General features: G+C 55.2%; 94 protein-coding genes and 13 pseudogenes (2 of these 107 cut by a window edge). 28 read left to right on the top strand and 79 right to left on the bottom strand.

All coding sequences use genetic code 11. The features are described from left to right. Both ATB1_RS13140 and ATB1_RS13135 read left to right on the top strand, forming a co-directional pair. Positions 1-628, top strand: partial view of a UbiA family prenyltransferase gene (locus ATB1_RS13140; protein WP_241768223.1) — the 3' portion only. Its footprint begins 38 nt before the window's first position; 628 of the gene's 666 nt are visible here — the last part of the coding sequence; its start codon lies beyond the left edge, outside the window; its stop codon occupies positions 626-628. Between the two features lie 112 nt (positions 629-740). Continuing rightward, positions 741-2,522, top strand: coding sequence for a histidine kinase N-terminal 7TM domain-containing protein (locus ATB1_RS13135; protein ID WP_042664259.1), 1,782 nt, complete (start codon positions 741-743; stop codon positions 2,520-2,522). Positions 2,523-2,584: 62 nt separating this feature from the next. Here ATB1_RS13135 and ATB1_RS13130 read toward each other — a convergent pair whose 3' ends face one another. Beyond that, positions 2,585-3,706 carry a site-specific integrase gene (locus ATB1_RS13130; RefSeq protein ID WP_042664256.1) on the bottom strand — a complete coding sequence of 374 codons (1,122 nt, stop codon included), beginning with the start codon at positions 3,704-3,706 and terminating at the stop codon, positions 2,585-2,587. 631 nt (positions 3,707-4,337) lie between these two features. Here ATB1_RS13130 and ATB1_RS13125 point away from each other — a divergent pair. Both ATB1_RS13125 and ATB1_RS13120 read left to right on the top strand, forming a co-directional pair. Continuing rightward, entirely contained in the window at positions 4,338-5,786 is a 1,449-nt protein-coding gene (locus ATB1_RS13125; RefSeq protein ID WP_042664255.1) for a lamin tail domain-containing protein, read from the top strand. After that, positions 5,786-6,085 carry a DUF3006 domain-containing protein gene (locus ATB1_RS13120; RefSeq protein WP_042664253.1) on the top strand — a complete coding sequence of 100 codons (300 nt, stop codon included), beginning with the start codon at positions 5,786-5,788 and terminating at the stop codon, positions 6,083-6,085. The genes ATB1_RS13125 and ATB1_RS13120 overlap by 1 nt, the downstream gene beginning before the upstream one ends. Positions 6,086-6,150: 65 nt before the next feature. Here ATB1_RS13120 and ATB1_RS21650 read toward each other — a convergent pair whose 3' ends face one another. From ATB1_RS21650 to ATB1_RS13090, 7 genes are all read right to left on the bottom strand, one after another. Beyond that, positions 6,151-6,612, bottom strand: a complete 462-nt coding sequence (locus ATB1_RS21650) for a hypothetical protein (RefSeq protein WP_128081470.1) — start codon at positions 6,610-6,612, stop codon at positions 6,151-6,153. A gap of 86 nt (positions 6,613-6,698) precedes the next feature. After that, positions 6,699-7,628 (bottom strand): transcription initiation factor IIB family protein, encoded by a 930-nt coding sequence (locus ATB1_RS13115; protein WP_042664250.1) that lies wholly within the window; start codon positions 7,626-7,628, stop codon positions 6,699-6,701. Positions 7,629-7,741: 113 nt separating this feature from the next. Then, positions 7,742-7,966 (bottom strand): hypothetical protein, encoded by a 225-nt coding sequence (locus tag ATB1_RS13110; RefSeq protein ID WP_042664248.1) that lies wholly within the window; start codon positions 7,964-7,966, stop codon positions 7,742-7,744. A 48-nt stretch (positions 7,967-8,014) separates the two neighbouring features. Beyond that, a complete protein-coding gene (locus ATB1_RS13105) occupies positions 8,015-8,491 on the bottom strand; it encodes an SWIM zinc finger family protein (RefSeq protein ID WP_042664246.1) in 477 nt (158 codons plus the stop codon). A gap of 140 nt (positions 8,492-8,631) precedes the next feature. After that, positions 8,632-10,755, bottom strand: a complete 2,124-nt coding sequence (locus ATB1_RS13100) for a type B DNA-directed DNA polymerase (RefSeq protein WP_042664244.1) — start codon at positions 10,753-10,755, stop codon at positions 8,632-8,634. 2 nt (positions 10,756-10,757) lie between these two features. After that, positions 10,758-11,042: a hypothetical protein gene (locus tag ATB1_RS13095; protein ID WP_042664242.1), complete on the bottom strand. Its 285-nt coding sequence runs from the start codon at positions 11,040-11,042 to the stop codon at positions 10,758-10,760. After that, on the bottom strand, positions 11,029-11,790 hold the full coding sequence (locus ATB1_RS13090) for a hypothetical protein (RefSeq protein WP_128081469.1): 762 nt from the start codon (positions 11,788-11,790) through the stop codon (positions 11,029-11,031). Before ATB1_RS13090 ends, ATB1_RS13095 begins: the two co-directional genes overlap by 14 nt. Before the next feature lie 410 nt (positions 11,791-12,200). Here ATB1_RS13090 and ATB1_RS20845 point away from each other — a divergent pair, with 410 nt between their 5' ends. Continuing rightward, positions 12,201-13,103, top strand: coding sequence for a GIY-YIG nuclease family protein (locus tag ATB1_RS20845; RefSeq protein ID WP_082256409.1), 903 nt, complete (start codon positions 12,201-12,203; stop codon positions 13,101-13,103). A 96-nt stretch (positions 13,104-13,199) separates the two neighbouring features. On the opposite strand, the gene ATB1_RS13085 is transcribed toward ATB1_RS20845, so the two are convergent. Both ATB1_RS13085 and ATB1_RS21645 read right to left on the bottom strand, forming a co-directional pair. Next, positions 13,200-14,210 (bottom strand): Cdc6/Cdc18 family protein, encoded by a 1,011-nt coding sequence (locus ATB1_RS13085; RefSeq protein ID WP_042664240.1) that lies wholly within the window; start codon positions 14,208-14,210, stop codon positions 13,200-13,202. A 150-nt stretch (positions 14,211-14,360) separates the two neighbouring features. Then, on the bottom strand, positions 14,361-14,816 hold the full coding sequence (locus ATB1_RS21645) for a hypothetical protein (protein WP_128081468.1): 456 nt from the start codon (positions 14,814-14,816) through the stop codon (positions 14,361-14,363). 571 nt (positions 14,817-15,387) lie between these two features. Here ATB1_RS21645 and ATB1_RS21640 point away from each other — a divergent pair. Next, positions 15,388-15,675 (top strand): hypothetical protein, encoded by a 288-nt coding sequence (locus ATB1_RS21640; protein WP_128081467.1) that lies wholly within the window; start codon positions 15,388-15,390, stop codon positions 15,673-15,675. Positions 15,676-15,712: 37 nt separating this feature from the next. Here the strand turns inward: ATB1_RS21640 and ATB1_RS13075 are convergent, their stop codons facing one another. The 5 genes and pseudogenes from ATB1_RS13075 to ATB1_RS13055 all read right to left on the bottom strand — a co-directional run bounded on the left by ATB1_RS13075 (position 15,713) and on the right by ATB1_RS13055 (position 22,381). Further along, entirely contained in the window at positions 15,713-17,041 is a 1,329-nt protein-coding gene (locus ATB1_RS13075) for a hypothetical protein (protein WP_052367988.1), read from the bottom strand. Between the two features lie 201 nt (positions 17,042-17,242). Continuing rightward, positions 17,243-18,457, bottom strand: a complete 1,215-nt coding sequence (locus ATB1_RS13065; RefSeq protein ID WP_052367987.1) for a tRNA-guanine transglycosylase — start codon at positions 18,455-18,457, stop codon at positions 17,243-17,245. 4 nt (positions 18,458-18,461) lie between these two features. Continuing rightward, positions 18,462-18,977, bottom strand: a pseudogene (gene yaaA, locus ATB1_RS13060) (peroxide stress protein YaaA); the annotation flags it as partial. A gap of 162 nt (positions 18,978-19,139) precedes the next feature. Then, positions 19,140-19,862: an HNH endonuclease gene (locus ATB1_RS24605; protein WP_394324774.1), complete on the bottom strand. Its 723-nt coding sequence runs from the start codon at positions 19,860-19,862 to the stop codon at positions 19,140-19,142. Positions 19,863-20,377: 515 nt separating this feature from the next. Continuing rightward, positions 20,378-22,381, bottom strand: a complete 2,004-nt coding sequence (locus ATB1_RS13055) for a tRNA-guanine transglycosylase (RefSeq protein WP_157837746.1) — start codon at positions 22,379-22,381, stop codon at positions 20,378-20,380. Positions 22,382-22,555: 174 nt separating this feature from the next. On the opposite strand from ATB1_RS13055, the gene ATB1_RS21635 reads away from it, so the two are divergent. Together ATB1_RS21635 and ATB1_RS20835 are read left to right on the top strand one after the other, a co-directional pair. Further along, a complete protein-coding gene (locus ATB1_RS21635) occupies positions 22,556-23,263 on the top strand; it encodes a hypothetical protein (protein ID WP_128081466.1) in 708 nt (235 codons plus the stop codon). Positions 23,264-23,313: 50 nt separating this feature from the next. Next, entirely contained in the window at positions 23,314-27,579 is a 4,266-nt protein-coding gene (locus ATB1_RS20835; protein WP_128081465.1) for a DEAD/DEAH box helicase, read from the top strand. A 632-nt stretch (positions 27,580-28,211) separates the two neighbouring features. On the opposite strand, the pseudogene ATB1_RS23360 reads toward ATB1_RS20835, so the two are convergent. The 3 genes and pseudogenes from ATB1_RS23360 to ATB1_RS13040 form a co-directional block, all read right to left on the bottom strand. Continuing rightward, positions 28,212-28,325 (bottom strand): annotated as a pseudogene (locus ATB1_RS23360) (DNA-binding protein); the annotation flags it as partial. 71 nt (positions 28,326-28,396) lie between these two features. Beyond that, positions 28,397-29,374: a homing endonuclease associated repeat-containing protein gene (locus ATB1_RS20825; protein ID WP_241768221.1), complete on the bottom strand. Its 978-nt coding sequence runs from the start codon at positions 29,372-29,374 to the stop codon at positions 28,397-28,399. A gap of 223 nt (positions 29,375-29,597) precedes the next feature. Further along, entirely contained in the window at positions 29,598-30,446 is an 849-nt protein-coding gene (locus tag ATB1_RS13040) for a DNA-binding protein (RefSeq protein WP_042664233.1), read from the bottom strand. A gap of 177 nt (positions 30,447-30,623) precedes the next feature. Between ATB1_RS13040 and ATB1_RS23355 the strand changes: the two genes are divergently transcribed. Together ATB1_RS23355 and ATB1_RS13030 are read left to right on the top strand one after the other, a co-directional pair. Then, positions 30,624-30,974, top strand: coding sequence for a hypothetical protein (locus tag ATB1_RS23355; protein WP_241768220.1), 351 nt, complete (start codon positions 30,624-30,626; stop codon positions 30,972-30,974). A gap of 734 nt (positions 30,975-31,708) precedes the next feature. Beyond that, positions 31,709-32,098: a hypothetical protein gene (locus tag ATB1_RS13030; protein ID WP_042664231.1), complete on the top strand. Its 390-nt coding sequence runs from the start codon at positions 31,709-31,711 to the stop codon at positions 32,096-32,098. A gap of 229 nt (positions 32,099-32,327) precedes the next feature. On the opposite strand, the gene ATB1_RS13025 is transcribed toward ATB1_RS13030, so the two are convergent. Continuing rightward, a complete protein-coding gene (locus ATB1_RS13025; protein ID WP_042664229.1) occupies positions 32,328-33,371 on the bottom strand; it encodes a nitrogen regulation protein NR(II) in 1,044 nt (347 codons plus the stop codon). A gap of 644 nt (positions 33,372-34,015) precedes the next feature. Between ATB1_RS13025 and ATB1_RS13020 the strand changes: the two genes are divergently transcribed. Continuing rightward, complete coding sequence (locus ATB1_RS13020; RefSeq protein ID WP_042664227.1) at positions 34,016-34,945, top strand: carbohydrate kinase family protein; 930 nt, start codon at positions 34,016-34,018, stop codon at positions 34,943-34,945. 19 nt (positions 34,946-34,964) lie between these two features. Here ATB1_RS13020 and ATB1_RS13015 read toward each other — a convergent pair whose 3' ends face one another. Further along, complete coding sequence (locus ATB1_RS13015; RefSeq protein WP_042664225.1) at positions 34,965-35,759, bottom strand: BtpA/SgcQ family protein; 795 nt, start codon at positions 35,757-35,759, stop codon at positions 34,965-34,967. Between the two features lie 672 nt (positions 35,760-36,431). Between ATB1_RS13015 and ATB1_RS13010 the strand changes: the two genes are divergently transcribed. Continuing rightward, positions 36,432-36,692 (top strand): ubiquitin-like small modifier protein 1, encoded by a 261-nt coding sequence (locus ATB1_RS13010; protein ID WP_042664223.1) that lies wholly within the window; start codon positions 36,432-36,434, stop codon positions 36,690-36,692. Here ATB1_RS13010 and ATB1_RS13005 read toward each other — a convergent pair whose 3' ends face one another. Next, complete coding sequence (locus ATB1_RS13005; protein ID WP_042664221.1) at positions 36,693-37,997, bottom strand: acetamidase/formamidase family protein; 1,305 nt, start codon at positions 37,995-37,997, stop codon at positions 36,693-36,695. Positions 37,998-38,669: 672 nt separating this feature from the next. Between ATB1_RS13005 and ATB1_RS13000 the strand changes: the two are divergent. Both ATB1_RS13000 and ATB1_RS12995 read left to right on the top strand, forming a co-directional pair. Then, positions 38,670-39,596 (top strand): annotated as a pseudogene (locus ATB1_RS13000) (helix-turn-helix domain-containing protein). Further along, complete coding sequence (locus ATB1_RS12995; protein ID WP_042664219.1) at positions 39,593-40,405, top strand: DUF6036 family nucleotidyltransferase; 813 nt, start codon at positions 39,593-39,595, stop codon at positions 40,403-40,405. Before ATB1_RS13000 ends, ATB1_RS12995 begins: the two are co-directional and overlap by 4 nt. Before the next feature lie 1,050 nt (positions 40,406-41,455). Here ATB1_RS12995 and ATB1_RS12990 read toward each other — a convergent pair. From ATB1_RS12990 to ATB1_RS12930, 13 genes and pseudogenes are all read right to left on the bottom strand, one after another. Continuing rightward, on the bottom strand, positions 41,456-41,716 hold the full coding sequence (locus ATB1_RS12990; RefSeq protein ID WP_042664217.1) for a HalOD1 output domain-containing protein: 261 nt from the start codon (positions 41,714-41,716) through the stop codon (positions 41,456-41,458). Between the two features lie 304 nt (positions 41,717-42,020). Then, positions 42,021-43,574, bottom strand: coding sequence for an ATP-binding protein (locus tag ATB1_RS12985; RefSeq protein ID WP_052367985.1), 1,554 nt, complete (start codon positions 43,572-43,574; stop codon positions 42,021-42,023). A 28-nt stretch (positions 43,575-43,602) separates the two neighbouring features. Next, positions 43,603-43,758: pseudogene (locus ATB1_RS24155) on the bottom strand (DNA-binding protein); the annotation flags it as partial. A gap of 579 nt (positions 43,759-44,337) precedes the next feature. Beyond that, complete coding sequence (locus ATB1_RS12975) at positions 44,338-45,159, bottom strand: SWIM zinc finger domain-containing protein (protein WP_042664213.1); 822 nt, start codon at positions 45,157-45,159, stop codon at positions 44,338-44,340. Positions 45,160-45,161: 2 nt separating this feature from the next. Then, a complete protein-coding gene (locus ATB1_RS12970) occupies positions 45,162-45,614 on the bottom strand; it encodes a hypothetical protein (RefSeq protein WP_042664212.1) in 453 nt (150 codons plus the stop codon). Further along, positions 45,611-46,123 carry a winged helix-turn-helix domain-containing protein gene (locus ATB1_RS12965; protein WP_042664210.1) on the bottom strand — a complete coding sequence of 171 codons (513 nt, stop codon included), beginning with the start codon at positions 46,121-46,123 and terminating at the stop codon, positions 45,611-45,613. Before ATB1_RS12965 ends, ATB1_RS12970 begins: the two co-directional genes overlap by 4 nt. 386 nt (positions 46,124-46,509) lie before the next feature. Beyond that, the gene (locus ATB1_RS12960) at positions 46,510-47,640 is read right to left on the bottom strand and encodes a VIT1/CCC1 family protein (protein WP_042664207.1); all 1,131 of its coding nucleotides are present in this window, start codon (positions 47,638-47,640) and stop codon (positions 46,510-46,512) included. Between the two features lie 234 nt (positions 47,641-47,874). Then, complete coding sequence (locus tag ATB1_RS12955; RefSeq protein WP_042664206.1) at positions 47,875-48,447, bottom strand: hypothetical protein; 573 nt, start codon at positions 48,445-48,447, stop codon at positions 47,875-47,877. Further along, positions 48,444-48,812, bottom strand: a complete 369-nt coding sequence (locus ATB1_RS12950; RefSeq protein WP_042664203.1) for a hypothetical protein — start codon at positions 48,810-48,812, stop codon at positions 48,444-48,446. Before ATB1_RS12950 ends, ATB1_RS12955 begins: the two co-directional genes overlap by 4 nt. A 98-nt stretch (positions 48,813-48,910) precedes the next feature. Next, positions 48,911-49,240 (bottom strand): hypothetical protein, encoded by a 330-nt coding sequence (locus ATB1_RS12945; RefSeq protein ID WP_042664201.1) that lies wholly within the window; start codon positions 49,238-49,240, stop codon positions 48,911-48,913. Between the two features lie 6 nt (positions 49,241-49,246). Then, positions 49,247-49,567, bottom strand: a complete 321-nt coding sequence (locus tag ATB1_RS12940; RefSeq protein WP_042664307.1) for a hypothetical protein — start codon at positions 49,565-49,567, stop codon at positions 49,247-49,249. Between the two features lie 145 nt (positions 49,568-49,712). Then, positions 49,713-50,054, bottom strand: a complete 342-nt coding sequence (locus tag ATB1_RS12935; protein WP_042664199.1) for a type II toxin-antitoxin system PemK/MazF family toxin — start codon at positions 50,052-50,054, stop codon at positions 49,713-49,715. Then, positions 50,051-50,410, bottom strand: a complete 360-nt coding sequence (locus ATB1_RS12930; RefSeq protein WP_042664197.1) for a helix-turn-helix domain-containing protein — start codon at positions 50,408-50,410, stop codon at positions 50,051-50,053. Before ATB1_RS12930 ends, ATB1_RS12935 begins: the two co-directional genes overlap by 4 nt. Positions 50,411-50,551: 141 nt before the next feature. Between ATB1_RS12930 and ATB1_RS12925 the strand changes: the two are divergent. Continuing rightward, a pseudogene (locus ATB1_RS12925) lies at positions 50,552-51,337 on the top strand (helix-turn-helix domain-containing protein); the annotation flags it as partial. A 1,241-nt stretch (positions 51,338-52,578) separates the two neighbouring features. On the opposite strand, the gene ATB1_RS22050 reads toward ATB1_RS12925, so the two are convergent. The 5 genes and pseudogenes from ATB1_RS22050 to ATB1_RS12910 form a co-directional block, all read right to left on the bottom strand. Next, positions 52,579-52,728 (bottom strand): hypothetical protein, encoded by a 150-nt coding sequence (locus ATB1_RS22050; RefSeq protein WP_157837712.1) that lies wholly within the window; start codon positions 52,726-52,728, stop codon positions 52,579-52,581. Then, positions 52,725-52,916 carry a hypothetical protein gene (locus ATB1_RS21625; RefSeq protein WP_128081387.1) on the bottom strand — a complete coding sequence of 64 codons (192 nt, stop codon included), beginning with the start codon at positions 52,914-52,916 and terminating at the stop codon, positions 52,725-52,727. Before ATB1_RS21625 ends, ATB1_RS22050 begins: the two co-directional genes overlap by 4 nt. 96 nt (positions 52,917-53,012) lie before the next feature. Continuing rightward, positions 53,013-54,283, bottom strand: a pseudogene (locus ATB1_RS12920) (RNA-guided endonuclease InsQ/TnpB family protein). A 348-nt stretch (positions 54,284-54,631) separates the two neighbouring features. Continuing rightward, the gene (locus ATB1_RS12915) at positions 54,632-54,973 is read right to left on the bottom strand and encodes a hypothetical protein (protein WP_042662466.1); all 342 of its coding nucleotides are present in this window, start codon (positions 54,971-54,973) and stop codon (positions 54,632-54,634) included. After that, a complete protein-coding gene (locus ATB1_RS12910; RefSeq protein WP_042662467.1) occupies positions 54,970-55,323 on the bottom strand; it encodes a hypothetical protein in 354 nt (117 codons plus the stop codon). The genes ATB1_RS12915 and ATB1_RS12910 overlap by 4 nt, the downstream gene beginning before the upstream one ends. A gap of 214 nt (positions 55,324-55,537) precedes the next feature. Between ATB1_RS12910 and ATB1_RS12905 the strand changes: the two genes are divergently transcribed. From ATB1_RS12905 to ATB1_RS22465, 3 genes are all read left to right on the top strand, one after another. After that, positions 55,538-55,780 (top strand): hypothetical protein, encoded by a 243-nt coding sequence (locus tag ATB1_RS12905; RefSeq protein ID WP_042662468.1) that lies wholly within the window; start codon positions 55,538-55,540, stop codon positions 55,778-55,780. 173 nt (positions 55,781-55,953) lie between these two features. Further along, positions 55,954-57,030, top strand: a complete 1,077-nt coding sequence (locus tag ATB1_RS12900; RefSeq protein ID WP_042664196.1) for an RNA ligase family protein — start codon at positions 55,954-55,956, stop codon at positions 57,028-57,030. Beyond that, the gene (locus tag ATB1_RS22465) at positions 57,030-57,743 is read left to right on the top strand and encodes a hypothetical protein (RefSeq protein ID WP_198526042.1); all 714 of its coding nucleotides are present in this window, start codon (positions 57,030-57,032) and stop codon (positions 57,741-57,743) included. Before ATB1_RS12900 ends, ATB1_RS22465 begins: the two co-directional genes overlap by 1 nt. Positions 57,744-58,070: 327 nt before the next feature. On the opposite strand, the gene ATB1_RS12890 is transcribed toward ATB1_RS22465, so the two are convergent. The 20 genes and pseudogenes from ATB1_RS12890 to ATB1_RS24400 all read right to left on the bottom strand — a co-directional run bounded on the left by ATB1_RS12890 (position 58,071) and on the right by ATB1_RS24400 (position 77,778). Next, positions 58,071-58,361 (bottom strand): hypothetical protein, encoded by a 291-nt coding sequence (locus tag ATB1_RS12890; protein ID WP_042662469.1) that lies wholly within the window; start codon positions 58,359-58,361, stop codon positions 58,071-58,073. Positions 58,362-58,485: 124 nt separating this feature from the next. After that, positions 58,486-58,949, bottom strand: a pseudogene (locus tag ATB1_RS12885) (nucleic acid-binding protein). Continuing rightward, on the bottom strand, positions 58,946-59,197 hold the full coding sequence (locus ATB1_RS12880) for a ribbon-helix-helix protein, CopG family (RefSeq protein WP_042662470.1): 252 nt from the start codon (positions 59,195-59,197) through the stop codon (positions 58,946-58,948). Before ATB1_RS12880 ends, ATB1_RS12885 begins: the two are co-directional and overlap by 4 nt. Positions 59,198-59,445: 248 nt before the next feature. Further along, positions 59,446-60,006 carry a hypothetical protein gene (locus ATB1_RS12875; RefSeq protein ID WP_241768063.1) on the bottom strand — a complete coding sequence of 187 codons (561 nt, stop codon included), beginning with the start codon at positions 60,004-60,006 and terminating at the stop codon, positions 59,446-59,448. Positions 60,007-60,710: 704 nt separating this feature from the next. Then, entirely contained in the window at positions 60,711-60,896 is a 186-nt protein-coding gene (locus ATB1_RS12870; protein WP_004043160.1) for a hypothetical protein, read from the bottom strand. 18 nt (positions 60,897-60,914) lie between these two features. Beyond that, on the bottom strand, positions 60,915-61,313 hold the full coding sequence (locus ATB1_RS12865) for a type II toxin-antitoxin system death-on-curing family toxin (RefSeq protein WP_004043161.1): 399 nt from the start codon (positions 61,311-61,313) through the stop codon (positions 60,915-60,917). A 62-nt stretch (positions 61,314-61,375) separates the two neighbouring features. Then, a pseudogene (locus ATB1_RS12860) lies at positions 61,376-61,903 on the bottom strand (sugar-specific transcriptional regulator TrmB). A gap of 149 nt (positions 61,904-62,052) precedes the next feature. Then, positions 62,053-62,481: a hypothetical protein gene (locus ATB1_RS12855; RefSeq protein ID WP_042664194.1), complete on the bottom strand. Its 429-nt coding sequence runs from the start codon at positions 62,479-62,481 to the stop codon at positions 62,053-62,055. A 546-nt stretch (positions 62,482-63,027) separates the two neighbouring features. After that, positions 63,028-64,540 (bottom strand): annotated as a pseudogene (locus ATB1_RS12850) (primase-associated protein). Then, the gene (locus tag ATB1_RS12845; protein ID WP_042664192.1) at positions 64,537-65,421 is read right to left on the bottom strand and encodes a DNA primase; all 885 of its coding nucleotides are present in this window, start codon (positions 65,419-65,421) and stop codon (positions 64,537-64,539) included. Before ATB1_RS12845 ends, ATB1_RS12850 begins: the two are co-directional and overlap by 4 nt. Beyond that, complete coding sequence (locus tag ATB1_RS12840; RefSeq protein ID WP_042664190.1) at positions 65,418-69,260, bottom strand: ATP-binding protein; 3,843 nt, start codon at positions 69,258-69,260, stop codon at positions 65,418-65,420. Before ATB1_RS12840 ends, ATB1_RS12845 begins: the two co-directional genes overlap by 4 nt. Beyond that, positions 69,253-71,457, bottom strand: coding sequence for a VirB4 family type IV secretion system protein (locus ATB1_RS12835; protein ID WP_042664188.1), 2,205 nt, complete (start codon positions 71,455-71,457; stop codon positions 69,253-69,255). The genes ATB1_RS12840 and ATB1_RS12835 overlap by 8 nt, the downstream gene beginning before the upstream one ends. Beyond that, positions 71,450-72,571 (bottom strand): hypothetical protein, encoded by a 1,122-nt coding sequence (locus ATB1_RS12830; protein ID WP_042664186.1) that lies wholly within the window; start codon positions 72,569-72,571, stop codon positions 71,450-71,452. Before ATB1_RS12830 ends, ATB1_RS12835 begins: the two co-directional genes overlap by 8 nt. 2 nt (positions 72,572-72,573) lie before the next feature. Continuing rightward, a pseudogene (locus ATB1_RS12825) lies at positions 72,574-73,636 on the bottom strand (hypothetical protein). A 2-nt stretch (positions 73,637-73,638) separates the two neighbouring features. Next, entirely contained in the window at positions 73,639-74,484 is an 846-nt protein-coding gene (locus ATB1_RS12820) for a hypothetical protein (RefSeq protein ID WP_042664184.1), read from the bottom strand. Further along, a complete protein-coding gene (locus tag ATB1_RS12815) occupies positions 74,481-76,217 on the bottom strand; it encodes a hypothetical protein (protein WP_042664182.1) in 1,737 nt (578 codons plus the stop codon). The genes ATB1_RS12820 and ATB1_RS12815 overlap by 4 nt, the downstream gene beginning before the upstream one ends. A 24-nt stretch (positions 76,218-76,241) precedes the next feature. Continuing rightward, the gene (locus ATB1_RS12810) at positions 76,242-76,592 is read right to left on the bottom strand and encodes a hypothetical protein (protein WP_394324775.1); all 351 of its coding nucleotides are present in this window, start codon (positions 76,590-76,592) and stop codon (positions 76,242-76,244) included. Positions 76,593-76,664: 72 nt separating this feature from the next. Beyond that, positions 76,665-76,913, bottom strand: a complete 249-nt coding sequence (locus ATB1_RS12805; RefSeq protein WP_042664177.1) for a hypothetical protein — start codon at positions 76,911-76,913, stop codon at positions 76,665-76,667. Positions 76,914-77,089: 176 nt separating this feature from the next. Further along, a complete protein-coding gene (locus tag ATB1_RS12800; RefSeq protein WP_042664175.1) occupies positions 77,090-77,407 on the bottom strand; it encodes a hypothetical protein in 318 nt (105 codons plus the stop codon). A 5-nt stretch (positions 77,408-77,412) separates the two neighbouring features. Next, the gene (locus ATB1_RS24400; protein ID WP_042664302.1) at positions 77,413-77,778 is read right to left on the bottom strand and encodes a helix-turn-helix domain-containing protein; all 366 of its coding nucleotides are present in this window, start codon (positions 77,776-77,778) and stop codon (positions 77,413-77,415) included. Between the two features lie 556 nt (positions 77,779-78,334). Here ATB1_RS24400 and ATB1_RS12790 point away from each other — a divergent pair. Then, a complete protein-coding gene (locus tag ATB1_RS12790) occupies positions 78,335-79,546 on the top strand; it encodes an orc1/cdc6 family replication initiation protein (RefSeq protein ID WP_042664173.1) in 1,212 nt (403 codons plus the stop codon). Positions 79,547-80,150: 604 nt separating this feature from the next. Continuing rightward, a complete protein-coding gene (locus ATB1_RS12785; protein WP_241768217.1) occupies positions 80,151-80,666 on the top strand; it encodes an SOS response-associated peptidase in 516 nt (171 codons plus the stop codon). Between the two features lie 354 nt (positions 80,667-81,020). On the opposite strand, the gene ATB1_RS12780 is transcribed toward ATB1_RS12785, so the two are convergent. The 9 genes and pseudogenes from ATB1_RS12780 to ATB1_RS12750 all read right to left on the bottom strand — a co-directional run bounded on the left by ATB1_RS12780 (position 81,021) and on the right by ATB1_RS12750 (position 88,882). Further along, complete coding sequence (locus ATB1_RS12780; protein ID WP_042664171.1) at positions 81,021-82,421, bottom strand: hypothetical protein; 1,401 nt, start codon at positions 82,419-82,421, stop codon at positions 81,021-81,023. Between the two features lie 22 nt (positions 82,422-82,443). Then, positions 82,444-82,566 (bottom strand): hypothetical protein, encoded by a 123-nt coding sequence (locus ATB1_RS23900; protein WP_008528531.1) that lies wholly within the window; start codon positions 82,564-82,566, stop codon positions 82,444-82,446. A 153-nt stretch (positions 82,567-82,719) separates the two neighbouring features. Continuing rightward, entirely contained in the window at positions 82,720-83,700 is a 981-nt protein-coding gene (locus ATB1_RS12770; RefSeq protein ID WP_052367981.1) for an SAVED domain-containing protein, read from the bottom strand. After that, a complete protein-coding gene (locus ATB1_RS19915) occupies positions 83,693-83,965 on the bottom strand; it encodes a toll/interleukin-1 receptor domain-containing protein (RefSeq protein ID WP_052367978.1) in 273 nt (90 codons plus the stop codon). The genes ATB1_RS12770 and ATB1_RS19915 overlap by 8 nt, the downstream gene beginning before the upstream one ends. Next, positions 83,962-84,150 (bottom strand): hypothetical protein, encoded by a 189-nt coding sequence (locus ATB1_RS22460; protein ID WP_198526101.1) that lies wholly within the window; start codon positions 84,148-84,150, stop codon positions 83,962-83,964. The genes ATB1_RS19915 and ATB1_RS22460 overlap by 4 nt, the downstream gene beginning before the upstream one ends. After that, positions 84,147-86,297 (bottom strand): ThiF family adenylyltransferase, encoded by a 2,151-nt coding sequence (locus ATB1_RS22455; protein WP_206742057.1) that lies wholly within the window; start codon positions 86,295-86,297, stop codon positions 84,147-84,149. The genes ATB1_RS22460 and ATB1_RS22455 overlap by 4 nt, the downstream gene beginning before the upstream one ends. A gap of 8 nt (positions 86,298-86,305) precedes the next feature. Next, positions 86,306-87,430, bottom strand: coding sequence for a hypothetical protein (locus ATB1_RS12760; protein WP_042664167.1), 1,125 nt, complete (start codon positions 87,428-87,430; stop codon positions 86,306-86,308). Positions 87,431-87,454: 24 nt separating this feature from the next. Further along, positions 87,455-88,484: pseudogene (locus tag ATB1_RS12755) on the bottom strand (Cdc6/Cdc18 family protein). A gap of 170 nt (positions 88,485-88,654) precedes the next feature. Further along, positions 88,655-88,882, bottom strand: a complete 228-nt coding sequence (locus ATB1_RS12750; RefSeq protein WP_042664165.1) for a hypothetical protein — start codon at positions 88,880-88,882, stop codon at positions 88,655-88,657. Between the two features lie 303 nt (positions 88,883-89,185). Here ATB1_RS12750 and ATB1_RS12740 point away from each other — a divergent pair, with 303 nt between their 5' ends. After that, positions 89,186-92,998, top strand: coding sequence for a helicase-related protein (locus ATB1_RS12740; protein WP_042664162.1), 3,813 nt, complete (start codon positions 89,186-89,188; stop codon positions 92,996-92,998). 29 nt (positions 92,999-93,027) lie between these two features. Here the strand turns inward: ATB1_RS12740 and ATB1_RS12735 are convergent, their stop codons facing one another. Both ATB1_RS12735 and ATB1_RS23345 read right to left on the bottom strand, forming a co-directional pair. Next, positions 93,028-96,114, bottom strand: coding sequence for an Eco57I restriction-modification methylase domain-containing protein (locus ATB1_RS12735; RefSeq protein WP_241768216.1), 3,087 nt, complete (start codon positions 96,112-96,114; stop codon positions 93,028-93,030). Between the two features lie 25 nt (positions 96,115-96,139). Further along, on the bottom strand, positions 96,140-96,661 hold the full coding sequence (locus ATB1_RS23345; RefSeq protein ID WP_042664160.1) for a hypothetical protein: 522 nt from the start codon (positions 96,659-96,661) through the stop codon (positions 96,140-96,142). A gap of 238 nt (positions 96,662-96,899) precedes the next feature. On the opposite strand from ATB1_RS23345, the gene ATB1_RS12725 reads away from it, so the two are divergent. Then, positions 96,900-99,005, top strand: coding sequence for an Eco57I restriction-modification methylase domain-containing protein (locus ATB1_RS12725; RefSeq protein ID WP_157837745.1), 2,106 nt, complete (start codon positions 96,900-96,902; stop codon positions 99,003-99,005). Between the two features lie 39 nt (positions 99,006-99,044). Here ATB1_RS12725 and ATB1_RS24395 read toward each other — a convergent pair whose 3' ends face one another. After that, entirely contained in the window at positions 99,045-99,713 is a 669-nt protein-coding gene (locus tag ATB1_RS24395; protein WP_082256404.1) for a tyrosine-type recombinase/integrase, read from the bottom strand. A gap of 135 nt (positions 99,714-99,848) precedes the next feature. On the opposite strand from ATB1_RS24395, the gene ATB1_RS12715 reads away from it, so the two are divergent. The 4 genes from ATB1_RS12715 (at position 99,849) to ATB1_RS12700 (ending at position 106,168) form a co-directional block, all read left to right on the top strand. Beyond that, positions 99,849-102,434, top strand: coding sequence for a PD-(D/E)XK nuclease family protein (locus ATB1_RS12715; RefSeq protein ID WP_042664158.1), 2,586 nt, complete (start codon positions 99,849-99,851; stop codon positions 102,432-102,434). Then, complete coding sequence (locus ATB1_RS12710; RefSeq protein ID WP_042664157.1) at positions 102,431-105,280, top strand: exodeoxyribonuclease V subunit beta; 2,850 nt, start codon at positions 102,431-102,433, stop codon at positions 105,278-105,280. Before ATB1_RS12715 ends, ATB1_RS12710 begins: the two co-directional genes overlap by 4 nt. A 37-nt stretch (positions 105,281-105,317) precedes the next feature. Then, complete coding sequence (locus tag ATB1_RS12705; RefSeq protein WP_042664155.1) at positions 105,318-105,752, top strand: TRAM domain-containing protein; 435 nt, start codon at positions 105,318-105,320, stop codon at positions 105,750-105,752. A gap of 143 nt (positions 105,753-105,895) precedes the next feature. After that, the gene (locus tag ATB1_RS12700; protein ID WP_042664300.1) at positions 105,896-106,168 is read left to right on the top strand and encodes a hypothetical protein; all 273 of its coding nucleotides are present in this window, start codon (positions 105,896-105,898) and stop codon (positions 106,166-106,168) included. A gap of 84 nt (positions 106,169-106,252) precedes the next feature. Here the strand turns inward: ATB1_RS12700 and ATB1_RS12695 are convergent. Together ATB1_RS12695 and ATB1_RS12690 are read right to left on the bottom strand one after the other, a co-directional pair. Further along, a pseudogene (locus tag ATB1_RS12695) lies at positions 106,253-106,945 on the bottom strand (nucleotidyltransferase domain-containing protein). Then, positions 106,942-107,616: a helix-turn-helix domain-containing protein gene (locus ATB1_RS12690; protein WP_042664154.1), complete on the bottom strand. Its 675-nt coding sequence runs from the start codon at positions 107,614-107,616 to the stop codon at positions 106,942-106,944. Before ATB1_RS12690 ends, ATB1_RS12695 begins: the two are co-directional and overlap by 4 nt. Positions 107,617-108,032: 416 nt before the next feature. Between ATB1_RS12690 and ATB1_RS12685 the strand changes: the two genes are divergently transcribed. Continuing rightward, positions 108,033-108,851 carry a ParA family protein gene (locus ATB1_RS12685; protein WP_042664299.1) on the top strand — a complete coding sequence of 273 codons (819 nt, stop codon included), beginning with the start codon at positions 108,033-108,035 and terminating at the stop codon, positions 108,849-108,851. Continuing rightward, entirely contained in the window at positions 108,848-109,255 is a 408-nt protein-coding gene (locus tag ATB1_RS12680; RefSeq protein ID WP_042664151.1) for a hypothetical protein, read from the top strand. The genes ATB1_RS12685 and ATB1_RS12680 overlap by 4 nt, the downstream gene beginning before the upstream one ends. 397 nt (positions 109,256-109,652) lie before the next feature. Here ATB1_RS12680 and ATB1_RS12675 read toward each other — a convergent pair whose 3' ends face one another. From ATB1_RS12675 to proC, 6 genes and pseudogenes are all read right to left on the bottom strand, one after another. Next, positions 109,653-110,852, bottom strand: a complete 1,200-nt coding sequence (locus ATB1_RS12675) for a tyrosine-type recombinase/integrase (protein ID WP_042664149.1) — start codon at positions 110,850-110,852, stop codon at positions 109,653-109,655. A 719-nt stretch (positions 110,853-111,571) separates the two neighbouring features. Further along, complete coding sequence (locus ATB1_RS12670; RefSeq protein ID WP_157837744.1) at positions 111,572-112,717, bottom strand: MFS transporter; 1,146 nt, start codon at positions 112,715-112,717, stop codon at positions 111,572-111,574. A 314-nt stretch (positions 112,718-113,031) separates the two neighbouring features. Continuing rightward, positions 113,032-113,712 carry an IS6 family transposase gene (locus ATB1_RS12665; protein WP_042664295.1) on the bottom strand — a complete coding sequence of 227 codons (681 nt, stop codon included), beginning with the start codon at positions 113,710-113,712 and terminating at the stop codon, positions 113,032-113,034. Positions 113,713-113,769: 57 nt separating this feature from the next. After that, positions 113,770-114,248, bottom strand: a pseudogene (locus tag ATB1_RS23340) (gamma-glutamyl-phosphate reductase); the annotation flags it as partial. After that, entirely contained in the window at positions 114,245-115,078 is an 834-nt protein-coding gene (proB, locus tag ATB1_RS12660) for a glutamate 5-kinase (protein WP_042664146.1), read from the bottom strand. The pseudogene ATB1_RS23340 and the gene proB, both read right to left, overlap by 4 nt. Then, positions 115,068-115,343, bottom strand: partial view of a pyrroline-5-carboxylate reductase gene (proC, locus tag ATB1_RS12655; protein WP_082256402.1) — the final stretch only. 495 nt of this gene lie beyond the right edge of the window; 276 of the gene's 771 nt are visible here — the last part of the coding sequence; the start codon falls outside the window, past its right edge — the gene reads right to left on this strand; the stop codon is at positions 115,068-115,070. The genes proB and proC overlap by 11 nt, the downstream gene beginning before the upstream one ends.

Genomic DNA, 115,343 nt, shown 5'->3' with positions numbered 1-115,343 from the left:
TCGGATGCGCTCTGGCTTCGCCGCCCGCGCAATCGGCGGCGTCTACGGACTCGGCCTGACGCTGTTCCCGGGCGTCGTCGCGGTGTTCTACAGCGCCCCGCTCGTGCCGCTCCCCTCGGTCGACCGGCTCAAGGACGTCTTCCTCGTCAACACCGCCTCGGTGTCGCTCGCGTGGGCGGTCCTCGTCGGCTTCGCCCCGCTCGTCGTCGCCGCGACGACCCCCGAGTACGCCGCCGGCGCGACCGTCGCGGCGGTCTGGTTCTTCCTCCGCTCGGCCATCTCGGTCGAGGTGCACAACGTCCGCGACGTGACGGGCGACGCGCGAAACGGCGTCGAGACCCTGCCGACGGTCGTCGGCGTCCGCCGCACCCAACTGAGCCTCTACGCGCTGGAACTGGTCTCGCTCGGGCTCGTGTGGGCCGCGGCGCGGGCCGAGATGGTCCCCGCGTGGGCCCCTGTCGCGCTCCTGCCCGCCGTCGCCTACTCGACGTGGATAACCTACGCGCTCACCGGGTCGGACCGCTCGGTCGAACGGCTCTGTACGCTCCGCGACGCCGAGGGCGCGTTGATGGCCGCCGGCATCGCGGTCGTCGCCGCGGTCGCCGGAACCGGCGGGACGCTCGGGTGACCCGCCGGCCGGAGTCGAGGCTCCAGAGACCCGCGGGGAGCCGGCACTGCGTCGAGACAGCCACCGAAATTCTCGAATACTCTTTTGTCACATGATGTAAATTACCACTGTAGTGACTCCGAACCTTGAGTGGGGAACCGTCGAACAGTTGGTGTTCGGAGGAATCGTGGGTTCCCAACTCCTCGCGCAGCCGACCGCCCTCGTGGTCGTCGTCGTCGGATTGATGGTCACCACCGGGGTCGTAAGCGGCTACGTCGCCCTGTTCGCGTGGCGGCGGCGGTCGATGCCCGGTGCCAGCGGGCTGGCCGTACTCGCGTTCGCCAGCGGCTGGTGGTCGTCGGGCTATCTCCTCGAACTCGTCGTCGCGGACGTCGCACTCAAGCTCACGCTCGCCAAACTCCAGTGGGTCGGCGTCCTCGCGGCCCCCATCGCCTGGTTCTTCTTCGCGTTCTCCTACGCCGGCCGGGACCGCTTTACCTCGTCGCCGGCGATTAGCGCCCTCTCGCTGCTCCCGGCGGTCGGCCTCGTCGCCGTCTGGACCAACTCCGCACACCACCTGATGTGGACCTCGGTCACCGTCGTTCCCGCCGTGGGGCGGACCATCACCGTCCTCCAGACGGAGTGGGGCCCGCTGTACTGGATCGTACTGGGATACAGCTACCTGCTGTGGCTCGCCGGCGCGGTCGTCATCTTCCGGACGGCGCTCGACATGCCGAACATCTACCGAGTCCAGGCGACCACGCTCATCCTCGGGACGCTGATGCCCGTGCTCGGGAACTTCGCCACGACCCTCCTGGAACTCTACGGCGCGGCGATCGACATGACCCCCGCGGCGTTCACGTTCGCGGGACTCGCCTGCACCGTCGCTATCAGCCGCTACGAACTCCTCGAATCCCGGCCGGTCCCCCGGTGGGTCGCCCGCGATCGCGTCGTCGAGACGATGGCCGACGCGGTGGTCGTCACCGACACCAAGTGGCGCGTCACCGACGTCAACCGGGCGGCCGAGCGGATTCTGAACGACACCGCGGCCGAACTCAAAGGCCGCCCCGTCGGCGACGTCGTCGAGGAGTTCTCGCCCGACCAGCGGGACACGGACCAGGTCACGGTCAGGCTCGGGTCGAGCCAGCGATACTTCGAGCTCCGGACGAGCGCCTTCAGCGACCACCACGGCCGCGACATCGGCCACGCGCTCGTCTTCCGCGACGTGACCGACCGCCGGCTGAACCTCCAGCAACTCGAAGTGATGAACCGCGTCCTCCGCCACAACCTCCGAACCGAGGCGAACCTCCTCGAAGGCTACGCCAACCTCGTCTTGGACGACATCGACGGCGGCGAGTTCGACGACGCGCGGGACCACGCGAAGACGCTCCAAGACCGCGCGAAGACGCTCGTCAACATCAGTCAGAAAGCGCGAAAGCTCGGCGCGACCCGCGGCAGCGACGGGAACGGCGATCCACGACTGCACCCCGCGGCCGTCCAGATACGCGCCGCCACGGACGCCGTCCGCGCCGATTTCACCTGTGCGAACGTTCGGCTCCTCGAACTCCCCGACAACGACGTGGTCTGTGCGCCCACGCTCGAACCCATCGTCCGCGAACTCGTCGAAAACGGCGTCCAGCACAACGGGTCGTCGACGCCGGTCGTCTCCGTGGCGGCGAGTTGGGAAGGCGACGCACTCGTGATTCGAATCGAGGATAACGGGCCCGGAATCAACGCGAACGAACTCGCCGCAATCAACGCTCACGGCGAGACGCAGCTCAGACACGCGAGCGGCCTCGGCCTCTGGCTGGTGAAGTGGGGCGTCGACCAGCTCGGCGGCACTGTCGCGTACCACCGCCGCGAGGAGGGCGGGACCGAGGTGGTGCTTCGCATTCAGGCGGTTCGAAGCGAATGAGAAGAGCTCAGTGACGGTGAGATACTATGTGGGGTAGGCTACAGTTTCTGCGAGGAACAGTACTACGTATCCGCAATTAATTTATAGATATCCGCTCGGTATGTTGCTTCGATATCTTCGTAGTACGCGTGAAGATATGCATCGATCCCACTACTGTTCGTAAAGCTACCAGTCCGGTCACCTCGGAGATATTTCACGAGTTGCCGGTTCAGGTTTTGTTCGACACGCCAATACGTGGTGAACCGATGCCGACCGAAATGACTTGTAATCGGTCGATGCGCGTCTGTTTCTGCATACTTCGGATGGAAGTTCGTCTTCCAGACCTTGTTCACACCTTTTACAGTCATCTGGGTGTGGCTCTTTTTCGACAGAAACAACCATGGCTCACCGTTCTTGGGCCGCGCGTATAGGTAGCGGTCCAGAAGCGAACAGAGTTCTGTATCTAACGGGAGAAGTCGCGGTCTAACCGACTTATTCCCGTCCCGCTCATCCCGCGACGGGATGTACACGAGATTTGTCCTCGTTCCTAATGCTTCATGGGACCCCAGCGTTGGATATGCTTCAATTGGAAGCGACGCTGTTAGACGGAAGTCTTCGAGACGGAGGTTCGAAACTTCACCAGCGCGCAGGCCAAGCTTCAACTGAAGCATGATAAGCGTCCTCTCCCGGAGATTGGTTACCGAGATAATCATATCCCGAAGCTCTGAAATCGTGACTTTTCGATGCTCTTTGGTCTTCTTGACACGCAACGGAACCCGTTTCTTGGCTAGCTCGAATGGGTTGTAGCCGTCTTTATGTGGGAACACGGGGTCTTCCTGCCAGTACTGATACGCTCGATTGAGCTTGCGCAGTTTTTCTTTAATCGTTCGTGCCGTGTTTCCGCGGCCACCCTCCTTTTTTGGTGTACGCTGTATCTCAATGTAGGCCTCGACGTGTTCGAGCGCAGGACAGGCCGGATGTCGTCCTATCTCACACATATGTGAGCTCCACTCGTCGAAGACATACGCAAAGTATCCTTGAGTTGCTGATGAGAGATCTCGTGCGTTTAGCACTTCCTCAGAGAACACCTCGAATGGGTCGACGGTCGTTTTGTTAAACGTTGGTTCAAGTGCGGCAAGTGGATCGATAGACTGACCAAACTCCTCTGCTAACGTCTCACGAGGAGTCGGCGGCTGTTCAGTCATGCGGAATCGCCTTCCTTGTGCCGTGGACGAACAGTCTCCCATTTCTTTATTTTCACATCCCAGATGTCACCAGCAGCACCACCGGCGACGACAGCAAGCATTACTGGAGAATACCGATGTGGGTGGTTGGTATGCCACAACAACCAATCGTAGAAGCGCTTGACACGAACCCAGTAATTGTACGCGGTTGCAGCTGACTTATTATCCAGAAGGCGTCGACACCAACGCTCAACGTGTGTTGGCGTCGCAAGGGCATGATGACACTGCAATTCGTCCATATGTTCGAGCCAATGTGATCCAGCCCGATCGACTGCCTCGTTGTACCGTAGACCAGAGCCACGCCCGTACTCGTATTCCTCACAAAATTCGGACCACGTGTCTCGGCCTTGGTACGTCGGCTGATGCCGTGACAGCCGGTGAATCCCAGGAACGTCGCCAATACGAGTGTATATCCCAACACGATCTATCGCATCTCTTGATTTCGTTCGTCTCATATGGAATCGTCGACCGAATACAGCCGACACCCCTGTCGGCTGTTATAAAATTACTCACGACCCCAACGTAAACGGCCGAGTAGGAAGTCCACTCGCCGACGACTAAAGAATAAAGCACCTGCCGTCGATGTCGTCGTATGACTCTCCAGATTCAGACGATTGCGGTCGTCCTTCTCGTCTTCATTGCCGGCTGTACCGGTGCCGGTGGCCCCGCACTCGACACAGGAACAACCGCGTCGTCGACAGCAACACCGACAACGACTGCGACAACACAGGCAACCCAGACTGTCGCGTCGGTCAATGGATCACTCGACGTCCACTTCATCAACGTCGGCCAGTCCGTCAGTACGCTCCTCGTCGCCCCCAATGGTGAGACAATGCTGATCGACACCGGCGATTTCCGAGACGACGGTGAACACGTGCTTTCGTACCTCCAAGCACACGAGATCGATCGCATCGATTATCTTGTGACCTCCCATTCCGATGCGGACCACATCGGTGGGAACGCGGCTGTTATCGACTACTTCGAAACGCAGGCGGACGGTATCGGTGCGGTGTACGACCCCGGGATTACCTCCACCTCCCAGACGTACGAGGCGTATCTCGACGCCATCGAACAACACGACGTGCCGCTTTATCGAACGCAGGCCGGTGACGAGATTCAGATGGGATCGGTGACCTCCCAAGTCCTGTCACCACCCGAGGGCTACCTGGCAAACGAAGACCGCAACGAGAACAGCATCGTCCTCATGACGCAGTTCGGGTCGACGCGCTTCCTGTTTACCGGCGACGCCGAACACGAAGCCGAAGAGTACCTCGTCGACACGTACGGCTCGCAGTTGCACGCGACGGTGCTCAAAACGGGCCACCACGGTTCGGGTGGAAGTACGACGGCCCCGTTCTTGGCGGCGGTCCAACCGAACGTCACCGTCGTTTCGAGCGCATACGACTCTCAATACGGCCATCCGAACGAAGAGACGCTGTCCCGCCTGGCAGCGCAGTCCGTCCCGACGTACTGGACGGCAACCCACGGCACGATTGTCTTCGAAAGCGACGGCCAGCAAGTCACCATTCGCACCCAACGCGATGCCCCGACCGAGCCGACACAACTCCGCGAGGGGACGGCTATCGAACCGGGAACGACTGGCGACGTGTCGGCCCGGACGACCATCACGACCAACGGGACGGTCGCGACGCTCACGCCGGTCGCAACCGATGGTGGTACTGAGACCGAAACTGAGTCTGAGAAACCAGCCGCGTCGCTGGCGGTCGCTGATGTCCACGCCGATGCTGCGGGAGCCGACACGGACAACCTGAACGACGAGTACATCGTCTTCGAGAACACCGGAAGCGAGACGCTCGATATCTCCGGGTGGACTGTCTCCGATGCCGCAGGCCGGACCTACACCTTCCCATCGGGGTCGACACTCGACACAGGTGCGACGGTTGCCCTCCACACTGGGACTGGCACGGATACGTCGACAGACTACTACTGGGGTTCAGGGTCGGCCATCTGGAACAACGGTGGCGACACCATCACCGTGGTAGATAATACCGGCGCGATCGTAGTTGAGGAGACATACTGATGATTCCAGACGGGACGTACACGGCGACAGTCGACCGGTTCGAGGACAACCGCGCGGTGTTGCTCGTCGAAGCCGACGGTCAGGATATCGATCAACTCGTCGTTGATCGCGACGAATTGCCGTGGCGAGCGAGAACCCAAAACGCGGTCTTGACGATTACCGTCGCCGACGGCGCATACGACGGTGGACGGTACGAACCCGACGAAACCGAGGCGCGAACCGAGGCCGCTCAATCACGCTTCGACCGACTCTCGCGACGCCCGCCGGCTGCTGATAACGCAGACAACGAAGACGCCTAAGCAGACGGCTGTCTCCATCAGAAACCTCTCCTATCGAGTCCTTCGCCTGTACACAGTCGACGAGGTTACGGACAGCTAAACAGCAGTTCGACGTCCCAGTCTTTGGAACTAAGCCCAGTTCTGGTGACCGTTAGCGTTTTTCGTTCATTTGGTTCAAGTACACCAAAATCTTTCTCCGCTATCGTGGATGGTTCAAAGCCTCCTTTTTCTCTGTAGAAGAATACTTGTGCGCCAACATGTATCGGGAAATCAACAACACTAGTGACTGTTAAATCCACGCTTTCGATTTCTGTAGTGCCATTCGCGTATCCCTCCCACCGGGCTTTGACAAACGACTCGTCCTCGATTTTTGAAGTGTCACAGGTGGGCTCTGGTTGGCTCGGTTCGTCAGGCGTCTGTGTCGCCTCAGTAGCCGGGGGCGCAGCGTCTGCCTCGCTTTCTCCCCCGGTACAGCCAGCCAGTCCCCCGAGCAGACCAGTAGTCGTTGCTGCGATGAATACTCTCCTCTGATAACTGCGTTCGTCCATAAGTGGTCATGATAATAGCCATGAATAAGCGCATGGTCTGAAATACCAACAGTGAGAATTGCACGAGGGCTCAGAAGATGGCTGTCTTATCCCAGCTCAGTCAGTTCGACGTACCGCGCTCTGAGCGTTGGCACCGAGACGTCCGCGAGTGCGGCGAGTGCAGTCTGTGTTGGGTCAACATCGAATTCGGCTCCCGCGAGGTAGAGACACGCCGCCGCGACACCAGCCGGGTTCCGCCCGTTTGTGATCCCTTCTTCGTCCGCACTCGTCGCGAGTTCGTACGCTCGCGACTGCACCCGCGAGGAGAGGTCGCTCTCAGAGCCGAGTCGGGTGACGTACGTCCGCGCGGTGACCACCTGTGCATCGATACCCAACTCGCTGTTGAGCGCCCGATAGCCCGTCTGGACTTGATCACCCGAACAGCGCGCGACACTCGCGATTTCGTCACGCGGGCGTGGGAGGCCACGCCGCCGACACGTCGCATACAGGCTCCCCGCGGCGATCATCTCGACTGACCGCCCTCGAATGAGGTCTGCGTCCTGGGCGCGCCGGTAGAGCTGACTGGCTTCTTCGATGAGATTCCACGGGAGGTCGAGTGCGCTTCCCATCCGGCTGATTTCACCGAGCGCCGTCGCGAGATTCCGCTCTGCTTTCGTCTCGAAGCGTGCCCGGCGATGTTCGCGCCGAAGTCGGTGGAGTTGGCGTCGCTTCTTGGCTGACACCGTCCGACCGTTCGCATCGCGGTTGTAGCCGATTTCTGCGGAGACGCCTCTGTCATGTCGTGCGGGAGTGAGTTGGCCACCCGTTTGCGGAACTGAGTGTGGGTCCTCATCGAACACACGCGGGCCGTGGGTGTGGTCAAAATAGTACTGGTCGACGATGAGCCCACACGCCTCGCAAGCCGTTTCACCGCTATCCGTCACGAGTCGACCGTCACATTCCGGACACTCGGTAGCGTCGATGGATTTTCCGCACGATTCGTCGAAGGTTCGGTTGTAGATTTCTCTCAGAGACATGATTGTCGGTCGTGAGATGGCCTGATTCGCCATCCCGCACCCCTCAAGGGGTGATACAATTGGCTGGCGGTGCGCTCCGATGTGTAGCGTGTCGTCGTCGCGCCGACCGCGACCTACACCGGCCGATTCGGACAGTCCTGTTCGAACCCGGACGGCTCATACCGTTCTTCGCCGCATTGGACACAGCGCCAGACGCGCCGCCGACCCTGATCGAACTGCGCGAGTGTTTCGAGCGACGGTGCGACGTCGTCGTCCCACTCGGTGACGACGAGAATCTCGTGTCCGGTCGGTGTTCGTTCGGTGATGCCGCTGTCGTGGTTGGGATCGTTCGTTGCCATCAGAAGTGCGAGGTAAGTGTCCCCGCACCCCTCAGGGGGAGATAAAATTCACCGCGATTGCCTGACCGGCTTCGTCTCTCGTCGCGACTCTCGTTCACACCGCGCGAAGCGGCCGTCCGGCTGGGGCAGGATGCGCGTCCTGAGTTCGAACAACACCCGTCTGAGGTGCTTGCACTCGGCACCGCGTTTCTGGTGGTCTGGGCAGGTACACGTGCTCGCCGCGATATCGACCTCGTAGGTGTTTCCGCTCATGGAGTCGACTTCGTAGCGCGGGCCGACGGTCCCGAAGCGGACGGTCATCGATTCGGTGAGTGCTTTCCACGTCCGCGAATCCTCGACTGCGTAGCCGCCGTCGCTCACGAGCGGGCGGCCGGGTGTCGCGCGACACGACTCGCGGAACTCGTCGCGCCGATTTCGCTCGTGACCGCAGTTCCGACAGCGCCAAAAGCGCGTTCGGTAGCCGTCGCCGTCGGACAGTTCGATGTCGTAGTCAGTTGGCTTGCTTCCTGGCAGCCACTCCGTCACGCGGACGAGGTCGTGACCACGGTGGGTCGATGTCGATACAGACTGTCTGGTGGGTGGTCTAGTCGTAGTCATTGGCACGGCGAGCGCTCGTGGTGAGCCCCCGCACCCAGCAGGGGACGATAAAATTGCTCGGCGATCGCTCACGCCCATCGGGCCAGCGACGTCTCGGTCGTCTCCGCGAGCGCTCGTTCGATGCGTGCTTGGGTCCACCCACACGGCGCTAACACACTCGTCGCCGCCCGAATCAGCACCGTCGCGTAGAACTCTGCATCGTACGTCGACGGCGCTTCTTCGCGGAGCGCAACACGTTCACGGCCGCACTTGTCATCGTCGACGACGACGTACTCGACCGTGCTTCCTGCAGGCTGGTCGTCGTCATACAGTCCGTCCGCTCGCCGCAGCGCCGCAACCGTCTGGGTCGACTGGGTGTACTCAGTGAGCGATTTCGACGTTCGGGTGTTGATCACGAGGTCCGGGGGGTCGACACGGCCCGCGTGCAACGCATCGATATGACCGACCAGTTTGTCGATGACCGGACCAGGCTCGTGGTACTGGTCGAACGTCCGAATGAGTTCTTTCTGAGCGCTCCCAACGAAGGGCGGAGTACTCCGTTGGCGACACTCGATACCTCGGTATTTGTACGTCGACCCATCGGCTGTCGGGTCCGCGTACTTGCCGAAGTACTTCGTCAGCGCACCCTCTGCGGAGTCGCGCTTCGGGACGAACGCGACCCAGTCGAACGCTCCTTCGTACTCTAATCGAATGCCGACGTCATCGGTGATGTCCTGGCAGACCGCCGTAAGCGGCCGCTGGTCGTGGTTGGGAGCAGGCGTCACCCACAGACTATCGACGAGGCCGTGGACGACGTCCCAGCCAGCCGCTTCCAGTTGGTCTTTCGCATCGAGGAGAATCGACCGCGCGAACGCGTTGATCGACTCGTGGCACTCGATACGCCCGAACTTCGCGTTCGAAAAGCCCTGATACCCAAAACACGAGACGAGAATCCATTTGAGCGCGGCCGACTCTCCCTCGAGGCACGCACGCTCTGTTGGGTCGGTTGTTTCTTCGAGTTGGTCTTTGATCGCATCGCGGTCCGAGACAAGTGGGTCGAGTACGTCAGGGAGATAACCAGCACGGTCACAGATTGAATACCCAAGCTCGGGCACGTCGGCAGTCGAACAGCAGTCACACCGAACCGTCTCCGGGCTGATGTTTCGGGTGATGATGATGTTCGGATACAGACTCGAAAAATCGACCTCGTGAACGTCGGTGTGGACACCAACATCCGGGGTGAAGGTAAAGCCCCCACGGTCGGCGGTGTACAGCGCTCCCATCGTCTTCCACGATTCGGGTCGCCAGGCCCGCCATTGCACGAGCACGTCCCGACGCTGTGCGGCTCGAATCTGGATTGCGGTCAGCACGTTTCCGATAGAGGCCCACGCCTGTTCTTGGAGTGGTTTGCGTGACCGCTCAACGAGGTCGAGACAGCCAGCCAGATTCGTCTCTTGGAGGAAAAACGAGGCTGAGCGATTGATTACGACGCGACCGGGGACATTGTAGCGCGCTGGCGAGTGGCCGACCTGTCCGTAGGAGTGATACGTCGACTCGCCAGCGAGTGTCTGATACGTCGCGGCGTGCGGGCCACGACCGAGTTCCAGCGTGTGTCCTTCGTCGCGTGCCGCCGCGAACAGTCGTGGAATGACCGAAGCCGCGTTGACAAACAGTACGTCTGGATCACACTCGGCGACGCGCGTCGCCACCGCGTCGACCACCGCCGCCTGCGACCCGCGAACCGCCTCGCCGTCAATCGTCACTCTCGTTAGCTCCTCGTCAGCCGCGCGCGCTCGCGGCAGGCTCAGCTCGACCGTTGTGAGTCGCGTCGTCGGCGTCGGGTCGGTGTTGGTTTCGAGGCAGTACCGGAACTCCGGGGAGAAATCAACGTTGTAACACCGAAGTTCGTCCGGGAGCGCGACCTGATTGGTTTGGCGGGCGAGCGTCGGAACCGCCTCGACTGTGGTGGCCTCGATCATCGTCACCGGCTCGGGTGGCTCGCCAAATCCCGGCCGCCGTTCGACCGTCTTCACGGCGGCGACCGATGGATGTGGTTCGAGTGCGCGTTCGTACGCCGCTCGCGTCTCGCGTGCCCCACGAACGTAGAACCGCGGGCGATACGTCGAATCGATATCGTACGTTGCAGTTCCGTCGTCGCCTGCGGGTGTCCAGCGATACACGTCGCCGTCGATGAAGTCGAACGTGTAGCACATCGTCACTCTCGGTCGTCCGGGGGTGACCACGCCGCCTGGTCGGCCACGTCCAGTTCGTCGTAGAGGTCTTCGAGCGCCCGCTGGTGCGCCAAGAGCATCGAGAGAAACACCGCGTCCATCGGCTCCTGGGGGTTCTGATATCCCGCCGCGTCAGCGTATCGCGTTGCATTGCCCCACAAGCGGCTGTATGGGCCCGTGTCCTGGCGTCGAAGCGCGCGCTCGAAGTCGTCCCACTCATGTTCGAGTCGCCGCAGCAAGTCGCGATAGGTCGGACTACTGCGACCCATCGACCAGCACCCCGCTTGGCGTCGCTGGTTCGACGGCCATGTCCGAGGCAGTCGCACGATGTGCTAAGACGTCACGCCAGAACGCGAGCGTCGTCTGCATCCCCGTCGCATCGGGATAGACCAGCGTCTCGAAGTCTGGACCGCGGAACCGCGGGCCGAACCGCGTCTGCTCACAGTAGAGCGTCGATGGCACGGCCCTATCAACGATTTCCGCGTACGGATTCGTCTCAGGCTGGCCGAGATGCGTCGCAAGCAGACTTGCGTCTGACTCCCGAGCGACTCGCTTAATCGCCGCGACCGCCCGCGACAAGAGTGGCTTCCCGACCGCGTCGGCAACCTCGTCTGTATCGTAGAGTGCGTCGAGGCCGGGACAGACGACGAGTGATGGGTCGATATCGCTCTCCGCAACCGTCGCCCGGAGCGTCGTCGCTAACTCTGCGTGCTGGTACGGCGTGAACGCCCGGGCGACGTGGATGCGGTCAAGCAGGCGGCGACTCGGCGAGAGTCGCGTCAGCGATGCCGCGTTCGCGTGATTGGCGGCGTCAAGCCACAACACGTCGCCACCGGTGGTGAGGGTGTGGTCCAATACGAGCGCCTGGAGAATCTGTACGGGCCGCGACTCGTGTTCGACGACGAGTCGGTGGACGTCTTGGTCGAATGTCGGCAGTTCAGGTGGGGACGACTCACGGGTTGCCTGCGCCGTCTCAGTCGCTGACTCGCGGCGACGCTGTTGAAACTCTGGTTGCATACCTTGTTGTTCGCTCAGGAGTCCGATAAGCGAACTTGGGTCGGTACACGAGTTCACGAAACCCCGATGGTCGTGGTCAGAATCGCATGACTGCAGCAACCCATGTTTCGTGCAATTCGTGACCTGCACGAATCAGTACGAGGGAGTCTGTTGAAATCGTTGGTCGGTGCTAGGTTGGTGGCGTTAGAGTGGATCGAGAGGTATAGTCAGCAACCACAACAGTTTGTTTCGATAGAAATCAGATGGAATAGCCGATGGGTTCTGCACAGGCCCCACGTGTGGGATAAATTGGTTGAATTGTATGTATTCTCCGCCACTTCGTTTGTGCTCCGAGCCAACAACGATTGTAAATCGCTGTGTGTACACCAGGGCACAGATTCATATCACTAGAACTGAATTTTCAATACAGTATGTCTGACTTCCGTAATGAGATTAATGAGGTTCTTGACGAGAACACAAAAGCAGAACTGAAAGATGCGTTAGCAGATCGTTTTGGAGAGCGAACCACAAGCGTGAATCCGCTCACGAAAGCGATGTTCGCCGAGCTCAGATCGGGAACGAGACCGGTTGAATACGCTCGTGAGAGTGATTACTACTCCGACGAGATGTCTCGTGTCGCGAAGAATGCTACCGCGCTGAAGAGACTACTTCACGAACAAGTTGGGCGACCGTTATACGAACCAGTAGAAAGGCTCAGAAAGCGAGACTTTGCCGAGTGTGTCGTCGCTGTTGATGCTTTCCGCGAGGGTCGTGAGTATGGAATTGGCCTCCATACACCAACGACACTCCCACTAGCTGTGTCCGAATTTGTTGGTGAGCCACCAGAGAGAAGTCAAACCCCGGATTCGGCCTTCAAAGTTACCGCAGACCTTGAATCATCAACTAGTGTTCAGGAGTTTGATTCAAAGTTCAGCAGCATGGATTCGCCCTACTACGTCTATGTATTGGATTGCACACCAGCCATCGATAATGAACCGGCCAAAATCTGGGATCGGCGCAGAGCTGTCCAGACGAAAGTCGAATCGGGGGTTTCAACCGCGACGCTAGAGCCCAAAGAACAGGCAGTGCACGAACTGAACCAGGGTAATCGAGTCTACTATGTTGGTTCAACGAACAACGTCGTCAAACGTGTCCAAGAGCACCTGACTGGAGCCGATAAAAGCGGGGTGAACTTCACGAATACCCTTCCACCACGAACAGTAGTTAAAATAAAAGAATGCGACTCAAGAGACTCTGCAAAGTCACTTGAGGGTGAGTTAGCGAGGCAGATTTCGAGGAAAGAGAACCTATTTGCCTATTCTGACGAGAAATAGCGACCGATGCTGTGACGACCGCACCATCGTCGATATAATTGAAATCGCTATATGTCGCACACCACTCCACGCCTTCGAGGATATCCAACAGCTCAACTAGGTCGACTGCACCGGCCGATACACCCGGTCTCTGGTCGACCCTTCAGCGTCGATGAGTCGGTATTCGGTCAGTTTTGAGAGATACGATTTCACCGTGCGAAGCTGGTTTGGGTCATCCATCTGCTGTTCGTAGTGGTCGTAAATCTCCTGCGGGCTCAACGGCCCGTAGGCACGGACGGTATCCAAGACGGCTCGTTGGTGGTCGTTGAGCGCATCGACGTTTCGCTGGCGAATCTGTGCCCGTGCATCCGGCATCGCCGCTTCGAGTACCTCGAACGTGATTTCATCTCGGTGCTCACGGACGGCGTAGTTGGCCGCCCGACGCAACATCCCAAGCGCGACGCGGGCGTCACCGGCGGCGGCATCCGCAATCCGCTCGAGGATGTCCTGTGAAACCGCACCGGTTTCGAGACCCCATCGGACGCGGACTGACAAAATCGACACGAGTTCGTCGGGAGGATACCGAGACATCGTGACGTGTTCGCCACTCTGCAGGCGACTCTGCAGTCGCGAATTCAGCCGGCCGAAGAGTTGGTCGCGGTCGTTCGCGACGATGAGTTGGGCGAATTTCGGCAGCGAGTGGAGGTCATAGAAGATGTCCGTCGAATCGAGTTGATCTGCCTCGTCGAGGACGACGACGACTGGATTGCCGTCGTACGCTTCGAGTCGTGAGATGAGTTCGTCGTGCGGCGTCGATCCGCGGTGAATGTCAGTCGCCAACTCGAGTTCGTCGAGAATCCGATAGAACGCGCGGAACTGCGTGTGACTCCGCCAGCAGTTCAGGTGAATCGACTGCACCGCTGGCGCGGCGTCTGTGAGCTGTTCGATGACGTATTTGGCCGTGACTGTCTTTCCAGCACCGGTCGGCCCGGTGATGATGACCGACTGGCCAGGTGCGCCGTCCGCAAACGGTCGCAGGACGGACTCGAGGTGCGTGAGTTCCGCATCCCGGTGCTGGAGGTCGTTGGGGACAAAGCCCTCGTCCAACACCTCAGCGTCCCGAATCATGTGGGTGTGGTTGGCTGGCGTGCGTATAGGCGTCTGGTACAGAGTGAAACTGGAACCTGTGTGGTTCTGTTGATTATCAAGCTGCGGCAAGGGGTGAGCACCCAGCGAGTGTAGAATCGGGGTGGTAGGGGTAAGACATGGCTGAGGTTTTTAAGAATCATTTTCTTCATCTTGTCTTTCTACAGACATTTCCGCCGTAGAAACAGAAGTGTTCACAGTTACCGGTTCCGCTACCGCAACCACTCTAAATCTAAAAGAGGAAACGAGGAGGAGAACACCACTAATTAGACCCAATGTCCTGAGTATCTCCGGATTGAAAACCAATTGATCAACACTCACGATAGCGACAATAATCAATATTGCAGATATAATACGCAGAACCCAGGAGATTTCTTGTGCGAATTGACTTATAGAGTTGAGCTTTGATCGAATCGAATCCTCATTAGCTGTGATTTCGATTTTTGGTTGTGGAATGTATTCCCCCTCAGCGAAGCCAATATCGCTCGGATAAGGGACGTATCTTCGCAATCGAAGAACCCGTGAAACCAGTTCAGATGGAGTAATAGATTCTCTCTCACTATCGGGTTGATTTGGCTTTTTTGCCATGTGAAATACAATGTTTGATTTTGTCATATAAGTATAATATTGATCGATTGGATCCGTTACTGGTCTTAGTAAGAGCAAACCTTGTGAGACCCGTTTGACCATAGTGACCACGAAGCCACCCGGTTACTGATATTCAAGGAGTTAGTTCCATCTGAGACTCATTTTGTCCTCCCGTAGCGAGGTCACCAACTCTGGATTAGGAAAGTCGAGTTAGTAGTTTGGTTGCCACGGCTGGTTACAATTCGGGCACCGATCTGGGGCCGTTGCAATGTTGTTGTATGACTGGACGTTTCCGCAAGAGCTGCACTTCATTTCCCGTGCCATAGTCACTATTAATGTCTGTAAATCACAAAACACTAGGGGCGCTGAAGAACGAGGCGTACGACAGTCTAAGTGTGGCAGTTCTCCTGGACGTACTGACAGGCCCGATACGCGAACTGAGCGGGAAGCAATAAACTGAGGATGAAATTTCAATAAAACAGAAATCAACGATTCCTCTAAGGAACTTCAATGAAGTTAGGACTAGAGATAGACCGAAGGTTCAAACTTTGAGAGCGATGATAGATTCGTAATGAATTCCAACTCTCCAAGGGCAGACCACTTTACATCAGAAACCCAGCTCAAACAATTCGTCCACGAGATTTCAGACGACTACCAAGACATTGCCTCTCAATTCGATACGTACGAAGCAGCAACTGCTGTCTTTGAAGACTACGACCTTTGCCCGTGGAACATCACAAGCTTCGTCAGAGGGGGCGTTCCGCACGACGAACTTTCTGGACCTGATCCACGAGATCAACTCCGACATGAAGCAGTCTTGGCTGTTGAATCTCTCCTCGAACAGGAACTGCAAGGATGAATCTCTCCCTCCGTCTGGAAGAGAGTACTCCAGAGCGTCAGACCAGCTCCTTCACAACAGTAATCGGTACTTCACGGGAGTCAATCTCACAGACAACACGGTCCTGCTGTAGTTGAAGCTCAAAACTGCTCCCAAAGTAGTCCGTTCGCTCTAACTCACGTAAGTAATCTAGATCGCCTAGTGACCAGCAAATAAACTGATCAACGTTCTCCACAGTCTTCTCGTTGCTGAAAAACGAATGGAGCGTTTGGACTGCTGCAACAGCATACAACTCGTCTTCACGATGGAGGAGGACATTTACGTCACCGTCGTGGTCAATGCTGACGATATCGCCCGAATCGTTGGCCGTATATCGTGTGTAGTGAACCAACAGCTCGGACACATTCGATGGAACCGGAGGACCCTCTAACGAGAGCTGCTGTTTTCTCTCTGTAAGCGACGTTGATTGTGAGGCAGCGTCCTGTTTTCGCACAGCCCGTTGGCGGAGCCGTTGGTACTCTCGATACCAGTCACTCTGTGTGACCTTCGTCATATGCCACTCTACCTCACCGAGAATCGCGTCGTAAATTGGGTCCGCTTTATTCCGAACACGTTCGCGATTTGCAGTAAGCTCAAGCTGTGGGCAATTCGCCACAAAAAAGAACTGAAGATACTGGTTGTCTGAAGAAACCGTACTATTAATTTGTTCGACCTTTATGTGATCTTTAGCGAGCCACACACCGAACTGGGTTGAGTGGCGACCGTGTGTCGGAAGCTGATCTCGTGCCTTTCGTCCAGCAACAAACCCAGCGATTTGGATTGTGACTGTTTGTCCCTCGACAGTCTTAGTAATCGTCTGCGGTTCGTAGTGTTTGCAGAGCGTTTCTATTTCGTCGACTGTTTCTGCGTCTGGGGTGAGCTTCTCATCAGGGAACTCAAGGATACTGGGTTGGGGATCTGGCGACGTCGATGAGTCGATGTCGTCATCCAACTCGATCGCAATATCCATCTCTCGGCTCTCATGATCGAACTGATGGGCGATCGAACCACCAATTGTCTTCCAATTGATGTAATTTGAAAGTCGATTGTAGGTGAGTTCCTCGGCGTCAAACCCACGGCCGGCTCTAAACCCAGTAATCTCGATATGAGTGAATGGATCAGCATCCGTTTCGGTTGTCTCGATGGTGTACTCTGGTAGTATTCCGCGATTGAGCTTGCTCCACGGTTCATTCAAAACCGCGGTGTACTGTGTCCCACTCTGAGCAGTAGTCACACGAACTTGATCGCTCTTGTAGTAGATTTTCGTTCCATGGCCTTTGTAACCAATCCCAGTCGATTTTTGCGAATTCCCGAGGTCGAAGAAGCTTTCAAGATCTCGTCGGTCCATTCCTCTCCATCATCGGAGAGTGTGATTCAGTGTACGGACCGTCATCAAGCAAATCGATCGAAATTTCGATCTTAGATGCATGGGCGTCGTACGAATTCGAGAGTGCCTCTCTGATGAGTTCGTATGGGCTCTCAAAGTCACTCGCAACCTCAAGGAATTCTTGGATTTCGTTAACCTTCGGTTTGAAAGATTGTTTGCTTGTCATTGGATGATTGGCCGGAGCGTGTCGTTAATCACGCGAAGCGCAGTTTTCTGCAGTCGTCGATTTCGATACTTCCGCTCAAGATACTCAGCAAGTTGATCGGGATCTCCCAGCAAGACCTGGTCTCGGAGTTCCTGAAGTGCCTGCTTTTGAATAATCAGATTGTGCATCGCAACCGGGCCGAGGATGTCTTTTTGATACTCAGCATCGCCGTGCATCCGAGAGACAAGCGCTGGTGTCGAGCATACTGGACAGGAACACTCCTCAAAGGGTGCTTCGCTCAGCTGGACCGAGTCGAAAAACGAGGTGAAGTATGTGCCATTGATTGCTGAGTGAAGATACGAGGCCGAGTCGAACGAATCAACACCTAAGCACGCAAGTAGAGGCATCGTCTGCCCAGAGATTCCAAACACATGGATCGGAAGATGATCGAGTTGCCGGTCGTGGAGAAGGTGTTTCACGGCACGGATTGCTCGTACTAATCGGTCAGGATTATTTCGGAGTGGAACGAGGCTTCCAATCGCAATTCCATCGAACCATTTGTCGAGGCGCTGTGGAAGAACACGATCGACGATATCGAGATATCTCGCGAGCATCGACTGCGTATACCCGTGAAGCGTTAGATATCGAGTCTCTGTCGCTGAGTTACTCAATTGAGCAAACTCCTCGGCATACCCGACAGTTGTCTCCATCTTCTTGAGACGCTGTCTGTATGTGTCTTCAGGAGAGAGTGGAGAATCAAGATTAACTGCGATATCTGCACCGAATCCTCGCTGGAGTCCGTATGCAGTCTGCTGGTCAACGTCAAGAGAGAAATTAGTGCCAGTTAATGAACCTTCTTGCAGTATTTTGTAGCCACCAGAATCGACAAACAGCGCACCCGAAAACGATTCGAACTCAGGTCGCTGCTTCAGCGGCGTGGAGAGGTAATCTTGAAACCTTGTCTGATTGATACTAAAATCAGTTAACGACGAGATTGAAGTCATCACCGCTTTGAAATAGGGACTGTAGTCGTTTCCAAAAGTGACAGCGGCGTCGTTTGTGACGAACTCTTTGAGTGTGCGAAAAATTCCGCCACCAAAGAGTGACCGTTTCGTCCCACCACAGTAGAAATTCACAACTGGAAGGAGGTGGGGTGTCTCTAGATGCGCGTCTTGGGTGCGTATCGTCCCAGTACGTACCTGTCCAGCCGTGCCCGTGATATGAAAATCCATGTGGCTACCCGGAAATTTGAGTGGTACAATCAGTCCGCACGATTGTCTTAAGCTGAGCCCCCCGTGTTCCGAGTCGTCCACTCAGATACTTCACGCTTGCAGAAACCTCGGACTCAAGCCCAGTTACGGTTTTTTCGTACGCGCTCCCGAGATTTATCCAGATTTTGTCATACCCCTCATCAGTAACTCGCCGCTTCGTCTCATCAAAGATATCGTGCTCTAGTTCTGCCGCTCTTTGTTGAGTCATCTGTTGATTATACGAGCCAATTTTCTGGGAAGGGTCAACGACGCCATACTTCGCAGAGATAATCAGAAGGTCAATCTCGTCACGGAATTCGTCGTCCGTCTTTGCCTTCTGTAGGATGCGGAAAAAATAACCATCATAGAGGTCAATTGCGGCACATTGACCGTCTATCTCACGCTTTCGTTTCGAACAGGATTGAATCAGCAACTCTGACATTTGTGTGCTGATCAACCCAACTGATCTTAAACTTGTTGGCGAGATACAACTCGCCGTCTGACAGACAACTTGGCTGTAGTGGCTACCAGTTAGAACAACTGCATACTATGCCTCACTCAGAATCCAAAACAGGCTACATCTACCTCAGATTGGTAGATTTCGACTAAATCGAATTCCGGTTGTCTTCAGACTATTTATATATCAATGACTGACGCATTCGGCTTACGAAGAAGTCTCAGAACAACTCGCGATGACCTCGTTATGATAGGCAAGGAATGAATCATCAAGCTCGTGGCTAGATTGTACGGTAAGCTGGGCTCCGTCGCGGCTGGAGTCATACTGGTGAACGACCTCGTGAGACGTACAGTCAATGGTCACCATCCCGTAGTCAAAGTCAGCATGACACGTTGGGCAGAGTACGAGCATATTCTCCGCTGTGTCTGGTCCCCTATGTGTCCCGCCCAAGGGTCTGATGTGGTGACATTCGGCGTACCCTGTTGAGATAGCCGACTGGCGACGATCGCCACACAGTTGACACGTATAATCGTACTGCTCTTTCAGCTCTAGCGCGAGCGATGTATTTCGAATTATTCGACTCGTTGTTGTTTCAGTTCTTCCAGGAGACTCGTAATCTGGTGGCGACTCGTGCGAGTCACGTTGCTCAAGCTGGCTTCCAGCATGACGAGTGATATTCGACAAGTCGTATGCCTCTTCATCGATTGCCCATTGGTATGCTTGGTCAGATTGACTCAGGTGGCTTGTGTTCTTTCCACCAGTCGTCAAGATTCCGGCATGGTAGAGGATTGCTTTGAGATGATGGACTGTCGGGCCATAGAAGTCATCCGGTGACTCTAACTGGCCACGTAGCTCGTCCAAAGAGCGAAACGAAGACGCCAGAACTGTTTCTGAAACATCCGCTCGAAGAAAGATTCGACAGGCGAACACGGGGGCGACACCGTAACAGTATACGAAAAAGTCTGGAAGTGGTATCGCTGTGCCCCCAGTAGACTGTTGTGCACCAGCGAGTAGATGGATGAGTTTGGCAATGGCCGGGATGTTCTCAAGGAGAGGCTGAATGATTGCTTTCCACGCGGCTGAACCTCGATAAACCGGGATCGGGATCGGTACAACTCACGGAGGTTGTCAAGTCCTGCCTCAGCCGACCCAAATTCCTCGTTCACAGTCCGACAAACGCTTCGCCCAGTTGGCGTTAGTGATTCACCCTGCGACGTAGTTAACCTCAACAGGTCTGCCCCCTCGCGTGCGTCCTCAACCGCACCAACAATATCCGTAGTCTGTATAACAGCGGCTGCCTGGCTTGCATCGCCTGTGATGTTGAGCGCAAGCGCGTACCCGAGATAGTTCTTCGGATGATTGAGTCCAAACCGAGGGATTTCAATCCGTAAATCTCCAGTCACGTACTACTGCTAACTGCCACGGATGAAGAAACTACGCTGATACTACGATGATTCTGTTGAACGTTGTACCGTCGATAGCTCAAGTGCGTGCTGAAGTTCCTGTGAGAGTTCATCAAGGTGGGTTCCTCTGAAGTGCTCGGTTAGTCGACGTGCAGGGGGATCGGACGGAAGTACGGTTCCAACCCCGGCTTCAGAGAATGCGTCTTCAATCGTCGTCCGGTATGTCTTGCTTGTTGCGTACCCATATACTGCATCAAACTGCTCACCATACGTCTGCAGGAACTCAACCAGACGTGCTTGTACTAACGCAACCTGCTGTTCATCGGCATCGGTAAGAACGTAGTCGTACGTCGTAACCGGGTCGAGGTCCTCGTATTGAGCAGGGACAGGACCATATAATCCAGACAGAGAGACCTTCTGAGTAGCCTCCCACACGCCCGCCTCTCGAAGCCGGGATTCGACTACTTGATGTGTCCGAGAGTTTCGGTACGGTTTCGTCTGGCTACAAGGTAACACGAGACATACACGAGCTTCGTTACCAATAGTATAGTCATAGTCCTGGAGGTCAAAGTCACTCGGAGAATGCTGTAGTGAGATCCCGTTTGTTGACGGAACAACTGGCGTTCCGTCGTCTCCAATTTCGCTCTGTAGGGTCTGGCGTTCGTCTGTCGGGATATCCTGTTCAATATCGACGTCCCGAGGGACGTACTGACGAAGCTCAGGCCAACGTGCCGCAGCACGAGCAAGGCCAACTGCCATATCTTCGTTCTCGCGCGCTTTCTCCGTTACGAGCTCACCAAGTGAACGTTCTTCAATCGCTGAACGGACAGCGTCAGTTTCCCGCTGAAACATGTGGAAGTTATGATGGGCGATGAGCGCGTAGAAGTCACTCTTCATATACTCTCTCACACTCCCATCTCGTTCGACTTCGATCGGCTTGTACGAACGATCTGCATCGAGCACCTCCTGCATGTCTTCGATCCCAACGTCAGTAAGTTCATCTTCGCAGACGGGGCAATCACAATCCCAGTCATCCGCTGAGATGTCTGAGGCTTTGGTTTTTGACCACGAATCGGGTTTAATGAAGTTTCGATGCTGTGCAGCTTGTACGTACGTTGACGAATCGTAGCTGTCTACGCCAAGCGTGGCGATTAGTGGCCCAAGCTGTCCACCCACTCCAAAGACGTGAAGCGAGAGGTTGTCTCGTCGTTTTTCTGGAATCGCGTCAGTTGCACCCTGAACGATGTCGACAAGGACGTCAACGTTTCCCGATCGAAGCGGGACGAGCGAACCGACTGCGAATCCATCAATTGCATCTGGGTAGTCAGTCCGTTCGAACAGCTGTGCGACGTAGTATGCAATCTCTTCGTAGTCGTGGCCGTGGATAGCAGCATAGACTGTCGGATCCCAGTCAGCGTACTGCTCGGATTCTTCGAGTAACTCAATACATCGAACAGCGCTATCGATGCTCTCTTCGACCCGTTGGCGCTTCTCAGCTTCGTTCAGCCCTTTCGGAATCGGGAAATCTAGTGTCGCAATTAGGTCAGCTCCATAGTCATACTGAAGCTCGAGGATTGAATCTGGATTCGTGTATATTCCCCAGTCGTTCTTCGTTCCGCCGTCTTCTGGTGGATCGCCGAACGTCTGTGAGTTCATCAGTTTGAACCCGCCGGAGTCGACGAACAGCGGCTGTGTGAACGGTGGGGGAGCGGGATTACTTTTCGGAGAATCGTGCCCAGTAAACCAGTCGTGGAGCCCGTCAGCGCCCGTCCGCCACGTCTGGACGCTTTCTGGCGAGAGGTTGAAGTCCAAGAAGCTCATCGCTTGGAACATCGCTCCTTGGAACTTCTCATCGTCAAACAGCCGATTGCGGAGTCGACTCCAGATGCCCCCAGAGACAGGGGTCGGACCGCCAATTAGATTCAGAACTGGAAAAAACGCCGGTGTATCGACAGCACCACCCTGCGGTGCTTGTGGGGTATACAGCTTGCCGCGACGGGCAGCTCCAACGTCACCGTCAGATACTGTTTGGAAACCCCGGGTCATCTGGGTACAACTCAGAGGGGCCTGGTTAAACGGTTTATCTTCTAATGGCGATTGCTAGTTGTAGTTCAGGTTGGATCTTAATATATGATTCTAACTGATCTAACTCAGACCGCCATGTTTTATTTTCGTTCTACGATAGACACATCTACAGTTGACGTACTTCGAGGACAAAAAATGCCAATTTTCGGCCTGCCAACACTTCGAATTATTAACGTAGTTGACGATTCTGGCCAGGGAGTGGATAACTTAGTTCAATTGTTATTAAGTAACTGGGCAGATATCGGCCAGGTCGTTGGAACACTACTTTCGGCGAGTCTCACTTTTTGGATAATAATTATTTACTTAAAGCAAACCGAGATTGAACGGCTCCATCATAAACCATCATTGGTTGTCGAATCAGTTTCAGTAAAAGACGGACCTACATTAGAGCTAGAAATATCAAATGTTGGAAAAGGTGCAGCAAAAAACATAACGGCACAGACTATTCTGGAGGAAACTGGCCCCGACATTTCCGTTGCTCCGTACGAAACAAAATTGCAACGAAATCAGAGTGGAAACCAACTTAGCATTCTCGGGAACCATTTATCAGCACAATCAGAGCCTGTCACGTTCCTTCTACAACCAGAATTTAGGGTTTTATCTAAGGATGAAGATGAGCTTAGTACTGGAACGCAGATGATTCTAGACCTAGAGAATTCGGGACAAGAAGTGGTCCGATTTAAGATCACACTCCTGTTTGTTGATGACGAAAATAGAGAGATGAGTGAACTAATCCTTGACCTTGCACTACCTACTGATGAAAGAGAATCGTTCTATAATGCAGTACAGCGAAGCGAATACTATCCGTGGTATGACCAAGCAACAGGAGAACTCTTGAAATGAGAGAGGAGTCAGAACATTGAATATACCTCCTGTTGGAGGCTATTGATAACGTGCGGTATTTCGATCGGAACACGAGCGTAAGTGAGACCTCTCTAGAACCACATATTCAGGCGCTGATCAATTCAACATTATATAATAAGAGGATTTTCCAGGGACAATCAGCAAATAAGAGCCCATATCTAACCAAGGCCATAAAATATGGTGTAAAAGATAGAACACGGCCAAAATTCAGACACGTAGATGACCTTAGCGGAGATATCGACACCGAACAAGTTAACGAGATTTTAGGATATTTTGGACACCAAGATACTGCTCTTCAATTCCAAGTGTCCGCTTGGCAAACGATAGGGAGCCAGATCGGGAAGTCCAAATTGAAGGACAAGGGCGTAATGGTGTCTGCCCCAACAGGGTTTGGAAAGACTGCGGCATTTATGGGTCGGTTGTTCTATAACATAGTCCATTCAAAGCAGGATAACAACGCGATATTCGTCTATCCTTCACGAGCATTACTACGTGACCAATTACAACGCGTACTTGAAGTGATACATAATATTGATCAGTCTGATGAATTCGCTACTGCTGATGTTCCCTCGGTTGGTGCTTGGTCAAGCAGTATTCCTTATCAGAAAAAAGATGTGACAAATAAACGGAAGGGTCTCGGAAAACGTGAAGGGAGAAACCTCGTTTTTCAGATGACGACCCATTGGGATGAAGAACTATCAAATCGGGATTTTATCCTTGAACAGTATGGAAGTAGAAAGACAAAGGACTATCGTGTAAGAAATGAAGAATCAGGGGACACATTCACAAATGATCATTTATTGCTTGATAGAAACTCAATAAGACAAGACCCACCAGACATTCTCCTAACTACTTTAGAATCACTTGAGAATATCGCTCTGAAGCCACACTATGAGATTATCGATGATGCACAGTTTATTGTATTAGACGAAATCCATCAATATAGCGGTTTACGTGGAGCACATGCTTCAAATATTATCTCTAATGTGAAGGCTATCAGGGATTCTAAGTCAGGAGGAACTTCGAATACCTTATTTATTGGTTCAAGTGCTACAGTAGAGAATCCACAACGATATGCGAGCAAAATATTTGGCTTAGAAAGCAATGACCTGTATTGTATAGAACCTAAAGAATATGATATTGACGATGGAAATACAGATAAGCAACATTACTATTTTGCTTTAACTCCAGATGAGGGTGCGGGGGTCGCATCTCAGTATATCCAACATGCGATGATGCTTGGTCATTCAATATTGATGGATGGTGAGAGTAAAGACCTCAACACAAAGTACCTAACATTTATTGATAGTATTAGTCAAATAAATCGTATTTCTGCGCAGCTCGAAGATGCAGATCAAACTAAACAGCTATGGAAGGAACATATCGGGCTTGAAGCTGGAGACTGGATCGATTTGGCGAATGCTTTTGGAAACTCTTTCTATCATGGTCCTTTAGCGAGCCCTGCAAGGATATATGCAGATTCAGATGATGGGCTGACAAAGCTAGAGTCTAGTCCAATAATCCATGGTTCATCATTTTTGGAGGTGGGTGTTGATATCGACAACCTTGGTTTTGTGTCACAATATCGTCCTCCAAGGAATATGTCCTCGTTCACACAACGGACAGGACGTGCAGCCCGCGAAAAAGAATCTAGTGGACATACCTTTATTCATTTATCAAATTACGGCGGAGACTCTAATTTCTTTTACCGGGCTGATCGCTTTCTTGATAGGGATATCTCTACTCCACTTTCAGAAGATAATCATGTTATTTCATGGATGCATACAAAATTCCACCAATACTACCAATCATTAGACAGTCTATATGAAGACAAAGGCAATACTTGGTATAAAGATCGGTACGTCCGCGACCTGGTTGAAGACTTTTTCGGCGACCAGCTTGGGTACAGTTTATTAATCGAATTTTTATTACAGCCACGAAAGTTCACGAAAGTGTTACTTGGGACACCAATTAGCCAAGAGAATAACCTCTTGAAAGAGGGATCTGTTTCTCGCTTTAAGTCAAATATTGAAAGGCATCAAAGAGAGATTCGAGGGGAATTCGACATTGAAAGTGATGCAGGAATTCGAAATGTTTCTAATCTGCTACTCCATGACGAGCCTGGTATAGAGCTAATTTCAGGATTCAAAAAAGAGTGTTATCGTCTTATCTCAATAATGGAGCAAACATCAGATGAGTTGACAAACTCTGATATTACTGGTGAGTTATCGTCAAAGCGTGATAAAGTAGCAGAATTAGATTACGAGAACCCAGAGTCGTCATTGACATCACTTGATCGGATTGTAGGCGAACTTATCCAAATATCTCAAAAATTAACAAGGGCGACGCGAGGAACCGAAGTGCAAAGGCCGAGAGTCAACAAAGATGTAAGCCGGTTGTATGAAGGAATATTAGTTGCTCTAGACAAGATCGAGAGTGGTAAAATTGATCACTATTCGTCTGAGCAAAAGAAGACGTACTATCTAAAAAAGGCCTTATCAGAACTGTCCAGTTTCACCAAATCACATGTCCCACACGGGAATATCTATTCGATAAAAGATATGTTTAGGACCGCATATTTTGTAAACAAGGCCCTCCAAGTTGAATTAGATGAACCTGGTCTCTTACTGGGTGGTGAACTCACCAATGAAGAGATCAAGCCACCAACAGACGAACACGGCCAAGAATTCTGGTACGTACCTCAGAACTATTTCGATGATGCTGGTCGATATTTCACACTTGCTCCTGCAGACCGGAGCTCAGAATATGATGAAGAAGATGTGTCTGTTGAGAAGTTACTCACACAGTATATCCCGTATAAGATTGAGTTTCTAAATACAAAGGGAGATTCGCAGGTCTTCACACCGAGGGTTCGTAGGAACAGTAAAGGGGAGTATCGAATGAAGTTCGATAACATCCCAAGTACAGTACATAAAGGAGTGAGGGCCCCCGACCGAATTGAGATGTCAGAAGCAACTGATTTGACAGGGGGCGAGTCTCAAGGAGTCTATCCATATGATCCAGAAAGCTTGGAGATATTAACTAAGCAAGAAGCAGACAACCTAGAACCCAAGACAAAATATGCAAAATTCCATTCATCTGCATTATTATCTACCGATGTTGACGAGAAGGGCGACCATGAGAGCGATGTTGAATCGATAGGAAATCTCTCAATCTCAAATGTTGATGCAAAAGCTTGGATCAACAAAATTAATTTGTCTATTAGAGATTACTATAAGACTGGAACAGAATTTAGACCAAAAGGTGACGAAAGAGTAGTCCCTATTGAAGCGGGCGGTAAACCGTTTGGTTATGTCCTCGAGACTCGAGGGATCAAATGGGATTTGTCAGAGTTTATTGAAAAGGTACAGAGCGATCAAGAACTTAAACAAAAGGTGAAAAATTATAAAAAATTAGATGATGAAGAGATCACCGTAGAAAACATTTCACTTACTACAGCGGCTCATCTCCTTACGTTGTTGATTGCTGATGTTAGCGGTGTCAACTCAGATCTGCTATTGTACAACATCAGCTATGATGACTCTACTGTCACCGTGTTTGAACAAACAGAAGGCGGCCAAGGCATTGTAGATTTATTTTTCAGAGAGTTTAGAGAATTCCCAGCCAATGTGCTCGCCTCACTACTTCGGCTCGTGCACAATCCACAACGTCTTGCAGAGATGATTTGGGCAGAAAGTGCAGATAATATCTTAGAATTGGTAGACTCTGAAATAATTGCACAAGCGTCAGCCCAAGAAAGAGAACATGAATTAGAAAACCTCAAACCACTAATTAAGCAAGAAACGGGCATAACGTACGATGATTCAGTAAACCGTGTGAGTGAAGAAATTGCAACGACCATTTCATACATCAATACTCTTCAGAATGAATCTCCAGAAATCCCAGTAGACAGTCTCTATCGGTTAAAGGGGTACCTATCACGTAAGAGGCTTGATGGAGTCAAGGAGTTAGCTCATGTCAGACACGAGATTGAACAGGAGTTCTCAGAGGTAATTGAGTCAGATCATTTCAATGCTACAGACGAGTCTTGGCTGACCACAGTTGAGAATATATTTTGGTCACCAGATATCGACAGCTGTGCAGCAAATCTCCAATTAACGACGACAGCTGCTAGTACTGATCAACAAAAGCTTCTCAGCAATACTGTCCTGATGGAATTAGAGGAGTATTTATTGAAAAGGAGAGATGAAAAAGATGAAATCGAAGCCATCGGAGAATATGGATATCTTTGGGCACGCATAGAAGACAACGAGATCACCTTTATTGATCCATAATGAGTAGTGATCCCACGACAACTGATGCTTGCATTCTACTGTCAGCATCAGATCTAGAATATTTCGTAGGTCTAAGACTGAGTTCAAAAGATATTGACTCCCTCGTGTTCATTCTACCAAATCTGAGAGAGGTCAATGTTCGCTATCCAAGCAAGGGCTCTGCCTCACGACTAACCGAATCGTTAGAAGCGGTCGCACTCACACATGATTCAATAAACATCCATGTCATCTGTTCTGACATTTCTCATGGGGTTAAAAATCAATACAAAGCGACTGGAATCACAGTACACAACCATCCAGGTATTACTCGAGAACATGCCGTGATTCCAGGTGAAGTATTTATCCAAGAAGGTGCATTAGATGGCGATACGATAATTGATTCGACTGAAAATCAACGATGTGACCATGAGTACGAGGCACTTGAGTTCGTAGAGACAGTACTCGACATCTCATTAGATTCGCCGTAGAAAGCGATAGTATTGTGATTGGATATCCAAGGCAGTCAGTTACTGATATAGGTCGTGGCTGCGCGCGCAGCACCGCAGGTGCGAGCACGGAGCGGTGGGTGGGGAGGTGGGGTCTGGGCTGGTGGAGACGTCAAAAAGAAACCCCCGCCCGCGACGCCTACTCAGCCACCACGCCTCGCGCTCAGGGAATCTGACGTCCGACCACCCCGTCACGGCCACCGACACACGCCCACCGTACCAGCTCTTTGCGACGTTCCGCAGCGTCACCCGTTCGCTCACTTCGACCGAAGGTTGATTCGACATCAACGTTCACCAGTTAGCACCCACGAACGTCAGTCTGAGTTGCCCATCTAGTCTTGGGGTGACCGGCTCACATCCAGCCGAAGTGGAGAGACTCGTTCCCATAAGTGATGGTGCTGAACACACACCGTCACGAGGTTCTTAAGTCGATTGGCCTGCTCGAAGTCCACATTATTGCCCCTATCCTCGAATGAACTGAGCGGCTCGATGTGGTGGACGTGAAGCCCATTCCCGAATGCCTCACGATGGGCAGTCTGTGACCAGTCACATCCCGGCGTTTGACACATGTAGCTGTCTCGCTCAAGCGCCTTCGCTCGCTGCGTTTCCCAGTTCGGTCCGTAATAGCGTCTCTCATCTTTTGAGTCCGCTTTCCAGTTGCCGTTGGCAGGTCCTGATCGTCCAATTGGCTCGTAGCCAGCAGCCCGAACTGCAGCCTGCCAGCCGTCCCACCGATCAAAATAGCATCGATGCGAAAATCGACCATACTCGTTCATATCGGTCGCTGTTGGGACCTTTCCCAGCGTCTCGACGAGCGTTCGAATTTCGTCAAGGAGAACGTTTTCAGGGATCCGGTATTCGAATTGCGGCTCGAGCCCAGCAGAGAATAGTGCCTCATTCCAACTCCCAAACAAATTTTGTGCAAGTGTAACGGAGAAGTCTCCCTGTTCGCCGTACTCTAATGCCGTCGGCGGACCTCCGAGCTTCGCTGCGACTGATCGGATGTCCTCTTTGACTTCATCTGATGGAATGTTGTATCTGGTGTTCGGTGATAATCCAATTTCCCGGAGTGCATCTCCCCAAGTACCAAACCGTTGCCTTACACAACCCGAAGAGTACGCACCGTATTCGTCCATCATCTTCATTGTCGGTGCCCGTCCCGAGACGTCCGCTAGCCGTCGGAGTTCCGAGAGTAACTCTTCCCGGCTAATTTTGAGCTGATGCCCTCGTTTGTGGCCGCCCTTTGCTTCTGGTGTTTCGAACTCGGCTCCACAGATCTCACACGTATACAATTGGTTTTCTGATCCCATCGAAAATCAAGACGCCAACGAAAGGTCAGCGCCGCACCGCTTGCGGCGCAGAAAAACTACCGCTAGTCGGTCCTCCGGCATGGGGTCAGCCGAGCCATCACCGCGAGTAAAGAGGTCGTGGCTGCGCGCGCAGCACCGAAGGAGCGAGCACGGAGCGGTGGGTGGGGAGGTGGGGCTTGGGCCGGTTCGGCACATAGCAAAAAAAGAAGCGTGCGATGGCTGGCTATTCCCACCACGGCTCGCGCTCAGGGAAATCGACGGTGCTCCAGCCCGTGAGGGCTACAGAGACACGCCCATTGTACCAGCTCTTCGCCGCCCCGTGAATTCGCACACGTTCGCCTTCATCGATCCAAGGTTGATTCGATTTCTCCCAGACAGTCAGCTTCGTTCGTCCCGTCTCGTCTTCGATGAGTCCCACTTGTTGAATCGCCGGATCCGAGGACTCCCACAACTGCGTAATCGTTCCTTCAATCGACACCTCACGACGACTGACCTCGCTGACCGCCGCAATCGGAATCACCGTCCCCGGAGCCTGTTGGAACTCTTCGAAGACACCCACGACCGCGCTCATCATCGACTGTCCGTCTGCGACCGCCTCGGCTAACCGCCGGCTGATCACCGACCGCGACCACCTTTCGAGTTTCGACTGTATTCGTCCTGCCTCTCTGTTCACAACGCCCAACTGTTCAGCCGTCAGTTGCTCACGTGGATCCGGTTCTTCCGGGTCAGCCCACCGATTGACACACCCAGCGCGTTTCTTGAACTCACGCGTTGCCTCGATACTCGACTGTGCGACCGCCGTCGCCGTCCGCATCTCCCGACTCGACGTCTGTCTCCGGTCCCACCGGTCACGCGTCTGTTCGATCTCCCACTCACGTGCAGCCATTCGCTCTTCTTCGGCGAGGGTCAACCCCCGACCAACCGCGTCCGGATTGTTCAGGTCAACTTTGGCCTGGATTTCGAGTTCAACCGTAGGATGGAGCGCTGGCGTCTCATCAACTACGTCGTCGTCGACCGCTCGGGGGTGTTCGGAGTGCGAAACTTTAGTACTGAACTGCTTCTTACTACTCATTGGGTTAATCCTGAAGGCGCTCACTCGGCGTCTTCTTCCGACACCACGACTCTCCAGCCGCAGCATTCTCACAGACTGACCGACACCAATCGTCTCACGGCGACGCCGCCGCGCCTTCGCCGGCTTGTCCGGCGCGGCGCGTCGCCAACAGGTGTCCCCCCACAGACGAGCGCGGGGATGAACCTCGAGGTGAGCGCGCGGTCAGGGCAGTCAATCCACCGACCCGCGGGTCGTCGACCCCGTGCAGGCCGTCCGTCGCAGACGCAACGGTTGAACCGGGACGACGAGACGGCAAGCGGGGGGTTGACAGTCCTGAACGGCGTCGCATACGGCCACAGCGAGGCCGCAGAGAGCGAGGACCCGCCGGAACAGCACCGCGCCCGGACCCGCACGAGCCTGTCCCGTCCGTCGCAGACGCAACGGAAACGCCTCGTGCGGCAGCCCGGTGCGGGCTGGACGCCCGCGGACCCACAGCTCGTCGCGGCCGAGTTTGAGCGCAGGCCCGGCAGGCCGCACAGCCAGCCCTGAGTGAGCCCCGGACCGTGGCATATTGGGGGTGAGCACGGCGAATCCCCAATAGCCGCGGCAGCCCGGGCGAACGAGGGGTGAGGGCAATCGCCCGAACGGCGAGCAGCCCGCCCGGACCGCGCAAGCGGCCACGTCTGAGCCAGCCGGCCGTCAGCGCGACCGCGTCGAGGGAGCGCCGACGCAACGGCTGGTGAAGATGCAGCCGGCCCGGTTACGGTCATGTTCCGGATGCGGGTCGAGTGCTCGCAGGCCCGCCCTCGGGGCTGACCGGTATCGGGTGGCTGCACCCGGCCCGACCCGGCCCCGCGACCGTGCCCCGTCCGTCGCAGACGCAACGGCAGCGCGAAACGCCCGGGCCCGGCAGGAACGGTCTGCCCGCCGGAGCGCGCACAACCCGAGCAGTCGCCCCCCAAACGTACCGACACAACTCACCCCCCAAACACGTTTGATTGCTAATTTCTACTACTAGCTTGCTATCGAGATCGCAGAGGATGTGGTCCCTCGCCTCCCTGCCAGATAAAACTCAAACATGGATACCTCAGGCTCTGTTGAAACCCTCAGTCGGTGATAGGTTTCGGTGTGCGTGCTGAATAGAGAACGCAAGTCGGTCACGCAACTGTCACACCTTACAGTGGCTCAGACAACTAGCAACCCAGCCATTGATTCCGCTAAATTGGCGAATTGAGGTGGATTTGACCGTAGTTATATGATTCTTCACAGACAATATACTGACAATGGCTACCAAGATGGCGTCTCGGCTCGAAGAATATTTCGAGGAAAGGACAAACGGCAATCTTCGGAGCATCGTGAAGTACAACCAAGACAGTCACGACGTCGTTTACTTGCGAGATGACGTGGCTGTCCGATACACAGAAGACGACATTAAAAAAGCGGTTGACGAGTCACGGCTGGATTCGTTGACTGCACCGGTCTACAAGGACACGTTTGCAGAGGACCACGGTGAATTGACGTGCTTGGTCCAGTGCTTCGAGAACGTCATCGAGATGAATTTCGTCCTCCGAGATGGGGTCGGCGCAGCTGTCGCGTTAGACGCAGAGGCATTTGCGGAGACTCAAGGTGTCGTAGCTGAGGCCCGGAAGATCGTCATCGAAGAGCGCGAGTAGTCTTCTGTACCCAAGACTGTGAACGATGTGAGGATCGAGCTTCTTCCTTGCTTCTGTCGACCTCGATTCCGGAGGTGTAACCGATCTACTACTCTCGAATGCTGGCTTCACTCTCTATTCAGCACGTACTTTCTGTCGGGGCCAGAGGATTTCAACAGAGCCCTACCTCACGCTTGCTTCGAACATGGCAGCAGGACGAGGCCGTCAGGGATGCTCTCCAAAAACTAACTCAGACGTCGCCCAACTCTCCCCACGTGATCTCAAATCGTGCGCCACCTTCAGAACCCGTTGTAACGGCAATATTCCAACCATGGCCCTCCACAATTTGAGAGACAATTGAGAGTCCATAGCCAGTTCCGTCAGCAGTTGTCGAATATCCGTGGTCGAATATCTCTGACCGAATTGGCTCAGCGATTCCAGGGCCATCATCTTCGAGATAGAGTCCCGTATCGTCAGGGAGGCTTCCAACAGTCACAGTCGCCTCAGCACCAGCATGGTCAACCGCATTGCGGAACAAGTTCTCTAGTAGTTCCTGAAAACGACTCTTATCCGCGGCGATCATTCCGAGGTCATCTTCTAGTTGGAGCGTCGCTTGCTGTGTCTCAACGCTACTCCACGACGCATGGAGACACTCACGGATGTCAACCGACTCGGTCTCACCAACGGCTTCACCTTTTTTTGAGAGGGCAAGAATGTCGCTGACGAGAGTATCGATCCGACTGAGTGACGCTAAGACCCGCTCCAGTTCAGGGCTTTCGGACTGTTCATGGGCAATCTCAGTATACCCGTACGCGATAGAAAGTGGATTCCGAATATCATGTGTTAAGATATCGGCGAACTCATTCAGCCGATCCTTCTGGTCTTGAAGCTGGGACTCCCGCTTTCGCTGCTCGGTGATGTCCCGAATAATGCCAGTAAAGTACTGTTCACCATTGTGTTCGTGTTCACGAAGGCTGATAAGCGTCGGAACTTCGTGCCCGTCCTTGTGCAACGCCGGGAGCTCGATCCCATCCCAGTCGATATTGCGCTCTCCTGTCGCCACATACGACGCTAATGCAGCCCCGTGGACTGGTTCTAAGCGCTCTGGGATGATTTTCATCTTTGAACTCCCAATTAACTCAGCGGGTGCATAGCCGAGGATGTCTTCAACGGCTGGATTGGCATACACGATGTTACTATCCGAGTCAATCGTCAACATCCCCTCTGCCGCATTTTCAACAAGTGTCTGGTAGAAATCGTCCGCAGAGGTTGGAGAGGGAGGAGGACCGGTCATATAATGTCACTTTTACTGGTCGGTAGTTAAACGTTCTTCAGGGTATTGCTGCGAGGTTTACGAGTAACCACGGGTTGACGAGCAACTCCGACAACTACCCTCAGGCTCAGGGTTCTGGGGAGTGGGATGGTACACGAGAACCTCGATCGTGCCGCTGGCTCCATGAAGTGGCCTAGAAGTCTGCGGACAAACCCATGACATCAGTCAAGGGTCAATGACGGTCCGACTTCGGAGTGAAAGGTGAAGGGGTACCTTTGATGTGTATCAGGCCGGGCATCCCGAGACACACCAATGCTGGTGGTTTAGAGGCACTCAGCACGAGTCTAGTCGGCCACGATCGTATTCATCTTGGCGGTTGCGCCTATTATTGAGATACCGATAGGGGATTTCGGTTGTAAAACAGAGAGAGTACTGAACTGGTTACTGGCCGTGAACAAATTCTTTAGTCCACTCGCCGTCGACGATTCATTGAGACTAAGGTCTGTTGCAATCCTTTAGTGTTGACATTGAGAAGAAACGTTCTTCCCACTATTTTCGTGGATCCAGATGGAAACTCACTTCCTCAGTAAATCGCCAGACGTGAGATGGGTTTCAATAAACCCCAATCCCTGTATGTTCAAGGCGAACCAACGTTGAGTAGGCATATGTCATCGTTCGATGTCGTGACGGTCGGGAGTGCCGTTATCGACCACATCTACTCTCTGTCGAATCTACCGAAACCCGACGGTGGTGCATTCGCCCGTGAACACGCGACCGATGTGGGTGGCGTCGCTGCAAATGTCGCCTCAGGCCTCGCTGAGTTTGGGAACAAGGCAGGAATCATCACACGCGTCGGGGCCGACGATGCCGCCGAGATCGAAGCTGACCTCCAAGCACGCGGGATTGATTGTTCTCGGATGCAAGCTGGACCCGAAGAATCGTCGTACACGCTGATTCTCCGTGATCCAGATGGAGAACGAATGATCGTTGCCGGTGGCCAGAGCGTTCCGAACCTGCGACTTGATGCGCGCGATATCGAGTATGCGGGTGACGCTAGTGTGGTGTTCACGAGTGCCTATGCACCGGACGAGGTCGTCTCGAAACTCGTGACCGCCCGCGAACGCCGTGAGATTTCGACACTCGTCTTCGACCTCGCAGGCCCACTCTCGGAACTCGAAGGCCGAGGGACAACACCCGAAACGATTGACCGACTGCTTTCTGTTGTTGATCTCTTCGTGGCCGGCGAGGTCGCCGCACACTCGTATTTTGGTGGTGGAGCCGACGAAGCTATTGCCACGCTTACGCAGCGGAACGTCTCTCGCGCGGCGATTACACAGGGAAGTGACGGAGCGCGCCTTCTCGAAGGGGACACAGTAACCGACATCCCGGCCTTCGAGGTAGACGTGAATGATACGACCGGCGCTGGCGATACCTTTACTGCGGGACTGATTCATACGTGGCTCCTCAATGACTATTCAGCACGCAACGCAGGGCGCTTTGCCGCTGCTGCGGCGGCACTCAACTGTGCTGAACCGGGTGCACGCGGCAATCTCCCATCCGAACCCGACGTTCGGGAGTTTATCGAGACGCAGTGAACCGCTGGGGCAGTGAAGCCTAGCGAACGGACGCGACAAGGCGTTCGACCGCTGCTTCGTCGACGGGGTTCGTCGTCTTGCCACCTTCTTTGAGCGCGGTTCCAACGATTGCACCATCAGCGACCGAAAGCAGTTCGGGTGCCGTCTCGGGGGTGACACCGCTTCCGATCAAGACAGGGGCGTCGAGACCGCGAGCATCGCGAGCGTTAACCACTGCTTCGAGAACCGTCGTATCGACCGCCTCGCCCGTGCCAGTCCCACTCACGATGATTCCGTCGGCACCACCGCGTTCGACAAGCTCACCAACCACCTCGTTATGTGACCGTTCAGCGAGCGGCGCAGAGTGTTTCACGTCGATGTCTGCAAGAATAGCAACGTCGGTGTCGAGTTGGTCACGCAGACGCACCGTTTCGTGTGCCATCCCCTCGACGAGCCCCTGATCAGTAAGCCGGGCACCGGTATGGACGTTCACGCGAACGAAGGCACCATCTGTCGCAGCGGCAATGCCGAGGGCACTTTGGACATCGTTTCGGAGGATGTTCACGCCAAACGGGATTGAAACGTTCTCACGAAGTGTGCCCGCGAGTGCTGCAACGTCAGCGACGACGTGACGAGGCACCCGGTCTGGATAAAACGGGGCATCACCGAAGTTTTCGAGCATAATACCGTCGACACCACCTGACTCGAGTGCTGCCGCATCCTCGAGGAGTCGGGCTCGAATCTCGTCCCGGTCACCCTCGAACCCAGGAGAACCAGGGAGGGGAGGTAGATGGACCATTCCAATAATTGGGGTTTCTGTGCTGAAGAAATCCATATCCGGTGTGGCCGTTCGAGGGACTTAACCGTACAGATATGTGGCTCTGTGAGGGCCTTCAGTCAGCGCGGAACACCATCGAAGGGAGATGAGCCAGGTGAGTCTCCAAGAGATCGTCGCTCCTCAAGACGTGGTGGGTGGTTGAGAATGTGAGGCGAGTCAGTAAGTTCGGTTGTCACTCGTGGGCAACGACCACCGAGACCAGTATTGCCAGTACCCACACCACGATTTCCAGTAATAGAACTCGATTTGGTGCTGTTGAAATCCTCAGCCACGGATAGTTTGTTGGGGCCGTGCTGAATAGAGAACGCGAGTGTCTCACTAGTCAAACGAACAGAGGCCATCAGGAGGATTGTCGTAATCGCACGCACGGCGGTAGCCGAGAACGAGATGTCCTTCCTCCCGGAATCGTTCCTCAACGATGACAACTGAACAGTCGCAACCATCTGTGTCATTCCCTTGGAGCGGCTCGATGACCCAGTCACTATCGTTGATGCGAAGCCACTTCGTATTGACCAGGGGTTCTTCCCCAATCGCACTCCAGAGTCACGCGCTTGATGATCTTGAGACAGATCCTCGTTAACAGGTGGTCACAGTGTGCCCCTTGAGTTCGCCAATTGTGAACAGAATCCCCGAGTCAACTAATTTGTACTAACGACTCTTGGGGACAGTATGGAGATCACTGTCTACGGTCCGCTCCGGTCTGTGACTGGCGAAAAAATGGTCGAAGTATATCCGAGCGGTGAGACGGTCAGAGACCTGCTCACGGCGTTCGTGGACGAGCATCCAAAGACTGCGACACATCTCTCTGACGACGACGGCACCATCCGACCCAGTGTTCGGGTGATGATTGGAGAACACAAAGCCACGTTGGACGACCCGATCCCAGATGGAGAACAGGTGAAACTGTTCCCAGCGATGCGCGGTGGCTGACTACGCCCCGTACTGTTCGCGGACCGTCTCTGTGAGGCCAACTTCGTCGAGGAGTTCTATCGGGACGAGCATTGATAATTGGACCACACCCGGCAAGCGAGCAATTTCAACGCCGCCAGTGAACGTACAGCGAGACCGAACTTCTCCTTCGCTGATTCCGAATAGTGAACTCGCTCTGTCGAAGGCATTTTCCGTCGCATCGTTAATCGTGGCTCCCGACCCGATAATCTGGACCGGGAGAGCATCGTGAAGCGTTTCAACGTCGTACTTGTCTGCGAGTGCTGTCCCAGCGTCCCGCTCGGCGTCCGTGTAGGGTTTTGCGATGTGCGGGAGATCTTCCTCATTCGGAAGCAAGAGCGGCCCCGGGAGGTCAAGGCCTTTGATAACTTCAACTTCGAGTTCAGTCTTCCCACTCACGTCCGTCGTGTGAAGCGACAGTTCCCCATCGCCCTGGTTGGCGTGGAGGTCACCAACGTACAGGCCAGCTCCTTCGACCCGAACAGGACAGATGAGAACGGCACCGGGCCTCACCTCGTTTGAATCGAGGTGACCGTCTGTTCGTGCTTCGAGTGCCTCTTTGTCCGGGAGCCCCCAGTCGTGTTCCGCACCGATGAGGAACTGACCGAAGTCTCCCGCATTGTGTGAGTCCGGGAGTTCGATGGACGGCGTCGTCCCGATGTTGCCGATGAACGGACGGAGTCGACCAAGTGCACCCGGCATCTCATCAGGTTTGTACAGAAGAATTGGGTGCTGCCGAGAGTTCTCAGGGAGCGCCATTGCTTCGTCGGCGTGTTCAGCGAGTTGATGAGCACCGTCGGCGCCAACGGTAATGCCGACAGTTCGGTCGTCGTCGAAGACGACAGTATATCCGTACTCAAATCCGAACGAGGACGCGTTCGCACCACACTCCGCACATCGAATCGCCCCTTCACCTGTCCCTTCGACGACTGTCTCTGGCCATGGTGTCCCACATTCGGGACAGCGGTGGTCGACGAAGGGATCGTCACCAAACGCACCCTCTCGTTCCGCCATACTCCCGGTACTCGTCGCGATACTCGTAACTTCGATATCCTTGATTCGGACGACGAGCGCGTCACCCGGTTCGGCATTTTCGACGTGAATTGGCCGTGTCACTTCGTGACCACCGCGGAAAGTCGGTGTAATCATCGGTCCCCAACAGCCAGCGGGGGTGTGGGTCTTGACTGTCCCACCGTCACGGACAGACCCCGCCCACTCTTGTCCAGGCCCAACAAGGCCGAGTGTGAATTCGTCTACTTCGAGCGTGTCGACTAGTTGTTCAGACATCTATCATTATCGTTTGTTTGTATAGTGTTATCAGTTGTGTAGGCAGAAATCTACGTCGTCGAGTTCACCTGAACTAATCGACGTTCACGAGATTCCAACGGTGGTGATGAGTCCGTCGAAACCCGAGTGAAAGCGTAGGGCTTGCAGGCGATTATGGAATTAACCAACAATCTCCGGTACTACGTGCAGACAGTTGGTTAACCGACACTAATCACTGGCCCTACTCGAGGCTGGGATCGTAGCGAGTCACTCCATACCCGGAATACCCAGATCGGTTGGCCCGTTCACGCCTCATCTGGATCCAGCTCTCGAGTTTTGAACCGCTGGTCGGTCGCGTACGACGCGGAAGTCCCGCGAACGCAGTGAGAGGGACGTCGGTGAGCCCTACTCACCGGAATGCGGCGAGCGGGGCGGGCCGTCACGTACTCATCTGTCCGGCCGACCACGTCGATCGGTGGACCAACAACAATCCTGGCGGACTCAGAAAGGGCGAGACCGTCTCGGTCGTCCCCCGGCCCCGCAAGCACCGCAGGCACGAGGAGCGCAGCGGTGGTCGTGGGATACCGAGCAGCCGAGGGCTTTCATCTGTTGTGCCTACGTCCTCGACAGAGTCAGCTCTGTGTTGCAAAATACCGAAGTGATTTATATATTGGTTCGCTAGTATGCAACAGGATGCTCACAGAAGGTGAGGTTCGCGCCCTTACAGCCCTCCACGGTGAGCAGACGGTCTCTGAACTCGCGACGAATCTCGATCGGAGTCTCAGCTACACCTCAGAACTCGTCGAGCGGCTCGAAACGACTGGCCTCGTCGAGACACGTCGACAGGGGAAAACAAAGCGGATTCGACTGTCGGACGCAAAGGCTCTCGAGTTACTCACGGATCTCACCCAGCAGTATTCACACATCGACTGGCCGGAGCTGTTGTCTGGGTCTGCCCTCCGTGTGTGCTACTTCCTCGATACCCCGCGGACCGCGACTGAACTCGCACGCCGCGCCGACGTCCACCGAAGCACTGTCCACCGTGCGCTTGCCCCGCTTCAGCATCGCGGAATCGTCTACCAAACTGACGACGGGACGTACGCACTGAACGACGGCTTCGAACAGCTGAGTGCAGTCGCTCGTGAGCTTGCTCATCACGCCCACCGCCAGACTGTCGAAGTACAGACCGACACCTACACGATTCTCTGGGAATCGCTTGACGAGTTCCTTGTCCAGACGCCGACTGAGATCATCGACGAACACTTCACTCCGACAGGGCCGGACCAGTTCCAGCGATACGACCTCCCGCTGTTGACACGTGACCGTCGGTACTACCTCTATTCGGAAGCGACGCGCGAGCTCTCCCCGGAGATGTTGTGCTGCCACATGCTCGTGGATCGATTCGGGCGCACGAACGCAGTCATACTGTCTGCTCTTGCTCAGTCACGTCGACCATCAACGACGACGAACTCCGAGCCCAAGCCACCAAGTACGGCGTCGACGACGTCGCTCGACGACCTCTGCACCTATCTCGACACCAGCGGTGCCAAACGGACGTCTCGCCTTCCTGAGTGGGAGGACTTCCAGGAACTGGCTGAGGAGTACGAGGTGGCGCTATGAGGGCGAGGTTTGATAGTTCATACATACGGTCGGAACTCGAGCGCATCGGCCAGCAGCTGGACAACCCACTCACTGTCTTCTTGATTGGCGGTGGGTCGATGGCGTTTCGCGGACTCAAGGAAACGACCAAAGATATCGACCTCATCGTCTCCTCCGGCGACGATCTGAGTCAGCTACAAGCGGTGCTCCTTGAGTTAGGGTACGATATCGTCCGGGAACCGGACGAAGAGTACGAAGAACTCGGTGCCCAGCGAATCCTCGAGAACGATGATGGGTGTCGCATCGACGTTTTCAACCAGCAGGTGATCGGCAAGCTGATTCTGTCTTCAGGCATCCGTGAGCGGAGCGAACGCTATCTCGACCCGGGGAATCTCGTGGTCGAGCTCGTGAGTCCAGAAGATATCTTCCTGTTCAAAGCGGTTGCCGGTCGGGTGGACGACATCGAGGATATGTTCTCGCTGATGCAGACCGGCCTCGAGTTCGACGTCGTCGAAGCGGAACTCGAGACACAGGTCGAACTCTTGGAGCAAGAGCTGTTCGTGACGTACGTCAACGAAGCGTTGACCGATCTCACCGAACAACACAACGTGACGACGCCGTTGCACGACCCCGTGGCGGAGATCACCGAACGCGTCTACGAAGAGCTCGAAGTACTGCACGCGCTTGACGAACCGAAGTCGGTGGTTGACCTGCAACAGGAGCTTGACTGGCCTGCAGCGGACGTACAGGAGATTGTGCGACGTTTGGAAGAGAAAGACACCGTCGCGGTAACCGATGGGCGCGTCGAACGTCGCTCAACGACGATCTGACCGTGAGGGGAGGAAGTGAGGCCGTGAGACTACGCTGAAATCACCAAACCTTGACAGGAAATGCGTGACACACTCAGAGGGTGAGTTCAGCACGCCGAGTCTGTTTATTTCATCCACATCCTGCTGAGCCATCTGTTAGAAAAGAAGTGTGTATAGTTCGTTCACACAGTGATCCACGAGCGAGCAATAGGGTAGAAATGGATGTACAGATACAAGTTCGAAAAACACCTAGTCAAAGTAATGAAATACGAGGCACTAGACCTTACAATCCCCAAAGAACAAGCACGTGACGTTATTGCCGCGCGTGTTGACGGAGTTCGAATCCGTGAATTCCACGGGTACTACGAGTTCACAAGTTTGTCGGGGTTCCACTTAGCAGAGCTATCTGGCCGAAAACTTCCAAACGGGGAACGAGGAGCGCGGTTAAAATATCGAACCGCCATAGTGTCACCAGTAGCAGCCGCCGCTCACTCGAAAGCACGCGAAATCAAAAGTGCAGTAGAGAAGTATCGTTATCAAAATCGGTAGCACAGGTACTGAACTCCAACTATCCGGTTTTTCATTAGTTCACGGGAGTAGTCTGACCGACTCGCGCTCTGTATTCAGCACGGCTGTGAAAAACTGTCGCCAACTTGGCGATTACATCGAACCCTCTACGAATGGTCTGTCGCGAGCGACGCGGAGGGCGGCAGCGGCGAGCGGGGCGGGCCGTAGAGAAACACCGTTCAACCACTCTCGACGCTCAGTAACACAGCCGACATCCTGGCGGACTCAGAAAGGGCGAGGCCGTCTCGGTCACCGGAAGACTGCGTCTCCCGAGCACACGGCGCTTCGCGCCGTGAACGTCCCCCGACCCCGCAAGCACTGTAGGGGTGAGGCGCGCAGCGGCGTCCTCGTGAGCCGTGCGTGACCTTCGGTCCCGCTGGAAGCCGGCGCTCTGCGCCGGCGACGAAGCGAACGGGAACAAGCGAGACGTAGTCTCACGTGGTCGCAGGGCGTCAAGCGGCCGAGGGCTTTCAGGAACGATCCCTGTCTCGGAACCGCAAGTCGTTATTCGCCGACGGACTTCGATTCGTCCTCGATGATGACGTCAACACCGTCTGGTGAGACACCGAGCGGAATCCCTTCGACAGTAAACTGAACAGCGATGGTCTCATCGGCGGAAGCGATCAACTGTTCGAGCGCACCGGGGTCGACGTACTCGTGGAGTTGATAGGCGTCGTCCTCGAGTCCACATGCCTCCAGTGTCTCGACGATTTCAACGAGGAGGTCTCGTGACCCACCTGAATTACCCATTGGAGTGGATTGCATCCGTACGCTTATCATGTGGGCTGGCTGGCGTTTAAAACGCTAGCTTGACTTTCTGGAGTAGTGGCAGTCATTGCTGTCGAAGCGGCTCCCAGGGAGGTCCTCCGTGGGCAGTCACCGGTTATGGAATCGATCTCGAACAGCTACAAATCGAACTGGACCGGTGTCGCCAGCCGCAGCCGTCTCGTTTGCCGACTGGAGCTGCGAGTCGATAAGTCGATTCTGCTGACGTGACCACTCACAATCGTCGTGCGTCCGAACGTACTCGCCCCACTGTTTGATCATCGCACACCGGAAACTGTATCTTCTATTCGTCCGGTGGAGTCGGCAAATGAATCTCTATCGCCGTTCCTTGGTCAGATTCTATGACTTCGATTTCACCGTCTAACGTTGTGATAATCCAATAACTCAACCACAATCCCAGCCCCTGCCCATGGACGAGTGGAGTCTCTTTGCCGGTCTCCAATACGCTCTGTTCTATATCTGGAAGTCCTGGCCCTTTATCGCGTATCCGACAGACAATCCGCAGTTCAGATACGTGTATATCAATCTCAACAGATGCGGGGTCACCCCCATGCTTTGCAGCATTGTCGATGAGTTCAAAGAGCGCCACTTCGATGCGCGGAAGCGTCTCCGCAATCGCTTTGTCGGGGGCCGTGACCGTTATTGAGACATCCGAGTATCGTGTTTCACATTCAGTAACGATGTGGTTGACGATGGGAATGATATCCGTGGGTTCCAACGCAGGCGATACCTCACGATGATGTTCGATCGTTTGGGCTGATTCGGTCAGATCGAGTAATCGCGTTGCAGCTGCACTAATGACTGATGCTTTTTTCGCCTGCTCGCCGTCTAACTCCTCGGCAAGCATATCCGCCCAGCCACTAATCAGAGCCATCTCGTTTCGCACGTTGTGCCGGAGTACGCGGTTAATCACGCTAATAAGTCCTTCGCGCCGACGGCGTGCACTCGCATCACGAACCAGTACCTGAATCCCAACGATATCCTCTTCACTGCGTTCCGTATCCGGCACGCTCCCGGTGTAAATCGGTACACCGCGAATATCTGTGTAGACGATCTCGCCGGTCTTCGTTTTGAGGGGAAAGTCTCGTGCTTCGGCTGGTTCGCCATTTAGAATCTGTGAGAGGTTTTCCCACGCCCACTTCGTAGTCTGTGCATTGGGATGAGCGAGCGTTATCGGTTGGCCAGTAAGCTCAGTTGGTGAATAGCCTAAGAGGTCCTGAGCACCTTCCGACGCATATGTGAACACCCCATCAGTATCGAATCGGAAGACAGAGTCGAAATTGGCCTCGATAACAGTCCGATATATCTCACGTTGCTCTTCTAAACGCTTCTCACGCTGTCTGAGTTCTCGTTCGTAGTTCTGTCGTTCGATTGCTTGGCCACCGAGCCGAGCAACCAGTTCGACAAAGAATCGCTCTGCGTCGACAAAAGCGTCGTCACGTGGCTCTGTATCTGCGAAGCAGGCGGTGCCGTACACATCACCGTCGACGAGGACTTTCGCACCGATATACGCCCCCAGGCCAAATGTCTGAACTGCAATATTAGGGATCTCCGAGGAGGCGTTTGCGTCCTCGATAGCAAGTTGACTATCGATCTCGACGGTTCGTCGACAGTACGCCTCATCGAGTGGGCAGCTTTCCCCAGGTTGAATCAGCGAGTGGTTTCCAGTCGCGTAAATAATTTGTTGTCTTCCATCACTAATGCGGGTGAAAAATCCAACTGGAAGATCGAGGTATTCTGTCCCAATATCCAAGGCCTGATTGATTTGATCCTTGAGGTTCTCATTCGAATCTGCGAATATCTCGTAAATTCGATCGCGATACGCAACAGGCCTCATGGACGAATATCTTCCACCAAATCGTATGAAGGTTTGCTTGTACTTCTTGTTCGACCGTCGGCCTGAAGGCTGGCGTCTCGTCAACGATCTCAAACCCACCTTCATCGACTGTGACCCCGTCCACTTTTTTGAATATCTGTTCATCGGCTTGGACTACATCTGGAGTGACGTTCTTACTCGACATTGGTGTTCTAGAACCTGTAGGCGCTTACACGCCCGACACCACGATGCTACTATATCGCAGTTTTTCGATGAATCGACCGACAGAATCGTGATCGAGATACTGAAACGGTCCTACAGAAGTGTGGGGATTGGGACCCACCAGAGGATGGAAGACGTTCTTCGAAGATGGTGAACGAGAAGATATCAGCCATTGGGGGTTCGCAAAGCAGCTCCAACAACTGATCGAAGCACAACCGGCCGCGTATGCAGAGGCGATCCCGATCCTCGAGGAGGGGAAACCCCAGTACGCGGATGTCGTCCTCGATTCGTTTGTCGATGTACTCCAGGGTGATGGACAGTTCCCTTGGCCACCGATCCTGGCATTCTGTGAGACCGTCGTTGATGAACCTGGTCGGTGGAGTTCTCGGTGCCGTATATTGACGTTGGGAGGAGTACCAGGAAGACCGCCGACTCATCAAGCACGCGTTGGCGCTCTACTCGGATGTCGAAGCCCCTCGCGAACAGATGATCGATGTGGCTGACCGCGACACAAACTAATTTTCGCGGTCGTCGAACCTGCGGGCGTCATAGGGCGACACAGCTATTCGTCGGACTGCTCGCCCAGCTTCTCTCGAAGCTCGACCGCGGCCCTCTCGAAGTGTTCCGAGAGGAACGGCGTTCCCGATGTCACCCGCTCGTTGAGGAACCCGATGGCGTCAGCAACCGCATCAGCGTCGCGCTCCGCGGCCGCGACACAGTCGACGTATCCATTGAGTGCCCGACTGAACGCACGCGAGAAGTGGTCGTAGGCGCCGTCGACGCGCTCCATGTTGTCGTCGAGCGACTCGACGAGTGCCCGGTAGACGATCGCCGCCGACGCGTCCCGCTCCTGCTCGCGGTACTCGTTCGCGAGGTCGAACCACTGCGTGAAGTCGATGGGCTCGAAGACAACGTGGTACTCAGGGTTCGTTTCTTCGAACCGCCGGTCGATCGCGGTGCGAAGCTCGTCGACCGACTGGCTCGTCGGCTCGCCAACGCAGGCGAGAAACCGGGCGCGGAGATCCGCATCGGTCGCGAGTTCGTCACGCAGGAACGCGCGGAGTTCGGCGGCGTCGGCACCGTCAAGTGCGGTGTCGAGGCGATCGCCTTCGTCCGGAGGACGGTCGTCAACACACTGAAGCAACACGGCGACGACGTGCTTGCATGCTCCCGGCCCGTCGTACGGACAGTCGCACCACGGGGCAAACCCGTCGGGGGCAAGGTCAATACGGACATCGTACTGACGGCTGCCGCTCACAACGGCGGTTACGGTGGTGTCGACGCGGTGCATTTCGTGGATACGGCCCTCCTCACGGTATTGTTCGCCGCGTTCGAAGACTGCGTCCGTGCAGATATCCCGGACTGCATCCTCGGTTACATCCATCCTTACGGTGGGTTTGACGCACTATTCAGCCGATCCAGTGCATCATCCTCGTACGCTGCCCGCCACATCGCATGGACGGCACGCGTCACAAGGGACACCTCGGTCACGTCGATACAGGACGGTTCAGCGTCCGTCGTCGTGGCCTCGGGCGGCGGGTGGAAGTGGATCTCGGGGGAGTGTGTATTCGGATGGCGATCGAAGCGCCAATTGACGTCGTTGTTATCGACGTAGTGGAACGAATACATCCCCAGTTCGCTCCACTGGATATCGAGCCGAGCGCTCTCGGCATCGCCCAACCCATCGCTGAGACTGATCTGCAGTTCCGTAGGGGCGACGACATCATCATACGCCGTTTCGTCGACGAGCGGCTCGAGTTCGAGCCAGAGGTCACGAATCCGCTGGAGCGCCGGGAGATAGATCGGCCCGAACTCGCCGGCGCGGTCGTTACCGTTCATACAGCGAGCTGGTGGCTGGCCTCGTCGTAGGCGAGTGCGGCTTGCGCGACGGCGAGATTCTGTCGCGTTGTCCGCCAGGCGGTGAGGTCGTCCCAGCCGTCCGTCTCGTCGGCGTCGAGTTGCTGGGCGAGTTCCTCCGGTGACACCACGTCGTAGCGGTCCTCGTAGCGCCGGATTTCGGCCTTCATCTCCTGAATGCTGTCGAGTAACTCCGGTCGAGTAACTTCCTCCCGCAGCTCGCGTATCCGCGACATCAACACACGGTCGCTGTTGCGCTTGTACAGCGTTGTTTGGCCATCCTGTTCCGTCTCCGCGAACCCGGTGTTCACGAGCGACTTGCAGTGGCGACGTGCCGTCGGCTCGCTCACGAGGGCCCGCTCGGCGATCTCGGCTGCCGATTGTCCATCGTGGGTTTGTTCGACGATTTCGTACACCCGCTCGAACGGTGTAGTGTCGTTTTTCCAGTCCGCCTTGACCTGCTCGTTGACGTCGTCCCACGTCTCGGTCATACTGGATGCTACGCAATCTAGGAACAAATAGTTTTCTGGGAAAATTATCTAACTCCGGTGCTTGTAGGCGAGCGTTGTCAGGCTACATACTCCTCTAACGTCTCGTGATGCGTCCGACTGTGGTTGGTGTGACGTTCCCTGTCGTCGGGCAAATGGGAGTAGTTCAGCGAGCCGTCGTCGCTGTCGAGCCTCAATCTCTACACGGGTCGTTCCTCTGGCACGCCACACGTCGAGCGTGATTTTTCCTCTCTCGATCGAATTCATCGGACTGGTGTTGGAGTGCGGGGGAATTCTTCCGAGCCCCTCTCGTGTTCCCCTTTGACTTCGCGGTGAACGGACTTTGTTATTGTCCCGCGAGCAAGCTGTTACCTGACGTTCCCCATTCGTCAGCCGACGAGCGTCACTCCAATCAAGCTCCCGACGCCGTAGGTGAGGATTGCAGCAGCGAGTCCGATGCCGACCTGACGCAGTCCAGAATAGAGAACAGACCGTCCCGTGAGCAGCGTGATGCCGGCACCGATGACGAACAGCGCGATTGCACTCAACACGAGGCTCACGCCGACGGCGACCAGTCCGCTCAACACGAAGTACGGGAGGACCGGGACGATTGCTCCGAGCGCGAAGAGCACGAACGATGTCGCGGCCGCTTCCCACGCTGAGCCGCCCAGCTCTTCTGGGTTGATGCCCAGTTCATCACGGGCGAGCGTGTCCAGAGCCATCTCCTCGTCGGCGATTAACTGCTTGGCAATCTCTCTGGCGCGTTCTTTGGAGAGTCCTTTCGCCTCGTAGATGAGCGCCAGTTCTTCTGCCTCCTCTTCGGGAACCTCTGCGAGTTCTTCAGCCTCGATACCTATCTGCCGCTGATAGAGCTCCCGAGAGCTCTGGACGGAGAGCCACTCGCCCATCGCCATCGACCCTGATCCAGCGAGGAGTCCGGCGAGACCCGTAATCAGAATCGCTGTCGAATCCAGTGCCGCACCGGCGACACCCATCACGAGACTGAGATTGGAAACGAGACCATCGTTCGCGCCGAGAACTGCGGCCCGGAGTGCGTTGCCGCTGGTTGCTCGGTGACGGCCTTCGAGCTGGGCGAGAACCTCTCCCCGTGCCCCCCGTCCTGGTACTTCCGCGATGACCGAGAGGAGGCGGTCGTGTGAGCGTTCGTCGGCGGCCATCCCGGTTCCTGTGACCTCCGGTTGGGTCGCGTAGTCACTCCCACCGATCGCTTCACCTGCCTGCATGGAGGATAGTACCAGCCCCGGTCCGAATCGACGAGCGAGCCACGCCAGTACTCTCGCTCGCCGAGATGGTTTGGCGTCGCCTGGATCAGAACCGGATTCTCGGATTTTCTCAGTCCAAAAGTCTGCATGGGTTCGCTCCGTCTCGGCCAGCCGGCGGTAGACTTCTGCGACCTGTGGTTGCGATTCGGCGTCAGCCATCGCCGTGTAGACCGTCGCACTGTCAATTTCGTCCTGACGATTGCGACGGTAGCGGTCGGTGTCCTCCGGCGTAGTCATATATAGTGTAAATGCGACGCGAGGACTTAGTGGTGCATTCAGTGCTCTACATCGGCGTCCTGACCGTTGTCTGCCCCTCGTCCAATAGATGTGAGGTACCACCAGAAAACGGCAACCGGCAGCTAGCTGTTAACCAACGATTCGGAAGGCGACGGTTTTGTGTTGGTTAATTTTCGGAGATCAAAACTGATGAACAGGCTTCACGCGGAGGGTGTGTGAATGGCCTACTGATCGCTATTCGTCAAGGCGTTGGAGCAATTGCGTGACGTAGGGGCTGTTCTCCCAGCTCCGATGCGGACTGATCGTCGTGATCAGCGTTCCAGCTTCCTCGTGGCTCATATGCCCGTTTCGAGCGTAATCTACGAGGAGCCGCGGCGTCGGGACGATCCGCGGGCCCTGCAGCACGGCGTGAATCAGTGGGAAGTTCGTCCCACCGAACTCGTCAGTGAGAAACCCGTCGACGTCGAGCGCGTTCGCGAGAACGATGCCGTCGGTTTCGCCGTCGTCGAGGCCGAACGTTGGCCGGGCATCCGGCGTCTCGTCGCGTTCGTACGGATCCTCGACTGTGTAGTGGGTGCGAGCGGCGAGGACGTTGTTGGCAGCCGCGGCGTGGATGTCCTGATACTGCGTGATGTCACGGAGTTCTGCAACGACTTCTGGCGGCACGAACACATCACACGAGGTGAGCAGATACTGGAGGGGATCCGGAGCCGTGTCGGTGTCGTAGGCTGCGTCGGCTCGGGGAACCGCGAGACTGACAAGCGCACTCGTGTCGGCGACGACTGTCCGCAGTCGCGGCCTGCTCATCGCTCGTCGCCGTCACCAGTCTCGACCGATGTTGCGTCATCGCCGTAGATGTCGACGTCAGTGGGCGCAACGAGATCCAACGGTTCGCCCTCGAGGTCTGCCTTGAGCAGGCGGAGCCGTTGGGCGGTTTCAGCGCCGACCAACTGCTTGACCGCCTCGAACTCAAGCTGGTCGTCGTAGTACTTCGTTGCCACCAGTTCTTGGAATGTCTCGCTGTCGGCAGTCTCTTCGATGTACTCGCGGATCGCTTCGACGAGGAGGTCCGTCCGGTCCTTGTCGAAGAGCGCTGCAATCGCGTCGAGACGCTCGACGAGGTACTCCGGAGACTGGAAGTGGACTCGTCGGGGCTTGTCACTCGCGCTCATTCTATGTGCAAATTCTGCACATAGACGCATAACGGTTTCGGCGTCTGCACAGAACTTGCACATCGGCGCTCGGGGAACCGGAATCGCTCACGTCAGTTTCAGTCGCCGTCCTGTGAGTTCAGTTCGTCGAGAAACTGGCCAGCGATTGTCCCGATACGAACGCCGTCGGCGTTGCGTACCTCGAGGTCGTGGGTAGCGGTCCGGAACGGGGTACCGTCGACGAGAACACGATGAATGACGGTGCGGACGGGGTCGGTTCCGTACCTGTCGACGGCAGTTGCCATATGGTCGTCGAGGTGCCCGTCTTGGTGTCCCGTCCGGGGATGCTGGGCGCGCTCGAACACAAGTTCTACCACGTCATCTACTGACGCGTGTTCGGGGTTCCCGGTTCGCTCACGAACGTCGTAAAAGCCCTCAGAATTGGACATCAGTACTCACTCTGAGGTACCCGCGTCAGTATCTGCCGTCGATGGCTCCAGTCGTCGCTGTCGGCGAATCTCGGCAAGCGCATCTTCGAGCGTGGCCAGACTTTCGATCGCTGCGAGTTCATCGGTGATCTCGTCTCCCTCGGTCGTCTCGATCGAGGCAACGCGAACCTGGCGCTCCTCGTGCCACCCACAGTTCCAACAATTCCGTGAGACCTCGATACACTCGTCTTCATCCGCTGCAAGGAGGGCGTCGGTGAGTGACGCCGAAGGCGGGTGGTCCGGCCCGACTTCGAGTGTAACCGAGGACCCGCACGCGGAGCAGTCCATGCTCTTCCCGAAGAGCGCCCGTCTGTTGAAGATGGTGGAGCGATTCGAGTATCGCACAAATACGTCGTGAAGGGAGAAGATTTCTTTTCCGAGTGGGAGCGGCATCTGTGCTCTCGGTCGCGCTATTGGCAGCAGGCAATTCCCTTTAGAAGGAGATGTAGTTGATCAACTGGCTCGCCACATCATTGGTTCGTTCGTCGACGAGCGAGGTCAGGTAATGCTCGACGCCCGCAGCGCTGTTGAGAGTCACGATCGACCACGGGAGGACGTGACTTCGTTTACCGAGTGGGTCGCCCTCGTAGTCGTCGTCTCGGAGGGGGAGTGCCTCCTCGTGATAGGCCTTCGTAGAGAGCAGGACCGTGATGAGTTGGGTACCATGGTTCGGGAGTTGAGGCGCTCCCAGAATGACCATCGGGCGACCTTTCTCCGAGAGCGGGTCACTCGCCCAGATAATGTCGCCACGTTCCAGATCCTCGAACGCAGTCACTGTACGTCTTCCATCTCGTCTGTCTGGAGGTCCTCAAGACGTTCCTCACCGTACTGTTCGTCTGCCGTTTTATGATCCCGGTGGAGCCGGTAAGCTGACTGGAGTCGTTCCTTGTTGTCCGTGATCGCCCAGTACGGGCGCTTGTGCCGCACGAGACCGCGCTCCTTCAATCGCGACAGGATTGCACTAACAGCGTCCGTGTCCAACCCGAGTCGCTCAGCGATCGTCGCCGCCTTCCATGCACGGTCGTCGTGGTCGTCGAGGAACAGTACGATCTGCTCGGTGTCGTTGCGTTCCTCGAATTCGTCGGCATCGGCGTTTTCGAACTCGTCGATATCGATGGTGCCGCTCGACATAGGCTAGTGTTGGGACTGTTGGAAAATAGGTGTTTGGTGTGTTGGTTACATTTGGTTGGAGTGTCTCCGTCTCGACAGAGCCGGACTTGTGTTGCAAAATACCGAAGTGATTTATATATTGGTTCGCTAGTATGCAACAGGATGCTCACAGAAGGTGAGGTTCGCGCCCTTACAGCCCTCCACGGTGAGCAGACGGTCTCTGACCTTGCAACGAATCTCGATCGGAGTCTCAGCTACACGTCAGAACTCGTCGAGCGGCTCGAAACGACTGGCCTCGTCGAGACACGTCGACAGGGGAAAACAAAGCGGATTCGACTGTCGGACGCAAAGGCCCTCGAGTTACTCACGAACCTCACACAACAGTATTCATACATCGACTGGCCAGAGTTGTTGGCAGGGGCAGCCCTCCGTGTGTGCTACTTCCTCGATACCCCGCGGACCGCGACTGAACTCGCACGCCGCGCCGACGTCCACCGAAGTACCGTCCACCGTGCGCTTGCCCCGCTTCAGCATCGCGGAATCGTCTACCAAACTGACGACGGCGCGTACGCACTGAATGACGGCTTCGAACAGCTGAGCGTATTCGCTCGTGAGCTTGCCCATCAGGTCCACCGCCAGACTGTTGAAGAACAGACCGACACGTACACGATTCTGTGGGAATCGCTTGACGAGTTCCTTGTGCAGACGCCGACTGAAATCACCGACGAACACTTCATTCCGACAGGGCCAGACCAGTTCCAGCGATACGGCCTCCCGCTGTTGGCACGTGACCACAGACACTATCTCTATTCGGAGACAACGAGCGAGCTCTCGCCGGAGATGTTGTGCTGCCACATGCTCGTGGTCGATTCGGGCGCACGAACGCAGTCATACTGTCTGCTCCTGCTCAGTCACGTCGACATCGACCGCGACGAACTCCGAGCCCAAACGTATTCGGGATCATCTCGGGTACCAAGATCAAAGACCGTGAAGGCGATACGAGCTGGGAGGTGAAAAAGCAGGGTGCTAATACAGGCATCTGCTCTGGTCATGTGACGTATGCATACGGTTCTACGTTCGACACCGATGCAATTAGTCGCGGTGGGGACTCTGGTGGACCCCACTACAGAGAAGACGATTATGGACGACCACTTATCGCTGGAATCAATTACGGACACCGAACTGATGGTAGCGATGACGCCATTGGTACATTAATGTCTGCTATTGAATCACAGTTTAATGTGACTGTCTAATATCCAGTAACTAAAATCGATACTTAACCCACCGGAGTGCCTTTTATTATATGAGACAGATATCGTGTATGAATCGACGAAAGTTACTACTGTCACTCGGAGCAACTTCACTAGCATTCCCCGGCTGTCTTGGGAAGCAGACGTTAAACGGAACTGACGATGAATCATCTTCAGACCCAAATAATACGTCCAAATCAATGTGTGACGATTTAAACCGACTTCAAATTACGTGTGAGGGCCCAGAGAATTCGGCGTTCGATCTTTCGATTCCTCGCTCTCCTAGTTCGATCGGTGAGGAACTTCAAGTCCAGATGACGAATAGCACCGAGAAAACGAAGTATTCCGGAAACCGTTTTAAGTACGATATCCAAAAAAAGACAGACCAAAGGTGGCAATCGATATTCTGGGTCCATGCCAGACCAGCGTGGTCGGACGAAGCGGTAGAGCATAAACCAGGTGCCGGATTTACTTGGGAATTTGAGTTTACTCAAGGAGGGCTCTCACGGCAAAACGACACGAATCCAGATTACTATGTCTGTAATTCCCTGTCAGAAGGCAGATATCGGTTTGTTTACTTCGGTTACGATACTCGTTGTATCGCCGCCGAGTTCATGATTTGAACCCAGCATCTTTCCAAATATTCTCACACAGTCATACCTGTCCACTCATGAGGTATGATGCAGTCTATGGAGTTTCCAAGAAACAACTTCGGACGACTGTTTCGTTCGTTCTCACATCGAAATCAACCGAGCCAACAATCCTCTCGAGATGGAGGTACGTTGACGCGTATTGACGCGCCTCGGCCTCTCAGGTGCGGACAAACTACTCGCTGCCACGTTGTTAACCAACACTGAGGAGGGCCATGGTTCTGTGTTGGTTAACCTTCGGCGGAGTGATAAAACCGTTCGCGATACAGGCTCACCTTTGGGACAGCCCTTACTCACTCCACAGGGCCGCTAGACGATCTTCAATTTCGTCGAGGACGAGCCGAAGCACGTCGTGATGGTCGGTTAGCCACGAGGCGTCGCACCGGATAGCAAAGCGGTCGTCAATAGCTAAGGAGGTACTGAGAACCTGTTGACTCACTCGTCTTCGAGCGCAGCGTAGATCTCCGCGTGGCGGCGTCCATCGATTTTCCCCATCTCGAGGGGAATTTCACGGCGTTCCGTGTCGCTCTCGACCGACTGATACCGCTCGTACAGTCGGGGGACTTCTTCCTCGACCGTCGACGAGGAATCGGTGCTGGACGCCATCTCTGTATCTGAAGGACTCATTAGGTCCCTAATCAGGATAGTCTTCCCTCAAGTGACCTGACGACTGCTTGACATCCTCCCCGCCCTAAAGGGCGAGGATTCCCGAGCGTTGGGATATTAGGGTTCGCAACTCACCTGTTCGCTCGGGTGCGAAACGCCCCGGAGGTTTGGTTGAACAGGTGGACTGCTGGCCGTGCCAAACGACCGTTACTCATATCCTCCGTCGGAGGACTCTGAGTTATCTTTCTGCGAATATTCACCGCGCCATTCACATCTGCGTTCATCGTCACACCGCACGACCCACAGACGTACAACCCACGCTCCACACGGTTCGCATCACGCTTTCGACCACAACACGAACACGTCTTACTCGTGTCTCGCTCTGAAACACGGTCAACGAGGATGCCGTGTTCTTCGGCCTTGTATCCGAGCAACGTAGTGAAGCGGTCGAATTCCCATCCGTGGAGTTTCTTGTTTCCACGCTTCCCCCAGTTTCGAGCATCACCGTTCTCGTCTTCACGAATCTTGCTCAAGTCACCGATGGCGATGCGACCAACCTCGTGGTCGATACACTGCTCAACGATATGCTTGGCGAGGGCGTGCAGGAAGTGGTCTTTCCGACGCGAGAGTTTCTGCCGGGCACGGAGCGCACGGCGCGACGGGCCGTTCTCGCCCTCAGTGTCGTACTCGTCACGGGTGAAGTAGTGCTTGTCCTGTTTGAGAACGTTCCCCGGATACAACTCAGCGTCACCGTCGTCGTAGGCGATAGCGAGGTAGTTCTTGATGCCGAGGTCGATTCCAGCCGTGTTGTCGCCGGGTGCGTCCTCGACAGGAATCTCGACTTTGCAGACGAGGTGGAGTTCCCATCGGTCGCCGTTCCACACGGCTCGAACCTGCTGGATGTTCTCCACGGTCACGTCCGGGCGCGTCTCGTACTCTGCGAGGATGAAGTCCGAGCGGTGGTTCTTGAGATTGAAGCCTTTGCTCAGACGGAGTTGGTTGTGCTTGGAATCGTGCTTGATACCCATCTGTTTCCACGTCACGGTGGAGCGTGGATGATTGTCGCCTCGCTTTCGGTAGCCGGGGAGATTCGCGTCTGTGTCGCCGTTCTTGCGCTTTTTGAACCAGCCGGTGAACGATTCAGCGAGTTCTTCGAGAACGCGCTGACTTGACTGAGAATGCAGGTCACTGTATCGTTCGTGGTCTTTTAATTCGCGCTTGAGGTCGGCTTCGGACGGAATCTCGCCAGTGTCATCCCATTCTTGCTGGATGTGGTAGCGGGCGACGTTCCACAGTTTGGATGCTGAGTGTCCGCAGTCATCGAGGTCGTCACTCACCTGAGAGTGGTTGACGATTTTTGCTCGATAGGTGCGGGTTGTTTCCAGCATCGGACTGTGTTCATAAGCACTTATGAGAAATAATTTATTAAAAGTAACGACCGAGACGTAGAATATCCGGTCTGCAATCGAACGTGGTTAGTGGAGGAGTTGTCGGCTGTATCCCCGCCCTGAAGGGTGAGGTTTTAGCCTTGAAACTTCCATAACCCACGTCCCTGTATCATATAAAGCCTCAGTCACCCTGGTGATTGGACATGATCTGTCGGTGTTGCGTCCGGACATTTCGTGGTCTCCGTCACCCCTGCTGGGGGCGGAAAACGCTACCAACCGGTAGCTGTCTTACAAGAACCACCATGCAGCGTATCTTGGTGAGAACACGGTATTCAGTCAATACGCTCGTCAGGTCGAAGTAGACGTATCTGTCGGGTCGTGTAGCTCCCAAAGCATCTCGACAGCGAGTGTCCCGATTCGGACGCCGTCAACATGTTCCACGTCAAGATCAACAGTTGCTGTCCGAAAGAGGTAACATTCGACGAGAATGCGAGATGCGACAGTCCGGACGGTCTCTTCGTCATAGCGGGCAAGAACGCCCGTCATCATCTCGTCGAAGTGGGCATCCTGTTGGTCGGTACGCGAACTGTGCCCACGATCAAGCAGGAAACAGCAAACGTCCTCGAACGATGGGTGGGCTGGATTTCCTGTCGCCTCATAGACTGGGTAGGGCGCGTCAGTCTCCGTCACAGGTCTTCCTCTAGTGACGATGGTCCCCACTCGTCCCCAGACCGTTGCTGGCGGACGTAGTGGAGCACTGAGTCGAGTGTCTCAGTATCCTCAATTTCCTCAAGCAGGCCCGCGAGTTCGCTTAGCCGTTGCTGACGATCGACGATTTCTGGATCGCCGTGCTCCGTCTCGATCGCGGCCACCTCGACGTGGCGGTCCTCGCTCCACCCACACGTCCAGCACTGCCGGTGGAGAATGACTTCTTCGCCCTGTTCGGTATCGAGAATTGCGTTGGCAAGGGGCGTCGATGGCGGCCGCCCGGGGCCGACCTCTCGAGAGACGTACGGCTCACCACAGTCCGGACACTCCATACGTCAAAGTCGGCTGGCATGCGCCTAAATCGTGTGGATGGGTCCACGGCGGGTCCACTCTCGGCCGACAGAAAGCACTTATCCGACCCTACTATACAGAACGAGCATGCATTCGTACTCGTTGGTCAGGAAACCACGTATTCGGTGACGCGGTCCGCACGACCTCGCCCCCTGTGGGCTCGTAGCGGGCTGCATCCTGGATACGTACATCACCATGGATGACGCTGAACTCCTCCGACGCGAACTGCGTGCCGCACGCGATGAACTCGTCCGCAAGGGCGCCGACGAGGCCGATGATCCAGTCGCGGCCGCAAGCCAGCTTCCGCTCATGCCTGAGCGTGATGACGAGTTCCTCCGGCTCGCACTCATGAGCGTGAACGAACTCGAAACACACATCGAACGTCTCGAGCGAGACCTCGATGACCTCAAGAACGGTCTCGACCACCCCGACGACTAATCCACACCGACGCTGCTGGAGCGGTATCCGTCGGTCCCCTCCAAGAGGGATACAAACAACGTCGGTGTCGCAGTCGTTCAGTCGATCTACAGACGTGTCGGCCACGCGCGCCCCATACCCGACGCTACCTCAGACCCAGTCAACCACTTGAATCGACTCACACCAAATCCACGATGAAGGTCTATCCAAAAATTCCACGCTACGACCACCCCATCGTTCCAGACGACTTCTTCGACGCAGACGACCTTGTCGTCGTCGAGAAGTTCGATGGGAGCGCCTTCCGCTTCGCACTCTACGACGAGCGCTATGCGGACGCCTATCCGAGTGCTGTCAGTAAGGCCGCGGACGGAGACGGGAGTCTCGTCTTCGGAACACGTCGGTCCATCATGGGCTGCCATCGTGACTCACTTGGAGAGGTTGACGGGGCACTTCACCGTGCGGTTCGCTGCCTCCGTGACGGCGTCGACACGGAGGCGCTTCGACGCGTACACGATGAATACGCGAGCCCGCTTGTCGTCTATGCGGAGAATCTCGTCTACTCGACGCTCGACTACGGCTACACCGACCGCGAACTCCCAGCACTCATTGGTTTCGACGTCCTCCCGTTTGATCGTATCGAGACCTACACCCCCGCAGGGAACCCCTACACGGAGACTTTCGCGGGATTCCTCGACACACCCACAGTCTGGCGTATCCTCGAACGCATCCGCCACGAAGATACCCCGAGCGAGCGCTCGTTCCTCCCGGCGACAATCCTCGAAGAACAGAGTACTATCGATCCCGAGTCATTCGACGTGCCGCCGTCGTCACTTGCAGCGGGCGTCCACGCAGAGGGTGTCGTTGTGCGCAGCGACACGTATGAGCGCCGCGTGAAAATCGTCCGTGAGGCATTTCACGAGTTGAACCGTGAACAGTTTGGCCAGAATCCCGATGAGGCCGAAACGGGTGCGGAGTATCTCGTTGCAACCTACTGTACGCCGGCGCGTATCCGGAAAGAGGTCCGAACGATGGTCGTCGAAGATGGCCGCGAGTTCGGCCAGCACCTCATTAATGACCTTTATCCGCGAATTGTTGAGGACATTTGGGCCGAAAACTACCCCGAGATTATGCAACTCGACAGGGCGATCGTGCCTGGAAACGTCTATCCACTCGTCGCCGAGCGCTGTGTTGCCGAACTCCGAAAGATACAGACGAACGCTATGCTCAACGACGCCGACCCTACCACGATCTGGCAGCACCTCACCGAGTGATGACCGAGTATCCACGTGATGAGATTCGCAGGCGGGGTGGCGACCCTGAAGACATAAGCGACCGCTATCGCGACCAGAAACCAGCGTCGATCTCTGTCTCGTGGGCTGACTTCGTCGAAACAGTCTGTAACGAGGACGACACCATCGAGTACATCACGGCAATCCAAGAAGCACTCACGAGGCTCAGACGTCGCAAACGCGAGTGTGACATCGGTATGCCCATCTCAGCGCAGTGGGAGACCGACGTCCAACAGCGGCTGATCGCGAAGTACGCGTTTGCGATTCCAACACGCGAGGCACTGGAGTATCTGCGCGAGCAGGGGCCACTCATCGAACTCGGGGCATGGAAGGGCTACTGGGCGTCCGAACTCGACAACTGCGGTGCCGACATCACTGCCTACGACATCGATCCAATCCTCGATCCGTGGTTCCCAGTCGAGTCTGGCGACCAAGATGTCTTGTTGGAGTACAGCGAGACGGAGACACTCGTCCTTTGTTGGCCACCAGTCGGGCCGATGGCCTACGAGGCACTCCTCCTCCACGACGGTGACGTCGTCTACATCGGCGAGCGACCCGGAGAGGGATACAAGGCGTTCGCAGATATGCGATTTTTCGACGTCCTTACCGCTCGTTACGAACACGTCGCCCAGATCGACCTGCCGAGCCATCCGGGTGCAACAGACGATCTGCATCATTACCGGCCGCTGGATTAAACGTGTGCAGACGCTAGATCCAATCCGATCGCAGTTGGGTATCATTCGGAGGGCCAACCCAAGAGTAACCAGCATCAGTTGGCAGCTCGATAACGACTACTGCAGAACGCCCTCGTCGAACACCACTCCAAGGGCGTGTATCGATGATGAGCCAACAATCGTCACAGTCCTGGTGAGCACGCCCGTCCGGGTTCGCCGCCGACTGGACTGCGCAGTCGACGCAGACCGAATGAGTGACCCATTCGTCCTGTCTTGGTGTGGGCCACGCTAGTCTCGGTCTCGGGCGGGGGTGTCACAAAAAGGGACACCCCGTGAGCGTCTGCTGTCTCACTCGTCGTCCACGTCAGCACCGCGGCCAGCCGTCCAGCCACGGTGGAAGACGGCCAGCTGCATCGTTGAGCCAAACGCAGTGCTGCTCGGCTCGTGAACCAGAACGCGGTCCTCGGGGACCGGAGTGACGATGTCCGCGTCGATGAGCTCGCTGACAATGTACTGGGCCGTTCCGTCGTCAAGGTCTGCCATGTCGACGCTGCCGGCATCGCGGTCCTGGATAAGCTGTTCTTTTTCGAACTGTTCGTAGTCGCAACTCGTGTCGTCGTGCGGATCGGGACTAGGCATAGAGAGTCACGCAGCGCACCCTATTGCGTGCTGTACGTCTCACGGTGTGCACGAGAAACAGCCCAGTCGGAGAGTCAGTCCAGTTGCAGGTTGCGATAGCCGACAACGTTGCCGTCGTCGGTAATTAGCACTCATCGAGGAGTGAGATACCGTGCTCAACCACAGCGTCAGTAACGAAGAGACTCGTTTCAGTCTGGAGTGCTCGCATCAGCTTAGCCGCCGCTGATTTCTCGAGTTCTCCCCGTGTGAACGCAAGCACGAGAATCCCAATCGAGCCATGGACTTCCACATCGCGATCGTTCGCAGCGTCTCGTGCTGCAAGGTCGTCGGTCAGGAGTACGGCAGCGCGTTCAGATGCGATGGCGAGTGCAGCTGTCTCACCGGGATCCAACTCGACGCCAAGATCAGTTGTGTCACTCTCGACTAGTTCGTACTCAATGGTTTCGAGCGCAGGTGGGACCGTTCCCGCCTCGAGTTCTTGGTAGACAGTCTGTGGAATCAACAACTCATCGACGACCGAGAGCAAGCAAGCGCGTCAATCTCGTCGAGATGAATAATAGGGCCCGCATCAGCAACCGCGAGGATCACGCATTCAGTCCCCACCGAACGTCGTCTTCGATAGCCTGTACCTCCTGCTCTGCTCGTTTGACGCGGTCTCGACCGACGAGGTTGATTGCGGTCTCGCGGTCGATTTCGTCGTCTATGTATCGCGAGAGAACGAGGTCAACCCAGAGATCTTCGACGCCGCGTTCCAACGCCTGTTCAAGGATCTCTGATTCGGGGATGCCCCGCGCTTCGGCGATTTCTTGCACCCGTTCAGTAAGATCCGTGGCCATGGGTAGATGATTGCTCTGTGGTGGCGTAAACATCTGTGGACACCCTATGGGAGGTCTCAGAAACGACCTTGGACAACCGTTTCGTTCATTCTCACATCGACATCGTCCGAACCCCACTCTTCGCGAGATGGGGTTCCGTTGGCGCGTAGCGGTTGCACCACGGAGTGAGCAGAAGTAGCTGCGAGGGAGGTGTCATCACGACTAGACAGCAACAGAAACTAACCCCGAGACACAGCAACAGATCCGAACTATAGGTATTTCTCAATGAGTAAGTCGGCGAAGATGCTCTGTGGACGGAGGAGTGGGTCTGCAATGAACGAACGGTGTTCGGTCCATAGTTCGTCAAAGACTATACGAGGCTGATCAATGTGCGCCGCTGCGTCCTGGAATGCGTCTTGGAGATCGTTGTACCCGATGAGTTTGTTCGGGTCAGCATCGGGATCCATGTTGACGAGACGTCCGACCGACCGATTTGCTTCCGAGGAGTTCAGCCGAATTCCTCCAGTCTTCACGAGTGCTTGGAGGATATTCGTATCGAGGGCGACGTGAAGGTCATTGCGCCACTCGGGATTCACATTGAGGACGTCAACGGCAATGCGAAGGAACTCGTTGGCGATCTTCTGACCGATGTGTTTCTGCTCATATAGTCGACGAAACGCTTCGTCTCGGCTGTCCAAGGAGAGAACTGAAGTGGGATCGATGTTGGCCACGAGTATTTCGTACGCTTCTTGGCCCAGGGGTTGAGAGCGGGCCTGAATCACGCGTTTGAAGACTGTATCTAAGTCCTCCGTGGAGGGTGGAATCGACACAGAATAGACGAGCTCGAATTCCGATCGTGTCTCTCGACGATGCCGATTGACGACACCCTCCTCGTCGAGTCGCTCTGCAAGTCGACGAATCCGAGTTCTGTCAATGTGCACGAAAAACGCTAACAGCTGTGGTAGTAATAAATCTAATCTGAGTGAGCCTCCAGAGACGGGCGATGTCGCCCTTGGCACGGTTTGCGGCGTGTGACACGACTTCACGACTTGGTCTTGACCACAGTAACCAGCGAAGCGGGAGAGAGTGTAGGACACTCTACCTGCACCGCGGTTGACCGTTCAGTCGCGGTCAAAGACAGCGAGCTATAGTTTCTCGAACTGTGTGGAGTAACACTCGTGTCGTCGAAGAGATTGGGATCAGCCATAGTGAGTCACGCTGCGCATGCTGTCACGTGCTGCATGTTTCTGGCGTTGAAGAGACGTATCGCGTCTCGTTCGCATCGTACAGGATCTGCAGTTCTGCGAATTCATCAGAACCCGGTGGACTGCAAGACACTAAAACGCAAAGTGTTCTAGAGACGCCGATAAACAACCCATGCGAGACTGTGACTCTTACTCACTTCACAGGGCAGCTATCCGGTCTTCAATGTCGTCGAGGACGAGTCGAAGCACGTCGCGATGGTCGGTCAGCCACGAAGCGTCGTCGCCGGGGGTGGGGCGAGTCGGCGGGGAGTCGGAAGAATTCTGTTGGCTTACTCGTCTTCGAGTGCGGCGTAGATCTCTGCGTGGCGGCGTCCGTCAAGTTTCCCCATCTCAAGGGCGATCGCATGACGTTCCTCGTCGCTATCGGCCGCCTGATACCGCTCGTATAATCGGCGAACTTCTTCATCGACCGTCGCCGAGGAATCGGTGCTGGACGCCATCTCTGTGTCGAACATACTCTGTGTGTCCCTTTATCAGTTGCGACGAGCGCACGCTCGGAAGTAGATCACTGCGGTCTCAGTGTCGACGGCGGATTCATCGGTCGCAAAGCGGTGCAGTAAGGCGCGAATTTCGTCACCGTAGTCGAACGTGTACCCGTTCAGCATGTAGAAGACGACTACCGTTCGGAGCGCCGTTCGCTTGTTCCCGTCGACGAACGGATGATCCGCAACAAGAAGCCGCATCAGATGTACCGCTTTTTCATGCAGTGTCTGTGGAACCTCCCCAAAGTATCCTTCAGAGACGTACTGCACTGCAGATTCGATTGCGTCCTCCGATCGAATTCCGGGTTCTGTGGCGTCGCCCTCGTCAACGATCTGCTCGTGGAGATCGAGAATGAGCTCGACCGAAGGATACGCGACGTCGTCAGTCACAATTGCGACTCTCTCGCGCTAGCCAATAGTCGTTTCTTTCGTGTTGTAACACTCGACGTCCGTCATTTCTCTTGGCAGTCGGTACGGGCGCGTTGCTGACGGGCACGTTCGTAGCGTGTCCGCTCGTCCCGGGCGGTCGCCCAGTCGCCGAGGTCACCGTAGACGTCGTCAATCGTCCGGTCGTCGCCCGATTCGGCAGCGGCGATGGCGTCGACGGCCGCTGGCGTCGGAGCACCATACGTGTCCTCGTACGCCTCAATCCGCGAGCTCAGTTCCCGAACGCGCTGCTGGAGGTCTTCGATGGAGTGGTCGGCCGCGAGCTGGTTGATTCGCCGCCACTCGAATTAGGCGTCGTTGCGCTCGTACGTGGCCGGGTGACCGTCGTGGCGCGTGACGATACCGAGTTCACTGAACCAGCCCAGATATTTCCGAGCCGTTTTCGGGTCACAGTCGGCAACGTCGGCGATGGCGCTTGCTGTCGTCGGCTCACGAGTCTGGAGAATGGTCCCGTAGATGCGTTGCTCAACGTCGTCGCCACGAAACGCATCCTCGAAGGAAGGCGGGCCGTCTGGAGACTCGCTGTTGGACATACTTGTTCTTGCGTGCCACAGGATATAGTTCTCACTTCGGGGAATAGTTTCCTGTCTTTGTGCGGGGCGGGATCTACCCGCATACCACAATCTTAACCAACAGACGTTATTCTCTTGTGCTATTGTTGGTTAAGACATCACTCCTGAATTCACAGCTCCGGAACTGGCATCACCTGGAATTTGTCTTGATCGTCGACGACGCCATGCTGACCTACATCACTGCCCAGTGACGACCGCGAGAGTCGGTTGACCAACTCCTCACGAACTGCTTTACGGCTGACTGTTGTTTCGTCCCAGCCGAGACGTTCGTCGAAATACCGCTTCTGGAACCGCTGGCCGACGTCGTCGACGGCGATGAACTGTATCCGCTTCACGCCTGCTACGCTCGTCGAGACGAACTCGGCTCCGACGTCTTCGTGGGTGAGTTCGACGAGTACACGCTCGACGAATGAGACGATGCCAGTTGGACTTCTGCCGTGGGGGAGCGACAGTTCGAGATCTGCCCACGGTTCTTCGCTCGGATGTTCAGTGTGCTCGCTAGGGAGTCGTGATCGCTGTTGCTCGTAGTCGGAAGACATGGTTGTTGAGTGGGTGACTACGACGGCCCCCTCGTCTCTCTTGGGGGCGACAAACTCCACCGCGGATCCCATCGTCACCTAATGAGTTGATTCTGACATGTTTGCGAGAGACGCTCGTCGTTTGATGGCCCTTCACCCGAAGAGAGCCAGCGGCGTTTGCACCCGTGTACCCTAGTCTTCCTTTGGATGATTTTGGAGGTGCAGAGAGAGTTGAAACGCCCTTAGATTTAGCAAGAGGTCCGTCGGGCAGTTCCTAGGCGTTACTAATGTCCTCGACGGGTTCCGAAAAATGGTTATTCAGCGAGATTGTGCTTGACGAGGTGTTGAAAGCCCCGTATTCGAGAGGATTGGGGTCAGATTAGAATCAAGCCCTAGCAGAACTGACCGACCCCAACTGATGAGTTGCGAGACTATCCTTCCAGCACGATACCCATTCTTGTCCAAATTGGTCGACTGAAAGCCTGAAAAGTGCATGACGGGTTTTCAATCTCCGTCACATCGCTGTCCGCTAATAATGGTAATATAACTGATAGTTGTCTGTCTGCGTTAGAACTCGTTTCCGTTACCCTCCGTTCCACTTAGTTGGTCATACATCTCGTCTGGGAATGGGAGACTTCCCCAGATTGAGTAGGGGCACTGCTCCTGGCCGATGCAGTACCGCTGCATATCGTCGTTGTCACAGTTCATCGGAAGCGGGGTGTCGCCTCCAATGGTGTTCGAGAACTCGTAGCGAATCTGGTAGTCGGTGAGCTGTTCGTCGTACCAAGGCCACCGGGAGAAGACGTCCTTGAGGTCTGTGACAATCGTCTCAAGGTCGCTGTTTTGGTACTGTGGCAGCCACATCACCATCCGGGCAAAGTTGTATAGGTCCTTTCGGACTGGTTTCTTCTCGTGAAGACGTTCGGCCATGTTCGCCATACACGGGAGTTCGAATAGGTCCTTGATTGACTCGACGTCGAGAGGCTGGACGCCACGCGAAGACTCCTGAATCCGATAATGGTTCGTACTTCCGTGCTCTCGAATGGTCAGACTCCGGTGGTCGCGCTGGGATGCGAGAAGGTTTCCGAGACTCCGAGGACTCGAGATGCGATTACACACGTCTCGCTTCCAGCTCGCTTCTGGGTCGTACGCCTCCACTGCTTCAAACAGCTCCTTCGCCGAGTGGAACTCTCCCAGTGAGACGACCTCGTCTGGAGCGTCTCGAATCGCGTCTCTGAGCACACGGATGGTCCGTTCACCGGGGTTCCAATCTCGCCAGATTCGTTCGTGGTGTCCCGTCTCGATGAAGCGGTCGATACGCTCTGTGATGGCCGACTCGTTCGTCGTTAGCCACGTCAGCTGGTCTTCAGAGAGGTTCTCCTCCTGGACCCGCAGGAGCTTCTTGAACGCACGTCTGGCGTACTCGCGATACTTCGTGTCGAAATCAACCGACGGGCACATAGAGGCAGTTGTTCTCGACGCGAGTGAGCAGTTCCCCGGCTTCTCCGGACTCAGTATCGGCGTGAACGAGGCACTTCCTCGATGCTGCGGCCATCGGGATTTCGAGATACAACCCCTCACCGAACTCGGGCATCTCTTTGATCCCCGTACAAACGCGACCGGGGTGTGGTCCGTCCTCTCCGGGGTCTTTTGCGTACAGCACCTCTGCGATATCCTGTTGGAGACTCCCATCACCGAATTCTCGAAGGAGGGAAGCGAGATTGTTGACGTAGAGCTCACGAATATCGTAGAGGACCTGCACCGTTCGCGGTGGGGCGTGTTCGAACTTCGGGTGTGCCTTGACACAGATAGCACTCAACGTCGCGAGGACAGCGAGTATTCCAGGTTTATCGACGAAGGGCTCCTCTGCGGCGTCGGCTCTGACGTCTTCTTTGAACGCCGCCGTCCCAAACCGTTCGAGGTCGGTCAGTAGATCTCCTGGTTGCTCTTCGCCGTCGACGATGTAGCGATTGTAGCCCCGGGTGAACAGTTGGTTGATCCGCGTCGTACCATATTCGGGCGGAAGCGTCGCAACGCGATAGGCAGCCCGCTCGTCCTCAACAGGCGTTGACTGAGTCATTCTCTGAGCACCTCCGGTATCGTAGACTGAACGTCAAAGTTCGGGCTCTCAATCGGCGTGACGATACGACAGACATCAGTGTGCAACGAGTAGGGGAGCCGAGCAACCCGACGGCGGTCGGCGGTAACTACTGGGTCGATGGGAATCTCGTAGGTGTCTTGCAGAAGGTCGTTCAGTACTTCTCGACTCTTAGCGTCGTACCGATGAGCGAGGTCCGTATCGAGAAGATAGACGTGAACGCCTTGACCGCTGTACACCACCATCGTTTCCTCGGCGGTGAAGTCGTCCTCGAAGATGTCCCGCACCTCGAAACCGTACTCGATGGCCTGATCTATATCCTCGAAGGCATACGGGTAGCCTGCTGGCTCTGCCTCGAGAATACCCGCGGAATCGAGCAGTGCCTCGCTGTCTCCCAAACCATCCTCGTCCGACACTACCCGTGTTGCTCGCTCTCTGGCTATCGTTTTCGCGTCGATATCGATCAGGAGCACCCACGGTCGTTCCCAGTGATCGAGGGCGTAGTAGACCGCATCAGGACGCGGGTCTGGTTTGTCGAGCAGATCAGGATCGGCGAGCGCGAAGTCGCTCCGTCCAAGTGGATCGTTCCGTGCTGGATGGCGGATGAACTCGAGGACGTCGTCGAAGTCGTGGAACGCTGCTGAGGTCCGGTCACCTGAGGCGTTCGTCTGCCACGTATCTCGACGGATGAAGTCCTTGTCTGGGACTCCGTCTTTCCGTACCGGATGTGGTTCTCGAAACGCGAGTGCGTACTGTTTCGGCCCCTTCGCGGTGATGAACGATGGGAGTTCGTCAACGTATGAGGGGAACTCCTCTGTGTAGTACCTGTAGATCTCCTCGCGGGTTGCGTGGCGCCAACTCATGTGTTGAACTCCTCGTCAAGTTTGTTGAAGCTCCGAATCGTCGTCATCCCTTCTGCGTTGAGCGATTCAACGGCTTCTCGAATATCCGAGAACCGACGCGCGGCGCGTCCGCCTACGCTATGCTCTATCCGGTCGGCTTCTGCGAGACAGTCCAACACCTCGACGGCTGTCTCGCGTCTGTTGAACGCCCAGACAGCGTTCACATCCACCGCACTCTGCTTGTCATAGTCGTCAACCGGTGCGTGTTTGTTGTTACTCGCGAGTTCGGCTTCACCGACCCACACGAGTTCCCCGTCAGCGTCGAAGCCGGCGACGTCGAACACCGTCTCCTCATCGTATTCGTAGTACGGCTTGACCTGCGCGACGTCGTCGCGGGAGTCTAACCACAGTTCGAGCAGCTTCACACCGACCTTGTGCGGTGTCTTCTCACCGATGTCCCCCTGACCAGGGCCGACCTTGAGCTTCTGTCCGAGCAGTTCACGCCCTGCCGGGAGGACGGTGTAGTATTTCCGACTGCAGGCTCGCCCTTCTTCGAGCAGGTTTTGTTCGGCGAGTCGTTGTACGTCCAAGTTCTCAAAGTCGCTTTTGAACGCACTCATATGATCCAGGAGCGTGTGAGTTGGTGCATCTCTGTTCATCACGTCCAAGACACGAGCCAAGAACTGGACATCACCGTGTGTGAGTCCGCGGCGCTGGAGTTCGTCATCTGGAACGGTTACACCACCAGCCAGTACTGGTGAGGAGCCACTTTCGCCGACAGCAGCTTGCTCTTCTTCATCGGCTGGTTTGCCCGACTCAGCCATCCCGGTATTCCCAAACAGGGAGGTGGTGGTGTCAGCGCCGTTCTCTTGCTTCTCTTCGTCGCTTGCTGAACCACTAGTTGCTTGTCCAATAAACGACGACTGCGGCGAGTCCACCGAGTTAGCTGAATCAGCGGGTACCGACTGGTCATCGGTTGGTCTACTCCCCCAGCCCTCGTCATCGGCCGTCTCCGGTTGGATGGGAGTCTCATCAAGTCCGTACTGTGCCTGTGTTCGCTCCGACAGTCGCGGGAGGGCCACGGTCTCGAAGTGGTCCGCCTGTTCGACAGACAACGGCTCGTCACTTTCTGGATGCCCGGCCGCTATCGGGAGCGGCTTCACCGAAAACGGGGCTGGACCCGTCTCCCCGAATGACGGACTCGGCAGTTGTGCGATCCACTCCCCGCTGGGGAGCGTGTTGATTCGATTTCGGAGGTCGGTCGGACTCAGATCTTCGTGGGCCAGCGATTCAGCGAGGCCACGCTCGATGGAGATGTTTCCAATGAGCTTCGTCTTGATGTTGTTGAGGACCTCATCGTAGGCGCGTTCGTTCCGATTTCGAACCTGGCCGGGGAACTGCATCACCAGTCCCATGCTCAGACCGAACGACCGCCCCTGTGGAAGCAACTGCTCGGAGACGAGTTTCGTTGCTGCGACGGGGGCCGCCTCCTCGATGATGAGGTTGGTGAGGTTCTCGTAGTCCGTGTTCCCGTCACGTCGACGCACCTGCACCGCATCCCAAAGGTTACTCAGCAAGAGCAAGGTGATCGCTCGCTGTGCCTCCGGGCGGAGGTCGCCCAAGTCGAACAGAATCGTGGCGTCTTCGTCCAGGAACTCGCGGAAGTCGAATCGGTTGTCGACGTATTCGCCGTTGTCATCCTGTTCCGGGACATGGCTGAAGATCCGTCGCAGGTGGGCATCCTCTCTGAGTTTGTCGAGGCGGTTCCCGACAGCGTCCATCGACACCTGGAACTGGTGATCGTCTTTCGCGAAGTGCCGTGTAAGCGACTCCTCAACGCTCCGGTTGTCTGCCGAAACCGGTGGCACAGTTCGCTCTCGCTGCATCTCGAGTGCGGCCGCAAAGAGGTCGTCCAACCCGAAGACGTCACTTCCGTACTCTTCGTCGAACAGCGCCTTGATGAGGTAGCTGAGGATCTCGTTGGCAACGAACGCTTGTCCATACTGCTCGCGGCCCATGATCATCCGCATGATGTCATGGAAGTGGTCGACCTTGTCCTGAATCGCGTCTTCTCGATTCCGTCCGGCTTCGAGTGCCGGCCGAATGTCGAAAAAGGAGAATGCTGGAATCGTCTCGGGGACGCGGAATTGGTAGACATCGTCCAGCCCGTTGAAGCGCTCGTAATGACTCCGAAGGTAGTTGGCGCACATCCCGTCGCCCTTCGGGTCGACGATAACGACGGGCCCACCGGTCGTCTCACGGAGCGACAGCGCATCGTTGATGATTGCTTTCGACTTCCCGCTTCCAGTCGAGGCAAACCGACCGTAGTGTGTCGTCAGGAGCTTCGGCGGAATCCGGATCGGACGCTGTTGCGGCGAACCGTTCTCATCGAGTGCATACCCGATGGCCATCCCCTCCCGGAACTGCTGGACTAAGTCGGGATTGGGCCACGGAAGCGGATCACGACTCTGCTGTTCAGCACGCGTCCCTCGCGTTCCTTCGACCGTCAGTTGGTCCGACGACGGAACCAAGATGAAGTTCGCAAGCTCGGCCCCACAGAGAACTAACCCCGGCCGGGTCTTACCGCGTCCGGTCGTTACCTCCCGCGAGAGGAGTCGCTGGAGCGCTGCTTGCGCGTGTTGTTCTTTCTTCGATTGTCGGAAGCCACGGTCTCGAAGCCGCGTCGCTTCGATCTCGTAGAACGGGCCGTCGAGTGGGTCGAACACTGGCGCGAGTGATGACAGGCGGTCATCAAGGGCGTCGCGACCAGCCTCACTCGTTGGTACGCCAATCGCCCGGATATTCGTCGTGTACGAGCGTTTGGGATTGACCGCATCAATCGCGTCAAGCCGCTTGACGACGATGTCACTCAACTCATCACGAGTCCGCCGTTCGTACTCTAATTCGGGGTCAAGCAAGTCGCCAAGGATCTTCTGCGACAGCGTATCCCGGCCATCATTCAAGTCCTCTTTGCGGAGTTCCGCATCCGCTTGCCAGCTCTTTCGGCGCTGAAACACGACTTGGAACGCGAGCGGTTCGCGCGCATCGTTCAGGTGGTCGATCAGCGACGCAAGCACAGCACCCGGTTCGTCGACCGCCGGCAGCGTGCTCTCGTCGGGCGTCGCAGTCAGCGGTGTCAACGACGACATCCAGTCTTGCTTTCGAACTGCCGACCCACACCACCGCACGCCCCGTGGTGAGACGGCGTCGGCCGCGGGGCGGGCGAGAATCGTCCCGTCTGCGGCTACTGTCGGCTTCTCGACCGACGTGGGTGGAACCTCGTCAGCGAGCGAATCAGTCGTTTCGAGTTCGACAACTGTCTCTCCAACCGACACCAGTCCGTCCGCCGTTCTGCCACCCATCTCGTCGGCAGCAGCCCGTCGGTGAATCCCCAGACTCACGTGTTGTGGTTGTGCCGCCGTCTGGCGTCGTGTACCGGCGTCGACGTCTGCAGCCGAATACTGTTCGTCGTCGGTGAACTCATACTGCAGGTCACCCTGCTGGTACCGCTCGACGAACTCCTCGTGAGACAATGCAACCGGGTGAATCAGCTTCGACGCGACGTCCACCTCGACACGCTCGATGTCGAACGTTTTCGGATAGATCGACCGAAGCCGCTCTTCGAGTGTTCCGAGATAGTCGTCAGCACCATAGTAGAACTCAACCGGCGCGTCTTGCCCCGTACTAAGCGCAAGGAACTCGAAGCGCGGTGGTGTCGCGGATGTAAATGGGTTGAGTTTCGACCGCAGGCCCGAGCTGTCAGGGGTCAGTTTGTGAAGACTCTCAAGGGTCTGCGGGATGCCACGCGCTGTGAGTGCCTCCGATGTCGGCGTCACGCGAAGATACTCACGCTCAGGCATCGTCGGTACCTCCAAGCTGGCCGTTGTCTGCTGCTGTTGAATCTGTCTGCATGTCTTGTGACTCACTGGTTGCGTGCTGCGCTAACTCCGTCCGAAAGGCCTCAATATCCGCTGAAACTGCTGTCTCACCAGCCCCGGGCAGCGACACCCGCCGCTGCTCGGTCGGGTCGAAATCGATGACCTGCTTTTCTTTGGGCATTGCTTCGACTCTGATACCCCGCCACTCGCCGTCGACGCCGACCAAGGCTTCTGAAAAGCCAGCGTCCTCGTTCCCGGGAACCGCGTCCTGCACATACCGCATCTGGGCGTGATTCAGGCCAAACTCGTCGGCCCACTCCTCGTCCATCCCATCCAGACGATGGAACTGCTTGACGGCACACTGGTCAAGGATGGCTTCGGACTCAGCGTGCTCGAAGAACTCGTCGACGGTCTGGGTGACCAGTCGAATTGAGAGGTCGTGGTGGCGGTGGTGTCGGAACACCGTTTCGAGGAACGCCAGACTCGCGGCGTCCTGCATGATGTACCGCGCTTCGTCGATCACGAACACGACCTCCTTGTCCGTCTCTTTCGCCCGCTCGTAGACGAGCGAGATGAGCAACTGCATCGTCAGGGCCGTACTGCTGTCGACGCTGCCTTCTTGCTGGGCAAGGTCGAGGTAGATGACTTTCTCGTCGCGGATGTCGAACTCCGATTCCTTCCCGAGATTCGCGTAGCGGCCCGCTTCTTCGAAGGGTCGCAGTTGGTCGATCAACCACGTCGCATCGTCGCTGATTTTCTCAGCTTCTGCGTCCGACCGAACGACGAACGACTCAGGGTCGTCAACCATCTCTTCGAAGACGTCTAACATTTCTCGAATCGTCGGACTAGGGTTGCCGTGCGTCGTGATATCATCCGTAATGCCATGACGCTCGTAGGCGTGTCTGAGTCCGAGTTCGAGTGTCGTTCGGCGGTCACCGAGTGAGATGCCACGGAGGGCGAAGAAATTCGTCAGGAAGCTCATCGCGTCGTCGAGTTTCTCGTTGAACGGACTCGCGTCCTCACCCATTGCCCGTTGGACGTGCTCGGGCGTCTGGCGGATTTCGAGCGGGTTCAGTCCGAGCGTCCCACCGACGGTAATTCGCTTGGCGTCGAGCGCTTCGGAGACGCCCGCCCAGTTGTTGAGCGGTTCGAGAATAATGCCGATGCGGTCCTTGCTCTGTTCAATCGACCGGATGAAGTTCTCTTTCGCACCGAACGATTTGCCAGAGCCGGTGTCGCCGACAGTAAACATCGCATAGCCGTTATCCCGGGCGAACGGGTCGATGACGACCGGACTCTGGTTGTCCTTGTGAATCCCGAACTCGACGCCCCCTTCTTCGAGAATCGTCGCGTTGTGTGGCGACGCCAGAAGCGAGCCCACAGCGCCACCGAGGGCAATCGACTCCCGGCCGAAGACGTTGTCGCCGATTGGCGCGGCGGACTGGAGTGCGAGGTCCTGCCGGCAGATAGCCGTCTTCGGCGTGAGGTTCGCGGGTTCGTCACGGAGCGCGCTTTTGACTGCTCTGACGGCATCTTGGAGGTTGTCCCTGTCGTCGGCGCGGACGGTGACAAACAGGCCTTGGTCGAACACGCTCGCGCCACTCTCGACGGCCTTGTACGTCGCCGCCGCTTCGTTCGCCCGCTCTTGGAGATACTCACTCCGGACGCTCTGTTCTAAATCCGCGTCGACCTGCAGGTCGTCCGCGATATCTTGCAGTTCGTTTCGTGCGCGCTGTTGGTTCTTCGGCGTGATGTGCGCTGTGAGGTCGAACTTGACGTCGGTCAATTCGAAGAGGTCACTCAGATAGCCGTCGTACGGGTAGTCGGCGTAGTCAGCGATGTACAGCGTCGACGTCCACTGTTCACCGACGCGAGCTGCACGAGTATCCCATTCAATCGCTGCTGGGGCCGTTGCCGTCTTGTGTGACTCCGAAATCTTGTCGAGGAGCTGGCCTTCTGCGTCGCCCGCTTCAAGCGTCTCTTCGTCGAGGACGTCCGAGAGGTCGACTTCCGGTTCGTCGTCGGTTCGATATCGTTGCCAGAGGACTGTCCCGCCGATACCGAGGACTACGATGGTCCCCAGATAGAGTGCTGCACCTTCGGGTGATGTCGGCTGTTGGGCCCACTGGGTGAGTTGAGTAAGGACACCGCGGCTCGCCTGCAACGGGAGGTTACGCATCGAATGCCTCCTCCCGGCGTGACCGACCGAGAATTGGTTGGTCGCGAATCACGTCTGTCGCGGTCTCGAACTCGTGTTCCTCGCCGTTCCAGAAGTCCATGTTCAGAACGAACAACTCAACCGTGCTGAGTCGGTGGGCGGACCAGCCAGATGCCTGCTGGATGAACTCGGAGCGGACATCCGCGATACGGTCGTCAAGTTTCTCGAACATCTGGGCGCGACGCTCCGCGTCTGAGAGGTCCGCACGCCGCGTGACAAACGGGTTGAACAGGATGCCAATCACGGGGAACTGCGTCAACTTTTCAGCCGGCGTTCCTTCGTCGCGGTATCGGTCGTAGACTTCGAGCGGCGTGACTTCCACCCCGATATAGTACCGAACCTGCTGAATGCCGCGGTCACGCATCTCTTTGGGCCGCGTCTCCCGATACTCTTCGAGGAGTTCCCGGAAGATCGGGTTCTGTGTGACGTCTTCGTCGTTGAGTCGCTCCTCGATCGTCTCGGTGATCTGCTCGACCGGGAATGACCGGGTTGTCGCGTGGAGTTTGAGCTTCGAGTCGAGTTCTTTGTTGGCGAACTCAGCGCCTGCATCCTGGAGTTGCGCCCAGTCGTCGGCCATCGCGAAGTCCATGTTCCCCGGGTCGATTTCGATGAACGCTTCCATGGCGCCGTCAGTCCGCTGAATCGCGCCGGCGCCGGGCCACGCTCGCTCGATATTCGTGAGGTCTTGGGTTCGCTCGTCCGGCGTGAATGGTGTGTAGTTCGCGAGCCCGCCCTCATTGCGCACGGTTTCGTTTGTTTGGCTGTCTGGATGGGCTGGCGCACTCAACGTAATCCGGGGCCGTTTGACGTAGCGATAGACGTCTTTCGTCCAGGTCCACGCGTTCAAATGGTCGGGCGCGACGTAGACGATGGCCGCGCCCATCCCGAGGCCGCTTGCGATAAGCGGGACGGCGAGTGATTCAACGCCAGTGAGGCCGGCGAGGAGCAACCCACAGATTGGGAGGGCGATGAGGACGCCGACGTCGCCCTCTTCGATGTTGAGGTAGGGGATGCGACTCGCTTCGCCGAACTGGTCCATGATACGCCGGGCGGCTGTGTCTTGATCTGTCGACATGGTTAGCGGGTGCGGGGTTCGTTTTCGGTCCGACGGTACGACGGCAGTCCGTCGCTGTCATCAGTCGAGTCACGCTGTGCGGCTGCTCGCTGGGCGAGGGCTTGGCCGGCGGCAGCTTTCGGTCCCCAGCGGGCGGCCGTCGTCGCGACGCCAGCGCCACCAACATACGCGCCGGCTGCGACGCCGCCGACGAGGGCTGCGCCTCGCGTTGCACCACCAATCACCTTCGCGGTGAGGGGCGTCGCGTACGTGAACGTCTTCCACGTAATGTAGAGAGCAACTAGTGGGAGCGAGGTTGCGACTAAGAACTTCAGGAAGTCGGTCTGTGGGACCATTGTTCCACCACCGTAGATCAGGTCATAACCTTTGAAGACGACTGCAGCAGGCAAGGGGAGAACAGCGAGAGGGACGAACCGCTTGCAGAACCCCATTGCAACGTCAGAGACGACGGGCACATTTCCGTACCCGAGTGCGATTGCAACCGGCATCGCGTAGAGATAGACATAGACCAGAATCTTCCGGATATAGAATAGTGCTTCTAGAGCCCACATAGAGAGTCCGCCAATTAGCGCAAACACCAGAGAGAGTGCAGGGTTAGATATCGTTACACCAAGGAAGCCTAACATAGCATTCCGAATAGAATCCATAGTTGGGAGTAAGGACGAGAGTAAACCCATCAATAAGATAAAGCGAAAGAACACCAGCCCAATACCAAACAACAATCAAACACGCACCAACCCATGCAGTTTTCTTCGTTTTTCTGGCCTCGTAGGCACTACCAACATTGAAGATTCGGATAGTGTGCCGGGCTTGGACGCAGATGACGAGCAATAACAATGCGATGAGCATTATCTCACCACCAACGAGTGCATCTCGGATTGTCAACCACGGCTCACTGGCTGGTTCCCCAAAAATGAATACGCCATCAGTCTGGGGCGTCGGAGTCCCAAACATCTCCTCGGAAAGTGTATTGTACCCTGTTGACAGGGCATCCATGAAGAGCCCAATAATCCAACCAACAATGTCTTTGAAACCCTCTAATACGACGTCAATGAGATCAACCATACTCAGGCCTCACTAATCGAAATATCGCAGTTTTGCATCTCTTCGGAGTCAGTATATTCCACGTTGTACTCCCTTGTGACCTGCCGACCCGCGACCCGAGTGTCTATGACTACAGTAAACTGTCCACTATTCCCATCAGTCGAACAGCCCATCCCATCTTCCCCAATGGCTGAACCGAATGGGAATGAACTGCTGAAAATATCAACTGTCTCTCCTGCAGGGACTACGACACTACTTTTTTCATAGATTCCGTTCCCACGTGGGTTTTCGATTGGGTTAGGAACATCACCAGCAAAGTGGAGTTCGACGATTGCATTCGGTCCGCTCCCTCTATTTTTGACCGTGACGAATGCCTCACCGTTCTTTTTTGCATCAGTCGGGCTTTCACCGTAGACCTCGTCCCACGGCTTATCCGGGACATTCCGAAACAGCCCAACGTCCTGAATCTCAATCTGGGGGCTAATCTCGAGAGAACCCTCAGCAACCGTCTCCTCACCATCCAAGGCGACGACACGATACTCGCCGGGTTCGTAGGCAGTCCCAATTTCGAACGAAACCTGTCGTGCGCCGGCGGCAAGCCCACGCTTCCCGAACAGTTCCCCATTCGGCTGTATGAGGTTCACCTGCTCAACGGGCGCGTCAGCGTCGATCTCGACAACGATGGTTTGTCCCTCAACAGCAATGCGTGAAAGCGGGCCAGCACGCTCAGTCGCCGCCGGCGTCTGGTCAGATGTCGTTGTTCCGGAGCCGCGACTACCATCAAGGCAGCCAGCAACGCTGGCGAGTGCGGCCCCGCCGAGTGTTCGAAGGACGGTACGTCTATCAATCGGTGAATCGGTTGGAATCATTGGTTTCGGTAGTAGCTATCTGTCGGACCAAACATGCGGAGGAGCCGGCGACCGGCGTAGAACGTCACGACGAACGGGATCGCCTGCCAGCCGACTTCGAACACGAACGCAACCCAGCCCTCGAGAGTTCCGAGTGGGTGCCAGCGAACCGAAGCCGTATCGCCCACATACGCGGGGTCGTGGCCAAGCCACGTGCCGGGGTGGTAGCGGACCGTGTAGATCCCCGGCTCGTCCAGCGTGACGATTGCGACGCCACTCTCGTTGGTCTCAATGCGCTGGTCACCCACCGTGATGTAGCCGCTGTGTGCCGAGCCGCCAATCGGGTACTGTCGGTCACTCCCATTCGATGCAATTGGTGCACCTGTCTGGTTGTCGCGCAACTCGACTTGGAGGGTCGCGTTCGACGTCGTCTGCGAAACGAGCCCGACAGAGAGGTTACTCTCTCGAAGCTGTCGCGCTGACCCGACTTGGGGGTCGACAATTGTGGCATTCACCCCGCGAACGATCCCGCCGACTCGAAGCGCCTCCCGGTCGACGGTCTTCGCACGGATGGCCAGACCATAGGTCGGCGTGTACGACTCGTTGACGACCTCGACAGTCACGTTCTCGCCAATCGTCTCACGGGGTGACGCCCGGTCAGCCCCCCACGTATCGATGATATCCGGCCCATCGCGAACGGGCTCCGCTCGCGGCCCGATCTGCGAGGGGTACGCGTGAACTCGGACGGGAATCGCATCCGACTGTGCCGTGGTCGTCGACGTGCTGGTGGACGTAACGAGTCTGTCCCAGTTCGTGTCGCGAGCCGTGTAGAACCGCCACACACCACGCACGCGAGCGGACGCATCATCGGTGAGCGTATAGCCCTGCCACGGCCGGGACTGGAAAATCGCGACGCCAGTATCCCCGTTCGGATACTGCGCGTAGTAGGGGTACGCCGCGAGGTCGTAAATCTCGGTATCGAGTGTATCCGAGACGGTTCGTGTCTCGGTCCGGTAGTTGACTGTCGTCTCAGATTCGCCACCAACCGTTGTCTCGACGGTCTTCTTGAGGCGAACGGAGATGGTCGCTTCGAGCGTGAGATTCGCGCTCCACGAGTGGGTAGTTTGATACTGTAATTCTGGCGTGTGAGTGCCTGCAGTCGAGGCAACCGGGATACCATCGATTTTCAGACGGGTGTTCTCAATCTCGTGGGAGACAAGCGTCCAATCGACGGTCCGATTGCCCGTTTCGTTCCCGGTTGGAACACGAACACGATAGTCGACGAGCCCGCGAACCGTCCCATTGGGAGCGATATAGAGCGGGGTCTCACCTGCGTCGAGATGTCCACGCGTCGAGGGCGTGACCGCGAATATCGTCGCGTGTGCATCGTCGATGAACGTCCCATCTTCGAGTGACGCGTGGGGCGGGTACGTCGACGTGTCGGGCCCGCCGGCGTCGAGATCAGAGAAGTCGTTGCGCGTCCACGTCGCGGCTGTTGCCGGCGGCCGCGTGAACGTGATGTCAGTCCCGTTGGCGAGTTGGTGGAGTGCCGTTCGCTCGTCGCCGTACTGCTGCTGGTAGTCTTGTTGGCTGACGTAGCGGTCGCTATCACGAGACCAGAGCGTTGCCGACTCGTTTTCCGTGAGGCCGTTTGTTTCAGTCCCTGGTCTCGGGGGCTGTGCCGTGGCGAGGCCGATAATGGAACTCAACACGAGCAGGGCGGCTACCAGTACGGAGGGCACTCGGTGCTCCATGGGAGGGCAGAGTCGGGGGTGCGCTTACCAGGGAGCGAGGTTCACGCAGTCACCGAGTGGGAGGCCCATGATCGACGCCACAACGGTGTACAGTGGGCCGAGCACCGCCAAGATGAGGGCGGACTTGAGTGCTGCGCGCTTGTGGACTTTGAGTCGTTTCTTTTGTTCGGGGCTGGCCGTGAAAATCTCAGCGAGGGAGTCGGCCTGCCAGATGACTGCTAACCCAATGAAGCCGAGCGTCGTCGTGATCTGGAAGAACCCCTCGACCATCCCCGGCAATTTCTCAGCGCTGCAGACCACGCTGTCTTGTGCGGCGACTGGCTGGACAGCAGCGATCGTGAACAGGATGCTCCCGATCGCGACGTGTCGGAGGATGGATCGGGAGGGCCGTAGCCGATGGACGGACTGAGCGTCAGCAGAGGACTGAGTGTGAGTCAGACACGGGAATCACTGGGTGTGGTCGTACACGAGCGCTTGGAGGTCGGCGTAGCGACTCGTCATGGTTGCAATCTCATCGAGCGAGTAGCCCAACTCACGCGCTTCGGTGAGTTGTGCGCGGAGTTTGTGCGGCTCAACGTCGCGAAGTTGCATCTCGTCGCGGAGGGCTTGCCGATAGAGGGCCGATGCGTTGAGATGGTCGTTCCACCTGAGGAACAACTCATCGATGTCTTCGACGGTGACTGAGCGGGAGATCATGTGTTCGGTATCGTTCCGCACCGATTGTCTTGCGGTGCGTACATGTCAATCAGATTTACCGTAATATTATATATTTACTGGCCAACATGAAGTGTGGTAGCATGCCAAACTAGGTGCTATATTATCTGGTCGAATTAGAACACCGACGTTCCCGGACCTAACGATGCAGAGGGATGTCACTCGACATATTGTGTCTGTCGAGAGGCAGCCCTATCTGTGAACTCTGAAGTGACCTGAGCAACTGCACGCTCGATATCACTATCCATCAGCGAGACGATGGCCCACGGCGAAACAAACGACTCACGGTCTAGCGTTCCGGTCTCGTATGCGCCAGCAAGCGGAAGACTGTCCGAGTACTCCTTCGTCGAGATCCCGAGTGCAATATACTGGTTGCCGGCAAATGGATGACTCGAGTCGCTGAGGATGAGATACTGACGTCGGGGAGTATGCCCGAACGGATCTGCGGCGACGACAATTACCCCACGCTCATACATCAGATCTACTCCGCACCCGAGTCTGCATCTTCATACTCATCGAGATCTGGGAGGTTTGCATCCCAGTCCGGATTCTTGTCGTAGTAGTCGCCCTCAAACTGCTCGCTCACGGCAGCCAAGCCAATCAAGCTCGCAGTATGTGCATCGTAGGCGTCGGGATTGATCGCCCAATACTCGCCCTTGTGACGCACAAACCCCTGATCATGGAGTCTGCTGAGTGTCGTCCCAACACTTCCTCGTGGGATGTCGAGCGCCTCAGCAATCTCACCCGCTCGATAGCCTGTTTCTGGAGTCGCTGCGAGGAAGCGAAGAATGGTCCGTCCATTCGTATTCGGTCCTGGAAGATCCGATGGCTGGTAGTTTTCGACCAGTAAGGATGACCTACACAAACAGCCTATAACCGAAAGCACACCCACCGTCCGCGTTGAATCGGACGACGAGTTCTTCGATCGTGCACTCGAAACTGTAGCGCAAGCCGACCTGCACTTGCACGTGTTCTGAGTGAAGAAAATTCTCGAACTGATCGGTACGACTGTCCACGAAGAGCCGAAGAGTGTCCTCAATTTCGTGGTCTATATTCGGACCACCATTTCCGAAGCTCCGTTTTTTATATACTACCCTCCCCCCACCATTTCCGAAGCTAATTCACGAAGGGGTAGTGCCTCCCTAGTGAACCCGTATACTTCTAGGTCTAACTAGGTGAAATAAAACTAGTTTAGTTTACTACGGGTTTGTTTTAACATACTACAATATAAACCTTGTTTTGATAATACTTCTTGAGAGGGACCAATCGTTCGAGTCGTTTTCTCCGGAAACAGTGGGGGGAGGGGGTTCACTTAAACTATTTAAACAAACACCGAGCTCCGGAAACTACGGAAGCTTCGGAAGCCGTGGTTTTATGACTCATTAGACATATCACGTCAATAGATGCCAGTCTTCACCCCCTCGACAGGGATATTCGATGACCCCCGCGTCTTGTCTGAGGAGTACGTCCCCGAGAATATTCTTGGTCGGAACAGTGAACTCGAGAGTTACAAGAATGCTCTCCAGCCGATAATGGACGGCCAACCAACCAAATCTATTCTTCTCTATGGGAAAACAGGTGTCGGCAAAACGGTCTCGACGAAATATCTGCTCAACCACCTCAAGACAGACGTCAAAAAATACAGAGATGTTGACTTGACGACTGTCTGGGTACTGTGTGAGAACACCAATACATCGTACCAATTGGCTGCATCAATTATCAACTCTCTTCGAGAGCCGGAAAACCATATCCGTCCAACGGGTTATCCTGCTGAGGATATGTACCAGATGATGTATCGAGAGCTAGATGCACTCGGCGGACACATTGTTATTGTCCTTGACGAGGTTGACAACCTCCAGTCAGACGACAAGCTCCTCTACGAACTCCCGAGAGCACGAGCAAACGGACGGATCGAGAATGTCCGAGTTACTGTCATTGGTATCTCTAACGATCTCAAGTTCAAAGATAATCTCCGCCAGAAGGTCAAGTCAAGTCTTGCTCAGCAGGAACTCCTCTTTCCACCATACGACGCCAATCAACTTCGTGAAATTCTGTATGCACGTGCAGATCAAGCCTTCCAAGAGGGCGTCCTGACTGATGGCGTCATCCCACTGTGCGCTGCATTCGCTGCCCAGGATATTGGTGACGCCCGTCAGGCGTTAACGTTACTCCGTGAAGCGGGCAATATCGCGAAAAAAGAAAATGCGACACAAGTCACTGAAGACCATGTCCAAACCGCCCAAGATGAACTTGAGCAGGATCTCATCACGACAAGTGTCTCTAAATTAACGACGCAAGGAAAACTTGTGCTGGCAGCAACGCTGTCACTCCATCTTGAAAATAAGACTCCTGCCCGGAACAAGGACGTCTACTCTCGGTACAAACGATACGCTTCTCTTGCAGATGCAGAGCCTGTTAGTCAACGTCGACTTCGCGATCATCTCGGCGACCTTTCGATGCAAACACTTCTTGATGAGCGAACTAGAAATACTGGCAGACAAGAGGGCCGGTACAAGGAGTACTCTGTGTCAATCGATGCTCATTCTGTCGTATCTCATCTCCGTGCTGATGGAAGAATGGAGCCTGTAATCGCTGATCTCCAGAAGCGACTCTAAACAGAAGGCAGCGAGAGTTCCACAGGTCACCCAACCCGTGGTTGTTTACCTTGTTTCATCGGAAGCGGTGGGGGGTGTTCGCTTATATACTATCTCTTCATCGGAAACTACGGAAACATCGGAACCGATGGTATGACGTGCGTCAGACGGGTCGATGTCTTTTGATTTCAACCTCTAGTTCCGTAGAACGCTGCTAAACCTGAATGAAGTGGATTCTCTGCTTAAGGGCCCTGAAAGCAGTATTTACTCCGGAAGTAGTGGGGGGTGTGAATCGACTCGGGACCAAGCCCGGGGCATTCTCCTTGCATTTCTAAACGACATATTGTAACGACTCTCCTAGTGACCGTAGAGATGAGCGATGACAACAGCACCCCGGCCGTTCGGTTGTTTGAGATCTATCTTTCACGAGTCTCTCGGAGATACTCTTTTGATGATGCTAGTGGGTCTTCTTGGAGACGTCCTCTACGAACAAACCGTAGATACAGCCAAATTCTGTAGCTACCCCACATTAACCAACAGCTCAGGCTCACCGGGGCAACCTGTTGGTTAACGGCGAAATGTGCAACTACGTTCAAGATGCTTCCCTCCGAACTCCTCGGTCTGTGTGGCCGGAACTCGCTCTTCAATCGACCAAGCAGACCTTGAGGCCCGCTTCGACGCCGAGGTCGTCGCAGACGGCGGGTACACACCCCGATACAACATCGCGCCTGGCTGCGACCTCTACATCATCACGAACGAGACTTCAGACGAGATCGACGCCTACCTCTGGGGGTTGATTCCATTCTGGGCGGACGAGTTCGAGGAGGGCATCATCAACGCTCGCTCCGAGACTGCCGATGAGAAGAGCGCGTTCAGGCGGGCGTGGAAATCTCGCCCCAGTCTGGTCCTCTCGTCAGGATTCCACGAGTGGAAATCGCCAAACAGCGGGTCGAAACAGCCCTATCGGATTCACCGCGAGGACGACCCCGCGTTCGCGATGGCCGGGCTCTGGGACGTCTGGGAGGGCGACGGCGAGACGATCTCGTGCGTCACGATTCTCACGACGGAGCCGAACAACTTGATGAACTCAATCTACGACCGGATGCCGGTTGTCCTCCCGCAGGACGTGGAATCTGACTAGCTCGCCGCAGATCCGGACACCCGCAAGAACTGTGCCAGCCTTACCTGAAGGACGATCTGGACGCCTATGAGATCTCGACGCGGGTCAACAACCCCGGCAACGACGATCCCAGGTCATCGAGCCGTTGACCACGAGCAATCGGGCCTCGGCGAGGTCAGTTCCTGATCGGTGACGGAGTCACGGTCACTGCATCGGCGACGCCGCTTCCGAATCGACGAGCGAGTACTCTCGATCTCGGATGACACCTTCTGCCGTGAGGCGGTCTTCGAGATGCTTACGCTTGGTCTGATCCATGTGTGCCTTCCGCTGAGTGAGCATCACGTCCTATGCGACGATGACCCGTCTGTTATCGGGCTAGCACCTATCCTGATCATCTGATGCCGTGTCCGATGGCCATGTTGGGCCCTCTGGGCGGGGGATCTCTTCTACTAAATCCTTCTCGAACTGCGAAGCTCTCCAGGCTATCACGTTCTCCTTCCGCTGGACATACTTTTCGTCGGTATCCAGCCACCGGGCAATCTCCTCGTACCTGTGACTAGCACAGAGCAGCACCATCACTGCGAAATCGAAGCGATCGAGATTGCTCTCGTTTGCATCAGCATCAATCCGGTCGAGGAACGCCTGTGAGGCAGCACCGACGAACTCCATTAATATCTCATACAGCTCTTCGTCATCAAATCCATCAAACGTGAATCCCTCCGTGATGTTGTTCCCAGGGTCACTCTCTTCGGTATCCCAGCGAATCTCTTCGATGGTTGCTCTTTCACAGTCGTGAAGTCTCGATAGGCGCTCTGGATACTCCTGTTCCCAGGTCGTGATTGTGTCGGCGACAGCCTCAGATTGAGCGTGTTCGATATAGGGATCACACCCTCGCTTCGCGATGACTGACTCGATGTTCTTTCCCGAGATCGTCAGTAGTACGGACGCACATCGATCAGTCTGTTCGAGGATCTGTGCGACTTCACGACGCGATTCGAGTTCGTCAAGGCCTGCACGCTTCTGCGCGTCGTGGACGAGGTTGTTTCTGCGTTCTTTGACCTCGACAAGCGACCCATGGTCACCTCCGGTCAGTATTTGGATATCACAGAGTTTCTCTAATCGCTTCGCGTGCCCCATACTCCGAACGTGCTCTGTGATGCTGTCGAGACGAGCTTCCTCGCGAAAGAGTTCGTTGAGGACTGTTTCTGTTGTCAGCTCTTCGATGAGTGCCGAGGCGAGGAGGAGATACGAAAAGAATGACCGCTCAATGTCGCTGTCGATCTCGTCGGTGGACCGGAGTTTTTCAGCGATTTCAGCACGCTGTTCGAGATAATACTCGAGGACGTTGTCTGAATGTCCGACGAGAGAGTTTTGGCGTTCTACGTAGGCAACTTGGAGGAGTAATTCCTTCTCGAAAGGGGTGCTCTCACTCAGCTTCTGGCACTTCTGGAGCGAACTTGTGGGGAGGTGGCGAGTCAAATAATCGATGTCGTCGTAGACGAGCGGCGTATTCGTCGGACAATTGTCTACGATTGACTGAAAGTCGTCGTTGTCAGCGAGTTCGCTGAGTGCAGCACGTATCTCGTCGACGCTAAGTTCCCGAACATCTTCTGACGCGTCTGAGTCTTCACCGACCGGAACAACGCGGTACGATGCATCTCCAACGATGACGACCGGGCCTTCCAGATCGAGAACCTGATATTCCCCGATAGGGCTCAGAGAGACTGTCTCTGCGTCTATTTCGAACGATACGTCGAGATCAGTGTCGTCGCCCACGCGTCAAAAACTGCAAAGGGCTCTATTCGACTTGGGCTTCGTACTCGTCCCAAAGCGTGTCGATGTCCGTGCCGGTCTCCTCAGAGATATGGCGCAGCAACTGCGCCCTGTTCTCGAACCGACGGAGCTGGCCCTTTGCGCTCATAGTAGTACATAATCGCTCCTGCAGTAATAAATCACGGGGGTGCATGCTCTCGGTCAACAAAACACGACCTACCAGTGCTATAATCACCTCGTAGACGACGCGCTGGTGCGACATGATCGAGTCGATGCTCTCCTGGCAATGGGCACTGATTTGCTATTGCTCTTCTGAGGCGGTGTCTGAGCCGTCCGAAAGTGACTGATTCTGTAATCGACCAGCAGGATAGTACCGACCCTCGTCTTTGCTGTAGAGGTAGGTCTGGATCGGTCTAAGAGTGTTTGAGTTTCGCCCGAAGAGAAAGGCGAGCCCCATCGGGCCAGCTATGAAGAGATGAATTGTCGATGTTTTTGGCAGTTCTTTGATTGCGTCTCGTACCTTGGTACGGAAAACACCTGCAGCATGGGCTGCCTGTGCCGGGGACAATTCCACACCAGGTCCATCTTCCGGTGTCAATCTGAGAATACCGTTGAAATCCGGAAGGTCGTTATGCATCTGGTCGATCTCCGGCTGCACATCGGCTGCGATGTTGACGAGCACCGCAAGCTCGGTTCCGTGATTCGGTTGTCGCTGGAGATCTCCTTCTAACCCGCTTTCCTCTTGGTCGATATCGAGTGTCCATTCTGTCATCCCGGCAGGGCTGGTGGGTTGCATCCACGTTGCTTGGATACGACGTGTGGTTGGGAGACAGTAACCGGCCGCGAACGCAGCGGGAAGATGCGTTCGGCCACGGAATCGGAGGGGGCGGCCCGATGCGTTTTGAATGAGACTGTCCGTTACCGTGGTTAACGCCGGGAGTAGACGCTGGTTCCATTCTTCTTGGGATGGTGGACCATGTTCGAACGATCTTGACCAGTCGATAGCAATCGCTGGATCGATATTGTGAGCCGGCGATTCGTAGGTATCAAGTGAACATTCGAGAGGCTCACCGTCCGGTAAATACCCATCTATCCGCTCGATCCGCTCTGATAAGACGGTCTGGACGATTTCTGTAGCTTTGTCAGACGTGGTCTCCTCCAAGGGGAGCATTTTCCAGGCGGAGAAGTCGTGGAGGATCGGTGCCTCGTTGAGTATCGATTTGGCTTCTCCAACGCTGACATCGGGACATGGCACAACGACCACGAAAAACTCGTCATCCATCCCAGCGCTTGTTGAATCCCGGCAACTCGTCGTTAAGAATGATGTCGGAGTCGGCTACGCCCTCACTGACGAGCGCAATACCACTGGCCGTTTCCGGGTTCTCCAACTGGTCGATGATTTCGTCTCTGAGTGGCTCCGGCTTCAAATCGAAGATATCCCGCCAAATCGGCACCCCGTGTCGCTCCAGTTCCGTTTGCAGGAAATTGGCGACGTCCGTCTGTTCGTGCTTATAGCTGAGAAATACACGGCCAGTTGGATCAGTCATATATCATCACCGACGTTGAGAGTTGTAGCTGCATCTGGGTTGTCAATCCGTTCTAACTGCTCGTATTCCTTACTATCGTGGAATAGATAGGCGTTAATCGTGAATTGACCTTCTTCGTCCTGACCGACGATGAAGAGGAGCGGATGCGGACAGTCGTAGCCGTCGTCGTTGGCGATTTCATTCATCGCAGTTCGATCGTCCCGGCTGAGATTGGGTGAAGCGCCGGATGGTAGTGCCATTCACCGAGATAGTCGATGCCGATGCTCTCCCTGGCATCTTTGAGCCACTCCTCGACTTTGTCGGTTCCGCGGAGGAATCGAGTTGGCTCTTGAATGGAGTCTCGGGGTGGGTCGCGGGCATTAACCACCAGTGCTGGTCCATCGAGACGGTCGGTTCCAGCCAGAATACCACCCGTCTCACAGGGGTGTTCTTCGCGACAGCGATCATACATCGCTTCAAGACATGTGGCCGGAATTTGGACGGTGATTGGTGATTCCGGTGCTCGCCATATTGTTCCGTCCTGGAAGGGAGGTGTGGCCTGTGAAATGGTCGGCAGTTCGTCGCCACTACCGGTCTCGAGCACGGTGAAGTGATTCTCGCGCAGGCTCAATGACGTCGCCTGATCGAGAAGTCGTGTCACTGTCCCTGCCCACGTCATCACCCGGTCCGTTCGGATAACTGATGCTGGGTGCCAGCAGCCGACTCGTTCGGGGATGGCATCCTCGTCTTCGTCCCATTCGATCTGTTCTTGCAACCGCCATGGATCGAACGCCTCGTTGTAATCGCTGTACGGAAAGGTATGTGAGTAAGCTGTGAAGCAGAACAACCGGTTCGCTTGTCGACCCATAGCCGCAGAGCAAAACACGACCGGGTGATTCCATCTAATCGCATCAAGAGCGCGCCGAACTCCCCGTGACGCGGTACAGTCAATTACTACCTCCGCTTCTCTAATTGGCTCCGGCAGCTCACCGCTCGGTGGAAAGGCGCTATCCACATCAAGGACCTGGGCGTACGGTGCAATTGATTCAAGCCGGTCCGCGATTGCTGTCGCCTTGTTTCGTCCCACCCCATCGATTGTTAGTGTGTGGCGAGCAACGTTCCCGATCTCATACGTATCATTGTCGACGATGGTAAGCTGCTGACAGCCGGCTCGAACGAGGTTCTCGGCAACCATACTGCCGAGCGCTCCCGCTCCGATGAGCACGATGTTGCGATCCAGAAACCACTCCGTCATATGTCCGCGTCTGGTGAGTTGCTCATGCGACCAGTTGTCCGAGTCCAGCCACCGAATCTGTTCCTCTCCGGCTCCCCGCCGTTCGGCTATCTCTGGCCCCTTTCCAGTATCTCGAAATCCGCCCGAGAGGTCATTCGGGTCCTTGAACTCCTGTATCTCGATTGGTTGCCAATAGATGATCTCGGGGTCGCCGTCAACCGTTGCTGGGATGGGGAATCCAATTAGAAGGGCCTTGACCGGTTCATCGTCCAAGACGGGCTTGATATTCGCCCGTAGTTCGTACGGGTCGGTCTCGGTACCCTCGAAAAACCCTCCCAAATCTTCCCACGTCTCCGGGGCCTCCCACGGGGGTTCAATCGGCATCTCTTCTAATAGTGCCCACGCCCCGGAAACGGAGTCATCAGGATTCGAATCGACGTATCCGCCCCATTGTGGCTGATAGACGACTTCATCGTCGCTATCTTTGAACGTACCAGTCGCGTATGTCTCTTCAGCAGTTGGCAACGAGCGGAGATTGACTGTCCCCCACTGTCCATACATCTCTCTCCAGTCTGAGAACGACTCCTGCGTCTCGTTGAATGCGATGGTTGGGGCCGAAGCCGAGTTCGTATCGAAGGCCGGGATTTCAAACGGTTCGTCTGGTTCCCGGAGTTCCCCTTTCGCAGCATTACTCAACCACCGCAGTGCTCGGTCCGTATGCCAACAGAGCCGATCACGGCTTGTGCTGGGTTCGCCGGTGGCTCCCGTTTGACTGAGGGTGTGCCCATACCGAGCAACACAGATATCGCCTCGTCGCCACGGGGTATCGTCGCTCCCAGCCACGTTCAGCTTCTGGTGGGGGAATGTGGCGGTAATGGTGTTCTCTTCTTGATCCGCAGGGTAGATCCCAATTGAACCGGCGGGGTACGTATCCCGTAGATGGAGATACCAGTCCGTCTCGCGTGGCACGTCCGGATGGGGTTCTAAGTCGTCTGGTGAAAGCCTGATCTTGACGATCCACCGTCCGTTGCTATCGTGTCGATATGGCTCTTTGAGGACGGTGACTCCGTCCCGTTCGGCAATGGCTGTGACGGCTTCTGTAATTTCTTGGGGTGGCATTTATTATATCAGCTGTCCGACTCGGCGAACTGGTGATCAGATGGATCCTCTACCTGTGAGGACGACCCTACTGACATGGCTTTCTCCCCTCCATCGTCAGAATCGTCGTCGCTTCCGAATGGAGGGAATTTCTCGCCGAAGAGCTGGTACCAGTAATCCCTCGATGTTTCTTTGTCCTCCTCATCCAGTGCTGTCCGCGCGAGCGCTGCGGCATCCTCGGCCTCATTGTAGAACGCCGCGAAATCGTCCCCGTCGATTTGTTTGAGGACGTCATTCTCGGGGGTTTCCGGGAGCCCGTGAGCCGGCAAGACGGGGGTTTCCTCGGCCATTGCTTCGGTCTTGAACTGCCGTGTAAGTTCTTCGAGCGTCCTTGTCACGCCTTCAGCGACGCTGTCGATATCATCTGGACAGCACTGACCAACGATGTGCTCGAGGGGATAGCTTGTCGGTCCTTCGACGTCCGGTGTCTTCGTTCGCCGCCACCATTTGATGGCTTTGACGACGTTCACGTAGTGGCCATCCGTGATATCGTTCTTATTCACGGTGAAGGCGATAGTCGCGAGGGGATGGGTATTCTCCCACTCGTTCTCATCTCGATGTGGGATCTTGAGCGGTTCGTCCTTCCACTCGTCGTCGCCATCTGCCGACATATTGAGGGCCTCCGCCACGGTCGAAAGGTCGTTCGGACTCAGGGCTGTGCCAACGTCCAATGAACTCAGTGATTTGACGGCTTCGCGTGTTCCCTCGCTGGGTGCCGCTGTCAAGACGAGATCGATCTCCACCTCCTCTTCCTCGATTTTGTAGGAATGCGCATTTGGTTCCCACTGCCCCTCATAGTGTTCCTTCAGGAACGGTTCGCATTTCTCCAGCGCTACGTCGGTATCAAGGTCACTGCTGAGATCAGAGACAAAGACAACGTCAACGTCGGATTTCTCGTCTTCCTGCGGTCTGAGTGCCGTCCACCGGCGATAGCTCCCTTGGAGGAAATCTGCCACGTAGAATTCGTCGATGTCGTCGTCGTTCTGCAAGTGATCGCGGAGAGTTTCGTGGCCCTCCTTGTAGGCATCATTGTGCTCGTCCTGTGGGCGGATGTCCGACAGGAAGGTCTCGAACAGTGTGGGGAGCGTGGTCATAGTGTATCGATATTCTGGAACGTGTTAAGTGGTTGTTGCAGCAGGCGGTGACTCAATGATCGCGTATTCTCGATCCCGGCTCGTGCCTTCGGCCTCGAGGAGGTTGTATTGAGTCATCTTTGACAGATATGCCCGAACGGTTCGCTTGGTCCGTGGATCATCGAGGTCCTCGGTATAGCGCTCGTGAATCTCGCTCGGGCCGAGCGGGCCGTGCTCACGAACGATGTCGTAGACGACGCGCTGGTGCGGCGTGAGTGAATCGAGGCTCTTCTGCTTGATCTGGGCCCGGGCATCCTCGGCGGCGTCCAGGAGGATGTCGTCGGTGATGCGCTCGTGGTTCTCGCGATCTGCATTGCCGGCGGCCGTTCGGAGGATGCCGATTGCGAGGCGGGCGTCGCCGGCGGCCGCGTCGGCGATCCGGTAGAGCTGGTCGTCGGTGATGACATCCTCGTCGAGGCCCCACTTCGCCCGAGCACTCAGGATATCGTATAGCTGCTCGTCGTGGTACTTGTCCATCCGGACGTGCTCGCTCGAACGGAGCCGACTCACAAGGCGGTCGTCGACGCGGCTGAACAGTTCCTCTTCCTTGTTCGCGATGCAGATAATCGCGAACTGCGGGAGGCTGTGGAGATCGTAGATGACGCTGGGATCTTCGAGTTGGTCGACCTCATCAAGGATGACGACGGTTCGCGGGCCGTCATGCTACTGGAGGCGATCAACGAGTTCGTCATGCGGCGTCGACTGCCGGTGGATGTCGATGGTCGCGCCGAGATCGTCGAGGATCTGGTAGAGCGTCCGAAATCGGGTGTAGTTACGCCAGCAGTTGACGTAGGTGGCCTCGACGTCGAGCACCTCCTCACGTAGGCGTTCGGTGACGAATTGCGAGATGCACGTCTTGCCGGCCCCGCTGGGTCCAGTGACGATGGCGGTGTCAGCGAGCTCCCCGTTCGTGATGGGCTCGAGGACGCTGGAGAGGTGGTTGACTTCGGCGTCGTGATGCTCAACTTCCCGAGGGGACGAACCCGGCACGGAGAACACGAGCATCGCGGATCATCTTTGCTTGATAGACTGGTTTCCGGCTAGTACTAAAAACGTAACCGGGTCGTTTCCGGAAACGATTCAATTAGCCCGTTCTGTCTGTGGTGATTCCCGCGTTGCAACGCGATTTATTTTGCGGAAAACCCAGGCTTCCAGGAACTTCCGGGATAACGTTAGAACAATACCTCAGAATGGCCGGAGGTCCCGCCAACGGACATCAGTTTTCGTTCCATCCTCCAGCTGAACACGATACAGCACAGCATCGCGAGTATCGCCCGTGACGAAGCCGGCATCGTCCTCGAAGATAGCGATAATCTCGCCGTAGCGTCCGTGGAGCCGGTCGTAGTCTGGATCCGTCTTGTCAGGGATATCGATTCGGACGCGGTCACCTTCCTCGTACTGGTGATCCGTCATTCTTGCTCCCGGAGGTACTCCGTCCGTTCGTAGATGTCTTTCTCGAACTCAACAGTCCGATTGAGGAAGGAAGTCCGTGGCGCAACTACCGCGGCCGCGGTTAGCGTAAGGAGGACAGATCGAACTATGAGGGAATGAGCCCACGCTGAGAGCCCTTCTCTCCAATCCCGATCATTCATTAATTCGGTCTCAACCGGACTTGCTCACTACCACCACATAATTCTGTCAATGGGAAGCCGATAGATGGACTTCAGTTTTCTCACCAAACACTAAGTCACCTTGAGGGATACATTCGGCAACACGATGATTTCTCTCCCTCCCCTCGTCGACAACGCCAACCGGACTGTCGAAGATGTCTACAGGAAGATTATTCCACAAATCGAAGAAGCACGAATCGCTACCGGCTACTTCTACCTTTCTGGATTCGATCTGTATCGCGAAGATCTCGAACAACTCGCTGACCCAGACGAACTTGGTCACGCGCCCCTTCGTATATTGATGGGGCGACAAACGAATCAGAGTACAGCAGATGAAATCGGAGAAGGACAAAGCCTACGTGACGAACTCAGAGATGAGGTCGAAGAGAGCATTGACGAGCTCAACAACGCACAGTTAGGACGGTTGGACCGGCTGCGAGATTTCATAGCTGAAAACAAGGTTAGCGTCCGTGTGCGAAATCCAGAGAACGGCTACTTCCACGCCAAAGGAGCCTCATTTAGAGCGCCACAGGACGATGATGACTGGGCAACTGACGACGATACGGATACCCGTCCCTGTGCGACGATTGTCGGGTCCTCAAACTTCACCGCGAGTGGCCACCGAAACAATATCGAACTAAATCTTACGAGTCAAGATCGTCCTGAAGCTGAGGCGTTCGAAGACTGGTACGATAACCAGTGGGCGAATGCCGAGGACTTCAGTGAAGAGATCATCCGGATCATCGAGAACAGTGACAAGTACCAGGACTGGCAGGAACAACAGGAAGAGGAATCAGACGATGAGGAAACGCCTGATGACTTAGGCACGTATATTGAACCGTTCGAGCTGTACAAAATTCTCGCATACGACGAACTGAGCGGGAACGTCAACATCCGGGATAGCCCGCTGTACTATTTCCAGACACTCGGATACGAAAGCGCGAAGGAGAAACTCTCTCAGTTCAACGGCTGTATCATCTCTGACTCCGTCGGGCTCGGAAAATCGTTCATTGGCGGTGAGCTTCTCCACGACTATCGTCAACGAGGAGATCACTGCCTCCTCATCGTACCTGCGAACCTCACCGAACAGTGGGAAGACCTTCTTCAAGACGATACTGATGAAGACGGCAATCCGTACTTCGGTCTCGAAGTTGATGGGACCCACTTAGAGGTCATGAGTATTAGCAAGTTCCAGAATCTCGCGTACGAGGAGGTAAAGGACCTCAAAGACAGATTCGATGTCGTACTCATTGACGAAGCCCATCGCTTCCGGAACCACGGCAAGTGGAGGCCGGACCCCGATGACGAGGACGATTACAAGGGAACCCGTCGACATGCGAATCTGCGACAGCTCCGCGGGAAGACAATGATCATGCTGACAGCAACCCCGATCAATAATTCTGCGACCGACTTAGAGAACCTCATTAGTCTGTTCACTAGTCCTGAGGAACTACGGAACAAGGCGTCGCTGGATTTCGATGCCTTCGAGGAGTACATCGAGCTTTCGGAGTCTCGGAAGAAGATCGCTGCTGGCAAGGAGGAAGCCAGTGAGGAAGACCTACGGAAAATAACCGAGCAACTCCAGCGGCACTCGGAGGAGATCTCGAAGATTCTGAACGAAGTGATGGTGCTTCGAACGCGGAAGCACGTCAAAGACCAGATCCAAGATGGGGAGGACTTCGAGATGAGCTTCAAGCCCCCAACGCTAAGCAAGGAGCAATACTCGCTCCCGGCGGCGTACCAGCCCGTATACCGAATGTTGCCGGACGTAATGGACGCGCTTCATCTCCCGCATATCACGGTGAAGAACCCGAAAGCAGGTGGCACACTGAAAGCGTTATACAAGCTGAATCTGCTCAAGCGTCTGGAGTCTTCGACGTACGCGTTTGTACAGTCCATTGAAACCCTCCATCAGAGTGAAAGGCAACTTCTCGGTCTTCTCGATGGGCTTCCTGAAGACGAGCAGATCGATATGCTGCGCGCGGCACAGGACGACGAAGAAACTGAGACGCTTGATGACTTTGTGGAGGGGAGTGATGCCGCTGAAGATCTCGAACAGACACTGGAAGAGTTCGGCTTCGATACGACCGCTGTTCGTGCCGATGAGGACTCTGAGAGTGATACTCCAGACGAATTGACGGATGCGACAATCGGTGAGGTGAAGACCTACATTCGAGAGGACTTGACGCTTCTGGCCTACTTCTTGTCGCAGTTCATCGGCGATATCGCACAGGATTCTGGCGATGTAAGCGATCAAGCTGTTTCGACACGGCAGTGGCTTCACGACCACAATGTCGGTGTCCTTCCGGACGTCCCCGAAGAGGAATTAAACCCGATCCTCTACCCGCAAAGTGACCTGACTGACGTTGATGAGGCGACGAGAGAGTTCTATGAGGCGGTATTCTCGTTACGGGAGTTTCGTGACCCGAAGGTTGAGCGGCTCGCGGACGTACTCAATGGATACGATGACGAGAAGGTCCTCGTCTTCACCCAGTACCGTGCTACCGCGGACTACGTTCATCGAACGCTCCTCAACAACCCTGACTCCCCGGTAACAGAGGCGAATAGTGCCGTCGTCAAAGGTGGTGACGACAACAAACAAGACGTTATCAAGCGATTTGCACCGGAGGCCTCGGGGTATCAGCAAACGCTAGCTGAGTCCGGTGAATCGGAACTACAGTACGTCGTGGCAACCGATACCCTATCCGAGGGGGTCAATCTCCAGGACGTCGCAGTTCAAATTTCGTTTGACCTTCCGTGGAATCCGATGCGGATCGTTCAGCGTGTGGGGCGTATCGACCGGATCGGGAGTACTGAGGAGAAGTACGTCCACAACTTTTATCCTGATGGAGATATCGAAGCTGCGATTAAGCTCCTGAAGCGGCTGCAGGCAAAGATCAACGACATCGCGCTCATCGTCGGGAAAGAGAACAATATTCTAGACCCGAATGAGGACCAGATCCTGGAGAAGACGGGTGTCGACACCGAAAAGACGATTGGTGAACTTCAGGTGGATGAGATCGAAGACTCGCTTCAGAAGTCCCGAGAAATCGATGACGTGAACGAGCTTGATGACACGAGTAAGAATCCTCTCCTTCGAAATGCGGGGAGTAACGAACACGCGGCCTACGAGCGATTCTTACTCAAGAAGGAACTGAACGAGGACTTCGGACTTTCAGAAGACGACTTCGAATACGCGGCAGACTACTTCGAAGAGGCCCCAGAGGAGCGCGAACGCCTGTACACGAACGTAACCGACCACGATGTAGGGCCACGGCCCGGCGTGTTTGCTCTTGCTCACCTCTGGTTTGATGACGAAGATCACAACCCACCACTTGGGCGTGTTCGTCGGGGGTTCTACTACAAACCGTTCACTGACGACGTCAAGGAGCGTCCTGTTGGTACACTCAAGATTGATCCATCGGTAGGTGGTGAACCGATCACTGGAGACGCTGAGAACGTGCTGTCAAACCGTGAGACAATCCAGGATGTTCTCGATGACCGTTTGGAAGCGATTCGAGAAGGGCAAGTCGAAGGTGCATTCAAGCAGGGGGAGGCATTCTCGAAAGAGCAAGAGACTATCCTCGATTTTATTGCTCACTACCTACAGCCAAACCACGGTGAGATGCCTGTTCAGAGAGATGACTACGAGACCCTTGAAGAGTGGGCTAGTGACCTTCGTGAGACGCTTCAAGATGTGAAGTTAGCAAATACTGACGAAGACCGAATTCTTCGGAATACATTTCGGCATAACGATCAGTATGACTCGTTCCCTGAGTGGCCCCCTGTAGAATTCTTGAAGCAGCTTGAACTCTTCCTTGAAGAAAACGTAGAAAGTTCAACAGAGTACCAAGCTAAACTCGTAGGCGAAAGCGAGGTACAGGCCAGACTAATGTGTTGGGGCGTTATCGGAACCTGACTAAGTTCGGTAACCTGTAGTGAGGGGACCTACGGGTAAGGCCCCTCTTCATCTAACTCGGAGTACTTCTCAAACACGAGATCGAAATAGGGATCATCCATTAGCTTTGGATTGTCTACCTGGTAAAAATCATTGAGTATGAACCTTGTCTCTTCTTCATTCATCCCATAGGCATGGAATGCAGCAGCGTCGATCTCCGCTTGTAACTCCCGGCGTTTTTCTGCATCAGTAGCTGGATCAATACCGCCGAGGCGGTCGCGCATTTCGGAGAATTCGTCTCCATAGCAATTCAGTCTCGCCGCACGCTGAGAAATCCAATTGAACCAGTTGTCACCGGCAGTGAGTCGAGGAAGTTGCGTCTCATTAAGTTTGTATTGGACGATATTGGTGTCGATCTTTGTCCTCATCAGGTAGTCGATTGGGATGCTATTCAATAATCCAAGAACGACGAATAATTCCTCATCGGTAAACACCTTTTCGTAGGCGCTGTGCATCGGGTAATTACCGAGATCATCCTCTGTTGGTTCCACAACATGGGGGCGGACTGTGGCGATGCTGTGTACAGTGACGGTGTCCTTTGGAATGACCCCCGCGATTAATGTCCGTTCATTGGTGCTATTCGTAATCTTTCGAATAGCGATTCGGTACTTCGTGCAGTCAAGCAGCACATCTTCCTTTGATAGTTCTGGTCGACCATGTTGCTCAAGCAGATCGTTGACGAACGACTTCTGCGAGCCTGATCCATCGAATTTGTTGTAGATCGCCTTTTTCAAACTTGCATCAGGATCACGTGATCGGAAGTTCTTCATCCGAACTCTGTGTTTCGCACTTCGGTCTGGATCGCCTTCGTCCACTCCCCATAGAGATATCGGGTTAATGTTGAAGACGGAGGTGTCATCATAGGCGAACTGGTGCATATTCTTTCCCTCGTAGATTGGGTAATCGCCGTCCTCTGGTTGTTCTATGAGGAGATTGGAGTCATTTGCCCGGTCAAGCTCCTTCATGTACAGAGAGACAAACCAATCGTCTCCTACTTTCTCTCCAATTGGAGGGTGGTCTACGAATTTAGACAGCGAGTCGATCAATTCTTGTGACCGGAAGAAGGGGAAGATACGTGATTCAGGTGAGTATTCAGCAAGAACTTCTGATGGGATATCAATTGAAATGTTATCGAAATTGACAAGAATGGAGGTATCTCCGCTTGCAAAGCCGCCGTTTACTATGTCCGTGGAGCCAGAGTTTCGAAAAGTACAGATAGCAAAATGATAGCGGTCATCCACATTGTTGAAAATTCCTTTATTTTCAAACTGGACAAAGTGCTCCAATTCAGTTTTATTGATAATATACTCCCGAAGGTCCTTGGCTGTCGCTCCAAGGAAAAAATTACCCGGCATAATCTGGGTAACATATGATTGGTCTCCAGCTAATTGGGTAACTCGCTCAAAAAACAGGAGTGAAAGGTCCGTTTCAGTGGCAACGGTCTGACCACTGACAGTGGGTTTCTGTAGTTCATACTGGTCTGATGAGTTATAATAATCAGACCGAATCTGCATATTTTTCTTGAATTCTTCATACTCGGCTGCGATGTCAGGATTCGATAGAAGCTCCTCCTCTTTTCGGTCTTTTTCACTTGGTGGTCGGGTTCTGAATCTCTCGTCGTACTTGGGGAAGAAGTGACTTCGATCCGGTGTGAGTACGTCCCAGGGTGGATTTCCGATGATGATGTCGAACCCACCATCCCGATAGATTGTAGGAAATTCAATCACCCAATGGAACGGGTGATATTCTTCTAGCATCTTTTCATCAACCTTCTCGATACCAGCATCGTGGAACTGGTCGAGGATTTTTTCATTCAGTTTCTCACTGTGGGAACCGATTCGTGATTCTGCCAGCTTCCTTGCATTTGTAGCGACTTTAGAGCTTGTCGCATCTTGGTGACGTTCAATGGCTCCGATCACCCCTTCGTACATCTCTTTGATACCAGTCCCAGCGCCACCCCCGTAGTTCGAAAGAGATGCATCCCCACTCTCAGTGGCTACTTCTTCGACATCCGTGAACCCAATGAGTGTATTCCCCTGGCGTATGTTAAAATCGATATTCGGCAGCGGTTCGACCTCGTGTGGCTCGTCTTCGATATCCGCGACCATTGAGAGCCACAATCGAAGTTTGCAGATTTCGACAGCCCCTTCATCAATGTCTACCCCGTAGAGATTATTCAGAATAACTGTCCGCTTCGCGTATAGCGAGGGCCCTCCCTGTCCTTTATTGACCTCTTCTATCTCATCACGTGTGCGGGAATCTAACTCCCACCCCTTACCTTCACTTTCGAGTTGCTGGAAGTACTCGAGACACTGCATATAGATATCCACCAACACATCCTGTGCAGCGAGCAAAAACGCACCACTACCAACTGCTGGATCAAGGACGTGCGCCTCTTTCAGTATGTCGTGATACAGCGTTTCGACGTGCTTCGTGTCTACGTTCTCAGTGGGTACCTGCTGAGTCATCGTTCCGCCATCTGCTAACGCCACTTCACTACTACCGGATTCTACACTCGGGAACCCGAATACGTCGTCAATTTCGTTGTATTCAGCATCTACGGCGTCATTGAGTTGGTCAAGCAGGTACGGGTGAATCGTCCGGCGAGACATGAAGCCGGTAATCTCCTCAGGGGTGTAGTACGCGCCCATCTCTTTCTGGTTGACCGTCTGTTCGAAGATATGCCCGAGAATAGCAGGCGAGAGGTTCTTCGGATCAACGATATCAAGCCGTTCGTCCACATTCCAGTTCCACCCCGACAAGAAATTCAAGATCTCGTTGAAGAGCTCGTTCGTCTCCTGAGCTGATTCACCAAGCTTTGCGTCCGGGAATTCTTCCTCAACAGGGTTCTTGGCGAACAGTCCACCGTTCAAGTACGGGAGGCTCCCGAAGTCGGGATTCTGCTTGTCTTCTGCAAGGTAGTCGAAGAACAGCAGCTGATAGAAGTTTTCGTAACGGTCTTCGCCGTCAGCCACTACCTCGCTAGGCTGTTCGTGAAGGTAGTTTGGGTTCCGGTCTAGCAGGCGCTTTTCCTGTATGAAGTACAGGAAAATCATCCGATCAAGGATAACTTGCACGTAGCGTTGCTTCGCATCGCCCCGGTCACCTTGGGATACCGGAAACTTCCTGAACGAGATCGGTGCGGAGGTCTTCGAACTCCTCGTAAAATTCTTTGACTACTTGTTGCGTATCGTACAGCGTATCGTAAATCGCAGCTGGGGAACCGTATTCGATTGAATTGAGCTTCTTCAGAACGGTGTTCTTTTCTCCACTATCTCTTGTGAACTGTTCTTTGGTGAACGATATTTTCTGGTGCTTGATTCGACCGTGCTGCTGACCTTCCCAACTGCGCGTTCGGGTGAGAAAGGTAAACTCATTGAAATCTTTCGTGGCGACAAGGTTCGTGTGTCGGGAACGGTTGTCTGGTTTGAACTCGGTCGCTGATTCACCAGGGCCGGCGTTGACGAGTACGACGAATTCGTCATCGGCTAGTTGGAGGACAAGTTCGTTGTCCTCCCCGAGATTCGGACGGGGTTTCAGTCCACGTTTCTCAAACGAGTCAGCGATATCCTGTAGAGAGTCCCAGCTCGCGATATGGGTCGCGGTGATTTGCTGGAGAGCCATGGATCATTGAAGAAATCATAACGTAATGAATGTACGGATAGCAACGATTCAGTAGAGTTCTCACGAAGTCTTTTCCCACAGAACCCATCTCAATTGATTAATCCAGTTTGGCTATCCTATCTGAGGTTCGGTATTGCAGCTGAGCTATATCCCCATAATTGCGTTATGATGACTAACCTATCGTGATTACTGAGGGGTAGACATTGATGAAGGGGCTGTCGAAATCTGCAAACTTCGATTGTGGCTCTCAATGGTCGCGGATCTTGAAGATGAGCCACATGAGGTCGAGCCGCTACCGAACATTGACTTCAATATCCGACAAGGAAATTCCCTTGTCGGGTTCACAAATTTAGTAGAAGTAACTGACGACGGCGATGCATCCCTCACCAATTGGGGCGGCGGTGTCGGAACTGGTGTACAGGAGTTATATGAGGATGTAATCAACGCGATCAGACGCCATCAAAAGGCCACTAGTACCGCTGAGGCGCAAAATGCACGCCAGGTTGCTGAATCGCTAGTTGATTCTCATAGCCAGGAATTGAATGAAAAAGTATTAGACCAATTCCACGCTGCGGGGCTTGACGAAGTTGATGAAGAGAAACTACAGGAATTTAGTCCATTTCACTGGGTATTGGAGTTCGCTCCTGTGTACGAAGACGGTGGATTCGATGTTGTCATCGGAAACCCTCCATGGGATCGTATCAAGCCGCTTCGTGACGACTATTTCTCCAAATACGATGAGACGTTTCGAACACGACTACCCGACGACAAAGATAGAGTCCAAGAAGAGCTTCTAGAAGATGATGATATCGCTGAGGGGTGGCAGGAATATCAGGATGAAATGGAACTTCGCGCAGAATACTTCAAGAACACGCCTGCATATGACCTACAGCGTCCTGTAATTGACGGGCGAGTCAATCCCAGTACGAATGATCTTTCATCTCTATTTTTTGAGCGCGTTTTCAAGCTTGCTGGTGACTCTTCTCGTGTCGCTCAGATTCTCCCTGGTGCAGTTTTTAATGGAGCATCTGGTAAAGACCTGCGAACCCACCTGTTGAATAACACGACTCTGGATGTACTGACAATCTTCGAGAATCACGGGATCTTCAAGCAGGTTGATGATAGATACAAGTTCGGCGTAGTAGTGTTCAGGAATAGTGGTTCGACAGAATATGTTTCTGGGAGATATGAAGCAGGCGATCTTTCAATCTTCGATAACTTCGATGAAAAAGCAATCCGGATTCCACGGGAGGTGCTTGAATCGTACTCTCCAGAAGCAGGTATCTTCCCATATATTGAATCGGAGCAAAAACTCAGTGTTCTCGAATCGATTATAGATAACCCACCCATCGCTCCAAAGGGCGCTCCGACTGGATATATGGAGCCGTATCAGGGACTCCGTCGTACAAGTGATGCAGACCGTTTCGTGGATAAATCAGAAGCCGACTACCCTGTCTACGGTGGTAAGAATATTTACCAATATTCCTATACTCCGGAATTCATAACAGACGTACAGGAACCCGAATTTTGGAGTGTCGAAGAAGATGACGACCCAGAGCGAAGTGCCAAGCAACGAATGCGGGAGAAGACTGTTCGCGATCTCAAATCCGCTATCTATGAAGCATTTGATGGCACGGGGTCTCAGAAAGGATTCGTCAATGGCCTATTGGAGCAACATCGTGGGGAACCACTCACCGAGAATGACGTACTTCTGGATTCCACTGAATATCGAATCGGTATTCGTCGAATTACGAACTCCACTAATGAGCGGACACTCATCGCCTCGGTGTTACCTAAGGGCATCGTTTGTCACAACACATTGCTGACTATCCCTAGCTACCTGATTCAGCCCTACGAGGAGGGACTCTCAGAAAGCCCACTTCATAACTTCTATACCCGGATGTTCTCTGACGAGGAACTGTTCGCTAAGCTCGGGCTTCTCAACTCGATCCCGCTTGATTACTTGCTTAGAACTAAGGTGGACACCGGTATTGTCATGTATAAGTTCAAGGAATCACAGATGCCCGATCTTTCTGAGGATGATAATTGGTTCCACTACATTTCCGAACGGGCTGCTCAGCTGAGTTGCTACGGTGATGAATTCGCCGAAATGCGCGACCGTCTCGGAGGAATTGATCCTGCAACGACTGAAGAAGCAAGGCGTGACATCCAGGCCGAAATTGACGCTGCGGCATTCCACGCTTACGGTCTTGAACATATGGAAGTTCAATTTGTACTTAAGGATTTCCACAGGGTCTCAAACCCCCGAATTATGACTGAAGACTACTTCGACACAGTGCTTGAGAAATACAATATACTTAAAAAAGAAGGACCGAAGCCATAGAAACGCATATTCTGAATACAGCTCACTGACTAACTCGCATTAGTGAATATTGTTGAGCGCTCGTCGAGTCATCGCCCCATCTACGTTGAGATATTGCCGAGCTGTAGCGATGTCCTCCCAACCGAACATAGCTCGGAGTGCTGCCAATTCTAACCCTCTGCTGGCGTGGTAGGAGGCTGCTGTCGCTCGAAGACCGTGTAATGAAGTTGCGTTTCTGGAAAGACGTGGAGCGAGATCAAGGGCGGTATTCAATCTTCGTTGTAATGTTGAGAAGGAGTACGGCCAGCCACCGTGTTCCGTAATCAGGAGATCGATCGCGACTCGGACCCGATACGAAAAATGAAACGGTACTGTTCGAGCAGCTGCGTCTGTTTTTGGAAGCCAATACAGGTCCGCAAAATCTTCGAATCTACTATCTGGATCATGTCGTAGGCGTTGTTCGATTGCCTGCCGACAATATCCACAGAGGCCACCATCTCTCCCTTTGGTGCAAGCGTGGTGCTCGGGAATGCGGATCATTTGTCGCTCGTGATCGATCCACGATGAACTCAGATGTGTCGTCTCACCGGGTCTTAGTCCGAGACGTCCACCGATTAGAATCGCAGCCCGCGATTCGAGTCGTTGAACGGGCTCGTCGATACGTCCTGCTCCTTCTAACAGTAATTCAAACTCGCGTTCACTAAGTGACTTTTCTCGTGTTGGTGCCATCTAGATAGGAAACGACTTTGAAATTGTTTAGAAGGCGAGCAAACGGGATCTTGATACGGAGAATCTGCATATACTTCACCCATTTATGAACTCATCTGACAAAGATTTAACCGAGGTCGCTGACTGTCTCTGTGCGTGCCATTTCCCCGCGCCAAATCGCCACGCCAACTCTACGATGAAGTCAAATCGTACGACCGGGTAATCACCCCGGACGGACCGCTTGCGAGTGCCCTCAACCGCCACCTCGATCGTTCGCATCTCGGTCCGTTCGCGATCCCACCACGCCGACTTGCAGTCGGTCGACGGCAAGAGTCTGAGGACCGTCTCGCCTTCCTCGGCATGCTTGATCACGAGGACTTCTCCTGGAAGCGTTGTGCATACGCGGTTGGGAATATCCTCCAGTGTTGGGAACACCGAGGGTCACACGACGCCATCTTCGAGTACGACGGCTACGTCGACGAAGCCACCGAACGAGCTGTGGAGCGAATCGCGGAACTCGAGACCGCCTCGATGAAGCTCACGAACGAGACCATCGATCCGGATCTCGACGTGGTCGTCGTCGAGCCGGCGATGCTCACCCAACTCGAACGAGCGTATCTACCCGCCGAGTACGACACGGTCGACCTTTTCACTGATACGGAGTTCGAGCTCCCTCCGTTCCGTATACACGACTCGACGACGGAGATCGCAGAGACCGTCGTCGATTCCGTGGATGACGAGAACGCTGATAACGTTGGGATTGTTCTCGACCAGGAAAGCGAGTACTCACCGCTTATCGAGTCCGCACTCGAAGCGGCCGATATCCCGTTTTTCGGCGGGCCGGGTTTCACAGATCGCAGCGAACATCGGTTGTTCCTCCACCTCCTCCGGACCGCCCACCGGGGGACTGATACCCGAATAAACGAGATCCGGTCACTGTTGACGGTCTTCGATTGCGACGTCGACGACGCTGACACAGACAAGCGACTCCATGAGCTTGACGATGGAGATCTCAAGTGGCTGATTGACTTCTGTCACGATATTCAAGAATACACGTTCTTGGACGCCCTCTCAGTGTTTGAACGCCACGCAGACGACACGCTCGACGCCTTCCGCGAGGAACTGGAAACACTCAACATCGCCGACGAATCCATTACAGAAGCGCGCCTCGACGATTTGTCGTTCTATCTCCAGACCTACGAGGTCCCGGTCGACCGAGAGAACGAGGGCGTTCTGCTCGCCGACGCGAAATCGGCGTCGTACGTGGGTCGTGAGGTTGTCTTCTACCTAGGGCTCGACGACCGCTGGACCCACTCGGCACCACGTCGTCCGTGGGTCGACCAGGACGCCCAGTTCACACGGAACCTCAAGAGCTTCCAGCTGCTGTTACAGAGCGGCAGCCAGCAACACTATCTCGTCCAAGACGCGACCGGCGGATCATCCGTTACGCCGTGCCTGTACTTCGAAGAGCTCCTCGAACCGGAGTACGACCGTTTCTCCGATCTGCCTTCGACAAGCCATCAGATCCAAACCGCAGCACGAGATGGTGACGGATTCGAGAACGAATCCGTCGGCGTGACGTCCGACCCAGTCGAGACGATCAGCAAGTCGAGTCTCAACACCTACGTGAACTCACCGCGGGACTACTACTTCAGCCGGATCGTCGACGGTCCGGAGAAGGCGTATCTCACCGAGGGCAACCTGCTCCACGACTTCGCGGAGTTCTACGTCAACCATCCGGACCCGGTTGACGAAGAGACACTCTCGGAGGTCGTCGAACTCATGCTCGACGACGTCCGTCCGCTGGTTCGCTCCGTCGACGAACGGACCCGGCGCACTGAGTATCGTGCGAGCCTCGAAACGATCGTCTCATATCTTGACGCGAACCAGCCGACCGAGGGCGCGTTTCTGACGCCGTCCAGTGGGGGTGACAATGCTGTCGCCGCTCACTTCGGTCGGGATGTCGACTCCCCCGTGACTGAACGCCGGTTTACTGATGAAGAACTGGGCATCAACGGAATGATCGACCTCGTTCAGTCGCAGCGAGACCTGCTCGACTACAAGAGCGGCAGCGAGAGCAGCGCCACCTCGATTGTCAAACACGCCGCGATTGACGAGCCGACAGACGAGCCTGACTTTCAGGCAGCGCTCTATCTCACCTATTGGCGTTCGCAACGTCCGAGTGAGCAACTCTCGTTCACGTTCTTCTACGTCACCGAACTCGTCGACGACATGATCGCCGGCGGCGCCGACGTCGACGACGCGCTGACGACTGTAACATACTACCCTGAATCGCTCACCGAGCACGTGCGACGTGAGGAGTTCTTCGAGTATCTCCGTGAGGAGGGGGCACAGAAGTGCCAGAAGATCCTCTCGAAGATCGACTATCAGACATACGCCGCGCTCTTCGATGCTGCGCCACTCGTCGAGACCACCGACAGCGACGAACTCATCGAATCGGAGTTCGGAGAGACGATGATTGACCGGCTCGAAACCGAGATTGGCGAGTACAAGTACGTGACAACAGGGAGCAAGCAGGTGATGCGAGCAATCGTCGACCGGCAGAAGGGTGCGTTCTTTAAAACCGATCTCGATGCGTTCGAATCGTTTGTCGACGATCGACTGGCGGAACTCAACCGGCGTCGCACTGGCGACGAGGCGTTCCCAATCGAGGGGCTCGCCGGTGAGCCGAACTACCGACGGGTTGACAACCGAGATCTCCTCCTGGAGGGTGAACAATGAGCGGCGTCGACCCGAACCCGGAACAACGCGAGCTCATGGAGGCGATTGACGGCCTCTATCTCGTCGATGCGGGTGCTGGCACCGGGAAGACGTTCACCGTTACACGGCGATACGCCAATATCGTGGCCCAAGATGGCGTCGATCCCGAAGACGTGCTGTTGGTGACCTTTACGAACAACGCGGCTGAGGAGATGCGGGAACGGATTGTGCGTCACAGTGAGTACGGGATGCGGGAGCTCGCGAACGCGCCGATCCAGACGTTCCACTCGCTGTCACACGATCTGCTCGACGAATACGGACACGACGCACCGATGTCCCTCGGGATCGAAGAGACGATCACTGGCTCGACACGGATTATCGAAGACGAAATCATCGAACAGGCGCTGTTTCGTGAGTTTATCGGCCAGTTCATCGATAATCACTCGGAGTATGACGAGTTCTTCACAGCACTGTCGGAGACATCGGAGCTGCTCGATCTGATCAAGGAACTGTCCGCAAAGGGTGTGTTCCCCACTGCGGATGGCTGGTACCGGGACGGTGAGTCACACCTCGACGGGAATTTCGAGGCGTTCGAGACGCTGTTCACCGACCGGAATGAACCACGCAACGGCGGGAGCAAGCAATCGAAGCTTCGAAAGAAGCTCTATCAGTATGGTGAAGACAAGACGTACCTCCCGGAGGCGCCCGCGAAATGGGACATCCGCGGCGATGGCAAGCAAGTCCCAGCGGACCTCGCCGAACGCGTCTTCGAGGAGGACCGAACGGCACTCAAGCGGTTCGTCCACGACGTATATCACGCCTATCTCGAGTTCGCGCTTCGGCGGAACTACCTGAACTTCGGGTTCCTCCAACTGTTCGCGTTCGTCCTCCTGTGTGAAGATCACGACCTCCGAGAGCAGCTGGGGTACGAGTACGTGATGGTCGACGAGTTCCAGGACTCCAGTGAAATTCAGTTCAAACTCACGCTGCTGCTCGCCGGCACGAACAACATCTGCGTGGTCGGCGACTGGAAACAGAGCATCTACAGTTTCCAGTACGCGGACGTCGACAACATCCGCGAGTTCGACGATCGGCTCGAACGGTTTGCCGCGGTGCTGAATCGGGACGCAGATCGAGTCACGTTCCCGACGACGCCGGTCGACGACAAGCAACTGACGCGGAATTACCGCTCGACGCAGTCCATCTTGGACTTCTCTACCCACGCGCTGACTGCCCGTGCGACAAAGAACGAATCGCTGGATGCGGAGGCTATCTCCGAGCAGGTAACACCACTGACCGCCGATACAGACCGAGACGATAGTTACATCGAGGCGCTCACGAGTGAGGACGAACACGAGGCCATTCTCGAAAAGATCGACGCGATCGTCGACAACGACGCCTACGCCGTCGAAGGCGACGACGGCACATATCGCGCTCCAGAGTACGGCGACATCGCCGTGTTGACGCGAACCCGTGATTTCGGGCGGGATCTGCTCGATACGGCGAGTGAATTCGGTCTCCCGATGGCTTACGAGGGTGGGATCGAGGTCTTTCGGACCGACGCCGCGAAGCTGGTGTTAGCGTGGTTGCGTATCCTCGAACGCGATGCCGAACGCGGGTGGGCGCTAGTCCTTGAAGAGGCTGGCTACACGATCGACGAGGCGAAGGCGATCATCGAGCGTGAGGCGTACCCCGAAGCCATGGTCGCCTTCCGAGAGGATCTCCGAGAGCTGGAGACGTTCGGCGGGGTCGCCCGGCGCGTGTTCGAACAGTACGGCCGTTCCGGCCCCACCGCAGACGTCGTTCTCGACACTATCCAGTCGGTTCACGGGACGACGACGTTCACCCGTAGCGAGCTGATCCGATTCATCGAGGAGGCGATTGCTGATGGGAGCACACACGATGTCGACACCGGGGCTGGGACGAATGCGGTGACTGTCCAGACGATCCACGCAACGAAGGGGCTCGAATACCCGATCGTTATTCTCGCGAATATGAACGCCAACAAGTTCCCGTCTTCCGGCGGGAGCGGGAGCGATATCGCGTACACCGACCCGATTGGCCTCCGACAGCGGAAGGTGTACTCAGAGGAGGCACACGATGTCCCATATGTCTACGACAACTGGAAGGCAGACGTTCTCAATCGTTGCCTCCCCCAGAACTACGATGAGGAACGTCGGCTCCTCTATGTGGCTGTCACGCGCGCCGAGAGCCACCTCGTCTTGACCGGTGGCGCTGACCCGAATTCATTCCTCGATGCACTCCCCGTTGCTGTCGACGATGTCGATCCCGATCTGTCTGCGTTCAATCCGGACGACGGCGAGCATTCACCATATTCGGTCGACATTCCCGAGCCTGATGGCCCGGCGAGCTACTCACCGCACACCTTCATCGATGACGCCGTCTTCGAAGGGAATACTGGCGGCCGGGGAATAGAGTTCGGGTCAGACGTCCACGAGTTTGCGGAACGGTATGTTCTCGGTGAGGCAGTCGAAACCGGCGATAACCCTGACAAGGAGCACGTGAAGGCGTTACTCGACTCACTCGATGGTGAGACGAGAGCTGAGATCGATGCGTTCCTCCCACTTACTGTCGACGGCGAGAAGGTAACGATAGGCGGTATCATCGACTTGCTCCACGTGACAGCTGACCGTGTCGAAATCATCGACTACAAAACCGATCTCACAACGCACGCAGAAGATGAATACCGGAAACAGCTCAGTATCTACTACCATGTCGTCGCCGACCAATATCCCGATCGGTCGGTCACTGCATCTATTTTCTACACCGATGATGGCACTCGGCACAATATCACCCCTCTCAATAAGGCGGCTCTTCGAGAGCTAGTGCTAACACATAGTGTTTAAATTACTTGTCTCGTAGGTACTGAGCACTAAACACTCAATGGTCGAAATTCACAATTCCCTTCGCTCTCTGTTCAGTGCTCCAATTAAAGAGCAGGATGGGACGTACATAGTGGAAGTTCCCTCGAGTGAAATCGAGTATGAAGCGTTGTCAGCTGACGAAACGTATCGCGTAGCGATTCTGGAATCTCCAGTCTCGACGGAATCGTCAGTACAACAGGAGTCACAGAGAGCCCCTTCTCGTGAGACTGCGAGCCATTCTCTCTCCGGATCCCCTGTTGAGGAAGGCGAAGTACGTGATGTGACCATCGAGACGGTCGGCGATCAGGGCGATGGAATCGCAAAAGTCGAACGTGGTTACGTCGTGATCGTTCCCGGCGCTCAACCCGGCGACAAGCCAACCGTCGAAATCGAACAAGTTCAGGAGAATGTCGCGTTCGCGAGTATCGTTGATAGCGATCCGCGGACGGTCTAACTGTTCTCTCTGAGCCGGCCTTCTTCTCGGTAAATCATCGGTGTGAGAAGGCTCCGTTCGAGTAAGTCTATTGAGGTGGTTCTGGAAGTACGACTTCTCCACCGTTCGTGATGACACAATCTACCAAGCTCGTAATTCAATCTATGACAAAGGAACCGATTGAGGTACTCGACGACTTGGCCAACCAGGTCGCCGATGAGTTCGAGGCGTATAGACAGCCGGACGAATTCAAGGATGTCTCGCTCGTGATTGAGAACAGCGACGAGGAGCGTCCGACGCTAATCGTCCACGTCGATAGGGAGGATGCGGAGGTTCTTGCCGACCGCATTGATGAGCTCCTCCGCGAGCACGGTGCTCGTACTGAACGAGAACGACACTCAGCTACGGATGTCCGTGTGTTAGCGACGGTCGACTGACAACCACCCCTCCAATTTTTTGACTGACTGCAAGCACCGCTGAAGGGCCTTATCTTCACTTCTGGTCAAGGGAGTCCGACCGATTCAGCTCAGGTGGTCAATCTGTGCAGACAGATACTCTTGGAGAGCGGTGACCGTTTCTTCTGAGACAGCTGAGGCCCCGAAGTCACTCCGAAATCCGTGCTTGAGTTCGTCGCTCTCCAAGATATCCAGTCCACGCTCAAGTTGCTCCCGTAGGCATTGTCGTCCCCTCGCCGCAGATGGGGCGTGACAGCGTTGAGGTCGATCTCTTCTGCCACTGCCAGGACGTCCCGAAGGTCTGTTTCACGGCCGCTGTGGAGTTTTGCCGCGACGAGGACTGCCCCATCGATAACTCTGGCCGTCGTCGTCACCGTCCCCCCGCTCACCTCCTGCTGGTGGCTGTGGTCGTATAGGTAGGAACGACCACTGTGCCTCTGTTTGGCGACACCCGAGTCCGTTCACTAGGAGATCGAAGCCGATCGGCTGTTGCGGCGTGAGCCGCTTTTCGTACTCGATCACTTCGGTGTCGTAGAACCATTCCTTGGCGTGGCTGTCTGTTTCCTCGAAGCCCTGCTGTTCCAGGAATTCGACGAATTCACCCTTGGAATCAGGTGCGACGACGATGTCGAGGTCCGTGGAGAAGCGTGCGTTGAACGCGGAGACAGCGTAGCCGCCGACAAGGACGTACTCGTGCCCCGATTGCGTGAGCTCCTCGAGCAGTTCGATGAGTGCGTCACTCCGGTTGTTGAAGCTCATGTCTGTGCCCGTTCCGTCTCACGATACGCGACGCCGAGATCAAGGTCTTCGTACATCCGGTCGAGCATCGCTAGCCCCGACTGGAACTGGGCGTAGTTCTCGCGCATATACTCGATCGTCTCAGCTCTCGGGATCACTGGGTACCCTTCGACGTGATTGACGTCGAGTGACGAGCGTGGCTCAAGGACGATCTGTAGCGGCCCGTCCAGCTTGTCTCGGGGCTGTCGTTCGAATGCGGTGGGGAGGTCGAAGGACTCGAAAAACGTTTCCCAAGCATCGACGTCTTGCTCGTGGACGGCCAGGAACAGCGGATAGTCATCGGGGTCACGACCGACTTGATAGCCACCCTGGGTCCATACGTAGACGGCGTCGATCCGCGTAAACGCGTACGGTCGGTCACCGAACTGTGGGATGACGTATGCCTCCTCAATCGAAGGCGGACTGACGCCGGCGCTAGCAGTCACGAGCTCGCGTGCGGCGTCTCTCACGCGCTCGTCGACGACGGAGAGGCCATCATCATAACTGATGTAGCCTGCGTCTTCGAGACGGTTCACGGCCTGTCTCACCGTCTCGTACGGCGTGTGGAGGTGTTGGGCGACACGGCGGATAGAGTCACCACTCTCGATAGCGAGGATGACCTGCGCCGCCGTGTCATCGAGTACCTCGTACATCTGGTGGTTACCAATAATCCGGTAAAAGTCTTACTTGATTGGCCAAGAAGCCACGATCTCTCCACTCGTCTCAAAGGTAGCTCTGATTCCTGTCGAAACGATTTGGAACGAGTAAAACGAACGAAACGAGCAAAACGAACAGAATGAGGGGAACGAACGTGTTGAACGCATTCTGCGGAACGAACTGGCTGAGGATGGGCTGGCTTCCCGGTACTCGATCGGTAGGATGAAAGGAACGAACGAAACGAATGAAATGAACGAGTTGATAGAAATGAGTGTGTTTGCTTCAACGAGCGCAACGAACAATTGGTTTTAACACCGTAGTAATCCTCTCACCGAATGAAACACCCTCACTGAACGCACCGAACGAAACGAGCAAAACGAACGAAATGAATACAACGGGAGAAACGAAGAAAATGACCGACACCAATACCGCACGAATCACGGTGGCGAATCAGAAGGGCGGCGCGGGGAAGACAACCGACGTCATTCATACTGGCGGCGCACTCGCCGCACGAGGCTATGACGTCCTCTTGGTCGATATCGACTACCACGGAGGGCTCACCTGCTCGCTCGGATACAACGACCTGTACTACGACACCGACCGTACGACGCTGTTCGACGTCCTCGACTTCGATCAGATGGAGTCGGTGAACGACATCATCGTCGAGCACGAGGAATTCGACATCCTTCCCGCCAGCGAGAAGCTCGCGAACAACAAGAACATCCAGACGCTGCTTGAGGCGCCGAAGAGTCGCGAGCGGTTGGAGATGACTCTCGACGAACTCGAGAGGGACTACGACTACATCATCGTCGACACGCCGCCATCCCTGAACGTCCTCACTGACAACGCCCTCGTCGCGACCGGCAATGTCGTCATCCCCGTTATTCCCGAGAAGCTCAACGCCAACAGCCTCCAGATTTTCGCGAAACAGCTAAGCTCTCTCGAACAGGCGTACGGAGACATCAATCGGCTCGCGATTGTCTGTAACCGTGTCGAGCGGAACGCCGAGCACCGCGACACCATCGAGGAGATCAAGTCGGCGTACTCCCTCCCAGTGTTCGAGATTCCGAAGCGGACCGATCTCTCCCAGTCGATTGGCGAGGGGGTGTCCGTCTTTGGCTTCGGTAAGGAGAACCAGCGTGTCGAGGATGCACGCGACTTGTTCAACGAGATTTCCGACCTGTTCGACGAGACGTTTGAGAAGACTGCCCCAGAGGAGGTGGAAGCATGACCGACGGCTGGGGCGATGCTTCCGGCATCGAGGGCAACTACGAAGAGGTGGACGACGAGACTGATTCCAGCGAAACGAGTGAGGTGAGTGAAACGCTAGAATCCAGTTCATCGACCGAAACGACCGAACCGGCTTCAACGAGTGAAACGAACGAAACGAGCAAAACGAAGACGAACATTAAGGACGAGTGGAACGGGCGGACGATCTACATTCCCGATGGTGTCCTCGACGAGATGGAGGACACGTACCTCGAGTTCCAGCTGAAGCTCCGCAAGGCGGGGCAGGACGAGTTCAAGAAGAATCGCCACTTCTACCCGCTACTCGTCCAGTTCGGTGTTGAGGCGCTCTCTGAGGCGGATGCCGAGGAAATCCAGGCTCGGCTTTCGAAACTCGGCAACGAATGACCTCGCGGAGAACACAACCTCGGAGGGTGGATTTGATGCGTGCCTTCTGTTCAAGTACAACAACAGTGACATTGGAGCACTCTGTTGATTCAGGTTTTATGTCACTCAGATACTTTTCCAAGCTTTCTCAGCGTGGTTTATTCGAAAAACGAGAGGGAGAGAGCTTAATCAAACTCAAACAGTGTGAAAATAAAACACGCAACAAAACCATCCTCGAAACTGTGGACTCGATTTCTTGGAGAATAGACCTCGCAATATATGGTTTATTCGTGTAGTGCATTCTATAGCCTGTTACAGCGTGGGTTTGGCAGACTCTTTCCGTCAGCCGAACCCATAGATCACGACCTCCAGACGGTATCAACATCAAATTTAATCGTTCTTACGAAGGGAGGAGGGCTTAGGCTTCAAATGCCGCTTCCAACTTCTCATACATCCTCCTTCGCCGGGCCTTCCGCTCTTGCTCCCTAGACAAGTAGTTCCGAAGCACGACCTCCGTCGACGAACTCCCCTGGTCTTCAGCAACCCCCTCCAATCCCTCTAGAACCTCCCCAACAGCCTCTTGATACGCCGAGTACCAGAACCGACGTCCCATCTTCGGCGTGGGTGTATCCCCATCAACAACCACGCCAGCACTGTCAGCAAGCTGTTTGAATCGACGACGTATCGTACTCACCGACGCGTGCCCCGTTGACGACGCCCGAGAGGGGAACAGATACCCGTTCCACGTCTCCTGGTCGGTGAGCGCATCAATCCGGTCAGTTACAATGTCCACACCGTACAGCAGCGTCACCTCACCAGGACCGTTCTTCCGCTCTCCATCACCGAACGACAGATGGGGGTCCTCAGCATCCAAGACTACCTGATCGACGTGCAGTGCAGCAACCTCGGAAGGCCGTAATCCCCACCCAGCGAGTGCAACCACGACTAACTCCGCTTCGGGCGAGTCGACCTCACCGTAGATTCGACGCACCTGCGAAGCCGACAACGCCTGTGGGTCCGGCTCGCTTGCTTCCCACCCGAACTCCTCACCAGCCTCAGAGAGTGGGTTGTACTTCGCGTACTTCCGGCGTTTCACGAACGCGTACCACGCTCTGGCGACGTGCAGATACTCGAGCTTCGAGCTATCTGTCGACAGTTCCTCGTCGAACACGTCGAGGACGGCGAGACAGCGTTCGATTTCTCGCGGCTGGTGATCTAACTCAGACAGCGGTTCGAGCAACGCATCTGTCCCGTGCAACTCCCGGTATGTCCGAACCCACTTCGACAACCGAGTTCGGTGGGTCTCGACGGTACTCTGTGCTCGTCCACCACGGGTCTCTATCGACGTGAGATACGCGTCGAGCGCGTCGACAGTGGCGTCGTGGTCGACGTTCCACTCCCACTCTTCAGACTCTGTGTCTTCGAGGCCGACGACCTTGACGAAGAACTGCGTGGGTGTCAGGTCGTGATGCTCGCGCAGCGCGTACGCGATGCCACTGTACCCGTGTTCGGTGAGCCAGTCGTAGGTCGGAACGTCGCGGTCCTCGTCGAACCCATCGCGATATCGCTTCGGTGCGATGTCTTGCCAGTAGACGTCGACGAGTTCGTCGAGGCTCATCTGAGACCATTTGTAGCGCTTTTCTCTCGGTCCGTCGTCTGAAGCCGTATCTTCGGCGTCCAAACCCTGGGAGTCAGACTGCTGATTCACGCCTGCTCACCGGGGAGTAACCCGCTTGCCGTGTGTTGGGGTGATTTTGAGTCGTAGATATTCATTGATCTACGACAATCTTCAGTATAGTTAATACTTTGGCTGATGCAGGAGTGGTTTATACACAACGTCAGTTAGTAAATTCTGGTCTCTGAGAACAAAATGAGCGTATATCATATAGCGCTATACAAAATATATTCTGTCCGCCCCACACACAACCTCGGAGGATGGAAGTGTTGCGTGTCTTCTGTTCAAGCATTATAATGATGAAATAGGAGCAGTCTGTCGATTCTGATTTTTATGTCACTCAGAAAACCTTTCCAAGCTTTCTCACCGCTATAGATTCGAAACCGCAAGATTAGAGCCTAATCAAATTCAAACAGTGTGAAAATAAGACACGCAACAGAACCCAAACTCCGAAACTGTGGCCCCACCATGCAGGGCTCTACGTTACTTCCAACATCGATCGATCTGAGGGGCTTTGCAATAATTCCCTTATCTGAGCATCGCCACTCGAGGTCGTCTCGGTGTAGTGCCTCCTCTCTTTGCCTGTTTCCGGTCGGCCACGGGTTCGGAAGCACTAGTTGTACAACTCTCCGTTGACCATCTTTTGTTTTCACCTATTACTCTTAGACTTCCTCTGAATCGGGGATCTGTGTACTGAGAGCCGAAATCACACTTCCGGATACGAGAACAAGAGCAAGCGCCATACCGAGGGTTGTGATCTCTGCAACACCTCCAATGATTACCGGACCAACCAGGAAAGCCCCGTAGCCGACAAACGTGACGACCGAGCTCGCCTCACCTGACCGATTAGGAGCGAGGTCCCCTGCAATCGAAAACCCAAGTGGTGCAACAATAGCCATTGAGAGCCCAACTAATGCAAAGCCAATTACCACGAGCGGAAGGACCGACGTCAGAAGTGCTACTGCCATTCCCACGGCACCAATGACTCCTGATGCGAAAAGAAGCGTCCGAGGTGCGAATGCTCTGGCTGCCCATGCACCGTTGATTCGTCCGACTGTCATTGCCGTGTGGAATCCAACAACGCCAAACGACCCCACCGACACCGGTGCGTCGAGTACGGTTCGAAGATAGATCGCTGCCCAATTCTCCATTGCTCCTTCCGCGAAGAATGCTAAGGAAACGATGACTGCGACCAATAGAATGATTGGTTCGAAGAAGAGAGAACGAACCGACGCATCGCCATCCGACACCTCCTCTGTGGTACTTTGCGCGGGGTAGCTGAGTCTGGTCACTAACCCACCAACGAATATGAGGGTGAGACCAGCAAGGCAGAGGTAGACCATCGAAAGAGAAAGTCCAGCACCCAACATTACCCCGGCGACGAGCGCGCCGATTGCAGCAGCACCGCTGTATGCGGCATGAAAGTACGACATGATTGATCCTCCCGACTGCTGTTCGACAGTAATCGCTGCCGAATTCATCCCCACGTCGAAGCTTCCACTACTTGCCAAAAAGACCCCGAAGAAGGGAAGTAAAACCAGATACGTTCTGATTGACGCAACTCCAGCAAGTCCAAAAGCGAGTAAGACACCCGTTCCAGCGACTATTGCCTGAGGTCCAAATCGGTCGCTTAGTCGCCCCGCGATGATCATGCTTGGAAGGGCGACGAGTGTTCCACCAGTGAGTAGTACACCTACTGCTCCCGGTGAGAGGTTGAGGATTACTTGTAATTCTGAGAGTGAGATCTGCCATGCCCCGTTAACGAAGCCCAGTATTCCGAATGAAAGCAATGTACTCGCGAATTGCACCGATGGACCAGGCAATCGGCTCTCGAACGCTCTCATAAACATCTCAGACGCCTGGTCTCTCCTGTGGCGGTCTTCTCCCGATTGAATGGTCGCCGTAACGGCCCTGCGAACCGTGTCCTTTGTTCATGACTGTGTGTGATGGTTCTCTGTGAAAAATATTTTTGAAAGGATCACCAATGGATTTTCCACGGTAGAGATGAGATACTTATTGAGTACACATCGATATGAGCCAGATGAGCGAATCCACGCTACGGGAACTGCTCTCTCTTCTCGATATTTCCGACACAGCGACAGACATCTACATTGGGCACTGTCTAGTTAGTGACCTCCTCAACCGGTGTTCGCCCATCGAGCGCTTGATACGGTCTCTGAAAATTGTAGTATTGCACAAATTGTATAAACAAATCGCGGACGCTTCCGTGACTGCCCACCCACGAATTATGGAAGCGGTCGACTCGCATTTTGAGGGTGTGAAACCATTTCTCGATGAGATTTCGCTCGACATAGTCAAGCTGACCGCTCAATCCTAATCGAGAGAGTGCAGTCTGATAGCCGTAGCCATCAACGAGAAACACAGCGTCTGAGCAATCGTGTTTCTCCGAGAGTCGATGGAGAAACGAAGCAGCTGGATCGGCACCATGTCGTCCAAACAACTCGACGTCAAGAATCAGCTTTGCCTCGATTTCTATTGCAGTGTACAACCAAGACCACTCGCCATTGATTTTGACAGCGGTCTCGTCGACCGCAACCCGCTTCGGCGTTGCCTCAGGCGGGTTGTGACCGCTGTCAGCTAGTCGATGTACCCACTGCCAAACAGCTTGATGAGAGCGTTCAACGCCGAGATATCGAAGAATCTGTTTTGTTTCTCTGAGCGAACACCCGGTCGCGTGAAGCTGGACAGCGAACGCCCTAACGGGCGTCGCTGTCCGCTCACGCTCCCAAGTTTCTTCTAAACCGGTCGCAAAGCACTCGCTAAGCAGGTCTGCGAGCTTCATCCCAAACACACTCAACGACCTGCTCATTTCTCAAACTGGCTTAACTAGACAGTGCCCCCGGTTCGAATGGCTCGCTTCGCTGCCATCTTTTAGAATGACAGCGTTCCCGGATTTGAGACTGAGTGCTGCGATGTGGACCAGCGCATCAGGTCGAGACTCGAAAACCGCCCCGACGACGCCGATCGGGACGGCGACCTTGTATAGCTCAAGACCTTTACCAAGCCCCGCGCGGCCAAGTCTTTTCAAGCGGATCCTCTTGGTTGGCGACACTCCTGACCACCTCCGAAATACTCTCCAGTTTCGGTTCGGAGAGCTTCAGACGGTCGACGAGGGCTTGGCTGTACTCTCCCTATGCGAGCAGTTGTTGCCCTGCCGTGACGTCTTTCTCGTTCGCCTTGAGAATCTCCTCTTGATGGGTGTCGATTGCGTCGGCGATCGACATTAACTGTGGCATCGCTCATCGTCAGAGAGTTTCACAAGCTCAAGTGCAGCTGCTAAGCCTCTTGTACTATGACTTCTGCTATTTTATCAGTCATTGAGTGACTCCGTTTACTGGAACAAATACAGTACCAACCGGTTCGCCAGCGGCGATTTTTTCGAGGACGCTCTCCTCGGTGGACTTTGCGATGATTGCTGGGATTCCGTGTTCGCTTACATCACGTGCACCCTGAACTTTCGTCTGAATACCACCGAACTGGTTCGTTGAAGTCTCATCGGTAATCGTCTGCACTTCGTCGTAGTTCTGACCGACGGCTTCAATCCGCTCTGCCGTAGAGTCCTCCTTCGGGTTGCCAGTATAGACGCCTCCGACGTCAGTCAACGTGACTAACAAGTCGACGTTGATATCGATTGCGACTGACGACGAGAGCATGTCGTTGTCGCCGATTTGAATCTCTTCAGTCGCGACAGCGTCATTCTCGTTGATGATTGGAACGATGTCCCACTCGAAGAGCGTCTCGATGGTATTGCGGACATTGGTAAAGCGTTCGGTTTTTTCGAGATCATGCTGGGTCAACAGCAACTGGGCAATTTTCTGGTCGTAGCGCTCGAAGCTCTCTGTGTACCGTTGCATGAGATAGCTCTGCCCGACGGTCGACAGAGCTTGAGCCTGTTCAACGTTCGCTTCGGAATATCCAACTCGCCCCTTTCCAGCACCGATTGCACCTGACGAGACGAGGATTACATTTTTATTTCGATTGCGGAGACTGACAATATCGTCAACAAGCTTGTCGAGTTTTCGGTCGTCGAGGTTCGACTGCTCGTCGGTGAGCGAGTTTGTTCCTGCCTTTACAATCACGCGACCAGCATCGGCTGCGAGTTGTCGCGCCTGTTCAATTTCTATATCCTCTAATCCCTTACTCAGCATTGTAATCGTGTGCTAACTCCTGTGACCGACGTTCAGCTGCCAGTACTGCGTTAACCACCGCTTCGTCTGCGTTACTTTCCCACAACGAGTTCATCCCTTCGATTGTTGTCCCTTTCGGCGAACAGACTGCATCGATTAATTCGTGGATTGGCTGCTCCGACTGCAACACCGTCTCGGCAGCCACCTTGAATGTCTGTGCCGCAAGCGTTCGGGCCTTGTTAAGGCCATCTTCAACACCGGCTTCTTTCATCGCATCCAAGAGATA

This window comes from Haloferax sp. ATB1 (assembly GCF_000730175.1).
The sequence above is the reverse complement of the archived record's forward strand: the minus strand, read 5'-3'. Positions and strand labels throughout refer to the sequence as shown.

What these genes read in the sequence shown, in the direction of transcription:
- ATB1_RS13130 (WP_042664256.1), bottom strand. Translation starts at nt 3,706, where the DNA reads ATGACTGAACAGCCGCCGACTCCTCGTGAGACGTTAGCAGAGGAGTTT.
- ATB1_RS13125 (WP_042664255.1), top strand. Translation starts at nt 4,338, where the DNA reads ATGACTCTCCAGATTCAGACGATTGCGGTCGTCCTTCTCGTCTTCATT.
- ATB1_RS13120 (WP_042664253.1), top strand. Translation starts at nt 5,786, where the DNA reads ATGATTCCAGACGGGACGTACACGGCGACAGTCGACCGGTTCGAGGAC.
- ATB1_RS21650 (WP_128081470.1), bottom strand. Translation starts at nt 6,612, where the DNA reads ATGGACGAACGCAGTTATCAGAGGAGAGTATTCATCGCAGCAACGACT.
- ATB1_RS13115 (WP_042664250.1), bottom strand. Translation starts at nt 7,628, where the DNA reads ATGTCTCTGAGAGAAATCTACAACCGAACCTTCGACGAATCGTGCGGA.
- ATB1_RS13110 (WP_042664248.1), bottom strand. Translation starts at nt 7,966, where the DNA reads ATGGCAACGAACGATCCCAACCACGACAGCGGCATCACCGAACGAACA.
- ATB1_RS13100 (WP_042664244.1), bottom strand. Translation starts at nt 10,755, where the DNA reads ATGTGCTACACGTTCGACTTCATCGACGGCGACGTGTATCGCTGGACA.
- ATB1_RS13095 (WP_042664242.1), bottom strand. Translation starts at nt 11,042, where the DNA reads ATGGGTCGCAGTAGTCCGACCTATCGCGACTTGCTGCGGCGACTCGAA.
- ATB1_RS13090 (WP_128081469.1), bottom strand. Translation starts at nt 11,790, where the DNA reads ATGCAACCAGAGTTTCAACAGCGTCGCCGCGAGTCAGCGACTGAGACG.
- ATB1_RS20845 (WP_082256409.1), top strand. Translation starts at nt 12,201, where the DNA reads ATGTCTGACTTCCGTAATGAGATTAATGAGGTTCTTGACGAGAACACA.
- ATB1_RS13085 (WP_042664240.1), bottom strand. Translation starts at nt 14,210, where the DNA reads ATGATTCGGGACGCTGAGGTGTTGGACGAGGGCTTTGTCCCCAACGAC.
- ATB1_RS21645 (WP_128081468.1), bottom strand. Translation starts at nt 14,816, where the DNA reads ATGGCAAAAAAGCCAAATCAACCCGATAGTGAGAGAGAATCTATTACT.
- ATB1_RS21640 (WP_128081467.1), top strand. Translation starts at nt 15,388, where the DNA reads ATGAATTCCAACTCTCCAAGGGCAGACCACTTTACATCAGAAACCCAG.
- ATB1_RS13075 (WP_052367988.1), bottom strand. Translation starts at nt 17,041, where the DNA reads ATGGACCGACGAGATCTTGAAAGCTTCTTCGACCTCGGGAATTCGCAA.
- ATB1_RS13065 (WP_052367987.1), bottom strand. Translation starts at nt 18,457, where the DNA reads ATGGATTTTCATATCACGGGCACGGCTGGACAGGTACGTACTGGGACG.
- ATB1_RS13055 (WP_157837746.1), bottom strand. Translation starts at nt 22,381, where the DNA reads ATGACCCGGGGTTTCCAAACAGTATCTGACGGTGACGTTGGAGCTGCC.
- ATB1_RS21635 (WP_128081466.1), top strand. Translation starts at nt 22,556, where the DNA reads ATGCCAATTTTCGGCCTGCCAACACTTCGAATTATTAACGTAGTTGAC.
- ATB1_RS20825 (WP_241768221.1), bottom strand. Translation starts at nt 29,374, where the DNA reads ATGGGATCAGAAAACCAATTGTATACGTGTGAGATCTGTGGAGCCGAG.
- ATB1_RS13040 (WP_042664233.1), bottom strand. Translation starts at nt 30,446, where the DNA reads ATGAGTAGTAAGAAGCAGTTCAGTACTAAAGTTTCGCACTCCGAACAC.
- ATB1_RS23355 (WP_241768220.1), top strand. Translation starts at nt 30,624, where the DNA reads ATGAACCTCGAGGTGAGCGCGCGGTCAGGGCAGTCAATCCACCGACCC.
- ATB1_RS13030 (WP_042664231.1), top strand. Translation starts at nt 31,709, where the DNA reads ATGGCTACCAAGATGGCGTCTCGGCTCGAAGAATATTTCGAGGAAAGG.
- ATB1_RS13025 (WP_042664229.1), bottom strand. Translation starts at nt 33,371, where the DNA reads ATGACCGGTCCTCCTCCCTCTCCAACCTCTGCGGACGATTTCTACCAG.
- ATB1_RS13020 (WP_042664227.1), top strand. Translation starts at nt 34,016, where the DNA reads ATGTCATCGTTCGATGTCGTGACGGTCGGGAGTGCCGTTATCGACCAC.
- ATB1_RS13015 (WP_042664225.1), bottom strand. Translation starts at nt 35,759, where the DNA reads ATGGATTTCTTCAGCACAGAAACCCCAATTATTGGAATGGTCCATCTA.
- ATB1_RS13010 (WP_042664223.1), top strand. Translation starts at nt 36,432, where the DNA reads ATGGAGATCACTGTCTACGGTCCGCTCCGGTCTGTGACTGGCGAAAAA.
- ATB1_RS13005 (WP_042664221.1), bottom strand. Translation starts at nt 37,997, where the DNA reads ATGTCTGAACAACTAGTCGACACGCTCGAAGTAGACGAATTCACACTC.
- ATB1_RS12995 (WP_042664219.1), top strand. Translation starts at nt 39,593, where the DNA reads ATGAGGGCGAGGTTTGATAGTTCATACATACGGTCGGAACTCGAGCGC.
- ATB1_RS12990 (WP_042664217.1), bottom strand. Translation starts at nt 41,716, where the DNA reads ATGCAATCCACTCCAATGGGTAATTCAGGTGGGTCACGAGACCTCCTC.
- ATB1_RS12985 (WP_052367985.1), bottom strand. Translation starts at nt 43,574, where the DNA reads ATGAGGCCTGTTGCGTATCGCGATCGAATTTACGAGATATTCGCAGAT.
- ATB1_RS12975 (WP_042664213.1), bottom strand. Translation starts at nt 45,159, where the DNA reads ATGGATGTAACCGAGGATGCAGTCCGGGATATCTGCACGGACGCAGTC.
- ATB1_RS12970 (WP_042664212.1), bottom strand. Translation starts at nt 45,614, where the DNA reads ATGAACGGTAACGACCGCGCCGGCGAGTTCGGGCCGATCTATCTCCCG.
- ATB1_RS12965 (WP_042664210.1), bottom strand. Translation starts at nt 46,123, where the DNA reads ATGACCGAGACGTGGGACGACGTCAACGAGCAGGTCAAGGCGGACTGG.
- ATB1_RS12960 (WP_042664207.1), bottom strand. Translation starts at nt 47,640, where the DNA reads ATGACTACGCCGGAGGACACCGACCGCTACCGTCGCAATCGTCAGGAC.
- ATB1_RS12955 (WP_042664206.1), bottom strand. Translation starts at nt 48,447, where the DNA reads ATGAGCAGGCCGCGACTGCGGACAGTCGTCGCCGACACGAGTGCGCTT.
- ATB1_RS12950 (WP_042664203.1), bottom strand. Translation starts at nt 48,812, where the DNA reads ATGAGCGCGAGTGACAAGCCCCGACGAGTCCACTTCCAGTCTCCGGAG.
- ATB1_RS12945 (WP_042664201.1), bottom strand. Translation starts at nt 49,240, where the DNA reads ATGTCCAATTCTGAGGGCTTTTACGACGTTCGTGAGCGAACCGGGAAC.
- ATB1_RS12940 (WP_042664307.1), bottom strand. Translation starts at nt 49,567, where the DNA reads ATGGACTGCTCCGCGTGCGGGTCCTCGGTTACACTCGAAGTCGGGCCG.
- ATB1_RS12930 (WP_042664197.1), bottom strand. Translation starts at nt 50,410, where the DNA reads ATGTCGAGCGGCACCATCGATATCGACGAGTTCGAAAACGCCGATGCC.
- ATB1_RS21625 (WP_128081387.1), bottom strand. Translation starts at nt 52,916, where the DNA reads ATGAGTCCTTCAGATACAGAGATGGCGTCCAGCACCGATTCCTCGTCG.
- ATB1_RS12910 (WP_042662467.1), bottom strand. Translation starts at nt 55,323, where the DNA reads ATGGAGTGTCCGGACTGTGGTGAGCCGTACGTCTCTCGAGAGGTCGGC.
- ATB1_RS12905 (WP_042662468.1), top strand. Translation starts at nt 55,538, where the DNA reads ATGGATGACGCTGAACTCCTCCGACGCGAACTGCGTGCCGCACGCGAT.
- ATB1_RS12900 (WP_042664196.1), top strand. Translation starts at nt 55,954, where the DNA reads ATGAAGGTCTATCCAAAAATTCCACGCTACGACCACCCCATCGTTCCA.
- ATB1_RS22465 (WP_198526042.1), top strand. Translation starts at nt 57,030, where the DNA reads ATGACCGAGTATCCACGTGATGAGATTCGCAGGCGGGGTGGCGACCCT.
- ATB1_RS12890 (WP_042662469.1), bottom strand. Translation starts at nt 58,361, where the DNA reads ATGCCTAGTCCCGATCCGCACGACGACACGAGTTGCGACTACGAACAG.
- ATB1_RS12880 (WP_042662470.1), bottom strand. Translation starts at nt 59,197, where the DNA reads ATGGCCACGGATCTTACTGAACGGGTGCAAGAAATCGCCGAAGCGCGG.
- ATB1_RS12870 (WP_004043160.1), bottom strand. Translation starts at nt 60,896, where the DNA reads ATGTTCGACACAGAGATGGCGTCCAGCACCGATTCCTCGGCGACGGTC.
- ATB1_RS12855 (WP_042664194.1), bottom strand. Translation starts at nt 62,481, where the DNA reads ATGTCTTCCGACTACGAGCAACAGCGATCACGACTCCCTAGCGAGCAC.
- ATB1_RS12845 (WP_042664192.1), bottom strand. Translation starts at nt 65,421, where the DNA reads ATGAGTTGGCGCCACGCAACCCGCGAGGAGATCTACAGGTACTACACA.
- ATB1_RS12840 (WP_042664190.1), bottom strand. Translation starts at nt 69,260, where the DNA reads ATGCCTGAGCGTGAGTATCTTCGCGTGACGCCGACATCGGAGGCACTC.
- ATB1_RS12835 (WP_042664188.1), bottom strand. Translation starts at nt 71,457, where the DNA reads ATGCGTAACCTCCCGTTGCAGGCGAGCCGCGGTGTCCTTACTCAACTC.
- ATB1_RS12830 (WP_042664186.1), bottom strand. Translation starts at nt 72,571, where the DNA reads ATGTCGACAGATCAAGACACAGCCGCCCGGCGTATCATGGACCAGTTC.
- ATB1_RS12820 (WP_042664184.1), bottom strand. Translation starts at nt 74,484, where the DNA reads ATGATTCCAACCGATTCACCGATTGATAGACGTACCGTCCTTCGAACA.
- ATB1_RS12815 (WP_042664182.1), bottom strand. Translation starts at nt 76,217, where the DNA reads ATGGAGCACCGAGTGCCCTCCGTACTGGTAGCCGCCCTGCTCGTGTTG.
- ATB1_RS12805 (WP_042664177.1), bottom strand. Translation starts at nt 76,913, where the DNA reads ATGATCTCCCGCTCAGTCACCGTCGAAGACATCGATGAGTTGTTCCTC.
- ATB1_RS12800 (WP_042664175.1), bottom strand. Translation starts at nt 77,407, where the DNA reads ATGTATGAGCGTGGGGTAATTGTCGTCGCCGCAGATCCGTTCGGGCAT.
- ATB1_RS12790 (WP_042664173.1), top strand. Translation starts at nt 78,335, where the DNA reads ATGCCAGTCTTCACCCCCTCGACAGGGATATTCGATGACCCCCGCGTC.
- ATB1_RS23900 (WP_008528531.1), bottom strand. Translation starts at nt 82,566, where the DNA reads ATGAGCGCAAAGGGCCAGCTCCGTCGGTTCGAGAACAGGGCGCAGTTG.
- ATB1_RS12770 (WP_052367981.1), bottom strand. Translation starts at nt 83,700, where the DNA reads ATGGATGACGAGTTTTTCGTGGTCGTTGTGCCATGTCCCGATGTCAGC.
- ATB1_RS19915 (WP_052367978.1), bottom strand. Translation starts at nt 83,965, where the DNA reads ATGACTGATCCAACTGGCCGTGTATTTCTCAGCTATAAGCACGAACAG.
- ATB1_RS22460 (WP_198526101.1), bottom strand. Translation starts at nt 84,150, where the DNA reads ATGAATGAAATCGCCAACGACGACGGCTACGACTGTCCGCATCCGCTC.
- ATB1_RS22455 (WP_206742057.1), bottom strand. Translation starts at nt 86,297, where the DNA reads ATGCCACCCCAAGAAATTACAGAAGCCGTCACAGCCATTGCCGAACGG.
- ATB1_RS12760 (WP_042664167.1), bottom strand. Translation starts at nt 87,430, where the DNA reads ATGACCACGCTCCCCACACTGTTCGAGACCTTCCTGTCGGACATCCGC.
- ATB1_RS12750 (WP_042664165.1), bottom strand. Translation starts at nt 88,882, where the DNA reads ATGACGGATCACCAGTACGAGGAAGGTGACCGCGTCCGAATCGATATC.
- ATB1_RS12740 (WP_042664162.1), top strand. Translation starts at nt 89,186, where the DNA reads ATGATTTCTCTCCCTCCCCTCGTCGACAACGCCAACCGGACTGTCGAA.
- ATB1_RS23345 (WP_042664160.1), bottom strand. Translation starts at nt 96,661, where the DNA reads ATGGCTCTCCAGCAAATCACCGCGACCCATATCGCGAGCTGGGACTCT.
- ATB1_RS24395 (WP_082256404.1), bottom strand. Translation starts at nt 99,713, where the DNA reads ATGGCACCAACACGAGAAAAGTCACTTAGTGAACGCGAGTTTGAATTA.
- ATB1_RS12710 (WP_042664157.1), top strand. Translation starts at nt 102,431, where the DNA reads ATGAGCGGCGTCGACCCGAACCCGGAACAACGCGAGCTCATGGAGGCG.
- ATB1_RS12705 (WP_042664155.1), top strand. Translation starts at nt 105,318, where the DNA reads ATGGTCGAAATTCACAATTCCCTTCGCTCTCTGTTCAGTGCTCCAATT.
- ATB1_RS12700 (WP_042664300.1), top strand. Translation starts at nt 105,896, where the DNA reads ATGACAAAGGAACCGATTGAGGTACTCGACGACTTGGCCAACCAGGTC.
- ATB1_RS12690 (WP_042664154.1), bottom strand. Translation starts at nt 107,616, where the DNA reads ATGTACGAGGTACTCGATGACACGGCGGCGCAGGTCATCCTCGCTATC.
- ATB1_RS12685 (WP_042664299.1), top strand. Translation starts at nt 108,033, where the DNA reads ATGACCGACACCAATACCGCACGAATCACGGTGGCGAATCAGAAGGGC.
- ATB1_RS12680 (WP_042664151.1), top strand. Translation starts at nt 108,848, where the DNA reads ATGACCGACGGCTGGGGCGATGCTTCCGGCATCGAGGGCAACTACGAA.
- ATB1_RS12675 (WP_042664149.1), bottom strand. Translation starts at nt 110,852, where the DNA reads ATGAGCCTCGACGAACTCGTCGACGTCTACTGGCAAGACATCGCACCG.
- ATB1_RS12665 (WP_042664295.1), bottom strand. Translation starts at nt 113,712, where the DNA reads ATGAAGCTCGCAGACCTGCTTAGCGAGTGCTTTGCGACCGGTTTAGAA.
- proB (WP_042664146.1), bottom strand. Translation starts at nt 115,078, where the DNA reads ATGCTGAGTAAGGGATTAGAGGATATAGAAATTGAACAGGCGCGACAA.